We start from the raw sequence: 115,343 nt of genomic DNA on the forward strand, positions 1-115,343 counted from the left end.
ACCGCCAGACCCACCGCCAGACCCACCGCCAGACCCACCGCCAGACCCACCGCCAGACCCACCGCCACACCCGTGGCACACTTGCTGCTCCACCAAAGTTCCAGGCCTTGGGGAGCGCACGATGGCACACATGATATGGAAGGGCGCGATCAGCTTCGGCCTCGTCCACGTTCCGGTGCAGTTGTATCCGGCGACGCAGTCGGAGAAAGTCGGCTTCAATCTGCTGGACAAGCGCACGATCGATCCGATCGGCTACAAGCAGATCAACAAGCGAACGGGCAAGGAGGTGACGCGCGAGAACATCGTGCGCGGCTTCGAGTACGAAAAGGACAAGTACGTCGTCCTTTCGGACGACGAGATTCGTGCGGCCAATCCCGAGTCGACGCAAACGGTCGATATTCTCGCCTTCATCGACGCACCCGACATCTCGTTTCTCTATCTCGATACGCCATACTTTCTGACGCCGGACCGTAAGGGCGAGAAGGTGTACGCGCTACTGCGCGAAGCAATGAAAGCATCGGGCAAGATCGGCGTGGCGAGCGTCGTGCTGCACAACAAGCAGCATCTCGCGGCACTGATTCCGGTCGGGCCGATGCTGGCGTTGAACACCCTGCGCTGGGTCGCCGAGGTACGCGATTTCGACGAATTCAAACTGCCGCCAGAAGGGATGAAGGCGGCCGGCGTCACCGCGCGCGAACTCGATATGGCGAAAAAGCTGATCAACGACATGAGCGACAAGTGGGATCCCTCGCAGTATCACGACACCTTCCACGACGACATCATGGCGCTGGTCGACCGAAAGATTCGCGCGGGTAAGACCGAGGAAATCACCGAGGTCGAGGCGCCGCACGAATCGCGGCAATCCGCCGATATCCTGGACTTGTCCGACCTGCTCAAGCGCAGCCTCGGCCGGGGCAAGGGTAAGCCGTCGGCGGGTGCGCGCAAGCATGCCGCAGACGATGATGAGGAGGGCGCCGATGCCGAAGCCGAAGCAGCCGCGCCAGCCCGCAAGAAGCCACGTGCGGCGCGCTCGACGGGTACGAGCCGCAGTGGCGGCAAGAGCAGCGGCGCCGGAGCCAAAGCGGCGCCGGCGGCACGTAAACGGCGAGCGGCCGCCTGATCGTTCGCTTGATCGATAACCCGCGCCCGCTCGATCCACGACGAGTTCACTTTCATGAACGACCGACTCGATCTCTACAACCGCAAGCGCCGCTTCGACGACACGCCGGAGCCAGCGGGCACGGCTGCGCGGAAGAAAGCCGGCCGCAGGAGCGCGGCGCGTACATCGGGCGAGGCGTTGTCGTACGTGATCCAGGAGCACGACGCGCGGCGCTTGCATTATGACTTCCGGCTCGAACTGAACGGCACGTTACTGTCGTGGGCGGTGCCCAAGGGGCCGAGCCTCGACCCGTCGGTGAAACGGCTCGCGGTGCATGTCGAAGATCATCCCGTCGAATACGGCTCTTTCGAAGGCGAGATTCCACCTGGCAATTATGGCGCGGGAACCGTGATCGTGTGGGATCGCGGGACGTGGGAGCCGGTCGGCGGCGCAGCGGAGGCGGTCAGATCGTATAAGGCGGGCAAGCTCAAATTCCGGCTCTTTGGCGAAAAACTGCGCGGGGGCTGGACGCTGGTGCGCAGTCATATGCGCGGCAGCGGCGACAAGGAACAATGGCTGTTGATCAAGGAGCGCGACGATGAAGCTCGCGATCAGAACGACTATGACGTCCTGAAGGCGCGCCCAGGCAGCGTCCTGGACGGCGGCAGTGCGCCCGGGAGCAAGCGCGCAGATCCCACAAGGACAAGGACCGCCGCACGCAAGGCCGCGAGCGGGAGTGCACTTAAGACCGGCACAAAGTCCGCCATCAAAGCTACAAAGGCTGCAAACGTCGCTACGGGCAAGGAGACCGCATCGAACGCGAATAGCGTCGGCAAGACTCGCTCAAAAGCCGCCTCATCAAGCCACGCCGATCCGAAGAAAACCGACATCGTATCGACCCGCAGCGCGCAATCGCTGCGCGAGCTTGCCGCATCCCCCGCCATCGAAGGGGCGGTCAAGGCCACGCTGCCCGCCACGTTCAAGCCGCAACTGGCGACGCTCGTCGATGCGGCGCCAGCCGGCGATGAATGGGCATACGAAATCAAGTTCGACGGCTATCGCGTGCTGACCCGTATCGATCGAAAGACAAAGACCGGTGCGGTCACGGTGTTCACGCGTGCAGGCAACGATTGGACCGCGAAGTTTGGCAAGCAGGTGAAGGCGTTCGAACAACTCGACGTCGAAAGCGCCTGGCTCGACGGCGAAGCGGTGGTGCTCGACGAAAATGGCGTACCGGGTTTTCAGGCCTTGCAAAACGCGTTCGATTCGAACCGTCCGCAGGACATCGTCATTTATCTGTTCGACGTGCCGTTTCTGAACGGCTACGACTTGCGCGGCGTGCCGCTCGAACAACGCCGCGCGATTTTGCGCGCGCTATTGGAAGGCGTGGAAGGGCGTGACGACAGCGTGCTGCGTTTCTCCAACGACTTCGCGTTCAGCGCCGACGATTTGCTGAGGAGCGCGTGCGACATGGCGCTCGAAGGCATCATCGGCAAACGGCGCGATAGCGGCTACGTGTCGGGGCGCTCGTCCGCATGGATCAAACTGAAATGCCGGCGCCGCCAGGAGTTCGTGATCGGCGGCTATTCGGAGCCGTCGGGTAGCCGCGCGGCGTTCGGCGCGCTGTTGCTCGGAGTCTATGACAGCAAAGGCAAACTGCACTACGCCGGCCGGGTCGGCACGGGTTTCGACGCGGCGTTGCTGCGCTCGGTCAAAAAGCAACTTGAGGCGCACGCAATCAGCCGCATGCCGTTCGCCGGCGCGCCGCGCGAGCGCAGCCGCACGCCGGTGCATTGGGTCGAACCGGTGCTGGTCTGCGAATGCAATTTCGCAGAATGGACGGACGAGGGCATTGTGCGGCAGGCGTCGTTCGTCAGTCTGCGCAGTGATAAGCCGGCGCGGCAGATCGTCAGGGAAGTCCCCCGCCAAGGAACCGACATGCAAGAGCCAACCGATACCGCTTCCGACACTGGGCCGACGAAGCGCACGACGCGAAAGACCGTCACGAGTCCCTCGCTAGAGTCCGCCCAAAAAGGCACGGTGAAGACGGTCGCGGCGAAGACTTCTTCAGCGAAAACGGCGTCGACAAAAACCACTGCGGCGGAAGCGGCAACAAAGTCGGCAACAAAGCCGCCAGCAGGGAAAGCAGCGACAACCAAGGCGCCGGCAACAAAATCTACCGCGACAAAATCAAAAACCACTGCAACACCAGCCGAGGTCGCCGGTGTCCGCGTTTCCCATCCTGACCGTGTCATCGATAAAAGCACCGGCACCCGCAAAATCGATCTCGTGCGGTACTACGAATCGGTCGCCGACTGGATGCTGCCGCATCTGCAGGACCGGCCGGTGTCGCTGGTGCGCGCGCCCGAGGATATCGGCGGTGAGCTGTTTTTCCAGAAGCACAGCCAGAAGCTATCCATTCCCAACGTCACGCAGCATCCTGGCCTCGACCCCGGCCATCCACCGCTGATTACCGTCGACTCGCTCAAGGCGCTGGTGGGCGCCGCGCAGATGGGCACGATCGAATTTCACACGTGGAATGCCGTGGTGTCGAACATCGAAAAACCCGATCGTATGGTGTTCGATCTCGACCCCGATGCGTCGCTCGCCTGGGCACGGATGATCGAAGCCGCGCAACTGATGCGCTCGCTGCTCGAAGAACTTGGCCTGGTCTCGTTTTGCAAGACGAGCGGCGGCAAGGGGTTCCATGTCGTGGTGCCGCTCGTGAAGCATGCCGGCTGGGACGATGTGAAAGCGTTTTCTCAGGCAGTCGCCCAGCATATGGCGACGACGTTGCCCAAGTATTTCAGCGCGAAGATGGGCGCGCAGAATCGCAAACAGAAAATCTTCGTCGATTACCTGCGCAACAACCGCGGCTCGAGTACGGTGGCCGCGTTTTCGGCGCGCGCGCGACCGGGACTGGGCGTTTCGGTGCCGCTCGCATGGGACGAAGTCGCCTCCACCACGAGTGGCGATCAATGGACCATCGAAAACGTGCACGAACGTCTCGAAGACCTGAAGCACGACCCGTGGGCAGATTACGGGAAGACGCGTCAACGCATCACCGCGGCCATGAAAAAACGTCTGGATGAAGCAGCGTGACGTCGACTCAGTTGGCCTGATTCAATTTAAAAAAGGAGTAAGCCATGAAGACCTCAGCGCAATCGTCAGACGGCGAGAAGCACGTCGATCCGCATGCAAGGAAGTCCCCGGCTTCGCGCGAGGAGGCGTCGGCGCCGCTGCCACATGAAACCGATCAGAACCCGGAATCGCAACACGAGGACGATCCACGCCGTGTCGGCAAGCAGGCGCATCGTGACATCGAGCGCGGGTTGAAGGACACGGATCGTCGCGGCGGTGACGAGTATCAGCAAAAGACGCAGAACGACGGGCACACGGACGTTAACTCTGACGGAAAAACAGGCGGTAGTGGGCGCGGCAAACGCTGATGTTGCGTGCGCGCTGATTCGGCGGGAAACGTCGCGGCGTGTTCATCCAGCGCGTCTACGCTGCAAACGCGTAGCCGTAGCCGTAGCCGTAGCCGTAGCCGTAGCCGTAGCCGAGTTGAGTTGAGTTGGGTTGAGCTGTGAGCCACCACCTTTGCGCTCACCATCTCGCTATGGGTGATTAAACGCGGTAATCCCGCCGGCGTCCAGCTTATCCAGCTTATCCAGCTCATTCAGCTCACTCCGGCTCACTCCGGCTCACTCCGGCTCACTCCGGCTCCGCATCCCAATAAGGCGGATCACCGAAATGCGCAGCAAGGAACTCGACGAACGCGAGCGTCCTTGGCGGCACGAACGCACGGCTCGGATAGACCGCCCAGATCGCCACCTGCTCCGCGAGCGGATAGGCATCGAGCACGCTCACCAATTCGCCGCTGCGCAGATACGACGCCACGTCCCAGGTCGACTTGAGCGCGATGCCGAAGCCGGCCAGCAAGGCGTCGCGTATCACTTCGCCGTTGTCGACGACGAGGCGTCCGCTCACGCGCACCGTGAGCGGTCCGGCGGGCGTCACGAATGCCCAGTCGCGCTGCTCTGACAGGATGATGCATTCGTGCTGCGCAAGGTCCGAAGGATGGTGCGGCATCCCGCGTGCGGCGAGGTAAGCGGGCGCGGCGCACAGCACGCGGCGGTTCACGGCGAGGCGCCGCGCCACCAGCGACGAATCCTTGAGCGCACCGACGCGGATCGCCACGTCGATACCTGCATCGACCAGATCGACCATCTGGTCCGTCAGCCGCAGATCGACGCTCACGCCGGGATAGCGGCGCAGAAATTCGCTGATCACCGGCGAGACGTGTTGCCGCCCGAACGAGGACGGCATCGACACCCGCAAGCGCCCCTGCGGCTCGGCCTGCGCGCGGCCCACGGACGCGCGGGCGGCATCGGCTGCGTCGAGCAGCGTCTGGGCGCGTGTCATGAACACTTCGCCGTCCTGCGTGAGACTGATACGGCGAGTGGTCCGATGCAGTAATCGCGCGCCGAGAAGCCGTTCCAGCTGGGCGATGCGTGAACTCGCCACCGCCGCCGACAGGCCGAATTCGCGGCCGGCCGCCGACACATTGGCAAGCAGGGCGGCCCGCACGAACAGGGCGACGTCGAGTAGATCGAGTCGCTCGCGTTCGCCGGACGAGGGCTTCGCGGCAGAGTCCATGGGGTCGGCAGAATGGCTCATTCTTCTGAAATTCAAAAAGATGTTTCAGTCATTATGATGGTTTTATGAGAATAAGAACCGCCTTAGGATGATGGCAATGCGATCGATTGCCAGATGGCGCCGGGCGCCGTCTGCCACGATCGCCGGTTTCTCAACCTCATCAGAAAGAACAGGAGTTGTGATGAAAGCCGTAGGTCTCTATCGTTACTTGCCGATCGATCAAGCCGAGTCGCTCGTCGACGTCGACATTCCCAAACCCGAAGCCACCGGCCGCGACCTGCTGGTGAAGGTCGAAGCCATCTCGGTCAATCCGGTCGACACCAAGGTGCGCGCCCCGAAAGACACCGTCGAGAAAACGCCACGGGTGCTTGGCTGGGACGCCGCCGGCACGGTGGCGGCGGTCGGCCCGGACGTCACGCTGTTCAAGGTCGGTGATCCGGTGTTCTACGCAGGCAGCATCACGCGGCCGGGTGCGAATAGCGAGTTCCATCTGGTCGATGAGCGCATTGTCGGGCGCAAGCCGGCGTCGCTCGATTTCACGCACGCAGCCGCCTTGCCGCTGACCGCGATCACCGCCTGGGAAGCCTTGTTCGACCGCCTCGGCGTGTCGCCGCAAGGCGCGGATGAGGGGCGCACGGTACTGATCGTCGGTGGCGCGGGCGGGGTGGGTTCGATCGGCATTCAGTTGGCCAAACAACTCGCGAAACTCAACGTGATCGCCACCGCCTCGCGTCCTGAATCGGCGAAATGGGCGACGGAGCTGGGTGCGGATCATATCGTCGACCACTTCGGCGACATGCCTGCGCAGTTGAAAGAGCTTGGCATCGACCAGGTCGACTACGTGCTGATCTTCAACGATACCGACAAGAATTTCCCGGCAGCCGCTGCAGCGATCAAGCCGCAGGGCGGCATCTGCACGATCGTTGAAAACAGCCGGCCGCTGCCGGTCGAACTGTTGAAGGCGAAAAGCGCCGCGTTTCACTGGGAGTTCATGTTCACGCGTTCGATGTTCGGCACGCCGGACATGATCGAGCAGCATAAGCTGCTGACCGAGGTGGCGCGTCTCGTCGATGCCGGCACGTTGCGCACGACGGTCGGTGAGAATCTCGGCACGATCAACGCCGACAATCTGCGCCGTGCGCATCGACTGCTCGAAGCAGGGCGCGCGATTGGCAAGCTGGTGCTGACGGGCTTCTAGACTGCGGGTTTCCGGCGCGCCGGTCACATCGCACGCGCAGAAAACGCCGCAACGCAAGCGGGGTAACACCCGATCCGGATGAGGCGCGCACAGCGCCGCTTGGCGGTAGACTGGTAGGGCATCATGCGAATACAGTTGCGCGTCTCGCGGCTCGTCTGGCCGGGCTTCACGCAGGCAACCCGGTATTGACGAGGCGTCGATCGGGTGCCAGTCAGGCGGTGCATGGGCAGTAGCGCTCGAGCGAGCGCGCAGCGGCACAACAACGAGGTGACAGTATGAGCTCCAGCTTCAAACTCTCCGCCGTTTCAGTTGTCGCTTCTCTCGCGTGCGCGCTCGCGCCCGGCATGTTCGTCACGGCGGCTCACGCGGCCACGCCGATCACGGTGACGTCGCAGTCCGCCCTCGACGGTCCGATCCGCTACACGGTCCGCGTCACGTCGAAACAGTTCGGTAATTCACAGGAAACACGCACGATCCGTTCCGGCGAATCGGACGACTTCACGTGGAAAACCGTGCCGCCGGGCGGTCCTGTGCCCGCTACGGATGGCTGTCCGAATTATGCGTCGCTGCCAACCGATACCAACGGCGCGATGATTCGCCAGACGCAGATCCGTTTTGCGCCGGTTGTCGGCGGCGACGGCACCGCGTCCGTGCAATTGAGCTTCCAGGCGCAGACGCCGCATGGCGTCAAGACGGTGACGAGCGGCGGTAAGACGCTCAAGTGTCCGAACGACGTGACCGTCAGCCAGATTCTGCGTTTTACGATGCCGACCAACGGCAGCACGAAAACGCTGACGCTCAATGACGGCACCGAAGTGGCGGTTACCGCGAAACGTTGAGGCTGGCGGGTGAAATCTGTTTGCTAAACCTGGTCGCTAAGCTTGCTCGATAAGCGCCGAGTTCACGGCGCGTGGCCGATATGACACACCGCTAACGGGCGACGCCAGCCGCGTCGCCCACATGCATGCTGCTTGACGATTCATCAACGCCGCGCTGCGGGCCGCTCCACCAGCCGCGCCGACAGAAACCGGTGCTCCGCCGAGAAGAGCCGCCGATACGTGAGCAGCACGGCGCCCACCGTCCCCAAGGCTGACGACGCCGCGATCAGAAACATGATCACGATCTGATAGCGCACCGCCTGCAACGGCGACTGACCCGCCAGCACCTGCCCGGTCATCATGCCGGGCAAACTCACCACGCCGACCACGGCCATCTGATTCAAGGTGGGCATCATGCCCGCGCGCACCGCCTGGCGCGCCGGCACCTGCGCCGCTTCCCAACGGGTCGCGCCGAGCGCGAGCGCCATATCCACCCGGTCACGCCGCGCGGTCAGTTCCTCGGTCATCCGTTCGATCCCGAGCGACACGCCGGTCAGCGTATTGCCGAGAATCATGCCGAGAATCGGAATCGCATACTGCGGTTCGTACCAGGGGTGAATGCGGATCACGACGAAGAGTCCGACCGCCGCCACCAGCCACGAACTGACCCAGATCGACAGGACACTGTCGGCACGTTGACCCGCATACGTCCGGCTGCCGCGCTGCGCACCCGCGAAGCCGGCGATCAGCGTCATCACGATCATCAAGGGCAGCACCACGAACCAGTGGTCGTAACGAAACACCCAGCCGAGCACGTAGCCGATCGCCAGCAATTGCACGACGGTGCGCACGGCCGCCCACGCGAGCTTGCGTTCGAGATCGAGCTTGAGCGCCACGGATACCACGCCGTTCACCACGATCAGCAACGCGGCGATCGCGACGTCCCAGAGACTCAGGTTTTGCAATGTCATTGACCGAGCTCCTGATGCACGGGCGTCACCGCGGATTCGTCGAGCACCCCGGCGCGCATCGTGAGGTGCCGCGCGCTCATGCGCGCCGCTTGCGCCGGATCGTGCGATACCCAGATCGATGCATGCCGGCCGGGGTCGTCTGCGAACCATGCGTGCACCAAAGCCTCGATCGCATGCGACGACTCCGGGTCAAGGGACGCGGTGGGTTCATCCAGCAACAGCACGTCGGGCGCGAGTTGCAGAACGCGAATCAGCGCGGTGATTTGCGCTTCTCCGCCGGACAGCTCGCTCGCACGCTTGTCGAGAAAATCGTCGCCGCGGCCGGCTTGAGCGGCGAGGCTCGCTGCCCGTGTGCGATCGAAGCGTACGTCGCGGTAGGTCCGCAATTCGAACGGGTAACGCAGGTTGTCTTCGACGCTGCCGTCGAGCAGCGCGGGCCGCTGCCGGATATAGGCGACGTTGCGCCGGTAGCGCGGAATGGCGGCGCGCTCGACCGCCGCGCCGCGCCACAGGATGCATCCGGCATCGAGCGGATCGAGCAGGGCGAGGGCGCGCAGAAACACGCTCTTGCCCGAGCCCGACGGACCGGTGACCGCGACGCGGTCGCCGGCGCACAGGGCGAAGGTGGTCGGTTGCAGCAGCGTTTGCCCGCGCAATGCATCGCGCCGGGCGATGCTGTCGGCGCAGACTAAGGGAACATCTGTCATGGGTGGGATCGCGATGGATTTTTTATGTGGATTCGGAGTCCGGTCGAGACATTTCAAAGACGGTTTCGTTACCGGCCACCTGCGCCTGAACTGTGCGGCATGATAAAAGAACATCTGTCAGACAATACTACCAGGCACGATGTGTGCTGCCCCGATGCACAACGAAGAACGATGGCGGAGCTTCTCAATGGCAGTCTCGAGCACGATTGGACGACGGATAGGAAAAATCATCGCATGGTTGCTGGCGATCATCGTCATTCTGATCGTCGCCCTGGCCATATTCATTCTGACCTTTGACTGGAACCGGGCCCGCCCGTATATCGACGACAAGGTTACGCAGGCGATCGGCCGGCCGTTCGCGATCAACGGCGATCTGAAAGTGGGATGGCGGCATCCGGTCGGCGAGACCGGCTGGCGTGGCTGGGTGCCCTGGCCGCGTTTCTCGGCGGCCAATATCACGGTAGGCAATCCCGACTGGACCCGGCAGCCACACTTCGCAACGCTCGATGAAATCGACTTCGAGGTCAAGGTGTTGCCGCTGCTCGCGCATGACATCGTGATTCCTGCGATCAATCTCGTGAATCCGTCGGTGGACCTGGAACGGTTGCTCGATGGGCGCGACAACTGGACTTTCAAACTGCCGTCTTCGAGCGGGCCTTCCGAATGGCGGCTCGATCTGCACGACATCGCGTTTGCCAAGGGCAATATCGCGCTGTCCGATCAGCAGAAGAAGGTCGAGATGGAGATGGCCATCGACACGCTCGGTCAGCCGATTCCGATCGGCGAGGTAATGAAGCAGCAGGAGGCGGCGTCGCGCAGTGCGTCGGCGGAGGCGGTCGGCAAGGCGGGCGCGAGCAAGCTCACGGCACAGGCTAATGCGCAGGCTGCATCGGAGGCTGCGGCAGCGTCCGCAGCGGCGGCTTCCGGCGCGTCGTCGACGGAAATCGCCGCGTCGGGAGCCACCGCTGCGAATGGCACGTCGGGTGCGCTGGTTGCGGGTGGGGCGAGCGAGGGCGCGAGCGGGGCGGCGGTAGCCTCGGCCTCGAACGCCAGCGGAACCGGCACGGCGAGCGGCGCAAGGCCGGCGATCCCGTCGTACGCGATCGGTTGGACCGTCAAGGGCACCTACAACAAGACGCCGGTGTCCGGCAGCGGCAAGGTGGGCGGCGTGCTGGCGCTACAGGATGCGAACCGCCCGTTTCCGGTGCAGGCCGATGTGAAGGCTGGTGACCTGCGCGTCGGCCTCGTGGGCACGATCACCGATCCGGCGCACCTTGCCGCGGTCGATTTGCGCCTCTGGCTGCAAGGCAACAGCCTGGCGCGGCTGTATCCGCTGACGGGCGTGACCCTGCCCGACACGCCGCCGTATGCGACCGAAGGGCGTCTTGTCGGCCAGTTCAAGGCTGGCGGCAACGTATTCAAGTATGAAAATTTTACAGGCAGGGTGGGCGGCAGCGATCTGAATGGCTCGCTGACCTACACGGCACGTGAGCCGCGTCCGTTGTTGCAGGGCGAGCTGGTGTCGCATCTGCTGCAATTCTCCGACCTGGCGCCGGTCATCGGCGCGGACTCCAACGCCAGCAAGGCCAAGCGTGGCGATGCGACGGCGCAGCCGGGCAACAAGGTCCTGCCGGTCGAAGAATTCCGCACCGACCGCTGGAAAGCAATCGACGCCGACGTGAAATTCACGGGGCGCCGCATCGTCAAGGACACCAGCCTGCCGATCACCGACCTGTACACGCACGTTGTGATGACCGACGGCGTGCTGTCGCTCGAGCCGCTGAAGTTCGGCGTGGCGGGCGGCTCGCTGTCATCGGATATTCATCTGGACGGCAGCGCGACGCCGCTGAAGGGCCGTTTCGCGACGTCGGCGCGGCATCTGAAGCTCAAGCAGTTGTTCCCGAACTTCAAGACGATGCAGAACGCGCTCGGCGAAATCAATGGCGACGCCGCGCTGACCGCGACCGGCAATTCGCCGGCGGCGTTGGCGGCGACTTCGAACGGCGAGGTGAAGGCCTTGGTCACCGACGGCACGGTGAGCCGTCTGCTGATGGAAGCCGCCGGGCTGAACGTGGCGAACGTGGTCTATGAAAAACTGTTCGGCAATCGCGACGTGAAGATCAACTGCGCGGCGGCGGATTTTGTCGCGACGAACGGTGTGCTGGATTCGCGCGTCTTCGCGCTCGATACGGACGACGCCGTCATCGACATCGACGGTAATGTGAATCTGCGTGACGAGTCCATGGACCTTGGCGTGCATCCGCATACCAAGGGGTTCCGGGTGTTTTCGCTGCGCTCGCCGTTGTATGTGAAGGGGACGTTCAAGGATCCGCATGTCGGCGTGAATGCCGCCGCGCTGGCGCTTCGAGGCGGCGCCGCGGTTGGGCTCGGCCTGATCAATCCCTTTGCGGCGCTGATCCCGTTGCTCGCGCCGAGCAATAACAAACCACTGCCGTGCGCGCAGTTGCTCTCCCAGGTTCGTCAGGCGCCCAGTGCGCCACCGCCGGGGGTGAAGCAGCAGCCGAAAACGGCCATTTCTCTGGATGGTGCGCCGGTGAACCAACCTGCCGCCGGCGCTTCCTCGCCGGCCGCGACCGTTAGAAAACCCGCTGTCGTGCCGCCGGCAAGTGCGGCCGAATATAAGGGGAGTTGATGTTTTCCGCTTTGCCCGCGGACTGGTGGCGCTGGCTTTTCGGCGCCAGCCTTTCCTTTATTTTCTTGTGGCTAATCAGTGTTCCTCCCGTGCGGGGAGAACACTGATGGACCAAGCGAACAAGGAAAAGAAAGGACTACCGTAACGAGCGCGGAGCGGCATCTCCCGCCGCATCCTGGCGGCGAACCCCGCGGCGGGCACCGCCAATGCGGGTGGCGCCAAACTCCGTCAGGATCTTGCCGCGGGCCCGGCTGGCAAAGACCAGGAACCCAAACCCGTCGGCTTCATACCAGTACCCGCCGTTCTCGAGCCCGTCGAGGGGCTGTTCCAACGCGTTCGTAATGGATTCGATGCAACGCCGCCGCAGTTCGGCAGGTGCGGGATAAGGTGGCTGGGCGCCACGTACGCTGCACAGAAGAACGTCGAGGCCAGGCAGCACATGGGCATAGAGCACGGGCTCGTCCTGCGCGCGGGCGCGCGCAATTTTGGTGTCGAGCTGACCGAACGGCTTGAAATGCCGTAGTACCGCGAGGAACGACTCATCGCCGTCCACCTTCGCGCGTCTACGCTTTTTCGGGAAGGACATAAAAATTCGCCTGAAAAAGAATTGCAAGAAACGCAGCGTCCTCATGCGACAACTCCCGGCTTCGCGCGCCGCACGTCGATCTTTTATAGCATACGACAAGGCCGGATTCACGATGATTCGGCGTCTACGCCGTCCCACCGCCTCCCGCACGAATCATGCCGAACCGCCTCGCCGCGCGCTTTCGCTTCCCAGCACATCTGTCTCCATCATAGACGCACGCGCTGCCGAAAAAACATCTCCCAGCAATAAAAAAGTCATTTTTATGTGGGCGAGCGCATCTAGCTGCTACGTTGAAATATCTCACATTCACGTCGATAATGGCCCGTCCGGCTGCGCCGCGGCGGGCCCGCCAGTCCCGCATCGCAACGGGCCGTCCGCATGGTGGGCGAGGCGCGTGGTCCGTGATACCCGCCGCGGCTTGAATGACCCTTCGCGACCCTTCGGGCGAACATGAAACTATTCACCAAGGGTCTGCTGCTGATTGCAGTGCCGAGCATGGTCGAGCTGGCGCTTCTGGGCGTCGTCTTCGATACCCAGGAGCAAACAGCGCAGGCCGCGCGGTGGGTCAGCAACAGCAAGCAGATCCTTTATCAGTCGTCGGCTCTGGTCGACCCGCTGCTGCGTCAGGCCGCGCGGATTCGCACGGGCATGGTCGTCGGCGATCCGTCGTTTGTCGACCGCCACACCGTATGGGTCGACATCGGCGACCGGCTTTCGAATCTCGAAACGCTGGTGGCCGATACGCCGCAGCAGGTCGTGCGGGTGCGCAAGATGCAACAGGCAATCGACGCCTATCGCGCGCAGGCCGCCACGGTCTCGCAGGCGCTGCGCGCGGGACATAACCTGAATTCGTTTACCGCGCTGGACACGGGCGCGCTTCCCCAGCAGATCGGGCTGTTTCGCGATCAGCTCGCTGAATTCAGTAGCGAGGCCTCGCGGCTCGACGCCGCTCGCGGCGCGGCTCTGGCGCGGCGCCGCGAACGGCAGCAATACGCGCTGATCGCCGCGGTATTGGGCTCGATGCTGATCTGGGCGGCCACCGCCATGGTGTTTGCGCGCAGCATCGGCCGGCGGCTGGAGGTGCTGACGGGCAATGCCGAGCGTTTGGGCAGCGGGCGGCAGCTTGCCGCGCCGCTGTCCGGCAACGACGAAATTGCCGCGCTGGACGCGGTCCTGCATCAAACGGGTCAACGCCTGCGCGAGGCCGAAGACGAGCAGGCCACGCTGAAAGTGCGGCTCGAAGCGCGGGCGCGCGAACTGGCGGGCGTCAACGAGGAGTTGCGCCAGGAGACGCAAGACAACGAAATGTTCATCTACAGCGTGTCGCACGATCTGCGCTCGCCGCTGGTGAATCTGCAGGGCTTTTCGAAAGAACTGCAGGTGTCGTGCGACGAACTGGACAGCCTCGTCGAGGCGGCGAAACTGCCGGAAGCCGAACATCGGCGGATGGCGCATATCCTTGACGGCGACGTGCGCGAATCGCTGCAATATCTGCGCTCCGCGGTGACGCGGGCGGCGGCGATCATCGACGCGTTACTGCGGATTTCACGCGCCGGGCGGCTCGAATATCAGTGGCAGCGGGTGAGCGTCGGGCGCGCGGTGGGCAAGGTGGTCGATGCGCTGCAAGGCGTCATCAGCCAGCGCGGGACGGTGGTGACCGTGCGCGAGTTGCCGCCCGCGTGGGGCGACCCGGGTGCGATCGAGCAGATTTTCAGCAACCTGATCGGCAACGCGCTCAATTATCTCGACCCGGCGCGCAATGGGCGCATCGAGATCGGCGCGCTGGAGCCGGAACCGGTCGACGAGACGGAGCCGCGCACGTTGCGCACACGCACCTATTATGTGCGTGACAATGGACTCGGAATTCCGGCGGCCTATATGTCGAAGGTGTTCCGGGCGTTTCAGCGTCTGCACGGCGACATCGCGAACGGGGACGGCATCGGCCTCGCCGTGGTGCGACGGATGGTGGAACGGCATGGCGGCCGCGTGTGGGTCGAGTCGGCGGAAGGCGCGGGGTCGACCTTTTTCGTCGTGTTACCAGAACAGCCTGCGCGCAATTGAGCGGCGACAGGCGCCAGGGGAAACGGTGGGAACAGTTAAAAGCACTATGCAAAGACGGATTGTCGGTACGGAGGGCATATGAGTCATGGGGATACGGTCAGCATCGTGCTGATCGAAGATGACGACGGCCACGCCACGCTGGTCGAGCGCAATCTGCGCCGTGCCGGTATTTCGAACGGTTTCGTGCGCTTTCGCGACGGCCAGCAGGCACTCGATTACTTTTTCGGTCCGGCGCCGGCAGACGCCGCGGCCAGCCCTTACCCGCCGCGCGAAGATCTGACGAATTTCGTGGTATTGCTCGATCTGAAAATGCCGCGCGTGGATGGCTTCGAGGTGTTGCGGCGTCTGAAGGATTCGCCGCAGACAGCCGCCGTGCCCGTGATCGTGCTGACCACAACCGACGATCCGCGCGAAATCGCCCGTTGTTATGAACTTGGCTGCAATGTCTATATCACCAAGCCAGTCGAATATGACGCATTCATCGAAGCCGTGCGCCGTCTCGGTTTCTTCCTGCAGGTGGTCAAGCTACCGTCGGGCAATCGGTTGACCGCGCCGTGACGGAAGGTTTATATGAAGGCGCTCCGAAAGCGGCCCATGACAAGATAGCCACACCAGACCTAGCCAGAGAAGATTACGCATGACCGAAGACGTGTCCACGCAGCCCGCCGCGTATGTGCTGGTCGTCGATGACGACGAAGGCATCCTGCGGCTCGCGCGCAAGTCGCTCGAACGCGCCGGCTGCCGGGTCGCAATCTGCTCGCAGGTCGAAGCGGCCCGCGAGCGGCTCGCCGCGGGCGCGCCCGACCTCCTCGTGCTCGACTACCAGCTCAACGGGCCGGAGACCGGGCTCGACTTCTTTCGCCGCCTGCGCGCGGAAGGCGTGCGGATTCCCGCCATCCTCGTGACAGGGTTCACTGACGAATCCCGTGTGATCGAAGCGTTGCGCGCGGGCGTATCCGATGTGGTGCCGAAATCCGGCGACTACCTTGATTACCTGCCCGAGGCGGTGGAACGGGTGCTGTCCCAGGTGCGTTTGCAGAAGGCCTCGGACGAAGCCTTGCTGCTGCGCGATCGCGAACAGCATTACCGCACCTTGTCAGAGGCGTTGCCGCACCTCGTGCTGACCTGCAATGCCGCGGGCGATTGCGATTTCCTTTCGAAACAGTGGTTCGACTACACGGGGCTGGCGGAAAGCAGCTCGTATGGTCTCGCGTGGCTGGATGCGGTGCATCCCGACGATCGCGAAGAGATTCGCCGCACATGGCTCAAGGCGGTCGCGAGCGGTGCCGGCGATTACCGGCACGAACTGCGAATTCGCCGCCACGACGGCGCTTATCGCTGGTTCGACATCCGTGCGGTCGCCATGCGCGACGCTGAGGGTAACGTCAGCAAATGGTTCGGCAGTTGCACGGACATTCATCCGCAGCGCGAGGCGATCGAGGAGCGCGAACGGCTGCTTGCCTCGGAGCAGGCGGCCCGCCAGATCGCTGAAGAAGCCAATCGGGCGAAGGACCGCTTTCTTGCCATGCTGTCGCACGAATTGCGCACGCCGCTTACGCCGGTTCTGGCGGGCGCCAGCGTGCTGGAGATGATCCCGGGTCTGCCCGATCAGGCGCGTGCGAGCGTGCGCATGATTCGCCGTAACGTCGAACTCGAAGCGCGCCTGATCGACGACCTGCTCGATCTCACGCGCGTGGCGAACGGCAAGCTGCGCTTGTCGCTCGAAACCGTGGATGTACACGACGTGATAGACAGCGTGCTCGAACTCTTTCGCAGTGAGATCCAGGTCAAGCAGCAGGACGTGCACGTCGGCAAGCATGCGCAGCACCATTACGTGCTCGCCGACCGCGCGCGGCTTCAACAGATGCTGTGGAACCTGATTCGCAACGCCGCCAAGTTTACGCCGGACGGCGGCCATATCTACGTCCGCACGCACGATGAACGCATGCACGTGCAGATCTCGGTCGAGGATACGGGCATCGGCATCGAGCCCGAGCAGATCGGCAAGCTTTTTAACGCGTTCGAGCAAGGCAACCAGAACATGACGCGGCAATTCGGCGGCTTGGGCCTGGGCCTCGCGATCACGAAGGCACTGACCGATGTGCACGGCGGCACGGTGATCGCCCAGAGTCCAGGCGCGCACTGCGGCGCGACTTTCACGATCACGCTGCCGACCGCCGCTGCGCCGGAGGAGTCGCCGCCTGTTGCTGCGCCTGATGAGGTTCATCATCCCGGCGTACTGACCATTTTGCTGATCGAAGACCACGTGGATACCGCCGAGGTGATGGCGCAGCTGATTCGCAGCCTGGGTCACGACGTGACCACGGTGGGCCGTGTGGACGATGCCTTGGCCGCGACTCAGTCGCAAAAGTTCGATCTGGTGATCAGCGATGTGGGCTTGCCGGACGGCACCGGCCTCGATTTCGTCAAAGCGTTCCGCGAGCATTCGGATGCGCCGGCGGTTGCGTTGACCGGTTTCGGTACTGATGAAGACGTGCGCCGCTGCCTGAGCGCCGGCTTTACGTCGCATCTGACCAAACCTGTCAATTTTGGACAGCTCGAGACGATGATCGAAAGCGCAGTGACGCAGAGGGCGGAGCAGGACGAAGGGGATGAAGGGCGCGGAAAGGACGCGTAATGCGTTCGCCGCGTCGACTGGAGCGCCGGCCGTCATTTGCGTGCGGCATGAAAAAGGCCTGTGGCGATTTTCTCGCAACAGGCCTTATTTATTTGCGCCGGTTAATGGGCGAAAGGGCGGCGCAAATGTTTAACGTGACTTAAGTTAGCTAACCTGCAGGTGACCTGGCGCCAGAGGCTCAACGCGGCGGCGCGTTCTTCAGCGAATCGCGGATTTCCCGCAGCAGCACGACGTCTTCCGGCGTCGGCGGCGGCTCTGCCGGTGCGGCTTCAGCCGGCTTGCGCAGATTGTTAATAAATTTAACCATCAGGAAAATGATGAATGCGAGGATCAGGAAGTTGATGGCCACGGTGATAAACGAGCCATAACCGAACACCGCCACACCTGCCGTCTGCAAGTCTTTATACGATTCGGGGCTGCCTTTGAAGCTGGCGGGAATATCGCCGAGGCGAATGAATTTATTGGAGAAATCGAGGCCGCCGGTGGCAACGCCGACAACCGGCATGATCAGGTCTTTAACAATTGAATTGACGATGGTGGAAAATGCGCCGCCGATAATCACCCCGACGGCGAGATCCATTACGTTGCCTTTGAGGGCAAATTCCTTGAATTCCTTGATCATGCTCATATACGTTCCTCCCAGAAGTGGATGATCGAATCATACCAATCTGAGAAGGATAGGCTAGTCTTTTGGCACCGAAAGAGCGGCCTGGCTTTATTCCGGGAACTGTGACTGGCTATGCCGCGCCCGTTCGATATGCGCGGCAAAACTGACCGGATCGGTATTGGTGCCACACAGCAGCACGCCCACGCGTTTGCCTTGCAACGTTTCACGCAGGGGCCCGAGCAGCGCTGCCGTAGCGGCGGCACAGGCCGGTTCGACGGCTAGCTTCAGTTGTCCGAACAAGGTCAGCATGGCCGCGCGCAACTGGTCGTCCGATACGGTGACCAGTTGATCGATATGACGGCGGCACAACTCGTAGCTGTATTCCTCGGTATGCGGCGAGGCCAATGAATCGGCAATGGTGTGCATGTGACCCATCTTGACCGTGTGATTGGCGGCAAAGCTTTTGCCCATCGCATCCGATCCTTCCGGTTCAACGCCGTATAGGTGCACCCGCGGATTCGCGAGCCGCATGGCGGTGGCCACGCCGGCCGCGAGACCGCCGCCGCCGATCGGCACGATCACCGCTTCGAGATCGGGCGTTTGCGTGGCCCATTCATAGCCGAGCGTGGCCGAGCCCAGCACGGTGCGATAGCCGTTGAACGGATGCACGAAATAACGGCCTTCCTCCGCCTCGATACGGCGCACCAGTTCGAAGGCTTCGGCAATGTTTTCCGCGAAGACGATGTCGGCGTGATATTGCCGGCATAAGGCGACACGTGCCGGATTGGCTGCGCGAAACAGCACGACCTTTGCGCTGATGCCAAGGCGCATTGCCGCGTACGCCACCGCCACCGCATGATTGCCGCCCGATACACAGGTGACGCCCGCGCTGCGTTGCGTTTCGTCGAGCGCGAGCAGATTGGTGAACGCGCCGCGCGCCTTGAAGCTGCCGCCCGCCTGCAGCAACTCGAACTTGAAGTTCACCACCGTGCCTTCCAGCGACGGAAAGTCGAGCCGGTCGAACACCGGCGTGCGCGTGACCCAGGGCGTCAACGCAAAGTGCTGCGTGGCGATGTCGTCGAGAGTAGGGATCGGCTCGCCGTTGATCGTATGGTCGGTGTGCTGCGGCGTGGCGGTTGACATGGCGTAGGCGTGTTTTTCCTCGATAGGATTAAGACTGTTTTTTCAGCGCTCAGTTTCAGTGAGCGTGCGCTTCGACCGACATGCTGTGGATGAATTTTTGCAGGAAGCGCTCGCATGCCACGAGTTGATCCAGCGCGACGAATTCGTTGGCTTTGTGCGCCTGCTGGATGTCGCCGGGGCCGCACACGATGCTCGGAATACCCGCTAGCGAGAACAGCCCCGCTTCGGTGCCATACGCGACCTTACGCTTGTCCTGGTCCGCGGTCAGCGCACGCACGAGTTGCGTGATCGCGGCCTGTTCAGACGAATCGAGCCCTGGCGCCGCGGCGATCTTCGTGATCTCGATGGCCGCGGATGGATGCTCGCGCAACATTTTCGGCAGTAGCGTTTCGCGCGCATATTGGTCGATGCGCGCGAAGATCGGTTCGGGATCGAGCGTGGGCAGATTGCGGAATTCGAACTGGAACTTGCATTCCGCCGGCACGGTATTGATCGCATTCCCGCCGACGATCGTGCTGGTTTGCGCCGTGGTGAAGGGCACGTCGTACAGTTCGTCGAACGGGCCTTGCGCGCGGAACTGATCGGCCATATCGCGGATGTAGCAGATCAGGCGCGCGGCGTATTCGATGGCGTTCAAACCCTTTGGCGTGAGCGACGAATGGGCGGCCTGGCCGCGCACGCAGCACTGATAGGCGTTGATGCCCTTGTGCGCCACGATTGGGCGCATGCTGGTCGGTTCGCCGACAATGCAGCCGTCCGGCTTCACGCCACGCTTCATCAGATCGGCAATCAGGAGCGGTGCGCCGGCACATCCCACTTCCTCGTCGAACGACAACGCGAAATGAATCGGCCTGGCGAGCCGCGTGCGCTGCATTTCGGGCACGAGCGAAAGCGCTGCGCCGATGAAGCCTTTCATGTCGCAGGTGCCGCGGCCGTACAGCTTGTCGCCGCGAATTTCAGGCTTGAACGGATCGCTGTCCCATTGCTGACCGTCGACGGGCACGACGTCGGTATGGCCCGACAGCACGACGCCGCCGTTGGTCTCACCGTCGTGCGCGGGAATCGTTGCGAACAGATTGGCCCATTTGCCGCTTTCGTCGTGAGTGAGCGTGGCTTCGACGCCGACCGCGCGTAATTCGTCGCGCACGGTTTCGATCAGACCGAGATTCGGATTGCGGCTTACCGTGTCCATCGACACGAGGCGGGTCACCCAGGGCAGCGAGGCGGGCGAAGCATTCGATTCGGAGGCGGGCGTTTGCGAGGACTGCGCTGTTTCAGCGACGTGAGACATGACAAGACTCCAGCATTTGAGTCTTTCGATCATACCCAAAAAAAACGTACCCGTATGCTGCGGTACGCGTTTGCGCACCGCAGCATGAACGGAAAACAGCTAGACGTACCCCGCTTTTTATGGGGCAGGCGTGGGTCCCTGCATTTGCACCGGGGCGGGTGCTGGCGTTGACGCCGGGATTGATGCAATAGCGGCGCGCGCGCCAGGCCACGGCGCGACATGCTAGCGCGCAGCAGCCGTGGCCGCCGTGCCGCGGCTCGGCGTGCCGAGCGCGCGCAAGGTTTCTTTCACCGTTGCGACACGCACGGCAAGGTCCGGGCTGCGCGTTTCGATGCGCAGCTTGTCCTGACCCGCGAGCTTGATGTGCTTGTGTTTCTGCACCATCTCGATGATCCGCATCGCGTCGATCGGCGGATTCGGGATGAATTGCAGGCCGATCACGGTTTCGCCCGCATCGATCTTCGAAATGCCCAAGGGCTTCGCCGCCAGCCGCAGGCGATGCGTTTCGACAAGCGCATGCGCTTGCGGCGGCAATTTACCGAAGCGGTCGATCAACTCTTCCTGAATGCTGTCGATCGAATCGTTGTGTTCGCAATTTGCGAGACGCTTGTAGAGCGACAGCCGCTCCTGCACGTCGCCGCAATAGTCCGCCGGCAGAATCGCGGGTGCGTGCAGATTGATCTCGGTGGTCGCCGCGAGCGGCGCGGTGAGGTCCGGCTCCTTGCCTTCCTTGAGCGCTTTCACGGCGTCGTTCAGCATGTCGGTGTACAACTGGAAGCCGATCTCGTGAATCTCACCCGACTGCTTGTCGCCGAGCACTTCACCCGTGCCGCGAATCTCGAGGTCGTGCATCGCGAGATAGAAGCCCGAACCGAGTTCCTCCATCTGCTGGATCGCTTCGAGACGGCGCTGCGCCTGCTTCGTCAGCCCTTGCGGGTCATGCACCAGCAGATAGGAGTACGCCTGGTGATGCGAGCGGCCGACGCGGCCGCGCAGCTGATGCAATTGCGCGAGGCCGAACTTGTCGGCGCGGTGGATCAGGATCGTGTTGGCGCTCGGCACGTCGATCCCGGTTTCGATGATCGTCGTGCACAGCAGAACGTTCGCGCGTTGGGCAACGAAGTCACGCATCACGCGTTCGAGTTCGCGCTCATGCATCTGTCCATGCGCGACGGCGATACGTGCTTCCGGCACGAGCGCTTCCAGCATCTGCCGGCGATTCTCGATGGTTTCGACTTCGTTATGCAGGAAGTACACCTGGCCGCCACGTTTCAGCTCGCGCAGCATCGCTTCGCGAATCACGCTGTCTTCTTCGCGACGCACGAAAGTCTTGATCGCGAGGCGCTTTTGCGGCGCGGTGGCGATTACGGAGAAATCGCGCAGGCCTTCGAGCGCCATGCCGAGCGTACGCGGGATCGGCGTGGCGGTGAGCGTGAGCACGTCGACTTCGGCGCGCAGCGCCTTCAACGCCTCTTTCTGACGCACGCCGAAACGGTGCTCCTCGTCGATGATCACGAGCCCGAGCCGCTTGAACTGCACATCCGACGACAGCAGCTTGTGCGTGCCGATCACGATATCGACCGTGCCTTCGTTGATCTGCTGGATCGCCGCGTTGACTTCCTTGGTCGACTTGAAGCGCGACAGTTCGGCGATGCGCACCGGCCAGTCGGAGAAGCGGTCCGTAAAGGTTTGCGTGTGCTGTTCGGCGAGCAGCGTGGTGGGCGAGAGCAGCGCCACCTGTTTGCCGCCCATCACGGCGATGAATGCCGCGCGCAACGCCACCTCGGTCTTGCCGAAGCCGACGTCGCCGCACACGAGGCGATCCATGGGTTTGCCGCTCGTCATGTCGCCGATCACGGCAGCGATCGCCGCGGCCTGGTCCGGCGTTTCTTCGAAACCGAAGCTCTCGGCGAACTTCACATAGTCTTTGGGTTCGAGCGCGAACGCGTGGCCTTGCCGCAGGGCGCGGCGGGCGTACAGGTTCAGCAACTCAGCGGCGGTGTCGCGAATCTGCTGCGCGGCTTTGCGCTTGGCCTTTTCCCATTGGCCCGAGCCGAGCGAATGCAACGGCGCGCTTTCCGGGTCTGCGCCGCTGTAGCGCGAAATCACGTGCAGTTGCGCGACCGGCACGTAGAGCTTGCTGTCGCCTGCATACTCGAGGTGCAGGAACTCGGTTTCGCCTTCGCCGAGATCCATCGTGACGAGGCCCATATAGCGGCCGATGCCGTGCTGCGAATGCACGACCGGATCGCCGAGCTTCAGCTCGGATAGATCCCGCACCATTGAATCGACGTTGCTCGCCTGTTCCTGGCGGCGGCGTCCCGTGCGGCGCGCGAGCGGACCGTAAAGCTCGGTCTCGGTGATGATCGCGATACCGTCGACGGGCACCGCAAAGCCGTTCGCCAAAGGCGCGACGCCTAGCGAAAAACGTTCGTTGCTGGTGAGCCAGTCCTGGAAGCTGTCGCTCGAGACGGGCCTCAGGTGATTGTCGGCCAGCAGTTGCAACAACGTTTCACGGCGGCCCGCCGATTCCGTGGCGAACAGCACGCGGTTCGGCGTGGTGTCGAGATAGGCGCGCAAGGCCGAGACCGGATCTTCCGCGTGGCGGTCGAGCGCAAGGTCCGGCAGCGGGGTCGACCAGCCGCCGCCTGCATTGGCGGGCAACGCGAGCCGCGCGAACGGCTTGGCGAACGCGAAGAAATCCTCGTCAGAGAGGAACAGGCGCTGCGGCTCCAGAATCGGCCGGTCGCGATCGTGCGACAGGAAGTTGTAGCGTTGTTTGGTGTCGTTGGTGAAGCGCCGGATCGCCGCATCCAGATCGCCGACGAACGCCAGTTGCGCGCCTTCGGGCAGGTAGTGGAACAGCGTTGCCGTTTCTTCGAAGAAGAGCGGCAGATAGTATTCGATGCCCGCCGACGGCACGCCGTTGCCGATGTCCTTATAAATCGACGCGCGGCTCGGATCGCCTTCGAAAGTCTCGCGCCAGCGGCTGCGGAAAGCCGTGCGCGCCGCTTCGTCGAAGGGGAATTCGCGGCCGGGCAGGAGGCGCACGTCCTTCACCGGATAGAGGCTGCGCTGGGTGTCCGGGTCGAATGCGCGGATCGAATCGACCTGGTCGTCGAACAGGTCGATCCGGTACGGCAGGGGCGAACCCATCGGATACAGGTCGAGCAGCGAGCCGCGCACGCAGTATTCGCCGGGACGCACCACCTGGCTCACGTGCTCGTAGCCGGCAAGCGTCAACTGCGCTTTGAGCTTCGCCTCGTCGAGGCGCTCGCCTTGCGAGAAGGAGAACGTGTAGCCCGCCATGAACGAGGCGGGCGGCATTCTGTACAGAGCGGTGGTGGCCGGCACCAGCAGGATGTCGCAGCGGCCTTCGCCGAGATCGTGCAGTGTGGCGAGGCGCTCGGAGACCAGGTCCTGGTGGGGCGAAAAGGTGTCGTAAGGCAGCGTTTCCCAGTCGGGCAGCAAACGCACGCGCGCCTCGGGCGCGAAAAAGCCGATTTCCTGCGCCAGCCGCTGCGCGTCGACGGCGCTTTCGCAGACCACCGCCAATAGCGGCACCTTCTCGCGATAGGCAAGATGGTAGCGGGCGATCAGCAGCGCGTCGGACGAGCCGTGCGTGCCGTCGAAGGCGAAACGCTGGCCGGCCTTGACGAGCGCGACGGGCGGGGAGTACTGCGATGATGCGGCGATGTCTGGCATAGAAGAGAAAAAGCGGCCTCGGGCTCACACGTGATCGGCAAGTTTACGCGTGTCGGGGCGTAGATGCGAAGGACCTATTATAAAATCCGTCCTTTACTTTGACCTCGCGGCCTCCGCATTCGTGACTTCCCGTCTATTTGCCCTGATTCCTTGCGCTGGGACCGGCAGCCGTTCCGGCGCCGCGATGCCCAAACAATATCGCACTGTCGCCGGTCGCGATATGTTGCATTACTCGCTGGCGGCTTTCGACGCCTGCAGCGAGTTCGCGCAAACCCTTGTCGTGATTGCCCCTGACGACCAGCACTTCGACGGCCGCCGCTTCAGCGGCTTGCGTTTCGCCGTGCGCCGCGCCGGCGGCGCCTCGCGCCAGGCGTCGGTGCTGAACGGGCTGCACGCGCTGGCCGAGTTCGGCGCGCATGACGACGACTGGGTGCTGGTGCACGACGCCGCGCGGCCGGGCATTACACCTGGCTTGATCCGCACGCTGATCGGCGCGCTGAAGGACGACGCGGTGGGCGGCATCATGGCCTTGCCGGTAGCGGATACCTTGAAGCGGATCGAGCCGGGCTCATCCGACGGGCGGATTGCCCGCACCGAGGCGCGCGACGGCCTGTGGCAAGCGCAGACGCCGCAGATGTTCCGCATCGGCATGTTGCGCGAGGCGATTTTGCGCGCGCAGGCGGACGGCCACGATTTGACCGACGAAGCGAGCGCGATCGAATGGCTGGGACACGCGCCCAAATTGGTGCAGGGGAGTTTGCGCAACTTCAAGGTCACTTATCCGGAAGACTTCGATCTGGCCGAGGCGATTCTGTGCCGGCCGTCGCCGGCTTCCTGATTGATGGGTCAATCAGATTTTAATCAATGGGCTTGAGGACTTGACGCATATGGATTTCAGAATTGGGCAGGGTTATGACGTGCATGCGCTGGTGCCGGGACGTCCGTTGATTATCGGCGGCGTGACGATTCCTTATGAGCGCGGGCTGCTCGGGCATTCGGACGCGGATGTGCTGTTGCATGCCATTACGGATGCTATTTTCGGCGCGGCCGCAATGGGCGATATTGGGCGTCATTTCTCCGATACGGATGCGAAGTTCGCTGGCGCGGATAGCCGGGTTTTATTGCGGGAGTGTTTTGCCCGCGTTAAAGCCGCCGGGTTTTCCATTGCCAATGTGGATAGCAGCGTGGTTGCTCAGGCGCCCAAGCTCGCGCCGCATATCGAAGGCATGCGGGCTAATATCGCTGCGGACCTTAATCTGCCGGTCGAACGGGTTAATGTTAAGGCCAAGACCAATGAGAAGTTGGGTTATCTCGGGCGAGGCGAGGGCATTGAAGCGCAGGCAGCGGTTTTGTTGATCAAGAGTTGATAGCGGGCTTTGGTTTTAGTTTTGGTTTTGGCGTTTGCGGGGCATTCACCCAAACCATGAGCGCGCAGCGAAAAAAACTTAATCCCGCTGCGCGCGGAAAACCCTCGTTCACCTTCAGCCGCAATACGCGGCTTACAGCGTTGCGCCGCCGATCGGGCGATTGCACGGGCACTCTTCGTCTGTTTGCAGACCGTCGAGAATACGCAGCACTTCTGTTGGATTGCGGCCGACGTTCAGGTTGTTCACCGAAACGTGTTGAATCGTGTTGTCCGGATCGACGATGAACGTTGCGCGCAGCGCCACGCCGGCTTCCTTGTCGCGCACCCCGAGCTGGTCGATCAATTCGCCCTTCACGTCGCCAAACGAGTAATGGTTTAGCCTGCTCAGTTCCTTTTGCTCGCGGCGCCAGGCCAGCTTGACGAATTCGTTGTCTACACTGCCGCCGAGTAACACCGCGTCTCGCTCTTCGAAATCCTTGGCCAGCTTGTCAAACTCGGCGATTTCGGTCGGGCACACGAACGTGAAGTCTTTCGGATAAAAGTAGATGATTTTCCACTTGCCCGGAAACGACTGCTCCGTGATCTCTTCGAACGCGGACACACCATTTTCTTCATGGTTGTTGAAGCCCGGCTTGGCCGCAGTGACGGTGAATGCCTCGACTTTATCGCCAACGGTTTTCATGCAAGAGCTCCTTCGTGAGATGGGAAAGCAGCGTGCTCGACGCTGTCATTTCGTCGTAACAGGTACGTTGCACGTTTTCGAGTATGGTCCTATGAGGTTATCCGCTCAATAGCCGTTGGCTAGCGCCTTGGCGCGATAGGACTCCACGCGGTCGACATAACGCGCCAGCCGGTCAGGCGCCTTTTGCCAGTGGAAACTCGATAGTGACCTCGAGGCCCGGCCCTGGCGTGCGATTGCGCAGGCGCAGCGCGCCGCGATAACGGCCTACCAGCCGCTGCACGATGGCCATGCCGAGACCCGTGCCGTTCGCCTGGGTGCGCGCGGAATTCACGCGATAGAACGGTCGCGTGACAAGCGCCAGTTGGTCCTCTGGAATGCCGGGACCCTCGTCGACCACGGACAATTCGACCCGCGAGTGCGATACCCGCGTTTCCAGAATCACGTGCGGTATGCCGTCGCCGTCGCTCAAACCGTACTTGCGCGCGTTCTCCAGCAGATTGCCGACCACGCGCCGCATATCGGTCTCATCCGCCTCGATCACCGCCGACGGCGCGAGGCGCGTAATCAGCCGCATGCTGTCCTCGCTTTGCATTCGTGCAGCAAGCTCGCCCGCGATCACCGACAGATCGACGGGCTCCGGCACGCGCTGCACCGGACGAGCGTAATCGAGGAATCGGCCGATGATCATGTCCATCTGCTCGATGTCGTCGACCATGGCGTCTTTCGTGGTCTGGTCGGACGGGCTCATTTCGGTTTCGAGCCGCAGCCGCGCGAGCGGCGTGCGCAAATCGTGCGAGATGCCGGCGAGCATCAGCGCACGGTCGGCCTCGAGCTGTTCGAGGTCCTGCACCATCTGGTTGAAACTGCGATTGGTCTCGGCGGCCACGCCCATGCCGCGCTCGGGCAAGGGCTCTGGCGACTGGCCCGAGCCGACCTTGCGCGCGGCCATGGCAAGCCGGGCGAACGGACGGTTCACGAGACTGGTGATGAACGCCGCGCCGAACAACGACAGCGCGAGTGCAAACACCCCCCAGCCGGCCCATTGCAGGCCCGTCGCATTGTCCAGTTGATCGCGGTCGAGCGCCACCCAGTAATCGTCGTCGTCGATCTTGAAGCTGATCCAGACGCCGGGGATGTCGTTCACGCTCTGCGCAATGACCGTGTCGTCGCCGAGGCGGCCGCGAATGTCGTGTTCGATCAGCCGGTTCAGCGACTCGTCCGGCTGGAGTTTGTACTTGTCGGTGGTTTCTCGCGGGTACACGCGCACCCCTTCATTGCTCTCCAGATCCTGCAGCAGGGCGCGCCGCAGGTCGGGATCGGAATAGAGGAGCGCGGTGCGCGTGAGCTTGACGATCGCAACCAGCTGCAAAGCCACGCGCTGGGCGCGCGGCTCGCGTTCGATCACACGGAAGCTCTGGAACCACGCAGCGAGGCTGACTGCGATCAACAGCGCGATCAGCAGAAAGGTCCGCCAGAAAAGGCCGCCGAACGCGAGCGTCAGGAGGCGCCGGTCGATCCGCATGGGCCCTTCTTATTTGAAATCAAAAACGGGAGGCGAGAGCAAACTCAGGCTGCGCCGTCAGGAATGAACACGTAGCCGAGCCCCCAGACGGTCTGAATGAAACGCGGGCTGCCCGGATCAGGTTCGATCAGTTTGCGCAGACGCGAAATCTGCACGTCGAGACTGCGGTCGAACACTTCGTATTCACGGCCGCGCGCCAGTTCCATCAGCTTTTCACGCGACAGCGGCTGACGTGGGTGCCGCGCAAACACCTTCAGTACCGAGAACTCACCCGTGGTCAGCGGAATTTCCTGGCCGGCCTTGGTGAGCGTGCGGGTGGCAAGGTTCAGCGCGAACTCGCCGAACTCGAACACTTCGGTGGTTTCGGACGGTGCGCCAGGCAACTCGGACGGCGATTGACGGCGCAGCACCGCATGAATCCGCGCGACCAGTTCGCGCGGGTTGAACGGCTTGGGCAGATAGTCGTCGGCGCCCATTTCGAGCCCGACGATACGGTCGACGTCTTCACCCTTGGCCGTCAGCATGATGATCGGCGTACGGTCGTTGCTGCCGCGCAAGCGGCGGCAGATCGACAGGCCGTCCTCGCCGGGCAGCATCAGATCGAGCACCAGCAAGTCGAAGCGCTCACGCACCCAGAGCTTGTTCATGGATGGCGCGTTCTCGGCAACGTAGACATTGAAGCCCTGTTCACCGAGGTAGCGGCGCAGCAGATCGCGCAGGCGCGGATCATCGTCGACGACGAGGATTTTCGAAGGGTTTTTGGTTTCCATGGTCGGCATCTTAGCGCGATTAGAAAGTAGCGCGCGGTTGCATCATTTATCGGGTTACAGTCAGTTACAAAATTTACCCGCAGTGTGGCACGACGTAAAGCAGGGGCAGGTAGACTCCTTTACTGAATGCGGCTGTTCGGTGGATACTTCACTCGACTAAAACTCTCGCACCCGGCTCGCTACCGGGGTTTGTATACGCATTTGAGGTAGCCGGTTGCCGCGCCACGAAGGGAACAACATGAAGGGAGGGGTTTGGCCGAATGTGCGCCTAAGCGTAATTGCACTGGCGATAGCCGGTACGCTTACAGGCACACTAGGACCAACGCTCGCCCACGCCCAGCCTTCGGCCGACAGAGCTGCGAGCGAGCACGCGCCGAGACCGCCCAATTCCAAGGCGAGTCGCCACAACCCCAGCGTCACTCCCGATCGTCCCGACCGCCCTGCGTCAGACGCGATGTTGCGCACTGCAGTTCCCCCCGATCTCGATCAACGCCGTCGTGATGGCCATATGACGCCCGACGAACGGCGTCTGTTACGGCAGCACATTGAAGACGCTGTCCGCGAGCTCTATAAGCGCTAGCTATTTCCGTGCCCGCTCCGGGTACGCCGATCGCGCTTTCTCCGCGCGTGAAAGATTTCGTTGCACTTCCCCGGTCAACTTTCCCGTTCCATCTGCCGTTGAGTCGCCAGAGCAGAGCGCGTTTTTTGCATACGCGACTGCCTTTTCGTGACGCCCCGCAACCGGATAACCAATGATGAAATTGCTGACGGGCGGTAATCGTGGGCGCTGGCTTGCTGTCACAGCCACCGCGCTCGCAGCAGTGACGTGGTGTGTGCCGGCGTCGGCCGAGCAGCAAAATACCGCTCTTGCTCCCCACAACAAGCATCGTGCGCCGTCTGCTGCATCCGTCATTTCCGCTGGCGCGCAGGACATCCTCGACGCCGACGACGCGCGTTTCTTCCTGACGCGCGTCGGCTTTGCGCCCGATAGCGGCGAGGTCGCGCAATACGTTGGGCTCACGCGCGAGCAAGCCGTGGACAAGGTGCTGGCGACAGTTCGAACCGAAGCCGTCACGCCGCTGCCGGACTGGGTGCTCGAACCGATCCCGACACGCGACATCCGCAAGACATGGACGGACGATCAGCGTCGCGACGAGCAGCGGCTGCGCGGTCAGCGTTACGAATTATTACGTGCGTGGTGGGTGCGCGAGATGCTGGGCACGCCGTCGCCGCTGACGGAGCGCATGACGCTCTTCTGGCACAACCACTTCACCTCAGGTCAGGACAAGGTCCAGTATCCGCAGCAGATGGCGCAGCAGAACATGCTGTTGCGGCGTGACGCGCTCGGCAACTTCGGCGAGCTGTTGCACGACGTCGCGAAAGATCCGGCGATGCTGCAATACCTCGATGGTGCGAGCAATCGCAAGGGCAAGCCCAATGAAAACTTCGCGCGTGAAGTGATGGAGTTGTTCACGCTCGGCGAAGGGCGCTACACGCAGCGCGACGTATCAGAAGCCGCGCGTGCCTACACGGGGTGGAGCCTCGATCCCGATACTCAGGCGTACGTGTGGCGCGCCAACCAGCATGACGAGGGCGACAAGACCGTGCTCGGTCAAACCGGTCCTTTCGACGGCGATCAGGTTCTCGACATCCTGCTGGCGCGACCGGAAACCGCGACCTTCGTTACGACCAGGCTGTGGCGCGAGTTCGTCTCCGAGACGCCGGACCCCGCTCGCATCGCACCGATCGCTGCGCAGTTTCGCGCGAGTCACTACGATATCAAGGTCGCACTGCACGGCCTTTTCATGAGCGACGCGTTCTGGGACGACGGCGATCGCGGCGTCCTCGTGAAATCGCCGGTTGAGTTCGTGGTCGGCACACTGCGTGCGTTCGACATCGGTTACGACAATACGGCGCCGTTCGCGGCGCAGATCCGCACGCTCGGTGAGAACCTGTTCTACCCGCCGAACGTCAAAGGATGGCCGGGTGGCACGATATGGATCAATAGTTCGACACTGCTTGCGCGTAAGCAATTCGTCGAGCAATTGTTTCGAGCAACGGAAACCGCCCGTCCGCAGCGTATGAACATTCCGACGAGCACCAGGATCGCGGCGAGCGGCGCGCGGGGCGACATGCAGCCGAATCCGCCGATGCAGCGCGCGATGGCGCGCGTCGGCCAGATGGGCCAAGGTGGCGTACGCTTTGACATCGACACTTGGCTTGCGCATTACAACACCACGCCGACGGCGAAGCCGGGGCTGTCGGTGGAGCTTCAATTGCAGCACGCGGTCTTGCCGCTTACGCCGGTCGACGCGATCGAAACCGATTCGACCGCCAGCGCTTATCTGGAGGCGTTGCTGATGGATCCGGCCTATCAGTTGAAGTGAGCAGCGAGGTTATCCGTTGAGGTGAGCGGCTGTAACGGGCGACGGAACCGGGCAGCTCAATTGTTTGACTCAGAGCCGCAGCGCAATTCGGCAACATAAATAAGCGACCCGCCGGCGGCGGCAAGACACGCGCCGTGACAATCGAACGAGGTGCAGGATGAAACGACGCAGCTTTCTCTCGATGAGCGCCGCCGCCGGCGCGACGCTCTGGTTGCCACGCGCGTTCGGTGCGCAGACGGCAGCCGTGGACGTCCCAACGAATCGCGGCTACGGCAACCTCTTGATCCTCGTCGAACTGAAGGGCGGCAATGACGGCTTGAATACCGTGATTCCGTTTGCCGATCCCACCTACTATCAGCTGCGTAAAAACATCGGCATCAAACGCGAGCAGGTGATTCAGCTCGACGAGCGCACCGCGCTGCATCCGTCGTTGCAACCGTTGATGCCGCTTTGGCAGAGCCAGCAACTGGCGATCGTGCAGGGCGTCAGCTACGCGCAGCCGAATCTGTCGCATTTTCGCTCGATCGAGATCTGGGACACCGCGTCGCGTTCGGATCAATATCTGCGCGAAGGCTGGCTGACGCGTGCATTCGCGCAAGTGCCGGTGCCCGCCGGTTTTGCTGCCGACGGCGTAGTGATCGGCAGCGCCGAAATGGGGCCGCTCGCCAACGGCGCACGCGCGATCGCGCTGGTCAATCCGGCGCAGTTCGTCAACGCCTCGCGCCTCGCTACGCCGGTGTCGCTGCACGAGCGTAATCCGGAACTGGCGCATATTCTCGACGTCGAAAACGACATCGTGAAAGCCGCCGATCGTCTGCGTCCCACCCAAGGTCAGGCGCAACTGAAGACGGTGTTTCCCGGCGGCGCATTCGGCGGCTCGATCAAGACGGCGATGCAGGTGCTCGCCGCCAGCGATGCCCCGAAGGACGCCGCCTTGCGAAACAAACCGCAAGGCCAGGCACGCGGCGGACAGGGCGTCGCGGTGATCCGTCTGACGTTGAACGGTTTCGATACGCATCAGAACCAGCCCGGTCAGCAGGCGTCGCTGCTCAAGCAACTGGCCGAAGGATTTGCATCGATGAAATCGGCGCTGGTGGAGCTCGGCCGCTGGGACGAGACGCTGGTGATGACCTATGCCGAGTTCGGCCGGCGCCCGCGTGAGAATCAGAGCAACGGCACCGACCACGGCACCGTGGCGCCGCATTTCGTGATGGGCGGCCGGGTGCGGGGCGGTTTGTATGGCGTGCCGCCGGTGCTGGCGCGGCTCGACGGCAATGGCAACTTGCCGGTCGGCGTCGATTTCCAGCAACTCTACGCGACGGTGCTCGGGCCCTGGTGGGGGCTCGACGCGTCGGCAATCCTTCAGCAGCGGTTCGATCCGCTGCCGTTGCTACGTGTCTGATGGTGGACGGCGCTTCTTTAACGGTTTCCTTGTCAGCATGAGATCTCGTTCGTCGTGTCGCCCGTTTACCGGGCGCGCCACGCGATCCAGAGTTTGCGGATCGGCGTCAACGCGATGCGCTGATGCAGCACGTGATAACCGTCACGTTCGATTTCATCCAGCAGCGCGAGAGCGAGTGCCGCCTGCGCCACCAGCGTACGCTGCGAACGGCGCTCATTTGCGGGCACAGCGGCGAGCGCTGCCTGCAACGCGTCGCGGGCCCGCTTGGTCTCGAAGCGCATCAGATCGGTAAACGCCTCGGAATATTTCCGATTGATCAGATCCGCGGCGGTGACGTTGAAGCGCTGCATTTCGTCGATCGGAATATAGATGCGGCCATGACGCGCATCATTGCCTGTTTCGACGACGAACTGCGCGAGCAGCAACGCCTCACCGAGCGGTGCCGACCAGACCGGCGCCTGCGTGGCGTCTTTCGCCGTCGCGCGCGCGACCAGCGACGCGAACGTGCCGCCGACGCCCTGCACATAGCGCCGCAGATTCGGGTAGTCGAGGTAGCGGGCCTGGTCGAGATCCATTTCGAAACCGGTGAGCAACGCCTGCAACTCGGGATACGCAGCCTGCACGTCGGGCAGATAAGCCGCCAGCGCCTTGGACACCGGATGCGACGGCGAGCCCGAAGCCAGCGCGGCGAGCTCGTTTTGCCACCACGCGAGCTTGGTGCGCCCAATGGCCGGATCGCTGGTTTCCTTGACGGTTTCCTCGAACTCGCGGCGCAGCGCGAACAGCGCGGTCAGGAGCGGTTGGCTTGCCGCGGGCGCTTGCCGAAGCGCATAGTAAATGCTCGATCCGGGCGGGGCCGCTTTCTGCTGGCAGTATTCGTCGAAATTCACAGGATTGGAATGTGGGGAAGGGCAGGCGAAGAGGGCACGTCGTGCGTGCGTTTAGCCAAAAATTGTAGCATCGACGCTGCCTCCGGCCGATACATGAGCAAATGCAGACAAGCGCGAATCAATCGGTTAGAATCTCGCGCTTACGCTTTCGGGCGCGGGTTTTACCGCGTCCGTCGGCATGCAGGACATCGGGCAGAACGCGCAGCGCTTTGCCCGGCTGCGAGGGTGGCGAAATTGGTAGACGCACCAGGTTTAGGTCCTGACGCCCGCAAGGGTGTAGGGGTTCGAGTCCCCTCCCTCGCACCAACCGTATGCAGCAGAGAACCCCGTTAAGTCTTTGGACTGGCGGGGTTTTTTGTTTTTCGTATGTCTGGTGCCAGGCCGCGCGGGCCCGGCCGCGCTCAGGCGCCCGGCGCCGGCGGTTGCGATTCGGCTTGCGTGCCCGGCAACTCGGCTTGCACGGAGCCTTCGAGGAAGCGGCGGGTCGATTCGAACGCCTGCAGCATCGGATCGGGCCACGGTGTTTGCAGCATGACCGCCTGGTGGTTTTCGAATGCCGACGACAACAGTTTTGCCAGCTCAGGCGAGCGCAGATGACGCAACAGCACACTGACGGCGATCGCCGTCGCCTGGCTCGCGCCGGCGGTTTGAAGTTCCGAGGCGGTGAGGGCCGCTACCTGTTTGTTGATGTCCACTGAAACGTCCCTGGATGAAATGGGGGTGATCGAAGGCCCGGTGGCCGGTGCCGAATTTTGACACGGTTGGCGGCTTGCAGTGAACGCGGCCGCGGCGCCAGGCTTGCCAGGCTCGAAGCGTGACGATCGGTTTCAGCGCGGTTAATCTCGCAGTTGATCTCTCGCAGTTAATCTATCAGGCAGCTTGGGCGCATTTCCACCTGCGGATTAATCCAGGGAAAACAGGCAGCGTAAAGTCAGCAAAAAAACGCTATGTATCAGCGAACCAGCGTTGACATGCAGCTTCGCCGGCGCGATGGCTTAAAAGTCGGACTGACGTGGTATTCTGCGCGCCGATTTTCGCCGTATTGCCAGCGTGCTACTTGCGGTTTAAACCGTGCGACAAACGGATCTCGCCACAGAAGACAATAAACGAGGGATGCGATGAGCGTGATATTCGCCGTGATCGGCGCGGTACTCGGGATAGTGGCCGCCGTGTCGAACGATTTCTCGATCAGCTTCGGTGCATTGATGGGCGGGGTGGCCGGTGTTGCGCTCGCACGCCTGCTGAAAAAGAGGTCTCCGGGCACTGCGAACGAACTCGCGTCCAGGGCAGCTGTGGGCGATGGCTTGAGTTCATCCGATAGCTCATCCGGCAGCATACCCAGCAGCCCATCCGGCGGCGAACTATTGGCGCGCGTCGAGAGGCTCGAGCGCGAGATCGTCGTTTTGCGCGGCGAAATCCGCGAGTTGCGGGCGGGCGTCACTGGAGCATCAGCAACCGGAAGCGTGGATGGAGAGCTTTCGACATTCATCTTGCAACCGGCCGGGGGTGAGCCGCGTTCAGATGGGATGCCATCTGCGACGGGGCAGAAGCAGCACCCGGGGGCTGAGGCAACAACGTTGATGCAAACCCCACCGGCGCCACCGTCTCCGCTCGACCCGCCAGCACAGTCAGCACAGTCAGCACAGTCAGCACCGCCCGTACCGCCCGTACCGCCCGCACCGCCGCGCAGCCCCAGTCTCGCCGAACGCCTCTTCAAAAGCGGCCGCGACTGGTTATTCGGCGGCAACACGGTCGTGCGGATCGGCATCATCGTGCTGTTCTTCGGCATTGCGTTCCTGCTCAAATACGCGGCCGACAACAGCTTGCTGCCGATCGAATTCCGCCTCACCGGCGTTGCGCTTGCCGCCACCGCGTTGCTCGGACTCGGCTGGCGCATTGGCGAGCGTCGCGGCGCATACGGGCTGATCCTTCAGGGCGGCGGCGTCGGCACACTCTATCTGACGGTGTTCGCCGCGACCAGGCTGTACCACTTGTTGCCGGCAGCCGCGGCCTTGCCGTTGATGATCGCGATCTGCGGCTTGAGCGCGTTTCTGGCGGTGCGGCAGAACGCGTCGTCGCTGGCCTTCATGGGCAGCGCGGGCGGTTTCCTCGCGCCGGTGCTTCTGTCGACGGGCGGCGGCAGTCACGTGATGCTGTTCAGCTACTACGCGCTGCTCAATGCGGGAATTTTCGCGATCGCGTGGTTCAAGGCGTGGCGGCCTCTGAATCTGCTCGGTTTCGTGTTCACGTTTTCGATCGGCGCGGCATGGGGTGTGACGGCCTACCGGCCCGAGCTGCTGGCCAGCACCGAGCCGTTCCTGATTCTGTTCTTCCTGATGTATGTCGGCATCGCGTTGTTCTACGCGGTGCGCCGCGAGGTCGCGCTCAAGCATTACGTCGACGGTACGCTGGTGTTCGGCACGCCTCTTGTCGTTATCGGTCTGCAAGCGGCGCTGATGAAGGGCACCGAATTCGGTCTCGCGTGGAGCGCGGCGGCGCTGGCGGCGTTTTACCTCGCGATTGCGGGTTGGCTAGCGCGGCGGCTCGCGCGACTCGGCATGATGTTCGAGGCCATGCTCGCGCTGGCCGTGATCTTCGCCACGCTTGCCGTCCCGCTCGCTTTCACCGGACCGACCACGAGCGCGACCTGGGCGATCGAAGGGGCCGCGGTCACCTGGCTCGCCGTGCGTCAACGGCGTCTGGTCGCGTTCGGCTTCGGCTTGCTGATGCAACTGGCAGCGGCGGGCGCATATGGGTTCGACATGTTCGCGCAGACCGATGGCGCGCATGCGTGGCCGATCCTCAACGGCGCGTACATCGCGAGCGTGCTGATCGCGCTCGCCGGCCTCTTCACGGGATGGCGGTTGCATGGGCGCAGCGAGGCGGGCGCGTGGCATGCATGGATGCCGGGGATCGGCCTCGTCGCCAGCGTATGGGGGTTGTCGTGGTGGATCCTGGGCGGCCTCGGCGAAATTCAGGTGTACGCGCAGGCACATCTTGCGTACGACCGCGATCGTTTCGAGACCGCCGTCGTCGCGCTGTTCGCCGTTCTGACAGCGTGGCTCGCGCACGGCGCGAGGCGCAAGCTGCGTTGGCCGCTCGCCGAACTGCCTGCTCTGGCGCTCGTACCGGTTCTCGCGGTGCTGACGTTGAGTCTGTTCATATTGAGCAGGGCGCCGGTCAGCGGTTACGGCTGGCTGGTTTGCGCGGTCGTCGCTGTGTCCACCTACCTGCTGCTATGGCGTCAGCAGCGCGATGTCGGCGATCGTGTGCTCGCGCCGCTGCATACGCTGATGTTCTGGACAGCCGGTGCACTCGTCGCGCTCGAAAGTTATTGGAGCTTGCGCGCCTACGTGCCGGAAGGCGCATGGAGCTGGAGCGCGTGGGCTGATGGTTTCGGCATTCTGCTGCTGTTGGTGGCGGGCGTGGGACACCGTTTGCGCTGGCCGGTCGCGCGCTTCGTAGCGGCCTATCAGATAGGGGCAGCCGCGCCGCTCGCCGCTTTGCTGTGGGCGTGGAGCATCGCGAGTCTGACGAGCGACGGCAGCGCCGCGCCGCTCTTCTGGCTGCCGATCGCGAATCCGCTGGACGTGGCGCAGATTCTGGCGTTCATCGCTTGCGCGGTGTGGTTGCGGCGCCTTCGCGCACTGGGCGTGCACTGGCATTCGCGGGCTTTCGACTATGCGGCGCTCGCGACGCTGTTCCTATGGTTCAACGCCCTGCTGCTGCGCGCACTGCATCACTGGATCGGCGTGCCGTACCGGCTCGACGAGATGTCACATTCGATGCTCGTGCAGGCGTCGGTATCGGTGTTCTGGACAGTCTGCGCATTGGCTATGATGATCTGGGCGACCCGTCGGGCCAGCCGGATATTCTGGATCGTCGGCGGCGGACTGCTTGCGGTGATTGTCGTCAAGCTGTTCCTGTTCGATCTGTCGCACGTGACGGGTATCGAGCGGATCGTGTCGTTCATCGGTATCGGCCTGATGTTGCTGCTAATCGGCTACTTCTCACCGTTGCCGCCCAAAGCGGCAGTTCTGGAAACTGAGCAATGAAGCGTGTCCTGATAGCGACGGGGTGGTGTCTTGCGATCTCGTCCGTGTGGGTGTCGACGGCGGCCGTAGCGGCCGATCGTTTCGCGCAGCGTTTTGCGCTCGAACTCGAAAGCGGCGCCGCTTATTACAGCGTGGTGCTTCCGGCGGCCGTCTACGCTGCCAGCCAGCGCAGCGATCTCGGTGACGTGCGCGTGTTCAATGGTGCCGGCGAACCTGTGCCTTATTCACTCGACGCGCCACGTGAGTCAGCCCGGGCACCGGCCACCATGCGGCCGGTGCGCTGGTTTCCTTTGCCGCCCGCCGCTTCCCGCGGCACCGGTGTGCCGCTCGGCGTAACGATCGCGGCCGACGGGTCGCTGCGCGCAACCGCGGCCCCGCCGGCAAGCGGGCAACATGACACGGATCTGATCGACGTGGGACGCGAGGCGCGGGGGGAGGCTCGGGTCGATGCATTGGTCGTGCATGTGCGCGACGACAATTACCAGGGGCGCGTCAACGTCGAATCCAGTGACGATTTGCGCAACTGGCAACCCGCTGGCGAGGCGCAACTGCTGAAGGTCAGCTACAACGGCAGCACGCTGAGCCAGGACCGCATCGAGCTCAACGGGATGCGCGCGCGTTATCTGCGGCTGCGCTGGCTCGACGGTGCGCCCTATGTCGAATCGATCGATGCTCAGGTGCGAGCGGCAAGCGTCGGCGCGGCACAGCGCGCGGAGACGCAACGGCAATGGCGCGAAGGCATCGTGGCTCATCCGGGGCCGAAGGCCGGCGAGTATTTCTTTGAGACCGGCGGTCCTTATCCCATCGATCGTTTGCGCCTGAATCTCCCGCAGCCCAATACGGTGGCGCCGGCCGTCGTCTATTCGCGTTCGGGTCTGGAGACGGCATGGCGGGAGGTATCGGGCGCGACGCTGTTCCGGTTGCACAACGGCACGGTGGAGCAAAGCAATCCAGCGCTCGAAATGATGCCTGACACGGATCGTCAGTGGCGCGTGGTGGTCGACACGCGCAATGGCGGCTTGGGCAGCGGCACACTGAGCGTCGCTGCAGGCTGGCGTCCGGCGACGCTCACGTTCGTCGCGCGCGGAGTTGCGCCGTTCACGCTGGCGGTGGGGAGTGCGGCCGCGGTGTCGTCGGCGGTGAGCCGGGCGGATCTGCTGATGGGCGCTTCGTCGGTTGCCGTGGCGGCGCGGCTGGGCGAGGCGCTGCCGGTTGGACAGGACGCTAATGCGCCGTCAGCCGGCAACGACCCCGATGCGATGCGGCGCTACATGTTATGGGCCGCGTTGTTGCTGGCTGTCGGTTCGCTCGGTGCGATCGCCTGGCGACTTGCGCGTGGCGCTCGGGTCGACGCTGGAGCCCAGGTTGGCGGTGTAGATGGGGGAGTAACGGCAGGCGGCGTGGGTGGAGTGGGCGATGCTGAGGGATTGGCCAGCGGTGTACCCGGCGGGTCAGGCGCAGCGAATGCTTCGGTGAAGGACGCAGGTACTGCCGATACGGATGGTCAAGACACTGGAAAGCACTGACTTTGGTGCGGAAGTATTTCGGCGTAGAGGATTGCGTTGAACCGGGCGATCGGAACGCGCCGACGTATTGAGCGGCGCGTGCGCCCCCGCCTTCACGCCGTTGCTTACTCCTCGCGCTCCGACATCGTGCAGATGATCTTGTCCAGCGCCTCGCCGAACGCGAGCTTTTCCTGTTCGTCGAGGCAGTCGAACAAATCGCCGTTCCACTTTCGCGCGATCGGCATCACCTTGCGATAGAGCGCACGGCCTTCAGGGGTCAGCGACACCAGCACGACGCGGCCGTCCTGGGCGCTCGGCTCGCGTTTCACGAGTCCCTGTTTGATCAACGCCTCGGCCGCACGGCTTGCCTGGCTCTTGTCGAGGTTGGCGTGCCGTGCCAGTTCCATGATCGAAAACGGTCCGAACGATCCCACCGATGCAATCACCCTTGCTTCAGGCAGTGTCACGCCCAGTTTGTCCTGATAGCGTTCGCTGATGCCACGCTCGGCGAGTTTGTTCAACACATGCAGACGATACGTGAGGAATTGCTCGAGTCCGGCTTTGGCGGAATCCTTCATGGTCTTCCCGTGATGAGTGGAGCGGTCGCGGCGCTGTGATTGTTGCCGCAACCGTTCCGCCGGTCAACGCGCGCCGTATTTCAGACGCGTCAATTGTTCAGCCGCGTCGGCCAGCAAACGCGCCGCGTCGCGAATTGCAACCTCGAGGGTGATCGGCCCCGGTGCCGGCGAGAAGCAGCCACTGAAATATTCGGCGAGGCGCGGCAGCGCCGCGGAGTCGACCGCGCCGGAGAGCAGCGTGGCCGGCACGCCCACTGCCTGCGCATGACGGCACGCGATGAACGGCGCCTTGCCGTGCAGCGTTTGCACGTCCGAACGGCCTTCGCCGGTGATCAGCCAGTTCGCGCCTTCAAGCGCCGCGTCCAGACCGATCTGGCGCGCGACGGTTTCCGCGCCTGGCTCGAATTGCGCGCCCAGCATGTGCAGCGCAAAACCGAGACCGCCGGCCGCGCCCGCGCCGGGCTGATTGCGCGCCGTGCGCCCCAGCGCTGCCTCGAGCAGATCGGCGAAGCGGGCAAGGGCGGCGTCGATCGGCGCAACCTGTTCCGGCTTCACACCCTTTTGTGGCCCGAACACCGCGGTTGCGCCGTGAGCGCCGGTCAGCGGGTTATCCACGTCCGACATGCCGACGAATTGCGTGTCTGCGAGGCGCGCATCCAGTTGCGACACGTCGAGGCGCGCCACGCGCGCGAGTTGTTCGGGCGTGGCGTCGAGTTCCTGGTCTTGCGCGTCGAAAAGTTTTAGACCGAGGCCAGCCAGCAGGCCGGCGCCGCCGTCGTTCGTGCTGCTGCCGCCGAGTGCGACGAAAAAGCGCCGCACGCCGGCATCGAGCAGGGCGCGAATCGCTTCGCCCATGCCGCGCGTGCTGCGCGCCTCGACCGGCACGCCCATGCCGACCGGATCGGTAATGCCGACGATTTCCGCCGTTTCGATGATCGCGCTGCCATCCGCGAGCAAACCGGCGAGGGCCTCGCGCACCGGTCCTGCGGCGCCACGCACGCTCAGCTTGCGGCGTTCGCCGCCGCTCGTGAGCATGGCGTCGAGTGTGCCTTCGCCACCGTCGGCCATCGGACAGATACGCACGCTGGCATCCGGCCGGGCGCGCTGGATGCCGGACGCAATCGCCTGCGCGACCTGTTCCGCGCTGAGCGAACCTTTGAAGGAATCGGGAGCAATGACGACGACAGGCGAGGACGGCAAATTCGGCATGGTGTCTCTGAATGGTTGGAGTCGTTGCGAGGGCGGATGATATGAACAGAGGGAGGCGCAGCCCCGAGCGCGTCCATTAGCTTATCAGCATGGGCGCGCCGACTGAATATGTCGAACGGCATAGCCGGGATCGTCCGCGGGGGGAGTAATCATCAGGGGGAACGCGCGCGGCAAGCGCAGTGCTATCGCCCGCGCGGCCTTTGTGGCGGAAGCCATGCCGGTGGAAGGGTTGGCCATCTCCCCGTAAGCAGCCTGAAAACGGGCAGGGGATGGACGCAAAGCAGACGGCGAACAGCCATCAGACAACCTGCAAACACGTGAAAAACAGCGCGGAAAGCGGGCCGAACACCGATAAAAACGCGCGCAATCATCGAATCCCGGCTAAGCGCGCAAATAGTTTGCTAAAATATTCGGCTCTTTGGACCCAACCGTGCTGCCGGCGGCCTGCAAGCCCGCGGCGCAGGCGCGCAATTGATGCTGAGCGAACTCACGCGACATCGAAAAGCGGCACGGAGAAGATAACTGATTCGCTCGAATAATTTTAGGACGATTGAAGCCATGGCTAACGTTGTTGAAAACCTCGGCAAGCTCGAACGCCGCGTAACGATTTCCCTGCCGAAGGACGCCGTGCAGAAGGAAGTGGACTCGCGTATCCGTCAACTCGCGAAGAATGTGCGCATGCCGGGTTTCCGCCCGGGCAAGGTGCCGCTCAAGATGGTGACGCAACAGTATTCGGGCCAGGTGGAAGCCGAAGTGCTGAGCGACAAGGTCGGCAAGGAATTTTTCGACATCAGCCGCGCCGAAAACCTGCGCGTTGCCGGTCAGCCGAGCTTCGCGCCGAAGGCCGACGCTGCTGAAGGCGACTACGCGTTCGACGCGACGTTCGAGGTGTATCCGGAAGTGAAGCTGGGCGACGTCGCCACGGCTGAAATCGAACGCACCACGACCACCATCAGCGAAGCGGAAATCGACCGCACGCTGGACATCCTGCGCAAGCAGCGCGTGCATTTCCACGCTCGCGGCGAAGCCGGCGAGCACGGCGACGGCGGCGCGGATACGGCGGCAAAAGACGGCGACCGCGTGACGGTCGACTTCGTCGGCAAGATCGACGGTGAAGTGTTCCAGGGCGGCAGCGCTGACGACTTCGCATTCGTGCTGGGCGAAGGCCGCATGCTGCCGGAATTCGAAAAGGCAGCGCTGGGTCTCGTGGTCGGCGCATCGAAGGAATTCGATCTGGCTTTCCCGGCTGACTACCACGGCAAGGACGTTGCTGGTAAGACCGCGCAATTCACGATCACCATGAAGAAGATCGAGTGGCCGCATCTGCCGGAAATCGACGCTGAATTCGCAAAGTCGCTCGGTATCGAAGACGGCGATCTGGTCAAGATGCGCGCTGAGATCAAAGACAATCTCGAGCGCGAAGCGAAGCGCCGTACGCAAGCCATCGTCAAGAATCAGGTGATGGACGCGCTCCTGAAGATCTCGGAACTCGACGTGCCGAGCGCATTGATCGCACAAGATCAGGAACGCCTGGTTGGCATGGCCCGTCAGGACCTCGAGCAGCGTGGCGTGCCGAACGCTGCTGACGCACCGATCCCGGCTGAAATGTTCAAGGAACAGGCTGAGCGTCGCGTCAAGCTGGGCCTCGTGCTGGCCGAGCTGGTCAAGGCCAATGAACTGCAAGCCAAGCCGGAGCAGATTCGTGCCGAAGTCGACGAATTCGCGAAAAGCTACGAAGACCCGAAGGAAGTCGTCCGCTGGTATTATTCCAATCAGCAGCGTCTTGCCGAAATGGAAGCGTATGTCGTTGAAGCCAACGTCGTCGATTTCGTCCTCAGCAAGGCCAAGGTGACGGACAAGGAAGTAAGCTTCGAAGAACTGGCAAGCGCAACGGCGCAAGCGTAAGCGTCGCTGCAACGGCGTGCCGGCTGTCGGAGCGACGGCCCGCACGCCGTTTTTTTTGTGCTGTAAAAGTACGGTGCGTTTTGCATGACGCGTTTTACGCAGCGTCGCACGGCGCGTTCGCACTGATCGTGCACTTGAATACGGGTTCGTCGGCCACACCTGTCTAGCATCTAATATTTAGAATATTTCCAGACAAGGATCCATTGCATGACCTTTCGCGCCCAAATGCTGGACACGTTGACCTCCCAGTCGTCCCGGGATCTCGAAGCGCAGGCGCTCGGACTGGTGCCGATCGTCGTGGAAACGAGCGGCCGGGGCGAGCGCTCGTATGACATCTATTCGCGTCTGCTGAAGGAACGCATCGTGTTCCTGGTCGGCGAAGTAAACGACCAGACGGCTAACCTCGTCGTCGCGCAGATGTTGTTCCTTGAAAGTGAAAACCCGGACAAGGACATCAGCTTCTACATCAACAGCCCGGGTGGTTCGGTTTCGGCCGGGATGGCGATCTACGATACGATGCAGTTCATCAAGCCGGACGTCTCGACGTTGTGCATGGGTCTCGCGGCCAGCATGGGCGCATTCCTGCTGGCGGCGGGTGCGAAGGGCAAGCGCTTTGCGCTGCCGAATTCGCGTGTGATGATTCACCAGCCGCTGGGCGGCGCGCGAGGCCAGGCGTCGGACATCGAAATCCAGGCGCGTGAAATCCTGTACCTGAAGGAACGGCTGAATCATCTGCTCGCGCACCACACCGGCCAGCCGGTCGAGCGTATCGCACGCGACACCGACCGCGACAATTTCATGTCCGGCGACGACGCGCAAGCTTACGGTCTGGTTGACCAGGTGGCGCACAAGCGTCCTTGAATCGGTGCGGTCTTGCCCCAAAACGGGGCGAGGCCGTCATCGGATCGGTTGTGAAATAATCAAGACCCGTCCGAGTGCCTGCGGCAAACGCCGTCACCTTGGCTCAAGCCCTGCCGCGCCCAAACTGCGAGGCCGGGGCAAACGGCGTATCATGTAATCGAGTGTCCGGAGGCTCACACATCTATGGCGGACAAAAAAGGTTCTAACAGCGAGAAGCTGTTGTATTGCTCGTTCTGCGGCAAGAGCCAGCATGAAGTCAAAAAGCTGATTGCCGGCCCGTCGGTGTTCATCTGCGATGAATGTATCGACCTGTGCAATGAAATCATCCGCGATGAGGCTGCAGGCGCGGGCATCGAGGCGGGCTTGTCCAAGTCCGATCTGCCGAGTCCGCAGGAAATCCGTGAAATCCTCGATCAATACGTGATCGGTCAGGAACGCGCGAAGAAGATTCTCGCGGTCGCGGTGTACAACCACTACAAGCGCCTCAAGCACCTCGACAAGAAAGATGAGATCGAGCTGTCCAAGAGCAACATTCTGCTGATCGGTCCGACCGGCTCCGGCAAGACGCTGCTCGCGCAAACGCTCGCGCGCCTTCTGAACGTGCCGTTCGTCATTGCCGATGCAACGACGCTGACGGAAGCGGGCTACGTCGGTGAAGACGTTGAGAACATCATTCAGAAGCTGCTTCAGAATTGCAATTACGAAGTCGACAAGGCCCAGCGCGGTATTGTCTACATCGACGAAATCGACAAGATCAGCCGCAAGTCCGACAACCCGTCGATCACCCGCGATGTGTCGGGCGAAGGCGTGCAACAGGCCTTGCTGAAGCTGGTCGAAGGCACGATGGCGTCGGTGCCGCCGCAGGGTGGCCGTAAGCATCCGAATCAGGACTTCATCCAGGTCGACACCACGAATATTCTGTTCATTTGCGGCGGCGCATTCGACGGCCTCGAGAAGGTCATCGTCGACCGTACCGAAAAGACCGGTATCGGCTTCGGCGCCAGCGTGAAGAGCAAGCAGGACCGCGACGCCGGCGAAGTGCTGCGCGAAGTGGAGCCGGAAGATCTGATCAAGTTCGGTCTCATTCCTGAACTGATCGGCCGTCTGCCGGTGGTGGCGACGCTCGGCAAGCTGGACGAAACGGCGTTGATGAAGATCCTCGTCGAACCGAAGAATGCCTTGGTGAAGCAGTACCACAAGCTGTTCAATATGGAACGCGTCGAGCTGGAGATTCGTCCGGGCGCGCTGCAGGCTGTCGCACGTAAAGCGATCCGTCGCAAGACGGGCGCTCGCGGTCTGCGCTCCATCCTGGAACAGGCGTTGCTTGATGTCATGTACGACTTGCCGCAGATGAAAGGCGTTAGCAAGGTCATCATTGACGACAACGTGATTGACGGCGACGGGAAACCGCTACTGATCTACGAAGACGCGCCGAAAGTGGCGGGTTCGAACTGATCGGCTTTCGGGTTCTGCAAAAAAAGCCGTTCATGGCAACGTGAACGGCTTTTTTCGTTTATCGTGTGGTCAGGATGGTTGTTTTCACTATGGAGTCACTGAACCTTCGGAGTCACTGAACTTTTCCCACACGCGGAGGCTTGCAATCTTTTCTGCTGGCCTCACCTATCGAACGAACTGATTCCACTCATGGGGAAATGAAATGTCAGGAACCCAACTCCTTCCGCCGGAACGCATTACGCTCCCGCTGCTCCCGCTGCGTGACGTAGTCGTCTTCCCGCACATGGTGATTCCGCTCTTCGTAGGCCGCCCGAAGTCGATCAAGGCTCTCGAAGCAGCGATGGAAGGCGGCAAGCACATCATGCTCGTCGCCCAGAAAACGGCTGCGAAAGATGAGCCGACCGAAAAGGACATGTACGAAGTAGGATGTATCGCCAACATCCTGCAAATGCTGAAGCTGCCCGATGGCACCGTCAAGGTGCTCGTGGAAGGCTTGCAGCGCGCGAAAACGCTTTCCATCGAAGAACAGGAAACCCAGTTTTCGTGCGAAGTCATGCCGCTCGAACCCGACCACGCCGACAGCGCTGAAACTGAAGCGCTGCGCCGCGCGATCGTGTCGCAGTTCGACCAGTATGTGAAGTTGAACAAGAAGATCCCGCCGGAAATCCTGACGTCGCTGTCGGGCATCGACGAGGCGGGTCGTCTGGCCGATACGATCGCGGCGCATCTGCCGCTCAAGCTCGACCAGAAACAGCATATCCTCGAGATGTTCCCGGTCATCGAGCGCCTCGAGCATCTGCTCGCGCAGCTCGAAGCTGAGATCGACATCCTGCAGGTCGAAAAGCGCATCCGCGGGCGTGTGAAACGCCAGATGGAAAAGAGTCAGCGCGAGTACTACCTGAACGAACAGGTCAAGGCGATCCAGAAGGAACTGGGCGAAGGCGAAGAAGGTGCGGATCTCGAAGAACTCGAGAAGCGCATCACGGCTGCGCGCATGCCCAAGGAAGCCAAGAAGAAGGCCGACGCTGAACTGAAGAAGCTCAAGCTGATGTCGCCGATGTCGGCTGAGGCGACGGTCGTGCGCAACTACATCGATACGCTGATCGGCTTGCCGTGGCGCAAGAAGAGCAAGGTCAACAACGACCTCTCGAATGCGGAACGCGTGCTCGACGAAGACCACTTCGGTCTCGAGAAGGTGAAGGAACGCATTCTCGAGTATCTCGCGGTTCAGCAACGTGTCGACAAGGTGAAAGCGCCGATCCTGTGCCTCGTTGGGCCTCCGGGTGTCGGTAAGACGTCGCTGGGCCAGTCGATCGCTCGCGCTACGAACCGCAAGTTCGTGCGTATGGCGCTCGGCGGCGTGCGCGACGAAGCCGAGATTCGCGGTCACCGTCGTACGTACATTGGTTCGATGCCCGGCAAGATTCTGCAAAGCCTGACCAAGGTCGGCGTGCGCAATCCGCTCTTCCTGCTCGACGAAGTCGACAAGATGGGTCAGGATTTCCGCGGCGATCCGTCGTCGGCTCTGCTGGAAGTGCTCGATCCGGAACAGAACCATACGTTCGCCGATCACTATGTCGAAGTCGACTTCGATCTGTCGGACGTGATGTTCGTGGCAACGTCGAACTCGCTGAACATTCCGCCGCCGCTGCTCGACCGGATGGAAGTGATCCGTCTGTCGGGTTACACGGAAGACGAGAAGGTCAGCATCGCGCAACGTTATCTTTTGCCCAAGCAGAAGAAGAACAACGGCCTCAAGGATGGCGAGGTCGATGTGACGGAAACCGCGATCCGCGACATCATTCGTTACTACACGCGTGAGGCGGGCGTCCGTTCGCTCGAGCGTGAAATTTCGAAGATCTGCCGCAAGGTCGTGAAGATGCTTCTGCTGAAGAAGGCGGAAGGCGCGGTAACGGTCGACGGCAGCAATATCGACACCTTCCTCGGCGTGCGCAAGTACGACTTCGGTCTGGCCGCGAAGGAAAATCAGGTTGGCCAGGTCACGGGTCTTGCGTGGACGGAAGTGGGCGGCGATCTGCTGACCATCGAAGCCGCGGTGATGCCGGGTAAGGGCAATGTGATCCGCACGGGTTCGCTCGGCGACGTGATGAAGGAATCCGTCGAGGCCGCGCGCTCGGTGGTTCGCTCGCGTTCGCGCCGTCTGGGTATCAAGGACGAAGCGTTCGAGAAGCAGGACATTCACATCCACGTGCCGGAAGGCGCGACGCCGAAGGACGGTCCTTCGGCCGGTATCGCGATGACGACCGCGCTGGTGTCGGTGTTGACCGGTATTCCGGTGCGTGCCGATGTCGCGATGACGGGCGAAATCACATTGCGTGGCGAAGTCCTGCCGATCGGCGGCCTGAAGGAAAAGCTGCTGGCAGCGCATCGCGGCGGTATCAAGCTGGTGCTGATTCCGGAAGAAAACGTCAAGGACTTGACGGAGATTCCGGACAACGTGAAGAACGCCATTGAAATCATGCCGGTCCGCTGGATCGACCGGGTGCTGGAATTGGCGCTCGAACGGGTGCCGCAGGCATTGCCGGAGGAAGAGCCCAAGCCCGCTACGCCTGTCGCGGCGGCTGAGCCGGGCAAAGACGCCGGTACAACGGAAGTCGTGAAGCACTAAGTTAGTCAACGGCGAAAGCTGGTTGATGTATAAAAACCCGCGACCCTGGTCGCGGGTTTTTTATTGCCTGCTAGATGCCGGAAAGTCACGTCTCGAATGCACGCAATCCCACCTTTTGAGCGAAGGACGTTTCCTGTCGTCGACGGGTTGTGCGCGCATCGATCTACGGCAAGATTTGGTGACATAAAGCCCCCTTCAGAACCGTTTAAATCAGGCTCAACCCCGCTTGACACAAGGGTTTCGGCCAATTCTAATGAGTCGGCTCGGCGTTACCCGCCAGCCGCGTGATGCCAGGCGCTACAGAGCGCCGTCACGATTGCCATAAACATTCTCGGGGGTTGGAATGAATAAAACGGAATTGATCGATCACATTGCGCAGCAAGCCGATATTTCGAAGGCCGCGGCAGGCCGTGCACTCGACGCGGTGATCGGCGGGGTCAAAGGTACGTTGAAGAAGGGCGGTTCGGTGACGCTGGTGGGTTTCGGTACGTTTGCCGTGGGCAAGCGCACCGCGCGTACGGGGCGCAATCCGCGCACCGGCGCCGCCATCAAGATCAAGGCAGCGAAGGTTCCTAAATTTAGGCCTGGCAAAGCTCTGAAGGATGCGCTAAACTGATGGGCTTGCTGCTTGAGGAATTGCAGATTCGCTAGAAAGAAGTGCGGCGAATTTTGCGTGACCTGGTGCCACACTAGTTGGTGCGCAAGTTGATCAATCAGGCAGCAAAAGCAGAAGCACACTGAATCTTGAAACGGGTGCTTAGCTCAGTTGGTAGAGCGGCGCCCTTACAAGGCGTAGGTCGGGAGTTCGAGCCTCTCAGCACCCACCATTCCGTTTCACGATTAGCGTCCGGGTAGGTCCGAAGAGATCTGCTGCAGTACTCTGAAACCCGCGTGGCTATTGGCTCCGCGGGTTTTTTATTGCCCGCTGGCTGGGTAGATATGTCCAGTACCGTCCAGCCGAATCCGAACTTTTTTCGTTGTATTTTTTGTTGTATCTTGGGTATTGACCCGTTTGCGACTTCGCGTATACAACAAAAAATGCCCAGAACCTTGTTGCATAAGCTTTCCAGGCTGACGATTGTAAACGCCAAGCCCGGACCGAAACCGTACACACTTTCCGATGGTGGGCGACTCTACATCCTCGTCCAACCTGACGGGACGAAGCTTTGGCGATGGAATTACCTGTTCGCTGGCAAGACCAAAACCATGGCGCTCGGGACTTGGCCCGAGGTTACGGAGAAGGAGGCGCGCGCCGTACACACTGCCGCGCGCGAGCGATTGCGCAAAGGTCTCGATCCCATGCGGGAACGGCGGGAGGCGAAAGCGCAGGCTCGCCTTCGGGCCTCGGCGACGTTTGAGCATGTCGCTACAGACTGGATCCGTGAACAGAAGGCGCACTGGTCGGCAAGCTACCTGGACAAGATCGAACGCCGTTTGAAAAAGAACGCCTTTCCGTGGCTTGCTAATCGCCCCATCGGGGAGATCGCGACACCGGAGTACGTAGCAGTCATTCACCGGGCACGGGATAGGGGCGTCCCCGACACGGCGCGCAGAGTTCGTGAGACATGTAACTGCGTTTTCCGGCACGCCGTCGAGAACGGGCTTATCAAGTCGTCGGAAAACCCCGCAATCGATCCTAAGGTTGGCGGAATCAGAACACCGGCTGTCAAACATTACGCGGCAATTGTGGACCCGGAAGCGTTAGGTCAGTTGATCCGGTCAATACGCTCTTACAAGGGCACGCCGATCGTTCGTACTGCCTTGCAATTCACGCCGCTGGTCTTCCAACGTCCGGGACAGGTAAGAGCGGCCCGATGGGAGCAGTTCGATCTGAATCAAGCGCTGTGGATCTGTCCTGCGGCGATGATGAAGGGAAAGCTGGAACGTAAGGAACGGGGGCCGCCACACCTCGTGCCGTTGTCGCGCCAGGCAGTTGCCATACTCCGGGAACTGCACCCATTAACTGGACCGACCGGATATGTCTTCCCTAGCCGCAAGGCTGGCCTGCCAATGTCCGACGGGACGATCAACGCTGCTTTGCGCACGCTCGGCTACTCTGGACAAGAGATGACCGGTCATGGATTCCGCGCTACGGGCCGAACCTTGATTCGCGAGCGACTTGGTTATGCAAAGGAAGTCGTGGAGCGCCACCTGGCCCACGGTAGTGACGAGGAGCTGGGCGACGCTTACGACAGAGCCCAGTTTTTCTTTCAGCGGCAAAAGATGGTGCAGGATTGGGCTGATTACCTCGATCTCTTGGCGGCCCAGAAATTCCCTGATACCAGTGCAAAGACGCCTACGGCGAATCCAGCGGGTTCTACGGCAAGCGCTGATACCGACTGAATACAGTGCGTAAGACAGAACCATTAGGTGTTGCGTGACCGGGGTGACGCTAATTGTCCCGTCCAGTCGTCCCACATTTGTTGGCGCGGGACACCTCGAGAAGCTTCTCTCTACGATTGCTAACCGGCGATGTTGGGGCGAGGGGGGGCTGCGTGGACTGTATGGTGCCGCGCCGCCCGTGTAGACCTTCGCCACCTAGCTGTCGACGTACCTACCATGATTTGGCCCAGCCCAGATGTTGAGGTCTCTGGTCGTTCGACGGCACGAGCACAGTGGGGATACCTGTTGTCAATGCGGAACGCGGGCGCAGTTGAGTCCGTCCTGCGTGAGCTTGTCCTTCATCTGGGCTAGGAAAAACGCCTTCCTCTTGAGAGTTTTGAATGCGCTGCATCCCTCGTCTACCGAGCGGCCCGCTGCAGGCCGTATAGGCGGAGATCAGCTTGGTGGGCGCTCGGTTTGACGTTGTCCGCGTTATTTGCGCAGGCGAAATAGGACAGTGCTAAGCTAAATCGTTGCTTGTCGTAAAGCGATTTGTTTCAGAAAGCTTTCGAACATGACAAACGTAATATCCGAAATGGGCTTTCTTTGCCCTAAGTGCCGCGTCCCAATGGAAGATGGTTGGGAAGTCCTCGCTGGGGGAGAGGTTCACCGCCTCACTTGCCAGTGCTGCGGCACCGAATTTGACGGTTTGATTGTCGAATGTCTCGCTTGTGGATTCGAAGACTTTGTCACGAGCGTCTCGATAATCGATCCCGAGGCGATCGCCTGCTCTTCGTGTGGTCATCGCAATCGCCCTAGCGGAGCCGATGATGAAGAGTCTTGTTTTTGAGCGTGGGCTGAGTATCGGCGTGGAACATATCGTGCTTAGTTTCTTTAAGACGACGCGTGGGTTCTCTCTCGAACGACGGCTCATTGAAAGGGATCAAACGGCCTACGTCCAAGTTCTTCCGATCGCTGCTTTGCGCGACTTAGACCGATTTTCAGTCGCGGATCCCTATTCCAAAGAACTTGCATCGTTGTACTACGAAGTTCGGCGTCACCTTGTAGAAAATCGCGTGGTCGAATAGCGAGGCGAGCGCGTGGAGGGGTTGAGGGAGGGTGAAGAAATGACTACCCAACAGACGTCCCCTGAGGTAAGTAGGCTCTTCGAAGAACTCATAGTCGCCAAGGACGACTATGAATTAGCAGACTGCATTAGATCACTCGTCACAGCGCTTGGCGGGGAGTCGTATGTTTTCGTTTCGCTGCATCCGGGTGCTACAACGGCTAGCCGCGCCACGCATCGTTTTCTTATCGGCTGCCGCCCTGAATGGTGCCAGATGTATAACGCCAATAAATGGTACATGACCGATCCATTTTTGGAGTATGCGCGAAGCAACACCGCACCGATTACTGGATCGGAGATCGTCGCCGAAACGCAAGGCCAGCGTGAAATGCTCGCAGCGGCAAGCAAAAACGGCTTCAGAAGCGGGATCGTTGTGCCGGTCCATACCAGCACAACAGAACGTATGGGCGTTCTGTACATCGGATCAGACGATAGCCAGGCAGTAGGGGAGAAGAGGCTAACTGCGCAGCGATTGTATTTCAGGGCGCTTGCCATGGAATTGCTCGATTGGTCCATCCGGACGGCGAAACGCGAGGTCCTTGAGGCGCATGGTATTACCGAGATGGATCTGCGCGTAGTGGGTTACCTTAAAAGTGGATTTACCGCCCAGGACATTGCGCGCGAGCTTGACGTCTCGGTCCAGACCGTCTATGGAAACTATAAGAAAATAAAGGATAAGCTTGGCGTTTCGCACATTTCAGAAGCGGTTAAATTCGCGGAAGTGAATGACCTTCTGGCGTAACTCGGGTAGAGCATTTTGGCTCTCACTCACTTTACCGACGGTCGCAGGCGCCTCGTTCTTGGTCGGACGCCCATGGGCATTCGTGGCTGTGATCCTGGTCGTTATTCCTGTACTGGACGCGGCGATCGGGCGCGGCGCCCCGCAATCGGGGCAAGCCACTATGAAGACATATGAAGATCAGGTGCCCTGCTGGTTCGCTCTCACTTGGGCCTTAGCAGTCGCAATCGGTGCGTATCGTGCATCAAGCGCGTCGTGGATGAATCTGATCGGGCTTGCGGTCGCGTGCGGAATGTTAAGCGCGACAGCAATGGCACACCTGCATGAGTTAATGCACCGACAAGCCAGAATATGGCAACAGGTTAGTGACGTAGCCTTCGTCATCGCTGGCTATCCACATTACCGGGTTGCGCACCGATTGCACCATCAACACGTTGGAAATCCGCAGTTTGGCTCGACGGCGTCATTGGGCACGTCGGTCTGGCGTCATGTTGGACGCTCCTATGCGGCGGCTTTGATAGCGTCCTTTTCTCGGCATTCGTACCCATGTGGCAGGGTACCGCGTAGTCTTTTTCGAAATGCACTGTTCTCAATTTCGTTGCTGGGTCTGGCAGTGTTCCTGCAATGGAGGATCGCTCTTTTCTACATCGGATACGCGATTGTCAGCGTGTTTGTCGTTGAGGCCGTCGGGTACATGCAGCATTACGGATTCGATCCGGACCTTTCACGTACCGCCATCACCTCGTGGGACGTCGACTTCTGGTTGTCGAACTGCCTCTTGGTGAACAACGGATTCCACAACGCTCATCATCACGACGGTCAAGTGCCCTATCTGGGTCTCGCTGCGCAGCGAGTCACTCTACCCGGCGGCTACTTTCAGATGCTGTGGTTGACGCTTCTTCCACCGCTTTGGTTTTCGACAATGGACCGGCGAGCAAAGGTGTTACTCAGACGGCGGCGACGTCAGAACGTCGCTCTCTGCAATCAGACGTCGCGCGATATTGGCGAGGTACGTTGAGTCAAGCGTTTCGAGTTTGATCTTGATGGCATGCTCGGTATGCGCATAATTTTTCTTCGTTGAACGAAAGTACGCGGGGTCATAGTAGTCGAGCATGATGCTCTCAAAGAGAACGTCGATGTCGCGGCGTTCAGCCATTTCCACCCATTTCTCCAGCGTCGCTCCGCTAACGAGTGCTTTCAGGTGACTGAGTTGGGCGACCAGACCCACAGGGTCTCTCTCGAAGTGGGGATACTCCCGACGCCACATTGCTATCCTTTGAGGCATTGGAGTCTCGACGGCAAATAGACGTCCGCCATGCATTCTGTGAAACAACGCTGCCGGTAATTGGACGCGACCAATTCGCTTGCTTTCACTTTCAATCCACACCTGATCTGCGAGGTCTAAACGACCTATCTCAGCAAGCAAGAGGCTGTCAAAAAATTTTTGACTTGGCTGCGTGCGGCCCGGAATCGCCCCGATGATTGAGCCGCGGTGGGAGGCAAGAGCCTCCAGATCGATGACCTGTGCGCCAGCCTCCCTTAACGCGAGAAGCAAGCGAGTTTTTCCGCAACCTGTGGGACCAGAAAGCACATTGAGCTGCATGTGCGTAGGGACCTCGTCAAGGGTTTGGCGTACCCAATTTCGATATCCTTTCCAGCCCGTCGGCAGCCGGTCGACCTTGTAGCCGATTGTTTCCAGTGTGTCTGTCCAAAGCTTGCTTCGTTTTCCGCCACGGAAGCAATACACCAGAATTGAAATCCGGCGACTGGTCCGAAAAAACGGAAGTTCGAGGTGCCGAGCGATGTTTTTCAGGGAGTAAGCGACACCGATCTGATACGCGCGCATAGGATCGGTGCGGTGAGTAGTACCGACTTCCGCGTACTCATCGTCGAAGACGACCGGAAGGTTTATGGCCCCCGGCAAATGATCTTCGGCGAATTCGCGCGGGCTTCGCGCGTCGATAATCAAGTCAAACTTTTTCAGAGTATCCAAGTCGTACATGTCCGACTCCAGGTAGCACGGCGCAGCCGAAAAGTCAATGCAAAATGGCGTTACCCCGATGCTAGGAATACCGACCTAAACTCTCCCTTGCTGAGCAGCTAGTAGCGGCAACCCTTGGTTCGAGTCGGTACGGATTTCTGTACTGATCAAGCGTCCGTTGCGGTTTCGCTCCCTAGGTCCACCTACGGCGTTGGGAGTCGGTGCGATGAATATTCTATTTGGAATATAGGCTGGTTTATGCCAGAAGGATGGAAGCTTCAAAGAAGTTTCATCATTGGGCGCGTTGTCGCACGATGCGATAGGCCGCGGAGCCCATCGGTGAGCGCGGTGGCCGATGCGATCATTCTGTGATGGTGCGGAGAGCCGCGTGGGCAAAGGGTGATGCGGCGTAACGTCGCAGGCAATGAGGACGTATCATGGACCACTCACATAATGCATGCCAGTCATCAGGCGCTCGCGAGGGAGCCGTCTCAGCGTCGACCCCCAACATATTGCAGCGGCGCGTTGATCAGGCTGAAGCCGATGTCCGTCGGCTAACGGAGCGATTAAGAGGAAAGGACCGACAGTTAGCCGAGATGGGGAATGCACTCCTGCGCACGGTGGCTTTGCACCATGCGATCGAAGAACGGCAGGAGGAAGAGCTTGAGTCCTTGCGTACGATGGTTCCTGCATGGAAAACCTGCCGTTGCATAAGCGACGGGCCGTCGGAGCATTCCGACGGGATCACGGTTCACCTGCCTTTTATTACCGAAATTCTTTCCGGGATGTTCGATGTCATGCAGACTTTCTGGTCCGGCTACGACGAGAACAATCCGCCCAAATCGTCTGTGGTCGCACATGCGATCGACGAACGATTAAACCTCAGAGCCCAACCCGATGGCGAAGCGTCGCGCAGCGGTCAAACATACGCGTCAGCGATTCGGCCAGACTGGCTCAAGGAAGCTGATAGTCGGCATCACGTGCGGCCGCGAACCTGACGGCACATCCTGACGGTAAGACGGGTTTGCCCGTCGCTTGATCCCATTGCTTGAATGAACCCTGTAGCCCGGTACCTCGCGGGCGACAACAACAGGGTTTGTCATGAACGAAACAATACGCCATCCGCTTGCGATTCTGCGGCGCAAGCAGGTCGAACGTGAAGTGGGGCTGTCACGATCGACGATCTATCAACGCATCAAGGACGGAACATTTCCACGACCTATCCGGCTGGGTGCGCGCGCCGTGGGATGGCGCGCGGGTGACATCGATCATTTTTTGCGTGATCCCGCAGGCTACCGCTCGCCACTGGCATCCGACAACGGCGCAGGGGAGGCGACCCATGAGCAAGACTGACGGCACGCTCCGGCTCGATGAGCGCCTGCGCAACTGGGCCAATGCGGACAAGGCCTGGAGCGACGCCGCAGACGCTGCGTGCGTGGACGCGGCGTGGCATCGGCTTGCAACGCACCACCGCGAATTGTTACGCATGGCGTATGTATGGCGCGCCGATCGTGGAGTCATTTGCAGACGTCTGAAAATCCCCCAACGGCCTTGGTGCCGATACGAGCTCGAGGTTACGCAAGCGAAGGCCGCGCTCGCTCGATTGCTGCACGAGGAAAGAGCATAGAAATATTTTGGAATGCTTCGGAATGGTCTGGAGCCGGTTGGAGCTCAGAGAGAAATTGGCCGACCGAGAGGGCCTTGCGACACGGATAAATCCATCCTAAAGTTGATCTCAAAATCTGTTCCGGTCAACGCGCATTGCGCGACCGAGTACGCGTTAGCGGCCCCGAAGTACTGACCTATCTGCCAATGGCGCTAACTACCGGAATATGAGGAAAGCCTGCATTCGCAGGCTTTTTTTGTTTTCTGCCACAGCGGATCTCGAGATTCCCCTTTGACCCGCGGTTTGTCTCACGGCGCCGCGGGCTTCTTGTTCGCCGTATCAGATATGAGTTGGTGGTTCGGCGCCTCACCTGAGGCAAGTGACTGACCATGAAAACGCTTCTGATCGCCACCGAACAGGGTGGTTCTGGCAAGACGGCGATGCTGTGCCAGTTCGCACATTACCTGCATCGGGTGCAGCGCCTGCGGGTGCTGGTTATCGACGCGGCAGAGCCGCCATGCAGCACCGCATCGCTGGTGCGGGCGTGTAGGGCTGTCGTGCTGCGGGGAGAAAAATCGATCAGACAATCCGAGCGGGGGAATGTGGCGGCGCCGGGACTCTGGGTGTTGCCGACGGGTACCGTACCGTCGTTGACGCTAGGGCCTGGCGATGACGGGGCGCGCTACTACGCCAATGTCCGGCATCTGCTTTTCGTAGTGGCGCCGCTGGCGGATGTCTGCCTGATCGACAGTCCGCCCCTCCCGGATCTGCGCGCCCTTTGCATCGAATCGACGGTCGACGCAATGTTGAGTCCGATCCGACTGAATCGGGAGTCGCTTGACAGCGTCGCGGACCTGATCAATGGCCCGCATGGTGTACGGCAGATACGTGCAACGCTGAACCCCACACTGCAGTTCGTCGGCCTTCTACCGAACATGGTGGAAGCAACATCGCTAGGACGCGAGAACGCCAGCGCCGTCGAGACCCAGTTCGGCCGCTGGCTAATTGCTGATCCGGGGATGCCTGGCGGATATCTGCATATTCCACGCTTCGTCGCAGTCCAGCGGGCACAAGCGGAGGGGGTGCCAGTGGGGGAGGTCGTAGGAAGGGAACCCACTGCGCGCAGGGCATGGCAGACCATGCTGGCTTGTTTCGATGCTCTGACTGGTTACTTGCGTCTCGATGAAGTTGCCTACGACGTGGAGGCCTGACATGCGTGCTGCTTTAACACGACACGCCGCAGGTTACTGGTCGTTCGTTGCTATCGTGCTGGTTGCCGCTTGCGCGTTTGCCTCGGGAATCGCTCATGCTGACGACTGGGGTTGCCAAGTGATTCTGTGCCTGTCGAATCCAGGCGGTCCGGAGCAGTACAGCGAATGCGTGCCGCCAATCGAAACACTATGGAATGCGTTGCGCCACGGGGATCCGTTTCCGACCTGCGATTTCGGTGCTGGCAGTTCGCAAGGAACGATTGCAATCAACACCTTCGCGAGCAGTGGCTATTGCCGTGAAGACCTGCTGTACTGGAGCGGCGCGGAGCAGAGTGAGCTGCTGTGCGGCGCTTTCGGGGCGATCGATGTCGACATCGATAACCAACTCTATACCCGTGTCTGGTGGGGCGTAAGAGATCGGGTCCCGACAATCATCGAATTCTATGGCTCCGACAGTGCGCAGGTACCGTACGACCCGACGCAGTTCACAGTGCATTTCCTGCAGCAGATGGGGCGGCAGGAGAACGGCTTCGGCGGGGGGCACTGAAAATGCCGCTCGACTTCATGACGATCGCGCAACAGTGCGCGCCGCAGATCGCCCGGACCACAATGGCGGCGCTTGTGCGCACCGAGTCTGGATTCAACCCCTACGCGATTGGGGTCGTGCATGGCCGGCTGCTGCGGCAACCATCGAATGTGGTCGAAGCGATTGCCACAACGCGCGCACTCGAGGCCAACGGCTGGAATTTCAGCGTAGGGCTCGCGCAGGTGAACCGCGCCAATTGGATCGCATACGGGTTGACGGAGCAAAACGCATTCGAGCCCTGCCGCAATGTGGCGGTCGGCGCCGCGATCCTGCAACGCTGCTTCGCGTCCGCACGTCGTGCACAAGCTGACACCCAGACGGCGCTTCGGGCAAGTCTGTCCTGCTATGCGAGCGGCAATTTTTCGACGGGCTATCGCACGGGTTACGTACAACGCGTGGTGAATAACGCGCGGCAGCCCGTTCTGACGTTTCCGATCAGCGTTCCTCCTATCGCACCGATTCCAGTGTTGCCCGTCGATTCCGGAATATCTGCCAACTCCGTCCGGACGCGTCCGATGGGTCGCCGACCACTACGACCGGATCGAGACGACGCATCGTCGGATGGGCAGGGTGGTGATTCGGACAGTAGCGCAGTGGTGTTCTAACCAGCGATTCACATCATGGCGGGAAGATAGCTGACGGAAAGGAGTAAATCATGTGTTTAGGATTACGAATCAACGAATATGCGCGAAATTCATGGGTGCATCGTATCGCCTTGAAGCATCAATTGGCGAAGGACTTTGCGATATCGACATCAACACTACTGATTTCGACGCCGGCGTGGGCACAACTCTCGCAAGTCAACACGTTACTGAACACGATCCAGACGACTCTGCTCGGCGTCGGCGGTGTGATCTGCTCGATTTCCATCATCTGGGCAGGTTTCCGGATGATGTTCCAGCACGCCCGGTTTGGCGACATCGCGAACGTCTTCATCGGCGGCCTCTTCGTCGGCTGCGCGACAGTGATCGCCGGCATGCTGATTCCGACAAGCTGATCCCTGAGAGCTGAATCATGAACTCCCTCAAGGATCCCGTCTTCAAGGGCTGCACTCGTCCTGCGATGCTGTGGGGCGTACCCCTTGTGCCGTTCCTGATGGTCGGCGGCGGCATGCTGATTCCGGCCATCTGGGCGCTACTGGCGAGTCCTCCGTTGGGCGTCGCCATCCTCTTCCTGATGATTCCGGTGTTCGTCGCGATGCGTGTGATCACGCGCCATGACGACCAGCGCTTTGCTCAGTACGCGCTGCGCCTTCGGATGATGCTCCGTCAGGGCAACCGCTGGTTCTGGGGGGCGCACGCCTACGTGCCTGTCCGCCTGAAAAGGAGGGCGTGACATGCCTGCTGAGCCCCAACTCGTCGCCGTAGCGAACCGGGAAGTCCCGCTTGCCGGTTACATCCCGTACTCGACGCACGTGACGGACCACGTCATCAAGACGCGCGAAGGCGACTATCTCCAGATCTGGAAGATCGCCGGAATCGCGTTCGAGGCGGCTGATCTTGCGGACATCCTCGCGCGGCACGACGGATTCAATCAACTTGTGCGCGGGCTCCCCGGTGGCCATGTGGCACTCTGGTCGCATCGCCTGCGCCGGCGCGTGTCAGATCACTTCGCGACGTCGTACGGCAACCGCTTTTGCCAGGAACTGGCCACGCGCTATTACGCGAGCTTCGCCGGCTACCGGATGATGGCTAACGAGCTATACCTGACGCTCGTCTACCGCCCCAATCGCACGAAGCTCGGCCGCGTCTTCAGCCGTGCTGCGCGCCGCACGCGCGACGATATCCGGCGCGACCAGCACGACACGCTGAAGGTCATGACCGAGCTTGCCGCTCAAGTCGAATCGAGTCTCAAACCCTACGATCCGGTGGCGTTGTGCGTTTATACGAGGCAGAGCCGCCATACCAGACATTCGCGCCGATATTCGTCGGCGCTGGAATTGCTCGGCTATCTGGTGAACGCCGTATGGGAGCCCGAGCCGGTTCCGGCTGGTCCGATCCGTGATGCGCTGCCAACGTCGCGCCTGTTCGTCCGGGCCGAGAAGATCGAGATTCGCATGCCGGCTGCGACTCGCTTTGCAGCGATGCTTGACCTGAAGGACTATCCGGAAGACACAGAGCCTGGAATGGTCAACGGCCTGTTATACGGCGACTTCGAGTACATCGAGACGCAGAGCTTCACGATCCTCGACAAGCCCAGCGCGAAAGAGGCACTTGAGCGGCAGCGCAACCAGTTGATTGCCGGCGAGGATGTTGCAGTGTCGCAGGTAGAGGCGATAGATCGGGCGCTCAACGACCTGATCAACGGCGATTTCGTCCTGGGCGAATACCACTATTCGCTTGCCGTGCTCGGCGACACGCTGGATGAAGTGTCCAAAAGTGTAGCGAAGGCACGTACGCAGCTGGCCGACGCGGGTTTCCAGACGGCGCTCATCGATCTCGTTGCGGATGCGGCGTGGTTCGCGCAACTGCCGGGCAACTGGTGTTACAGGCCGCGTGAGGCCAAGCTCACGTCGCGCAATTTCTGCGGTCTGACCTGCCTGCACAACTTTGCGACCGGCAAGCGTGACGGCAATCCGTGGGGCGAGGCGATCACGATCGTCAAAACGCCGAGCGGCCAGCCACTATATCTGAACTTCCACGTCACGCCCGACAAGAAGGACTCCCACGACGAGAAGGCGCTCGCCAACACCCAGATTATCGGCCAGGCCGGTGCGGGAAAGACGGTGCTCGAGCTGTTCCTGCTCGCGATGGCGATGAAGTATGGCATCACTGCTGTGCTGTACGACAAAGATCGCGGTACTGAGATCGCGATCCGCGCGATGGGCGGCACGTACACCGTGTTCCGCCGCGGGGAACCGACCGGATTGAACCCGTTTCAGATGGAACCGAACGAGGCGGTGCTCGATTTCTGGGAACGACTCGTGCGTAAACTCGTCGATTTCGGCGCGCCGTTACCCGCGAAGGACGAACTCGATATCTCGCGCGCCGTGCGGGAAGTTGCCCGCATGGACAAGCCGTTGCGGCGGCTTTCGATGGTGCGGCAACTCCTGCCGAACGTGGGCGATAACAGCCTGCATGCGCGGCTCGCCAAATGGTGCGCAGGCGGGCGCCTCGGCTGGGTGCTCGACAACCCGACCGACCGTATTGACCTTGCGCGGTCAAGTCTGTTCGGGTTCGACGATACCGAGTTGCTTGACGACGCGGAGGTCTCGACGCCGGTCACGATGTACCTGCTGCACCTCACCGAAAGCCTGATCGACGGCCGGCGCTTCATCTACGTGATGACAGAGTTCTGGAAGCGGCTCTCCGATGCGGTCTTCACTGATTTTGCCAAAAACAAGCAGAAGACGATCCGCAAGCAGAACGGGCTCGGGATTTTCGACACGCAATCGCCCACCGATGTACTGCACAGCGAGATTGCCAGTGCGCTGATCGAGCAGAGTGCGACGTTCTTCTTCCTGCCGAACCCACGGGCCGATTACGACGACTATGTGCGTGGCCTCAAGCTGACCGAAGCCGAATTCAACATCGTGCGCAACCTTGGCGAGAACAGCCGCCTGTTCCTGGTCAAGCAGGGCCATCGCTCGGCCATAGGTCGGCTCGATTTGACCGGTCTCGGTGATGTGCTCGATGTGCTTTCGGGCACGACCGACAACGTGGAACTGCTTGACACGATCCGCGCGCAGGTGGGCGATGCGCCGGAAGACTGGTTGCCGGTTTTCCACGAGCAGCTTGCACGGCGGCGCGCGGCGAATGGCGGGGTGCGTCCAGGGGCGGGAGGTGTGCGATGAACGGCCTCTTTACCGCGGTCGGCGGCACCCTCGAAAACGGTATGTCCACCTACATCACGAACGTGTCGTCGGCCCTGTCCAGCGCGCTCGTCCCCGTCGTGACCACGGCCGTTACGATTTGGGTCGTCGCCTACGGTCTGGCAGTGGTGCGGGGCGAAGCTCACGAAGCCGTCCCCGCGTTTGCGTGGCGGGGGCTAAAGGTCGCCATCACGCTCGCGTTCGCGTTGAGCGCCGGTATCTACCAGCAGCGGGTCGTAACGGCGATCAATGGTGCGACCTCCGGGCTTGCCCAGACGATCCAGAACGCGGCTAATGCGTCGGGCGGCGGCAATCCAGGATGCGGGTCGGTCAATGGCGGCAGCGTGACAGGGCAGAGCGCGGCCAGTATCTACCAGACGCTCGACTGCTACGACCAGCAGATCGACCTCGTGATGGACGCCTACTTCGACAAGGCGACGCACGAGGGGATCAGTGTCGGCGGACTCGCCGCCGCTATCGGTGATTTTCTGTGCGGGATCATCGCCGCACTCGGCGGTTCGATTTTCCTCATCGTCCTCGCCTTTGAAGTGGCGATGGCGAGGATGCTGCTCGATCTCGTGCTCGGGCTTGGTCCAATCTTCATTGCCTGCGCGGCGTTTGCTCCCACTGCGCGCTTCTTCGAGGCATGGACCGCGAAGGTCGCCAATTACGCCTTGTTGCAGGTGCTCGTCGCTGCCTTTCTCGGCATGGCGCTCACGGCATTTTCTGCCGATCTCGCACCCCTCAACGCCACCAGTGCGTCCCCCAGCGCAGATGCATCGGCTGTGATGCAGGGCATTACCGCTGCTCTCAACGATGCCGCGGCGGGCGCTGCAGCGATCGGCCTGCTCGCAACTGGGGTCTTTCTTGCGATGGTCGGTTGGCAGTTGCCGTCGGTTGCATCGGGACTTTCCGGTGGCGCCACGCTGTCCGGCTTTGGCGCGTTCGTGGCGGGTTTTGCCGCACGACGTTTGGCCAGCGCACTCGCGCAGGCGTTTTCTCGCAGCGGTGGCGGCTCATCGCCTGGCGGAAAGATTCGCGACCGTACCGGCCCAGGTGGTAGCAGCAGCGGATCAGGCGGAGGGACTTCGGCGAACGGCCTCATGCCCGCTTACCAGCGCGCAGCGCGCGCAAACCTGGGTCAGCAGAGCGAATAAATGTGAGGTGATGACCATGGCAGGACGAACCAGATTGACGGGCGCCGTGATGGTGTGGGCGGCGATCTGTTCCGGCGCTCACGCACAGGGCATTCCGGTGTTTGATGCGCAGAACGTGGTGCAGGCTATCGCGACGGTTGCCCGGCTCGAGCAGGAAGTACAGCAGGAAATCCAGATCTATCAGTCGACGGTCGGCACGCGAGGCTTCGGTGCGCTCCTGAGTAGTCCGGTCGTCGCCAACTCGCTGCCATCGAACTGGCAGAGTGTCTACACGGCGATCCAGAACGGTGGCTATGCGGGCTTGACCGGCAGCGCCCAGGCGTTGCGCTCGGCGAGCCAGCTCTACAACTGCCAGGACCAGACCGGCATTGACCAGCAGGTGTGCCAGCGCACGCTCAACAAGCCGTTTCAAGACAAGGCGTTCGGCCTTCAGGCGTACCAGACCGAACTGCTGGAACTGAACCAGATCCAGAGCCTGATGCAGCAGATCGACGTGACGCAGGATCCCAAGGGCGTGGCCGAGTTGCAGGCGCGCATCCAGGCGGAGACCGCGACGGTTGGTAACGAGATGACGAAGCTGCAGCTCTTCCGGATGTTGTCCGATTCCGAGGACAAGCTCGTGGTCGAGCAACAGAGTGAACTGGCGCTGAGCCGGGCAGGCAACACGGCCCGATTGCAGGACCAGATGGTGCCGGCTTCGTTCGGGAACTGAGGAGGATGCCATGTCTGCGCTTGCCTCCATCGTCCTCGCGGGGTGCTTAGCCTGGAGTCTGGCCGCCTGCAGCAGCGGGCCGCCGAAACCCGTGTTGCCGGATGGTCTGCACCGAGTACCGGTCAACCGCATTCTGCCGGTACCCGAAGTGCCGACATCTGAGGTGCCGGCACCTGCAGCGCCGGTTTCCCTGGGTCTGCCTGCATCGTCGGGCGCCGGAGCCCAATCATGAGCGAGCCGCACGACTTTGGCCGCGTGCTCGATATCGAGGCATCACTGACCCACCTCCAGGAGCGATCCGAGCGGCGCGCATGGCATGTCGCCTATGCGGCGGTCGGCGTCGCCGTACTGAGTGCCACGGCGCTTGCGATGATGGTGCCGTTCTATCGTGTCGTGCCGCTGCCGATTGAGGTCGATCGGCTGACCGGCGAATCCCAGGTGATCGACGTACTCGATGCCCGCCACGTACACACGAAGGATATCCAGGACAAGCACTGGGTCGAGGCTTATGTGCGTTCGCGCGAGCGGTACGACTGGGGGCTGCTGCAGATGGATTATGACAACGTGGTCGTAATGAGCGATGACGTGGTCGCGCGCGATTATCGCGGCATCTATGGCGGTCCGGACGCACTAGACCGGCAACTGGGGCCGGGCACCGAGCGGCGCGTCCGCATTCTCTCGACCACCCTGCCGCCTGACGAACCCGGACACGCTGTCGTGCACATTGAGCGCACGTCGTTCAGGAACGGGGTGGCGAACGCGGAATCGACGCAACGCTTCGTGATCACGCTCGCCTACATCTACCGGCCATCCGTTTTCACACGCGAGAGCGTCGCGATCGCCAATCCGTTCGGTTTCAAGGTGACAGCCTACAGCCGTGATCCCGAATATACGCCGCCGGCTGCCCCTCTAGCTCCGGCCTCGACGGCGGGAGGCACACCATGAAAGCACTTCCTCCTTGGGTGGTGCTGGCGGGGCTGCTAATCAGTTGCACCGTGCGCGCTTTCGACTTACCCGGCTGGTCCCACGATTCGCGTGTGCGACAGGTGGTGTATCGCGCGGATGAAGTCGTGTGCATTCAGGCTCAACGGGGCTTTGCCACGCATATCGCGCTCGACCCGCACGAAAAGATTCAGGTAGTGGCACCCGGTGACCGGGATGGCTGGCAGGTAGTGGCGAACAAGGGCGACCACGACGTGTACCTGAAGCCACAGCTCGCTGCACACGATTCGAATCTGGAGGTCCGTACCGACCGACGCAGCTACAGCTTAGATCTGGTGGTACTGCCGCTCAAGGCGAAGTTTGGCAACCACGACGTGATGTACCGCGTGACCTTCATCTATCCAGACGACGTGAACGCGCAGGCTCGCGCGAGCACGGATGCTGCGCTGGTTGAGCAACGTCTCGCACAGCCGCCCTTGGTGCGCAACACCGACTACTCGATGGAGGCGATGCCGCATTCGGACGACATTGCGCCAACGATTGCGTGGGATGACGGGCGGTTTACCTATCTGCGCATTCCAAACAACCGGCGGATGCCGGCGATCTTCCGGGTGGCCGATGACGGTACGGAGAGCGTTGTGGACAAACACGTGCAGGGCGACACGATCGTCGTACATGAGGTTGCGAAGCGCTTCGTGCTGCGACTGGGGAACGAAGTCGTCGGAATTTGGAACGACGCTTACGACATGGATGGCGTCCCGCCCCATGACGGCACGACTGTCAGCGGCGTCAAGCGCGCCTTGCGGAGTCATGGCGATGAATGACGATACGCCTCGCAATACGATTGAGCCCGATGGCCCGTCGGATCCTGCGCAGTCCGGCCGGGAAAGGGGTGGTGCCGATTCGCCAGGGATGTTCGTGGATCGCGGCATGCCGGCGCTGGGCCAGTACCGCAGCGCTCGCCCGCGTGCTTGGTGGCTGACGCCGATTGTGATTGTTCTCACGATCGGGGCCGGCGCGGTGTGGACCGTGCATGGTTTCCTTGCGCGTCATGACGCAGATGCGAAGGCGCACCGCGATGCTGTGGCCGATACGTCGACCCAGGGGCGTGTGTTCAAGGATGGTCCCGCCTCAGCGATGGGTGTCGCCGCCTCCGCGCCAGTTGTCGCAAGCGGCATGGCTGTGCATCCCGTACAGGCTCCGGTGCCGCGCGCAGCACCGGAACCGGTCGGCACAATCCACCCTACGGCATCCCGCAGCTATTACGATGCGCCGCTCGTTGCGGCGGGCGGAGCGGGTAGTCAGGACGCTGCGGCGGCCGAGGTCTCGGGTGTTGCGTCGTCGGTCATGGCTGCTGTGTCCGGCGGAACTGGGCTGTCTGGACAGAGGCTGGATCAGGCAGGCGGCGCATTGGTTCAGGCGCTGTCGCCGAGCGCCACGCCACGCGTGCGCGCCGGGATGCTGGGAAATCGCAGTCTCTTGCTCGCGCAGGGCGCCAAGATCGACTGCGCGGGCGATACAGCGTTTGATTCAACCGAGGCGGGCATCTCGACCTGCACGGTGACGAAGAATGTTTACTCCGATGATGGTCGGGTGTTGCTGATCGAGCGAGGTTCGCAGATCAACAGCCAGTATCGCTCGAATCTTTCACCTGGCCAGAAGCGGGTCTTCGTGTTGTCCGCCCGCATCAACACTACCAACGGTGTAACGGTCGAGATCGATTCGCCGGCAGCGGATGCGTTGGGGCGCATGGGTATCAATGGGTATATCGACAACCACTGGGGGCAACGCATTGGTGACGCGCTGATGCTCGGCATCACCCAGGATGCGATCGGCTATCTCGCCACGCGCGGCGGGAACAGCAACGGGTCGGTCGTCTACGCGAACACGCAGCAGCAGGGCAATGACATGGCCACGCGCGTGCTCGACAGTACGATCAACATTCCGCCGACGCTGACGCAGAACCAGGGCGCGGAGTTTACGATCGTGATCGCGCGCGATCTGGATTTCGGGTCGGTCTATGCGCTGCAGCCGGAGTCCGCACCATGAAAGCCCGTACGGACAGACCGGACCAGGCAGTTGACGCCATACTGGCGCGCTTGCCCGACGATGCGTCGGTGCGGGAGTTGATGCGGCCGTTCGCGCCGCTGCTCGACGACGCGGATGTGACCGAACTGGTCATCAACCGGGCGCAGCGCGTGCTGACCGAGACACATCGTGGCTGGCACAGCCACGACTACCCCGATCTCGACTTCGAACGCCTGATGTCGTTCGCCGTGGCGGTGGCCACGCTGACGAACCAGGAGGTGTCGGCGCAGCATCCCGTGCTCTCGGCGCTTCTGCCGGGTGACGCGCGCATTCAGATCGTAATACCGCCGGTTGTGCCGCCTCGCACGGTCTCGATCACGATCCGTCGGCCGTCCGCGCGTGAGAAGACCCTCGACGCGTACCGCGACGAGGGGTTGTTCGATGAGACGGCATGGCACCGCCCGGATGGACTCGATGCGGTGTTGCTGGTGTTGAACCCCGAAGATCGCAAACTCATCCAGTGCCTGGATGCACGGGATTTGGGGGCTTTTTTTGAGGGGGCGGTCACCGCACGGTTGAACATCGTAATCGTCGGCAGTACGGGTTCGGGCAAGACCAGCTTCATGAAAACCCTGTGCCGGTCGATCCCGCCGACCGAGCGGATCGTGACGATCGAAGATGTCCGCGAGCTATTTATCCCGCACATCGAAAACTGTGTGCACCTGCTTTACAGCAAGGGCGGTCACGGCCAGGCGCGCGTCACGCCGGCCGATCTGATCGCGAGCACGATGCGCATGCGCCCGGATCGCGTGCTGTTGGCCGAGCTGCGCGGCGCCGAAGCCTATGACTTCCTCAAGCTTCTGACGACAGGGCATGCCGGTTCCATCACGAGCTATCACGCCTCCAGCGCGACGGTCGCGATCGAGCGCTTTGCGCTGATGGCGAAGGAACATCCCGAGGCTGTGGCCTATGACGATGCTGCGTTGAAGCACCTGCTGTTTCTGACCATCGATATCGTCGCGCACTTGGAAGCGCAGCCGATTTTCAACGAGGCAGGTGAGCAGACCGGCAAGCGGTGGGGCATGACGGAAATCTGGTTCGATCCGGTGCGTAAGGCCCAGACGGCGTTTGTGTAGGAGAGAACGGTCATGATGAAGCTATCTCCTATTGTCTCCCATCAAGCGCAGATGGCTGGCGTCACGGTAACCGTGCTGGCAGTCCTGCTCGGAGGCTTGGTGACCTCGCTGTGGTTGGCGTCGTTTTTCCTGTACGCGAGTCTGCGGATCAATCCCTTGCATGCCGGTCTGTGGGGATGGCTCGACGCAGCTCTCGCCTGGCAAAACGGTCAGATGCTCGTCGCTGGCAGGCGGCTCGCCGGCGCTGCACTCTTTGGTGTGCTCCTCGCCTTCGGTGGCCCGGCTTTCGCCTTGCATGCCATCTGGGAACGGTCCGGGCGACGACGTCTTTACGGCAGCGCGCGGTTTGCCAGCGACGCGGAAATCCGCGAGGCAGGGTTGCTATGAGCACGCTCGCACGCATGGAATCGACTCCTGCCATTGTCGTTGGCGTGTGGCGCGGGCGTTATCTGCGCTTCCCCGGCCAGCAGTTCGTGCTACTGGCGGCGCCCGCGCGGTCAGGCAAGGGCGTTGGCGTTGTGATCCCGAACCTGCTCAGTTTCTCCGATTCGGTAGTAGTACTCGACGTGAAGCAGGAAAACTATGCCATCACCGCGGGTTTCAGGCACGCATACGGGCAGGATGTCTATCTGTTCAACCCGTTCGCGGAGGACGGCCGTACGCATCGGTACAACCCGCTGTCGGCGATCTCGGATGGACTTTTCCGCGTGGGTGACATTCTAGCGATTGGTTACGCCCTCTATCCGCCGGGTGGGCACGACGATTTCTGGAAGGATCAGGCGCGGAACCTATTTCTTGGCATCGTGTTGCTGTTGTGCGAATGGCGTGATGCTCGCCGAAGCGGCAACGGACCGTCAATTCCCGACTATCCGGTGACGATGGGCGAGGTGCTGCGGCAATCATCGGGCAATGGCATGCCGGTGAAGGCTTACCTTCAGCGGGCACTCGTCCAGCATCGCAATCTGCTGACAGGATCGTGTGTCGATGCAGTAAACCGCTTTCTGTCGAACGACGACAAGGTGCTAGCGAGCATTCTCGCGACCTTCAACGCGCCGCTGACGATCTGGGCCAACCCCATCGTCGATGCTGCAACAAGCGCCAACGACTTCGATCTGCGTGACGTGCGCCGCCGCCGGATGTCGATCTATATCGGCATCACTCCCGACCATCTGTCTGAGGCGGCGCTACTCGTGAATCTTGTATTCTCGCAGCTCGTCAATCTCAATACGAGGCAATTGCCCGAGGCTGATTCCACTCTGAAATTCCAGTGTCTGGTCCTACTCGACGAAATGACGGCGATCGGGAAAATCCACATCATCGCGCGGGCGGTTGCCTACATGGCGGGCTACAACTTGCGTTTACTGTCCATCGTCCAGTCGGTAGCGCAACTCGAATCTGTCTACGGCCGGGCCGATGCACGCACCTTCGTCACCAACCACGCGATGCAGATTCTCTACGCGCCGCGTGAGCAGAAGGATGCGAACGACTATTCCGAGATGCTCGGCACGTTTACCGACCAGTCACGCAGCGTCAGCCGTTCGAACGCGATCTTCGGTGGTCGAGGCGGATCGAGCGAAAGCACTTCCGAGCAGCGCCGACCGCTTCTGCTACCGCAGGAACTGAAGGAGCTTGGCCGGGACAAGGAAATCATCGTGCTCGAAAACACCAAGCCGATCTTGGCCGACAAGATCTGCTACTGGAGCGATCCCGAGTTTGTCTCGCGCGTGATAGCGGCACCCTCGGTGCCAGCCATGAATCTGGCGCACTTCAGCGTCGTGGTCGAACGACGGCTGCGCGAGCTGCGAACAGACGAAATCAATCCGGAGGGCACCGGGCTCATCAATCCAGTCGCCGAGTATCTGGAAGTGTTGCAGGCATGGGATCCCCGCGATCTCCCGCCGAGTCTCGCTGACATCAGTGAAGACGATACCGTGGCGTATGTGGAGCGGCATTTCATGCTGCTTGGGGTACCGAACGAAAGGGTTCGGAAGGCGGCGCGCCGCCTGTCGGTTGCCGATCTCGACGTGGCGGAGCTCGCCCCAGTTGAACCATCGCGACCCCGCCGCACATCTGCACGGCGCGTGCCCTCGAATGTCGTGCCGATTCAGGGAGGCGCTCAATGAACGCACCACATGTAGATGAGGTTGCACGCGCACGCGCAGCGCTGTCGGTGATTCCTGCGGACGATTACGGGACGTGGGTGGACATGGCGTTCGCGCTCAAGCAGGGATTCGGCGACGAGGGCTTCGAGATCTGGGATGAGTGGAGCCGCACCGCGGGTAACTATAACGAACGCGCGGCCCGCACCACGTGGCGCTCAGCCGATGCGTCGGGCGGCAAGACCCTTGCCTCGTTGTTCTGGCTCGCACGCCAGCACGGTTTCGATCTGAAGCGTTCGCACTATCCGGATCGGGTGGCAACTGCCTATGTGCCTTCCCGTGAGCTGCTCGAGCTCCGCACGCGCGAGGAAGAACGGAGGCAGGCCCGTCATGTCGCGGTGGCCCGCGAGGCGGCCGCACTTTGGCAGTGGTCGCGTCCAGTTGGGCCGCAGCATCCTTACCTGACGCGCAAGCGCCTCGATCCGGTCGAGACCTTGCGTGAACTGGATGCACAGGAGCTGCGCTCCCTCCTTGGATACGCGCCAATGAGCGAAGAAGATCCGCTGGTTGGGCGCGTCCTGATTGTGCCGGTGTGGATCGATGCGATCTCCACGCTAGAGCTGATCGACGAGCACGGCCGAAAATCATCACTGGCAGGGGGAGTGAAGAAGGGTGGGTACTGGACGACTGGATCGGCGCCGACACCGGGCGAGGCATCCGCACCGATCCTGATCGGTGAGGGCATGGCGACGGCTCTATCCACATACCGTGCGACGGGCTGGTTTGCAGTAGCGGCACTTTCGAGTGGGAATCTGGGCCAGGTGGCCGCCTCCTTGCGCGAGCGGTTTCCCGATAGCGATCTGATAGTGCTTGGCGAATTGGGGCGGGGTGACGCGGATGCCCGGAGGGCGGCAGAAGGCGCAATGGCGCATCTGGCCTGGCCGGTCTTTGCCAAAGACACGTGTATCAACGGCAAGGCGCCGAACGATTTCAGCGACATGGCGATTCTGTCGGGTTTCGATGCCGTGGGCGACCATCTGCGTGAAGTGGCCTTTCAGTCCATTGGGAGAGCGAACAGATTGCGGGATACGGACTTCGTGTCCGACGTGCAAGTGGGCGAGATGGATGAACGGAATGAGGAGGGAGAAATGGGTCGCTCTAAAGAGAACCTGCTGGGCGACGCCGAAGGCAGTCAGCGTCATCGGTCGTCAAATGGCAGTGTGTCGAAAGAGACGGTTCCGGAATCAGCTGCGCCGAATGGGTCGACTGCGCCGGCCGCTCCCCCGGCCGCTGAAATTCTGGACGCCGTCTCTGCTGCGAAGCCTTCCCCGGCTGCCGATCCGCCACGGTTTGCGCCGACGGGTGCGCCGGTCGGCGAGCCATTGTTTGGATTGGGTGACGTTCCAAGTGAGATGAAAGCACTGGCCGGGCAACGGTTCGGCATACCGCTCAGGATGGGAACACCGCGCGAGAACGGCGGGCCGTACCGCGGTGAAGTGTTCAACACCGAGCACTACCTGATCCAGGAGGTCGCGACCCGCAGCGTCGTGTTCCACCGGAAGGACCAGATGGAGTTCATCTCCGAGCGTCTGAAATGGATGGACGGGAACGCACGGTTGAACGGCTCCGAGCTGCAGGTCGGGTATGACGGCGATCGACCGAAGGTCTATCCGTGGGATCGCGCGCGCGATCTGCTGGAACGGACGGTCGGTTCGCTGAAGAAGTCCGCACGTGAACTGAATTTCAGTCCGAATCTCGAGGCCATGCTCGATCAACTGCAGGCGAGATCGTGGGCACGGATTAGAGAGGCACGCGCCGCCGCACTGGAGAAGTCGAAGGACCACACATCGTCGCCAGAACCGGCGGCAGACCCCGATCGGTAGCGTTTCACGGTTGCGGCGCCTATTCGCAAAACCTTCCCTGAACTGTACGAGGTTGCATCATGGCACAGACATCTTCGGCCCTGGATTCCGATCCGGTCATTAATGTGATCGAGCAGGACGTGCCGGGCGTGCGTAGCGCAGATGCTCCGACAGGCGGTAATGACAGGGATGACGCGCTGAATTCGGCCGCAATGAAAGCGGTGTCGGCGCGGCGTCGCCGAGAGTTCGATGCGGCGCGGACGAGCCTACGCGATCAGGCGATTCGCGACGATGCTGGGGCATCGCGGCAAGCTGGAGTACGAGCAGTTGCTGATGTGCCGCTACGGCATACCGGTACGGGCCGCGTGCCACTCGACCAGCCACCGGAGCGTGTTCGCAAACGGTATCTGCGCACGGGCAACCAGTATTTCCTGAAGGAGGCACCGTTTCAGCTCGCTTTCGTGGATCTGGGGCCGTACCTCGTCACCGAGCACAACCGGCCGGACGTGGTGGAGTCGATGGTCGATATGGCGCATGCCAAATCGTGGCAACGCATCCGCGTTTCGGGACACGAGGCGTTCCGTAGCGAGGTGTGGCTGCAGGGCACGCTTCTCGGGATCGAGGTGAGCGGCTACGAGCCAAAGGCTGCGGATCTGGCGCGCCTCGCCGACGCCCGGCAGGCGCGGCTGAACAATCGCATTGACGCCGGTCTGAAGGTAGAGCCAACAGCTGTCGTCGGCTCGAGAGGGAGCACAGATGGACGTTATGCAGCGTCACCATCGCCGCAGGCGCGTGTGCGCGCCGCTTCGGATGGCGCATCTCCTGTTGGATCCGTGCGGAAGGGTAGCCCAGTCCCGCCGCCTGTTCCGGAAAGCCGGGATACTGCGACTGACGAACCGGACGCGCCACGGCGGTACGTCGGCGAACTGCGCGAGCATGGAGGCGCGCCGTATCAGCACAACCCCGCGCGCAGCGACTCGTACTACGTGGTGTTCCGCGACGAGGCGGGCGTCGATCATGTGGTGTGGGGCGTGGATCTCGAGCGTGCTGTTCTTGATTCGCTGGCCGCCATCGGGCAGCAGGTGACGCTCGAAAACCTCGGCAAGCGACTCGTGACCGTCCAGGTGCCGATTCTGGATGGCGATGGTGTCGTCGTGGGCGAGGAAGAGAAAGACGTGCACCGGAACACGTGGCAGGTGGGTGTCGTGCAGCGTGGACGGGCGGCTTCTCAGGCTACGTCGCGAGCCGAAACACTATCGGGCGATGCGGCTCAACCTCATGCCGACCAGCGTGTACAGCTCGCCGCAGAGCCTGTACCGCAGCGTCGTCGTGGTGCGCAGCGGGGGGATGACCAGCGCGTGCTACACCTAGCTGTCCTGACCGCTGCGATGCGGGAACAGGGTTTTAGCGAACGTTCCATTTCCCGTGTGCAGCAGCACGCCGCACGCATGCTGGACGCATTCGGGAAGGAGGATATCCCGGTGCCGCCGCCGAAGGTCTTTGATGCGAAGGCGCCTTCGGGCCGTGATCGTCGGATGCGCGCGTCTGCTGAGCGTGCGCTCGCTCCCGAAGTCGAACGGGCGCCGGCCGAGCCGTCAATGCCGGCACGCTAGGGTGAGCCGTGAGATTCCGTGAGCGCCTGTGCGTCGAGCTGGGCGCGGTCAGGCCGCGTTGGGATGCCTGGTGCGCGCGCCGTGGTGTAACGGCCGGCGAGGGCGTGCGGCAGTTGATTGCTGCCGCAGTCAACGCAGAGGCCGGCGATCGACCTGTTGCGAACGAATCTGGACTGACCCAGCCGATAGTCGGAGAGTCGCGCAGTCGTATCGAAATCCGGTTGACCGTCGCAGAGAAGATGGTGGTGGAGCAGCGCGCGGCAGCGTCGGGCCTGCACAGCAATCGGTGGATCGTGGCGCTGATCCGCGCGCAACTGACACGGGAGCCGCAGTTGGGAGCGCGGGAACTGCTTTTGCTGTCGGCGTCGAACCAGCAGCTTGCTGTCATCAGCCGGTCGTTGGGGCAGCTTGCGCGCGGTGGTGGCGCTGGGCTCACGTGCCAGGAGCTGGCTGATTTTGGAGGCATCCGGGATCAGATTGACGCGCATCTGCGTGCTGTCACGGGTGTGATTCGCGCTAATCTCGACCGATGGAGCCGGTAGCATGCCGTATCCAAAAATCTACGTCGACGCGATGCTCCTGAACTGGGGGGATCGGTTATTTCACGAGCCGTTCAGGCATTCAGGGGCATCTCGGCTTTCACGAGCGGGCATTCAGGACGAGGCAGCGCGCATGCGCGACCAATTGGCCCGAACGCTGAAGCGTACCCCGGAGGTGATGGTCAAGATCACCAACAAGGCGTCTAGTGCGCAGGGAATAGGAGCTGTACGTCGACATCTTCGTTACATTTCGCGTAATGGCCGGGTCGATCTGGAAGATCAGAACGGCGACAGAATTTCCGGCGTCGATGCGCTGCGTGACCTCACGAAAACCTGGCAGCTCGGCGGATGGGGGATACCAGACACCAGCACTCGCCGCGAAGTATTCAATATCCTTCTGTCGATGCCGCCGGGAACGAACCGGCAGGCCGTGCGCGATGCGGCGCGTGATTTTGCGGCGCTCGAGTTTGGCGATGGACGCGCGTATATCTTTGCTGCGCACGATGATGAGGCCCATCCGCATGTGCATTTAAGTGTGCAGGTGCGGGGACCGGACGGCCGTCGGTTGAATCCACGTCACAAGGATCTTCAGCGGTGGCGTGAGTACTTTGCAGAGCAGCTTCGAGCGCGTGGCGTTGACGCGAATGCCACCTCTCGGCGAACCCGCGGCGTCACACAACGGTATCCCAAACCAGCAGTCGTGCATCTGATTGAGCGTGGTGAGGTGCCGAGTCTCTGGCGGGCCGTCCCCACGGATGCGCAGCGCGCGGCAGGTTGGGTTGCATGCGGCGGGGTGTTTGCCGCATGGCGCGAGGCGGCCTACGCGATGGCGAGATCGAGCGCGCGCGAGGATCGTGAACTGGCAATTGAAATGGCCTATTTCGTTGGCGCCATGCCGGTACAAAGGGATAGGCTTGCGGCGAAACGAGAACGGGATGCCGGACCAGACCGGCTGGAGCGCGTGGAGCGGGAAAGCGATGGTAGGTCGAAAGATGTCGGGCCCGATGTGGAGCGCTGACCGGCGGAGATGATGATGGGCATCCGGTACACGGTCGGAGGCGCGGGCCGCACCACTTCGCGCAGGGAGCTGATCCTCTACAGTTGGAATCGGATCAGATGATCCGGTGGAATTGTTCCAAGCTGTTTCGCGGGCAGAGCAAGCCGGCGCGGCATAGGGCGTCGGTGCGCAAGGCTAATCACTTAGGGATCGACAAACCACGCCGGCCCGGCCTTGAAGGATGCGAAAAGTAGAAAGACCAAAGCAATCAGCAGAAGCGGGAGGCTGTAGAGTGCCACAGGGAAGAACAGCGCCAACTGAAATGCCGAACCGGCTAGTCCGTGGACAAGATCCGTTTCACGAATGTTTTCATAGGCCATCCAGACGATGGGGACGACGCTTAAAACGACGAGGACGAGTCCATCATTAAGGGAAGTATGATCGCGTACGTCACTTGCATAGCAATAGAATCCCAACCACATGAGGTTGATGGAGAGTGCCGCCAGCCAGAATGCGCGAAGCCTGAAAAAACGATGTCCAAAACGGCGACGGCAGTGGCCGCTGAATAACTGGATACATTTCACAAGGCCTAGCAGGGCGCCTACGGTAACGGCACATTTCAGAATTTCCACTACCTCACTCCTCATTCGATGGACTGTGGAGATATGCGGCTGACTGCCGATGAAGAGCGTGATTCGGTGCGCGCTGTCCTTGCGTTACTTTTTATTCAATATAGACGATCGCATAGAGAACACAACGATTCTCGTTGGTCGGCGCGGACAATCATTGGTAACGATGTGCGCGACGATCAGGTGGTGCTTTGTGTCAACCGCAGTCTGCACGTTGTACCCGACAACCCCAGTTCCTCGTGTCTTCATCGAACGAGCATCTGGATCCGTGAGCGATACCTGTTTGTCGGGTGCTGCGTTGAGTTGGACCTCAATCTCCTTGAGGCCTCGCATCTGCTCCTTCAAGGCCGCAACTTTGTCTTGCAGTCGCTCCGTCCTGACCTTCGCGATTGCAGGCTCCTGACGATCCGCTGTGTCCATCGCATCAAGATGGCGGGCGATACTTGACTCGATGTCGCGCATGCGTCGTTCAAGCTTCGCGCTCGTGAAGTTACGGTCGCGGTGGTTCACCGCCTTGAACTTGCTACCGTCAATCGCAACGATCGCTTCGGCGAAGAGGTCCAGACGCTGGCACAGCACGACGAACTGACGGCAGACGCTACTGATCGCTTTGCCGTTGTCTTTACAGAACCGCGCAATGGTCTTGAAGTCCGGTGCCAGACGGCCCGTAAGCCACATCAGTTCGACGTTGCGCTGGGCCTCGCGTTCAAGGCGGCCGCTCGACTGAATACGGTTCAGGTAACCGTAGATATAGATCTTGAGCATCACCTCGGGGTGATACGACGGCCGACCAGTCAACGCTGGTTCGACGCCTTCAAACCCGAGCTTATGAAGATCAAGCTCATCGACGAAGACATCAACTACGCGCACGGGATTGGTGTCCGTTATGTAGTCGTCGAGTGTTTCGGGGAGGAGAAAGCTCTGATTACGACTGTCGCCTTGAACGAACCGCTTCATCTCGCTCATCCTCTGCTATAGGATGAAGAATTTTAGCGCTCCAAAAATGCGTTTTGACACGCTCTGGGCCAAGCTCCTCGCTACCTTTTACGAACGTCCGGTCGCACGGCATGAGCAGTACTTCGTCTTGGGATAATGGACGCTCGATGTAACGGAGCGGTTGCGCCGAAGTTGATCTGTAAAGGAGGATCGTTCCTTCCAGCTCCATGGAAGCTCGACCTGTCACATCACCTTCAGATCAGGGAGCAGCCTTTCGCATTCTCTCCTGACAACGCGATAGCACTCGCACACGCGTTTTTCGAGTCCGGGCCGGTCCAGTACCTCAATACGGCCGTAGCTGTAGCGGATCAGCCCGGCATCCTGCAGTTTCACCGCCGCTTCCGTTACGCCGGCTCGCCGGACACCGAGCAGGTTGGCGATCAATTCCTGGGTCATCGTCAATTCATTCGAGGGTAGTCTGTCGATACTAAGCAGCAGCCATTTACAAAGTTGCTGGTCAATTGAGTGGTGCCGGTTGCACACGGCGGTCTGCGCAATCTGCGTGATCAATGCCTGGGTATAGCGCAGCAATAGGCGTTGCACCGCACCCGCGCGATTGAATTCCTCTTTCAGGACGCCGGCATCCAGTCGATATACGCGTCCGGCGCTTTGCACAACCGCCCGGTTAGATGTGGTTTCACCGCCCATGAAGAGTGCGATGCCGATGATCCCTTCGTTACCCACGATGGCAATTTCGGCAGATGCGCCGTTCTCCAGTACGTACAGCAACGAAACGATGCATGTAGCCGGGAAATAGACATGGTCGAGACGGTCGCCGGCCTCGTAGATGACGTGCCCCAGTGACAGGTCCACTGGCACCAGATGCGGTGCGACGCGTGTCCACTCCGCTTCGTCCAGCACGGAGAGCAGGTGATTCCCGTTCCGATGATCTTCCTTCAACATTTGCCTGTTCCCTCGCCGACCGTCAGGAAACTACACTACATCGCTTCGCCGACCTCGGATATTGAAGGTTCCGGCATGATACGTCGCACATATCGCCCGTTTGCGACGCCTGGCGACAGAAGCGAATACCCTCCAGAAGCCCGATCAGTGGCGGCGTAATAGGCGCTACACTGGCGTTCCAGCAGTCTTGAGCGGTGTGTCATGAATGATTCCAATAGCACTTCTACTGCGCCGGGGCTGGCCATCGTTCCGCGAATAGTCGCGATTGGCGCGTCGGCCGGTGGCCTTCATGCGCTGAGCCTGTTTTTCAGGGCGGCTTCCGCAATTCCGAGCGACGTTGCCTTCGTGATCGTGGTCCACCTGGCTCCCGGCGCCGAGAGCCATCTGCCGGGGTTGCTGGCCAAGGAGACGCCATTACCCGTATCAGCCATTGAGGACGGCGTAACACTGCGCGCGGGGCACGTCTATGTCATCCCGCCGAACGTGTCGGTTGTTATCGAGCAAGACGTGTTCAGACTGCGGGCCGCCGTTGATCGTCCCGCAATTCCCATGCCGATTGATGCATTCTTCACGTCGCTGGCCGCTGACCAGCATGATCGCGCTATCGGAATTGTGCTCACTGGCGCAAACGCGGACGGTTCGGCAGGCCTGAGAGCGATCAAGGCAGAGGGCGGTATGGTGATGGCGCAAACGCCCGAAACGGCCGAGCATAGCGCAATGCCCAGTCATGCAGTCGCAACGGGATTGGTCGACTATGTGCTCCCGGTCGAAAGCATACCTGCTGCGCTGTTCGATTACATCGGCCGATCCGCGGCCAGGGTGCCACAGGCCACCGCTGATGCTGCGCATCCGGTCGATCTTGAGCCGGCGCTCAGGGCACTTGCCGCTGCCGGATCGGACTTCAGGGGCTACAAACGGGGCACGCTTCAGCGTCGCATTGCGCGCCGCATGGTGGTCAACCGGATTGACAGCCTGGACGCGTATTACGACGTCCTGAAAGCCTCGCTCGAGGAGGCTCAGGCGCTTAGCCTGGACATGATGATCGGTGTGACAGAGTTCTTTCGCGATCCTGGTGCATGGACCGCGTTGGCCGAACGGGTTCTGACCGTCCTTCTGGAAGAGCCAGACAGCGAGCAGCCCCTTCGCGTATGGGTGCCGGGATGCGCGACAGGCGAAGAGGCCTATTCGATGGCCATGCTGCTGACCGACGAGATCGAGAAGCGCCGGGAGACGCGACCATTCATGATCCTTGCCTCCGACGTGAACCGTTTGGCGCTGGGACGCGCGAGGCAGGGCATCTATTCAGCCAGTGTCGCTTCAGCGGTCGGTAAAACGCGGCTCAATCGATTCTTTCAGGCTCACAACGACGGATTTCAGATCCGGCAGGAACTTCGCGAAACGGTTCTGTTCACTCCGCAGAACCTGATCGCCGATCCGCCGTTTTCCCGCGTCGATCTGATCAGTTGCCGCAACCTGCTGATTTACCTTGAGCCGGAGGCCCAGCAGCGGGTATTCGAGCTGTTCCACTTCGCGCTCAATCCGAAGCGTTTTCTGTTCCTGGGACGGTCGGAAAGTACCGATCCCGATTCCACCCAGTTCGAGGAAGTGTCGAGAGCCTGGCGTATTTACCAGCGCAGTCCGATCGTGGCGCCGGCATCCGCTGGCTATCGGTTTTCCGCAAGAACGACCCGTCGCGAGGATTTCCCGCCCACCAGTCGCGTCGGCGCGCGCAGCAAGGGTTACGCGGAACTGGTCAACGCCACGCTGCTCGAAGAGCACCACGCTGCATCGGTGCTGATCAATTCCGCTCACCAGGTGCTCTACGTGAGCGGCTCGACGGACGAATTCCTGACGCAACCAACTGGCGAGCCGACGGGCAACATTCTCGACATGGCGCGCGAAGGCCTGCGCCTCAAGCTACGGATCGTACTGCGCCGGGCAACCCAGGAGGCTGCTTCGCCGGTCAGCGAGGTGGTGTCTGATGGTGGTGCACCGGCGGTGAAGATCACGGTGACGCGACCATTCGACACGACGCATGCCGGCAAGACATTGCTTGTCATCTTCGCCAGGTTGCCAACGGCCGACCGGCTTGCATCGACGGTGCCTTCCGGTGCGGGTTCCGATCTCTGGCATCTCGAGAGCGAGCTTCGTACAACGCAGGTGGAGCTCGGCAGTACGATCGAGGAACTGGAAGAGAGCAACAGTGAGTTACGGGTATCGAACGAAGAAATCCTTTCGATGAATGAGGAGCTGCGCTCTGCAAACGAAGAGCTCGAAACTTCCAAGGAGGAGTTGCAAGCAGTCAACGAACAGTTGAATGGCCTCAATTCTCAACTCGAGCAGAAGGTCCATCAGACGGAGGTCCTCAACGCGGACCTCACGAATCTGTTTGCCAGCACGCAAATCGCGACGCTGCTTCTCGACAGGCAGGGCCTGATCAGGCGGTTTACTCCCAGTGCGGCGAGGATTCTGGGGCTTGCACCGCCTGACATTGGACGCAGGGTTGTAGAGGTCCTCGGAAACCCGCTCGGCGACGCGTTGCCAGCCGAGGTCGACCGGATAATTGCGGGCGTGGAACAGCAGGCAGAGAAGGAGATCGAAACCGCGACCGCGGAATGGTATGTTCGCCGTGTCACGCCGTATATTGCGATTCGCGAAGGTCCGCCTGTAGGCGTCGTGGTGACGTGGACCGATATTACTCACGTCAAGCTGTCTGACGAGCGCGCCCGACGCCTTGCAGCAGTGGTTCAGGATTCGAATGACGCGGTGACGGTATTCGACCTCAAAGGTCGCTTTCTCACCTGGAACAAGGCGGCGAGCGCAATGTATGGCTACAGCGAGGCCGAAGCGCTTGGCATGACCGTCTCCGAACTGGTACCACGTGGTGCGAGGCCAGATCATCTCGATTTCATTCGCCATGCACAGCACAATGAGGCACTGCATTCCTACGAGACGCAGAGGGTAACGAAGGACGGACGCGTGGTTGATATCTGGCTTACGCTGTCGGTCCTGTCGGACGACGGGGGCAACGCCATCGGCGTGTCATCGACTGAGCGCGACCTCGTCAACCGCAGCGCGAGTAATGCTCACCTTCGCGAGCGCGCCGAACAGCTGGCGCTGGCTGACCGGAGAAAGAATGAATTTCTGGCAATGCTCGGGCATGAACTGCGCAATCCGCTTGCGGCGTTGGTCTCCGCCGGAGACCTACTCGCGTCGGAAACGGTCGGAGTCACACAAAAGGACTGGGCTGCTGGCGTCATTCAAAGGCAGGGGCGCGCGATGATGCATCTCGTGAACGACTTGCTCGATATCACCCGGATAACAAGCGGCAGTATCGAATTGAATCGACAAACCGTTCTGCTTAAAACAATCGTCCAGAGTGCCATCGAAGTTTGCCAACCGATCGTCGATGAGCGTCGTCATACGCTGTCCGTCTCGCTGCCGGAAGAACCTATATGGCTAAACGCGGACCCGACACGCCTGTCGCAGGTCATCGAGAACATCGTGATCAATGCGGCGAAATACACCGCGCCTGGCGGGTCAATACAATTGCGGGCGACCAGAATAGCTCATCGGCTATCGCTCAGCATCAAGGACAACGGAAGAGGTATCCCGTCTACGATGCTCGGGAGCCTTTTTGACATGTTTGTCCAGGGACCCGTGTCAGATAGCCAGCGCCAGAACGGCCTGGGTGTTGGCCTGTCCGTGGTCCGGCGACTGGTCGAATTGCATGGAGGCTCGGTTCGGGCCATCAGCGACGGCAAGGCCGGCAGTGAATTTGTCGTCGATCTGCCGATCGATACGAGACCCATCCCCGGGGAGCAGGTCAATCCGCAGGCTGCACCGGTCGCCGTGCGCCCCAGCCGGATTCTCATTATTGATGACAACGCCGATGCGAGTGAGGCGCTGGCAATGCTTCTGGCGGATGAAGGTCATCAGGTCGAGACGCGCCTCGATGGTGTTTCGGGACTCAGCGCGGCGGCGACCTTCAGCCCCGACGTCGTACTTCTCGACATTGGACTCCCCGGCATGGACGGTTACGAGGTAGTGAGAAGGCTGCGTGAATCCGAGTCCAGTCGAAACGCAGTCCTGATAGCCGTCACCGGATACGGACTGCCGGCGGATCGCCGCCGGTCAGCCGAGGCGGGGTTCGACCATCATCTGACCAAGCCGGTCGACTATGAAGCCTTGATCCGGTTAATTGGCACGGTGATGCCGGGGAAGTCGCGCGCGTAGCGCGCGCTATAACGACAGGTAAACGCTGGCGAGCCCGCAGCCGATTTTCGTGGAAATTGAGCGTGCGCGATATGCGCGGAAAACCGGATGCGGCAAATCAGTCTGCGCAAATACTGCGGACACGCGACTATGAGCGTCCGCAATTGGACGAGGCTTTGACACTCCAGGCAACTAACTGACAGGCCACGATGGATCCAGGTTGTGTAAAAACGCGACGCTGACGCATTGACGATTGCACACGATCACCGACACGCGCCGACGGCCTCTCTGAGTCCGTCCAACGGTTACTGGTTTTCTTGAGTGTTATGTGAGAGAACGAGGTGCTTAGGCGCTCTAGTGCGCGGCGACGAGGCCGGCCTGGTGTTAGCCCAGCCTTAGACGCGCATCTTTTGCATCACCGTTCCGATGCCGAGGATCGCCATGACGCGCTTGAGGTTGTACGCGAGCACGTGAAGGCTCATCTCAGCGCTGACATGCTCGCGTATCTTCATTAGGAAGTGCGCCGCGCCCATCCAGAATTTCAGCGTACCGAACGGGTGCTCGACAGTCTGACGGCGTATGCGCATCATGTCCGGCTTCTGGTCGAGCCGTTTCTGCATCTCCTCGACGACAGCCTCATGTTCCCAACGCTTTATCCGGCGAGCCTGTTTGCCCGATGTGCATTGTTTTCTGATGGCACAGGTAGAACAGGCTGAGCTCGAATAGCAATGCAGCGTCATGCCATGCTCGATGTTCGTGAAACGCCAGTTGAGCCGCTGCTGGGCGGGGCAAAGATATTCGTCGTCTTTGGCAACGTAAATAAAATCCTGCTTGCCGAAGTAGCCTTCAGCGTTCTTGCCCGACGTCAGCGGTTTGGGAACGAAGGTCGTAATGCCCGCTTCATGGCATTGCAGGACTTCCTCGCTTTTGAAGTAGCCCCGGTCGGCAACAACAGTCAGTTCCTTGATGCCTGTAGCCGCTCGCGCCTGCCTAGCCATGTTCGTCAACTGAGCACGGTCGTTGCCTACGTTGGTGACCTCGTGCGCCACGATCAGATGATGCGTATCATCAACCGCCGTCTGAACGTTGTAGCCAACCATTCCCGTTCCCCGGCCGCTGGTAGCCATTGAGCGCGCGTCTGGATCAGTCAACGATACCTGTCCATCGGGCGACTCGCGCAATCGCTGCTCCATCGCCTTGAGGTCTCGCATCTGCTGTTTGAGCTTGCTGATCTTGTCGCCGATGCGGCTCGTCTTCGCCCCAGCTACATCCGATTGAGTACGGTCTGCCGCTTCCGACGCGGGAAGATATCGCGCGATGCTTTCATCAATTTGTTGCAGGCGCGCCTTGACCTTCCCGCTAGTGAAATTCCGATCACGATTATTGACGGCTTTGAACTTGCTACCGTCGATGGGCCACTATCGACTTTGAGAAAAGATCCAGATTTCGGCATAGCACGATGAACTGACTGCAAACATTGCGGATTGCCTTGCCATTGTTGCGTCGGAAATCGGCGATGGTCTTGAAGTCTGGCGAGAGGCGGCCTGTAAGCCACATAAGCTCGATGTTGCGCTGGGTCTCGCGCTCCAAGCGCCGACTCGACTGAATCCGATTCAGATAACAGTAGATGTAAATCTTAAGTAGAACGCACGGATGATAGGAGGGTCGTCCCGTTGCTGCAGGTGCGGTTCCGTCAAAGCCGAGACCACGAAGATCAAGCTCATCGACAAACTACGCGCACTGGATTGTCGTCGGACACATAGTCGTCGAGATACTCGGGCAGCAAGACAGCTTGCTTACGGTCTTCGCCGTCAACGAATCGCTTCATGTGCCCGCCCGACCTGAATGCGTTACTTCAGTTTAGGCGATCAGCGTGCGTTTTTACACAACCTGGGTCGACCTGAGACGATCAATGTCACTTTGACGGCTATTCCCGGATGACGATAGTTCAGAGGGGATGACAGGCGCAGACCCCGGCAGATATGAATTGTTACCATTGCTGTAGCACACGAAACTTCCCCTCTTTAAGCATCAGCAGACTGTTTCGCAGTTCATTTGGCGCGGGACAATATCGGGGAGTACTGCTTCGGTTGCGTGTGCACGGAGGAACGACTGATGAGGAGTATTCAAACGAATGAGAAAACGCCTGTCCGCGCCGACTGAATTTTGAGCCGGGGTGGAGACCGGTCTGAAGCAGGACCGGTCGTGGATAAGTGTATGGGTTTCGAGGGTGTTTGTCCTCCTTCGTGTGAAGCCTCATTGTGCAGCGGAAGCTGCGAAGGGCGTAGCCCGTAGCGGCTTCCGCTGCGCGGCAAGCGACGATCAGGGTGACTCGTTCGTGCTCGCACCGTCGGCTCTGCGGGCTGTTTCACGCGCGCGGATACGCTTCTTTGCACTGGCGCTGCTATGGCGGAAACGGTACCTTGATTCCATGAAACCTCGCCTGCAGGGATTGATGCGGTGCGCATCCTTTCGGCCGCGTTACAAAATAATCTTTAGGTCTGTTTGAGGGTTTGCTAGTATTCTGAAACAATTGGTTACGTGGTTGCAGACTCTCGTCACAGATGGTCACGCGATATGGTGTGACATTTTCAAAAGGCGAACCGTGATCGCTCAAAGTTCAATGGTCTGTGGACAGGTTTAACTGTGCCAGCGTTATTTCGCAAATCTCACGCGGGTACCAGGTCGTCGCCGACCGGGAAATCAAACGCTGATACATCGAGCGGCGGTTTGTCTGTCCTGAGTTTTTATCTGGTTTGGAAATTCATATCCGGCTCGGTTGGGGAGGCGCTCGCCTTGAAAAAATTTATTGGGAGGCCGGAAATTGAATAAATCGAAAGCGCTTTTCCGCCAGTCGGCGTGTGCCGTTTTACTCGGGTTATCAATGGGGAATGCTTTCGCGCAAAGCTCGGCTGATGACGCGAACAAGAGCAACAACCCGCTCAATCTGGCAGCGTCATTCAATATTCAGAACTACTTTACCCCGAGCGTGTTCGGCCCCAGCGGGGCGCACACGAATGACCTGCTGCTTCGGCCGACCATTCCAATGGGGCCGGTCGGCCCCATTGACGTCCCGCAGATTTTCCGTGCAACCGTGCCGATTAGCACCCGACCGGACCCAAGCGGCGGATACAACACGGGGTTGGGTGATATCAACCTGTTCGACATTTTCCTGCTCTCCCAGTCAGATGTGCAAATTGGCGTGGGGCCGCTGCTCACGATGCCGACCGCGACGGACCCGAGCCTTGGCACGGGCAAATGGCAAGCAGGTCTAGCAGCCGTCGCCGTTAGCGCGACAAAGGCCCATCTGCTCGGAGCGCTTGTTCAATGGCAGCACTCGTTTGCTGGTCAAAGCAGCCGGCCGACGACGCAATCTCTCACGGCCCAACCGTTCGGCATCTTCAACTTTCCTGGTGGCTGGTACATCCGTTCGACTGGTACCTGGACGTTTGACCTCCAGCACGGTAGCTATTACATCCCAGTCGGTCTGGGCGCTGGCAAGGCGTGGAAGAGCGGCTCGACCATTTACAACGCGTTCATCGAGCCGCAGTACTCAGTCGCGCATTCGGGGGCGGGTGTTCCGCAATGGACAATTTTTGCCGGTCTGAACATGACCTTCGGCAAGTAAGAAAGCACACCCTGAGAGGCTGGAACGATGAATCTTTTGAAATTCCTGAGCGTCAGCGCGCCCTCCTTAGGGCTTTCTCTCTCGATGTTGCCGCTGGCCAGTGCACAAGCCAGTGCGACGCTTCCGGCGGCTTCGGCGATTGCTACGCCGGACGAGGCGCGCAGCATCGCGAAGGATGCGTTTATCTATGCATATCCGATGCTGTTCAACTACAAGACGATGTATGAGCAGGCCATCGACCCCAACGCAAAGGCTTATGTCGGTGGCTTCGGCAAGTTTCGCAATTACTCGCAGCCGTATGGTCCCGAGAACAGGGAAATTGTCACGCCCAATAACGACACGCCGTATTCTTGGGCCTGGCTGGACCTGAGGCGGGAGCCCTGGGTACTGACCGTGCCTGTAGTGCCGAACGGCCGATTGCTCCGGTCAGCGTGCTTGACCTGCTGGCCCTCAAACGCTTTACCGGTGGCTGGGGTGCGGGCGTCATTGGCGGATGGATTCAGCAGATTGGTGGCGACAGTGGGGGGCTCGCTGCGCTCGCAGATGGCGCTGGTGGTCATTCCATTGGCATCGGTCCTGTGGTGACATGGTCGGGCAAGGTCAGCAAGACGCCCGTGTCGGCATCTTTGCGCTGGGTGAACGAGTTCGACGTGAGCAATCGCCCGAAAGGCAACGCTGTCGAACTGTCGGTGAGCGCAACGTTTCAGTAAGAGGATTCGGTGCTCGAATATCCTCACCTGTGTGACCTTTGGAACGACAAATGTTGTCGTCGGACGAGCACTCTCGCAACGTTATTCGTGATTGCTGTCACGTGTACCTCTGCGCATGCGCAGAGCTCGTTATCGGGAGAGGAGGCCGGCACGCTGGACCTCGGGAATATGCTCTCGAATCACGGCGCGCTGCCCGTGCCAACCGTTATTACTGAACCGGCCGTCGGCTACGGCCTGGGTCTTGCACTGCTGTTTTTCTCGACACCGAAACAGGATGCGAACTCCCCGTCCAACGTAAAGACCGAAGCGCCACCTAACATCACTGGTATCGGCGGCTTCGCGACCGGGACGCACAGCTACGGCTATGGCCTGATGCACTTTCATACGTGGGACGACGACCGCATCCGGTACTTCGGAGCTGTTGGCAAGGTGAATCTGAATCTCACTTACTTCGATGTTTTCGGCCAGTCGCACGCGTACCAGCTCGATGGCCTGGCACTCGTCCAGCAGGTGCTTTTCAGAATTGCCGACAGTAACTGGTACCTCGGGCCACGCTATACGTTCTTCGACTCCCACACACGGTTTGGACCGATTGTCCCCAACGGTCTGCTGGATTTCTCCGCCGAACAGCGAATCGGTAAGGGCGGCGTGGTCGCCGATTACGATACCCGTGACAACATCTTCTTTCCCAATCGCGGAACTTATGCTGAAATCGAGGCGGACTTTGCGCGAGGTGGCTTTGGCAGTTCCACGAGCTTCAACATGCTTTCCGCCCGTGCATACCGATGGGTACCTGTGTCGTCGACCTGGGTGCTCGGGTTTCGCGTGGATTCTGGATTTTCGGGCGGAAATATTCCGTTCTTTGCGCAGCCGTACGTGACATTGCGCGGTGTGTCTCAGGCGAAGTTTCAGGACCGCGACCAGGTTACCGGCGAGGTTGAGGTGAGATGGAACGCTACGCCGCGATGGTCAATTCTCGCATTCGGAGGGGTAGGCAAAGCGTATGGACGACTTCACGACTTCTCCGACGCTCCGACTGCGTTCGGCATCGGAACCGGTTTCCGATATCTGCTGGCGAAGAAGTTGGGGCTCGCGATGGGCGTCGATGTTGCCCACGGACCCGGTCAGAACGCCATCTATGTGCAGATAGGCAGCGCGTGGAAATAGGCATTTGCAGCAAGAAAATTCTGGAGGTGCGACGGACATGCGAGATTTGACATCTTCTTCGGACAACAGGATGACATCAAAGGTGGCGTCTGGCATTGCCGGGCTGTGCCTCACGCTCATTTCCGGCGTCGCGCATGCTCAGGAATTTTCACTCTTCGGTGGAGGCTCCCGCGCTGGCAGCACGAATACCTACACGTGGGCGTTCAATTATCAGGAGGGGATTGGACAATACTTTGCCGCCAGCTTTACATGGCTGAACGAAGGGCACATCCCGGACCATCACCGCGACGGCCAGATGGTCCAGCTATGGGCCCGCATTCCCGTCGGCAGCCCGAAGTTTGTATTGCAGGCAGGTATTGGCCCATATCGCTACTTCGACACGACCACGGCTGAGCAAGGGGGAAGTTATTCGGATGTGCACGGCTGGGGTGTTGTGTACAGCGTTCGCGCCGCGTATTACGCATCGAGCCGATGGATTACCCAATTGCAGCTCAATCGCGTGCACGTCCAGCGTGGCCCTGATGCCACCAGCGTCATGCTCGGCTTCGGTTATCAGCTGGACGCGCCGAACAGCCCGGGACCACGCGAGTGGGCGTCGAGCCGCACAACCAATGTCACCAACAACGAAGTGGCCGTGTATCTCGGCAAGACCATCGTCAACTCGACGAGTTCGCTGGCCGCGCTGGGTGGCGCAATCGAATATCGACGCGGCCTGATGAAGTACCTCGATGTTACGGTCGGCTATTTGCATGAAGGGAGCAGCAAGACGGCCCGTCGCGACGGCATAACGAGCCAGCTGTGGGCAACGCGTGCGTTCTTTAATGACAAGGTCACGCTTGCAGCAGGCGCGGGCGCGTACTTTGCCATCAATGAGAACGAGAACAGTGAGTCGCCCGGACCGGGCGCCGGAAAATTCTCTGGTCTTGTCACTATCGCGGGGGCGTATCGCTTCTCGGACCATTGGGACGCGAGGCTGGAGTGGAACCGCGTAGTTACGCGATATGACCGCGATACCGATGTGATATTCGCGGGCGTCGGGTATCGATTCTGACCTTGACCTAACAATTACATATGACAAGCGCAAAAAGGAGTTATCCATGAGGCGAGTAGTCACAATGCCATTGCTCACGGCAACAGCAGCGGCCGTCCTGGCATTTGGTGGAACCGTAGCCGCGCAGACGGTGGATACGCGAATCGGCAAGATTGAGCTAACCGAAGGTGTGCCTGCCAACGCTGCAGTGTTTCAAAAGCTCTTCGATGAATCGGATTTCCAGCGAGCTTCGCAAGCATATGTGTGGGCCTTGCCGATTGTTGGTTTTGCCCAGTGGCAGTCCGATGCACGTAAGGTCTTCGGTGCCAGGGATACGGACATGGTGATTTACCAGTCTGTGCAGGACAAGCTCGGGATTCTCACGGCTAACGCGACGACACCGTACATCATCGGCATGCCAGACCTGTCGAAGACTGGCCCGCTCGTTATCGATTACCCAGCCGGAAGTTCTGCCGGAGGTGTTGGCGATTTCTGGCAGCGCCCGCTTACCGATATGGGCGAAACCGGACCGGACCAGGGCAACGGGGCGAAGTATCTTATTGTTGGGCCTGGGCAAGCAGTACCCGAAGCCAAAGACTATCAGGTGATTCAGTCGCCGACGGTCAACGTCTTCGTGGCCTTCCGCGCACTCGACGCCGACCCGGCCAAAGCCAATGCCCTCATCCAGAAGTTCCACATGTATTCATACGCCGACCGGGCGTCGCCAGCGCCAACCCGGTTCCTGCGGCCAGAGGGGCGCAAGTGGTCACAGGTTCCGCCGCGCGGCCTGGCTTATTGGGAAAGGCTTGCTGACATTCTCCAGCGTGAACCTGTCATGGAACGCGACCGCGTCATGATGGGGATGCTCCAGCCGCTCGGTATCGAAAAGGGCAAACCCTTCGCTCCCGACGAGCGGCAGCGCAAGATTCTTGAGGACGGTGCCCAGGTCGGCGAGTTGTTCGCGCAGGCCAATGCGTTCGACGGTCGTGCTCCAGGAGCACAATACCGACCCGATGCGCAGTGGCGCTATGTCATCGCGTTTGACCCGTCGCAGGAGTCAAAGTACTACACCGAAGTGGACGGACGGGCCGACTACTTCTATCAGGCGGTAACGACGTCCAAGGGGATGGTGACCAGGATACCTGGTGTCGGGCAGGCGTATCTTGGCGCATACCGTGACAGGAACGACCAGGTGCTCGATGGCAGCAAGAACTATGTGCTGCATGTGCCCGCGAATCCCCCGGCGAAACTGTTCTGGTCCCTGACGGTTTACGACACAGACCAGCGCGCCCTCATCGACAACGGCAAAGGCATCGCGGACAAGTCTTCGCGACAGGATTTGGTGAAGAACGCGGACGGCTCGGTGGATATCTATGTCGGACCAGATGCGCCAGCAGGCAAGGAAAAGAACTGGATTCCGTCGGTCCCCGGGAAGGCGTGGTTTGCCATGTTCCGGCTCTACGGGCCGCTTAAGCCTTATTTCGATGCCGCGTTTGCGCTGCCGGATTTCGAACCAGGCAAGTAAAGCAACGCATGACAGGCGCCCGCTGACGTGACCTTGCGATGCGGCCCATGTGACACCCCGAACGATACCTGCTGTATGGAGCCTTCATGAACAGATACCCGAAACTTCGGCGTGGCCTTGCCATTTCCCTTGCCTTGATGGGCACGTCGGCGTTTGCCGCACCGCCGACATTCAAGATGACCACGCCTATCCCGGCGGAAATCACAACGCCCGACAAGGTCGACACACGAATTGGACGGCTCGACTTTACCGACGGTGTTCCGACGCCGGAAACTGCACAGAAAGTCTATGACAACCTTGACTTCACGCGGGGCGTCGAGGCATTCCTTAACGGCATCCCGGGGGCCTCGCTCGTTGCTCTCCGGGCGGGTCTGCGAGAGGTTGGCGCAGTCGGCAATACGGTTGGCGTGTTCGAGTCGCTGATGGACTCCAAATCGCTGTTCCTGACGGCGAACACTGAGACTGTGTACTTCTGGAACTGGATGGACCTGAAGGACGGCCCGGTGGTGGTAGAGACACCACCGAACATCCTGGGCGTCGTGGACGACTTCTGGTTCCGCTATGTAACCGACCTGGGAAACGCTGGACCGGATAAGGGCAAAGGCGGCAAATTCCTGTTCGTCCCACCCGGCTACAAAGGCGAATTGCCGAAGAGTGGCTATTACATTATCAAGTCGCCTACGTTTGGGAACCTGCTCTTCGGCAGAGCCTTCATGAAGAACGGCGACCCGCGTCCCGGTGTCGCTAGCCTGAAGGCGTATCTCCGTGTCTACCCACTGTCACAGGCCGGTTCACCTCCCTCTACGAACTTCGTGAATCTTTCCGGCCGCGTGATGAATACGATTCATGCGAATGACATCAAGTTCTACGAGGAGGTCAACCAAATCATTCAGGAGGAGCCCGCAGGCGCATACGGACCGGACATGACGGGAATATTCGCGTCCATTGGTATGGAGAAGGGTAAGCCGTTCGCACCGGACGCAAGGATGACGAAGATTCTCACCGACGCAGTTGCTGTCGGCAATGCGACCGCGCGCGCAATTGACTTCGCCAATCGCGATAAAGCGGTCCTGATTTATCCCGACCGTCACTGGAATACGCCGTTCGTCGGCGGAAGCTACGAATGGTTGAATAACGGAGCCCGCAACTTTGATGCGCGGACGATGTTCTTCTATGCAGCGACAGTCGACACGCCAGCGATGGCCGTCGCAATGCCTGGCATCGGGTCGCAATATGCGGCCGCCAATTACGACGCGAACGGTAAGCCCTTCGATGGCGCCAAGGATTACGTGCTGCACGTCCCGGCTAACGTACCCGCAAAGGACTTCTGGTCAGTCGTTCTGTACGACACCCAAACCCGCTCCATGTTGCAGACGGACCAACAGTTCCCGAGCCTTTCGAGCGAGAAGGGGCTGGTGAAGAATGTAGATGGCTCGGTCGACCTGTACTTTGGTCCAAAGGCGCCAGCAGGCAAGGAGCGCAACTGGGTTCAAACCATCCCGGGAAAGAGCTGGCTGACGATTTTCCGTTTGTACGGCCCGCTTGCTCCATGGTTTGACAAGAGCTGGAAGCTTAACGACATCACTGAGACTTCGTATTGAATCAGATCTGAAAACGCACTGGCCGTACTAGCGCTCAACTTGCGCCGGTGGTTTCGTCCCGCCCGAGGTCTTCAAGTGAACAGCCTGTCGATCGTTCGCGAGATTGATGACGGTAAGGCCTCTCAACCGGCGCATCGACGTTTCAGGATCGATCAGCCAGAACGCCGCAACGCTGGCTGCAAGAAGGATGGACCCAAGAATCAGGAAGCCGTGCTCAAAGCCGATTGCGCGGCTATGCGCGGCGCCGACAAAGCGGCCCATCAGCGCGGGCGCGATCAGACCGGCGAGGGTCGCGACTGAATTGTTGATGGCGAGCCATGCGCCGCGCTGCCGGGAAGGCGTGACTTCACCGATCATCAACGGGCCGAACAGAAAAATCAGCTGCCCCAGGCCAGCGCCAATGGTTAGGCAGACGATCTTCATCGTAGCACTCACGTCAGTTGTCGTGCAGAGAAACGCCAGCCCCGTTAGCGCAATGGAGCCACTCGCCATGAACCCGCGCGAGATGCGCGACGACACGCCTTTGCTGAAAAGGTATTGAGAAAACCACGACATCGCGAACGACGCCGGTATCGAAGCGCCGACGATAATTGAAAACAGCCAGCCAGCTTCGGTTGCCGAGTAACCAAGGCCGAGCCGCAGGTAGGCAGGGAACCAGGTAAAACAGAGCGAGAGCACAAGAAACCCGACGAACGAAAGAACGAATGTGCCGAGCAGCGTCCGATCCGCAATAAGCGTCCGATAGGGCACGCGCGAGTTGTCCGGCGCAGGCGTACCGGCGGATTGTTCCAGCTGATGCTCGTCGACCGTGCCTTCTGCACCGAACACAAACCAGAGGACCGTCCAGATCACCCCAACGATGCCCAGCGCGAGGAACGCGCTATGCCAGTCATAGTGGATCATCAGCCACGTGAGGCAAGGTCCCGCCACAAGCATGCCGGTGTTAGCGCCTTGCTGAACAATGGCGGTTGGGATATTGCGCTTGCTGTTACCAAACCACTTGTACGTAGCGTGAATGGCCAATGCGAAGGCCGGTCCCTCGCCGGCGCCCAGTACGATGCGGCACGCAATCAGTAGCGGAAAGGACACGGTGCCGACCAGTGGGAATTGCACCGCGGCCCATACGAGCGAAAGCAGCATCAGCAGCCATTTGGTTTTTATCCGGTTGGCGGCGAAACCGAAGAGAATGCCGGAGATCGAAAACAGAACGAAAAAGCTGCTGCCGACGAGCCCCAATTGTTCGGGTGACAGCCCGAGGTCGTGCATCATCGGCACGGCCGCAAGACCAATCACAGCCTTGTCGGCGAAATTGATCAGCATGAACAGGAACATCATCGCGACGACAATCCATGCGCGCCGTCGAGTGCTTATGTGGAACATGTCTTCTCCCTGGATCTGATCGCGAGGAACGCGCGGCGCAAGCACCGCGGGCCCAACGGTGACCGATTATTGGCCCTCCGACTGAAACGTAACCAGCCGGATTCAGAATCGTTCCTGCAAAGCGAGACGAACACCGATTTGATGGTTCGTGGCGGACGGACTGAAGCCACTGATCGATGCGACCGCCGGTTGCCCGAGCGAGTCGCGGCCGCTGGCCCGCTGAAGCACGGTCAGCAGATAGACGCTGGTTCGTTTCGACAGGCTATAGATCGTGCCAAGGTCCAGTTGCAGATATTTGGCCCCGCCGTCTCCGTTCACCGAGTTGCGGTCGGTGTAGTGGATGGCGCTAGCGAGCAGAAGCGCGGGGGTGACCTGCGATCGCACGCTGAACTCCAGACTGGTGAATACCGCCGTACCGGTATATTTCAAGGGATTGGGACCGGCCGCCGAGCCCAGATCTTCGAAACGGGTATTCGTTATCACGAAGCCGAGCGTGACGGGGTCGAACGCATACTGAACAGCCGCTCCGGCGAGTTGAGTCGTTCTGGCTGAGGCGTAGCCGGCGTCGACGGGATAGGACTCGGGCGCGGTGGGCGAACCGAACGAGCCGATATTGTTCGAGGTGGCGGGACCTTTGTTGGGCGTCGTGCCGTATAAGGACAAATTCGGATCGCGCGCGTTGAGATAGCCGGCGGCCAGTGACATTGAGCCGACGCTGTAGCTAGCACCAAGCGACCACAACTGATTCTGTGTGACGCTTCCTGCAACGCCACCGAGGCTGTAGAGACCGGCTGCCGCGAAGCCCCGATAATCCGGAGTCCGGAATTTGATGGCGTTGTTGATCCGGCTCGTGTTCGACAGACTGTCGACGTCGTCGGGTTGCGCGCCCATGTAGCCTGCCCATTGCCCTGTGGCGGTCAATGGTTGCACGAAATCGGTGTACGTATCGTATTGCCGGCCCAGCGTGAGTTTGCCGAATCCACCTGACAGGCCCACATAGGCTTGCCGCCCGAACTCGGCGCCGCCTTGGGCGAGTGCTCCGTTATTCAACGTGAAGCCGTTCTCGAGCACGAAGATCGCTTGCAGACCGCCGCCGAGGTCCTCGACGCCGCGTAATCCCCAACGGCTTCCGCCCACGCCGGTCGCACTGCCGTCGGTCAGTGCGAACTGGGATGCGCCGCGCGGGCCCGCCGTGGTTCGAGCGGTTTGCGCGTTGTTCACGTAGGTGAGTCCGAAGTCGATCAAGCCGTACAGCGTGACGCTGCTTTGTGCTTGCGCGCTGAAGACGAGAGTGCCCAACACCCAGGCAAAATGACGAGGTTTCATTGACGAGTCTCCATGGTTCGATTTTGTGTTTGTGAAGGTGAAACGAAGACGAACTGCACGTTGCCGCGCGTCCCGCGCAGGCCGTTGCGGGAAACTGGACGCGCGGTGTTCCGCTTGATCCGGCCGTTCAGTGCGGCGATTTCGCGTATTGCTTGAGCACGCGTTGCGCAATGGCCGAGCGATGAACTTCGGACGCGCCGTCAAAGATGCGGAACGGGCGCACCTCGCGATAGAGGACTGAGAGCACGCTGTCGCCGGAAATGCCGAATGCGCCGGTCATCTGCACCGCGCGGTCGACCACCCGGCCAACGGCTTCGGACACGAAGACCTTCGCCATCGAAGATTCCTGTTTGACGGAGACGCCCGCATCCATCCGGCTCGCCACGTCGAAGGTCATGGTTCGGGCGGCGTACAGATCGATGTGCGAGTCGGCGATCAGCGTCTGCACGTTCTGATGCTGGCCAAGCGGCTTGCCGAACGATTCGCGCTCGCTCACGTAGCGCTCTGCGATTTCGAGCGCCCGTCGAGCTGCGCCGATGAACCGCATGCAATGCGTCAGACGGGCGGGTTCGAGCCGCAATTGAGCATGGGCGAAGCCGTCGCCGACTTTGCCTAGCACTGCGTCGTCGCCAACTATGCAGGATTCGAAACTCAATTCGCAATGCGAGCTGATGAAGCCGTCGAGTGCGTCGATGACGCGGACCATCCTGTATCCAGGCGTGTCAGTACCGACGATAAACATCGTGGGTCCCGAGTCGGTCTGCGCCATCACGATGGCGAAGTCCGCGCCGAGCGCGCCGCTGATGAACCATTTGCGGCCGTCGATAACCCATTTACCGTTGCGCCGCACTGCGCGGGTCTGCAGCATCGCTGGGTCCGATCCCGCGCCCGGCGGCGGCTCGGTCATCGCGAAACATGATCGGGTCGAACCTGCTGCGAGCGGCTCCAGATAACGCATCCGTTGAGCGCTGGAGCAAAGGCGGTCGAGCATCAGGATATTGGTTTCATCCGGTGGACCGGCCTGCAATGCATGCGGACCGAGCACGCTGCGTCCTGATTCTTCGAGAATGACTGCACGGTCGCGGAATGACAGCCCGAGTCCACCGAGTTCGCGTGGGATTCCCGGCCCGAGTACACCCAACTCGCGTGCCTTCGTTCGTAGCGTGTGGATGAGCCGGTTTTGCGCCGTGAAATCGTGCGCGAGCGATGCATCTTCGCGCGGAATGACCTCTTCGTCGATGAACGCGCGAGTGTGCCGGCGGAGGGTTTCGAGTGTGGCAGAGGTCGCGTTCATGCGTGCACCTCCAGATCGAGTGTCGCGGATGCCCGACTGACCACGAGCGCATCGACGGCGCACGAAGACTGGCCTTTGGGCCGTGCGATGAACGGATTGATATCGATCGACTCGATGCTGCCGGCGTTAGCCGCGGCGAAGCGGGACAGCGTGGCCAGGGTTTCGGCGAGGATGTCGACGTCGACGGGCGGTTGGCCACGCACGCCACCCAGCACCGGCCATGCGCGAATCTCGCGAATCATCCGGTGCGCTTCCGCGACGTCGAAGGGGGCCTGCCTGAACGTCACGTCCTTGAGTACTTCGACGAGAATGCCACCCAGTCCGAACATGACGACCGGGCCGAACACCGGATCGCGTGTCACGCCGAGAATGCATTCCACGCCGTCCTGGATCATCGGCGCGACGAGCACGCCGTCGATATGCGCATTCGGCACGGCGCGCGCGGCGCTCTCCGTGATCCGCGCGAAGGCGTCCCGTACTGCCTGCGAATCGGCAAGCCGCAGCGCCACCCCGCCCACATCCGATTTGTGCGCAATGTCGGCGGACAGCACCTTCAGCACGACTGGAAATCCGAGCGCAACGGCCTCGCTGGCCGCCTCGTCCGCGCTTTTCGCCACCCGGTTCGAGACGACCGGGATACCGGCGCCGGCCAGCAGGCGGAGTGCGTCGGCTTCGTCGAAACGCGCACGATCGATGGCGACGGGTTCAGGTAGCGCAATCGGTGCCGTCTGCCGTTCGAAATGCCGCCTGAACGCGTGTAGCGCAGCGATCGCCCGCACGGCGGCAGCGGGTTCCTCGAAGCTCAGACAGCGTTGCGACTCGAGAAAATCGCGGTTCTGTTCGTCGAAGAGGGAAACGACGGCGATGGTCAGCGCGGGATGGGCAGCGCGCACGCGTGCCCATAACTCGGTAACGAGCGGTCTGTGTTGCGGCGAAATGCCGGTGACCGCCTGGAACGACACCATCGCGCCGTATTGGCCGTGCTCCAGCATCGTATCGATGGCGTCGCCCAGCAGCGCGGGCTCGTTGAGGATCTGGCCGGTGATGTCGACCGGATTGACCGCGGACGCGAACGGCACGCGCTTGAGAATCGCCTGTCGTCCCGCTTCCGCCAGAGGGGGCACGGAGAGCCCGAGCCGCTCGGCTTCATCGACCATCAATACGCCGGCGCCGCCGGAAATCGACACGATGCCGAGCGCGTCGGACGCCGGTAACGGTGCGACCGAACACGCATAGCCGATGTCGAATAACTCGTGGATGTCTTGCGCACGATACACACCATATTGGCGCAGCACGGCGTCGTAGATTTCGTCGCAACCGGCAAGCGACGCCGTGTGCGATGCCGCGGCTGCGGCGCCCTGCGCGGTGCGGCCGACCTTGCACATCACGACGGGTTTGCGCTGGGCGCGAGCCAGTTCGAGCGCGGCGCACAGTTTCTCGCCGTTGCGCGCGCCTTCGAGGTAGCACAGGATCACCGATGTCGCGGGGTCGAGCGCCTGCCACGCGAGCGCATCGGCGAGTTCGATGTCCGCTTCATTGCCCGTCGATACGAAATGGCTGATGCCGAGGCCGCGACGCTGTGCAAGCATCAACGCGAAGATACCGAACGCGCCGCTCTGACTGATCAGTCCGATGTTGCCACGCAGCGGCGCGGCGATTTTCAGCGCAGGGGTGAACGTCGCGTACACGTTCTGATGATTGTTGACGAAGCCGAGGCAGTTCGGTCCAAGTAACCGGATTGCGCTCTCTTTGACGAGCGCGCGTAGATCGTTCTGCGCGCGCACACCGTCTGCGCCAGTTTCAGCAAAACCGGAGGAAAACATCACGATCGAACGGACACCGGCGGTGGCCGCGTCCTCTACAGCGGACATGACGCCCGATGCGGGCACCGCGCAGATGGCCATATCGATCGGCGCACCGATATCGCGAAGGGTCGGATAAGCCTGCAGCCCCTGGATGCGTTCCTGCTTCGGGTTGACCGGGTAAATCGCGCCGGGATAACGCTGGTTCAGCAGATATTCGACCGGCAGGCCACCGATCCTGGCCGGATTCGACGAGGCGCCGACAACGGCAATTGATTGGGGATTGAACAGCGGGCCGAGCGCCGCCTGCTGGCAGGATGACAAAGGCATGGATACCACTCCGGTAGAACTTTAGGGGTGGGTCGAGCCTAACAATCTGAAAAGATGCCGATACTAGGGTTTCTCTATGTTAAACACGCATGGAAGCCGGATAGCGAATATGCTTCAATGGCAGCAAGTGTGATTCGACTTCCTTTTTTACCGTCATGACGATGGCTCCAATCCCAGCCCGTAACCAGCAGTTCGCCACGACGCTCGCTCACGGCCTCGCGTTGTTGAATAGCTTCAAGGTGGGCGAGGCGATTCTCAGCAACAAAGACTTCGCCGAGCGCACAGGTCTGTCGAAAGCGACGGTGTCGCGGCTGACGTATACGCTCGGGGTGCTCGGCTTTCTGCGCTATGACAACAACGTACGCAAATATCGGCTTGGCTCGGCGGTCGTGTCGGTGGGTTACCCGTTTCTGCAAGGTCTGCGTATCCGCGAACTGGCGCGGCCTCTGATGAAGGAGCTTGCCGATGCGGCGTGCGGTTCAGTGTCGCTCGGCATTCGTGACCGCACGCACATGGTGTATGTCGAGACTTCGCGCGGACATGAATCGCCGGCGTTTCGTCCAGATACCGGCGCTTCGCTGCCCATTCTCGCTTCCGCGATGGGCCGGGCCTGGCTGGGCCACGCCGAGCCCGAGCAACGGGCTGCAGTGCTCGAACAGGTTCACGTCCGGGATCCCGCGCAGTGGGACGCCTATCACGCCGGCCTGGAGGGTGCCCTGCACGCGTTTGACGAATGCGGCTTCGCCCTCAGCGAAGGCGATATCGAGCGTGAAATACATGCGGTCGCCGTACCGATGCGCGAACCGGTCAATTCTGAAACTTTCGTTTTCAATTGCGGCGTGCCGCACCTGCAACTGACCGGCAGGACACTCGTCAACGAGATAGCTCCACGCCTTGCGGCGATGGTGGACACACTCGACCGGCAGCTTGCGTCGCAGCATGCGGCGAGCGATGAAGCACGGAACTCGCCCAGTCCGCTACTGGAGCGCGTATCCATGAGCGCTTTTCCCGACGACGACGATCGTCAGTTCGCCTTCACGCTCGCGCGCGGTCTGGAAATCCTGCGCTGTTTTCTGCCCGGCGAAGTTGCGCTGGGCAACAAGGATTTTGTCGAGCGTACGGGTTTGTCGAAAGCAACGGTGTCCCGGCTTGCTTACACGCTGACCGAACTTGGCTACCTGCGTCATGACGAAGTGGCGCGCAACTATCGGCTCGGCGGTGGCGTGCTTTCGATGGGTTATCCGCTGCTGGCCGGCATGCGCATTCGACAGATCGCGCGGCCATTCATGCGCGAGCTTGCGCTTCAGGTGCGCGGGTCCGTATCGCTTGGCATGCGGGACCAGTCGAATATGGTCTACATCGAATGTTGTCCGCGCGATAAGCGAATTCTTGCGCGGCCCGACGTCGGTGCGGTGCGTCCGATTTTGCGTATGGCGATGGGGCGGGCGTGGCTCGCGGCTGTGGCGGCTCAGGAGCGGGAAGCGGCGCTGAACCGGCTGCGCATCGCCGTGCCCGACCAGTGGCAACAGTACGGGCCGCAGGTGCAGCAAGCGATTCACGACTATCAGGAATCGGGCGTTTGTTTCTCATACGGTGATTTGCAGAAAAACGGTTACGCGGTTGCTGCGCCGTTGTGTACGCAGGTCGATGCCGAAACGCTGATCTTCAATTGCGCGGTGCCGGCACAATCGGCGCAGGGACGCCGGTTGATCGACGATATCGCGCCGCGACTCGTGACCATGGTCTCGAACGTCGAGATCGCGGCTGGCTTGCGGTAGAGCATGGGCCGGCATCGGTTTATGTGAAATCGGAATTTCATGGTACTGCGGGCGGATTTGCACTGGATGGCCGGTTGCGGCGGACGTTCTTTCTGTTCGTCGATTCAGATCGATCGCAGATTTCGCGCGAATTGGGTTCGCCTTCGCCAAGATCGCGTTTGTGGGGTGTGAGACGAACTGGATACGTGCCGCGAAAGCCGGCAAGCTGGAGCACGTGGGTCAACATCAGAGGCCGCTGATGGAAATTGAAGCTGAATTGGCACGGGTGAAGCGGGAGCTGGCTGAAGTGAAGATGGAGCGTGATCTGCTAAAAAAACGGCCTACTTCGCGAAGGAGTCGCGGTGAGGTACGGCGTGATTGAGCAGATGCGACAGGACTATGTGGTGCCGCCGATGTGCTGGCTGCTGGATGTTTCGGTGAGCGGGTATTACGCGTGGTGCAAACGTCCCACGCCGCTACGGCACGTCCTGATTGACGAGGATTTCGCTTCTCTTTATATTCGATCTACCAGACATGAAAAATATCGGTACGACCAGTCTGCAATTTGGCTGACTAGGCGCATGCCGTTGATCGAGCAGTCCTTGAGGGGTATGTCTTGTCCGGCCTGACGTGCCCGCATCCAGCAAATGGCCATGCAACTTATCGGACGGTCGTGAATCTACGTCAGCTTGAACATATCGTCGCACTCGCCGAGGAAGGCAGTTTTGCGCGCGCCGCGCAGCGCGTCCACCTGAGTCAACCCGCATTGAGCCGGAGCATTCAGGCCATTGAGCAATTTCTCGGCACGGCGCTTTTTGATCGAACCACACGCGAAGTGCGGATCACCCCGACGGGGCAGACGGTCGTGCGACGCGCGAAAAAAGTGCTGTTCGAGACGCGTTGCCTATTGCGCGATGTCGACCTGATAAAGAATCATGACATCGGTTCGGTGAACTTCGGGGCCGGACCTTACCCTGCCTCCATGCTGCTGCCCGCAGCGCTCGACGACCTCGCACAGAATCATCCCAGGCTGCGTGTCAACGTGACGGTAGACAACTGGAAGCAGCTACTGACGCTATTGCATGAGGAAGCGCTCGACTTCGTGATGATCGACGTACGCGGAATCCCGACCACGAGCGAGATCGACTTTGTCTCGTTGCCGAGGCAACGCGCCGGATGGTTCGTGCGCAAGGGACATCCACTTGCCGGTAGAAACGACGTGGAGACGCAGGCGCTGCACGACTACCCAATCCTGTCCGTGCCACTGCCTGATGCCATGCAGCAGTCACTTCGCAAGTGGCTGCGCTACGCACCGAACCAGGAGATGGAATTTCATCTGACCTGCAATGACGTAAACGTTCTGCGGGAATATGCGAAAAAGACCGACGCGCTCGTTCTGCTCACGACCAATGCGATGCGGCACCCGGCCGACGCGGGCGAACTCGTGCCGCTTTCGCTGCCGTCTCGTTCGTCGCTGACACTTCAGTGCGGAATTGCACATTTGGCAGGGCGTACGCTTTCGCCCGCCGCACAGCAGTGCATTGTTGCGATCCGGCGCATCGCCGCCGTTTATCCGCAAGCAGCTCCTTTGGATTGATGCGGTCCATGCATTGAGTTTATGAAAACTATGCAATTGCCTTATTGATGGGCGCGCGGTCCAATGATCTCCACGCGGCAGCGTAGCGGGCAACGCCCGGCGAAATAGCCGCGACAGGAGACGACATGACGGCTGCGCCCCGCGATATCCAGCATCGATGGATCATTCTCATCTGCCTGTTTTTCTTTCTCGCGATCAATTTTGCAGACAAGGCCATAATCGGCCTCGCAGCCGAGCCGATCATGCGCGAACTCCATCTCACGCACGGCCAGTTCGGACGCATTGCCGCAAGTTTTTTCACGCTGTTCTCGTTGTCCTCGCTACTGGTTGGATTGCTCGCCAACCGCATCAAGACCCGCTGGCTGCTGCTGGCGATGGCCCTGATATGGTCGCTGGCGCAACTTCCGCTGCTACTGGTCGCGGCACCCGCGACGCTCATCGCGTCGCGCGTGCTGCTGGGCGCGAGTGAAGGGCCGGCCTATCCGGTCGCGGTGCACGCGCTCTACAAATGGTTCATCGATGAAAAGCGCGCGTTGCCCACGTCTCTGTTGACGATCGGTGGTGCATTCGGCGCGGGCCTGATCGCGCCGCTCGTCACGTGGATGATTATCGCGTTTGGCTGGCGTTCGGCGTTTCTGGTGCTAGCTGTCGTGGGCGTCGCGTGGAGCGTGGTGTGGCTCTGGCTCGGACATGAAGGTCCGCTCGACGCGCTGCCGCACGGGGCTGTCGGGGTGTCGACGACGTTGCCTGCACCCATTCCGGTACGCACGCTGCTGCTGTCGCGCACCTGCTTCGCCGGCAACCTGTCGGGCTTTTCCGCTTACGTCATTCTCACGTTATCGACGATCTGGCTGCCGAGCTACCTCGTGCGCGTGGCCGGATATTCGCTGCTTCAGGTCGGCTGGATCATCGTATTGCCCGCATTCGGCCAGATGGTTTCCGCGCCACTTCTCGGTTGGTGGTCGCAGCACCTGATGCGACGTGGCGTATCGAGCCGGCATGCTCGCGGAACGCTGGGCGGCGCGGTCGTGGTGATATCGGGCGCCGCGCTCGCGCTGATTCCCTCGTTGCCGCACGGGCCGCTTCTGATCGCAGCGGTCACCGTCGCGTTTTCGCTCGCGTCGTTCACATTCACGACTGGCGTGACACTCGCTGGCGAAATCGTCCCGGCCGCCCAACGAGGAGGGCTGCTCGGTATCAACGTCTGCATTACCACGCTCGCTGGTCTGATTACGCCGGCCGTCATGGGGCAGCTAATCGACTTGGCGGGCGATCCGCTCAATGGCTATCGCGCGGGCATGTTGGCGGCGGGTGCGTTTGCGGTCGCGGGCGGAGTGATTTCAGCATGGCTTGTCGATCCAGCCGGAGATCAGCGGCGATTCGCGGCGCTGGCGTTGGCCCGCGGCTCGACGCCGACAACTGCACCGCATACAAACAAATCCGCGACTGCGCAGCGCGGTGTCTGATTTCCCGACGCGATCGGCGCGTGACAGTGCATTTCAATCCATCGACTTTGCCGGAGCCAGCATCGCGCGTCGTAGCGAGTGCGTGCGGAACGGCGTATTCCGCCCTTTGATACCACGGTACACGATGAATACACCCCTGCTTTTCCCACGCGATGAATCCTCCGCGCTGGACGACGACCCGCGCACTGCTCTGGTTCGCGTGGCTGCGACGTCCGTCGCGATCTATGGCTTTCCACTCGTAGAGGTGATCCGCACCTGTGCCATGCACACGTCGCCGCATGCGACGAGTGCGCTACGCGCGCCGTTCAATACGATTCATGCAAGCATGCGCCGCTGGACACATGAGGATCGCGATATCGTCACGCCCGCGAACGACTTTCTGTATCTGAACGGCTGGATCGATCTGTCGAACGGTCCCGTGACGCTCGATATTCCTGCAATCGAGGCGGATCGTTACTTTGTGATCGAACTGCTCGATGCGTTCACCAACAACTTCGTGAATCTGAGTCCGCGCAACGCCGGCCGCGATGGTGGCCGCTACGTGCTGCGGTTGCAGGACGAAGTGCCGTTGCAGGACGACGAATACGCGATCACGTGTCCGACGCCGCTTGTCTGGCTGCTCGGACGGGTGCTGGTGAAGGATGAAGACGATCTGCCCGGCGCGCGAGGCGCTGCCACTGGTTTCCGATTGAACGGCCCACAGCAGAGGCAACCTGCGAGCGTGAGCGCGTGGCACGACAGCGGAGAGCCCGCGCTTGATTTCTTTCAGAACCTCTTCAATGGATTGCGCGACGTGCCGCCGCGCCCGAATGAAACGAGCCTCTTTGGCCTACTTTTGCGCAGCGGCGTGCGCTGCGGCGAAGCCGTTGACGTCGCAGCGCTGTCGCCTGTCACGCGGCGCGGCCTGCAGCTTGCCTACGATGATGCAATGCGCCTGATTCTCGCCCACACGGAAAGCCGTGCGCGACGCAACTGGGGCTATAGCTTTCAACTGGGCCGCTACGGCATGGACTATTTGCTGCGCGCTTGCACCGCGATGAAGGGGCTGGGTGCGCTGAGCGCGGACGAAGCCGTCTACGCGATGGCCGACTTCGATGAAGATGGGGGACGTCTCGACGGATCGCGCGGGTATGAGCTGTACTTTCCACCCGGCGATCTGCCGCCCGTCGATGCGCTGTGGTCGCTATCGCTGTATGGGGCGGATCGTTTTTTCGTCGACAACCCACTTGGCCGTCACGCCCTCGGTGATCGCACGACGGGCCTTCGTTATGACGACGACGGCGGATTGCGCATCACCATCCAGCATGCCGCGCCTGAGTCCACCTCAAACTGGCTACCTGCACCCACGACACCGTTTTATCTGATTCTTCGCCTCTACCATCCGCGTGCCGCTTTTCTCGAAGGGCGCTACGCGATCCCCGCCGTGCGGCGGATCAACTTTCAATGAAAATGACGACTACCACGGACGCCCTCGATCGCCCCTTGCCCACATCGTCAGATGAACTGATGTCGATTGCCCGCGACGCCGTGCTGTTCGCGCTGCCGCTCTATGAGATGGCGCGCATGCGTTCCGCGACGTGTTGCCGGCGCGATCGCGCGGGGCGGTTCGCGGGCGATTCTCCGGAATCGACGTTCCGCTGGGCGAACGAGTGGATACATACACGCCAGCTTCTCGGCCCACAAAACAGGGAAGTCGTTACGCCCAATAACGACACGCTGTATTCGAGCATATGGCTCGATCTGACTGCTGGCCCGCTGGTGCTGAGCGTGCCTGACGTGGGCGAACGCTACTACGTGATGGGCTTGCTCGATTTCCATACCAATCCGTTTGGTTACATCGGGAGCCGCACGACAGGCACATCGAAAGGCACGTTTCTGCTGCACGGTCCCGATTGGCAAGGTGAGACGCCGCCAGGCATGCAAGCATTGCGGTGTCCGACCAACGCGGTATGGATGATTGGGCGTCTGCTGGTCGATGGTCCGGACGACCTCGCTCGCGCCGTGGCTTTACAGGATCAGTTCGTGATCGCTCCGCTCGAAGGTAGCCGCGCAACGACGCTTTCCCTGATCGATGCGGGACTCCAGCCGCGCGAACACGCTAGCGATCCGGTGCGATTCGCGCGCGTGGTCAACCGGGCGCTGGCTGAGAATCCGCCACCGTCGGAAGCGAAGCATCATGTCGAGCGGTTCGTGGCGTGCGGCATCGGCCCGCACTGTGACGCCGATGCGATGACGCAGGCTCAGCGCGATGCCGTCGAAGTCGCCATCGGGCAGCTCAGGGAGGAACTGGCGAAGCCGCAGCCGTCCGCATTGGGCGGCGGTTGGTTTCTGCCGGTCGACATCGGCGACACGTTTGGCACCCGGTATTTCGAACGTGCGCAGGTCGCGCTCAACTACATTGGCGCGCTTGGCATCGAAGAGGCAATGTACGTCATTGCGGACTGCGATTCCGCGAGCCAACCGCTCGACGGCGATACAGGCTACGTGTTGCATTTTCCCGCCGGCGGCCTTCCGCAGACGGACGCCTTCTGGTCGCTCACGGCCTATGACAAGGTGAGCTGCCTGCTGGTCGAAAACACGGCTGGACGCTATTCCGTCGGCGACCGGACGCCGGGCATGCGCTACGACGGCGACGGAGGGTTGCGCATCGCGATCTCGTCGCAGCGACCGGTCGATCCGGTATTGCAGGCGAACTGGTTGCCAGCGCCGGCAGGGCCGTTCTATCTTACGTTGCGATTGTATGAGCCGCGGACGGCCCATCTGTCGCGCGAGTTCCAGTATCCATCAGTTGAACGCAAGGCGCCGCGCTGACGGCCGCTGTTGTCAGTATGTCAGGAGACTATATGAGCGAGTTTCAGGCACACGCGAATCTGCGTGGCAAGGTCGGTGATCGCTGGTGCGGGGCGCCATTCCGCATCTACGCAGGCGCGGTGCGGGCAAGATGATCCTGATCGGTTCCGGTTCGCGTCATCGACCCAATCCGGGCATGTCATCCTACGCGAGTTCCAAGCTGGGCACGTGGATGCTGACGCAGACACTGGCGGTCGAGCTGCAGAGCGCTAACATCAGCGTGAACGAACTGATACCCGGCCCGGGTGCGCACGGCGATGACCGACTTCGGCGAAAAATTCGCGCCCGAAGGCGAGTGGATCAAGGAGCCAGAAGACGTCGCGCCGCCTGCACTGTTTCTGGCGAGCCAGCCGGATACTGGTCCGACCGCACAGAGTTTCAGCTTGATGCGGCGCGCGGGCTGAAACGACGTGGCGCCCGGAAAGCAACGGGACCAGAAGCCCGATTACGGGCATCATGAACTTGTCGCGGCGTTATCAACTAGCGTGTACGGTCTCGTCCCTCGACTGTTTCACTTCACGCGTTTTGCGCGCGTTCATGCTTCGCTGGTGCGCCCCCGGATATCCTGCGCGTGATCCGTCTGGATCATCGCGATGCGCAGTTCGTCGGGTAGTGTGACAAGCGCGTTGGTGGAATTGCGAAACCAGATACAGATAGCGTGCCCGCGTCCGACGAGACCGTCGCTCCAGGCGGCGAACTCCATGCGAAAGCTGGTGTTGCGCAACCAGGCGACCCGAGCCGTGACGACTACTTCCCTACCTGCGCACAACGATTTCTCGTACGTGAAGCCGACTTCCTTGAGCACGGGGCCTGGCCGCTCAGCATGGAACGGTAGTTGACCCAGCGCTTCGAAATAGGCATTGCGCGCCTCTTCGCACCAGGCGATATGAGCGCGATGACTGACGTGGCCGAAACCGTCGATTTCGCTCCTGCGTACATCGAAAACCGAGCCGAAGCGCCAGCCCGGTTCGATATCACGAATTCTGACGAGATCAGGTGACAGTGTGCTCATGCACGTTCCTCAAGAATAAATCGGGTAGGTGGGGGCAACGTATGCGCGTGCGGGAACGATCGCGCGTTGTCGCCGCTTAGGCCTTCAGCAGCTTCGCGTTGATGATTTGGGCGGTGGTGAGGAGGGCATTGCCTGCGCGCTGCTCGAGCGTCTCCTGCTCCTGCTCGTTGATATCGAAGACGCACGAGAGGACCATAAGTCCGGCCCCCGGCCGACGGCGAAGTGGCACCGACATGGCAGTAGTGTTGATACGGCGGGTGTTGGAGAGCTTGATATACCCTAACTGCGTAAACTGCTTCTTTAGCGCGTCGTAGCGGGGCTTGCTCTGCGCCCAACTGCCGGGCTCCGCATGCTCCAGTTCACGGGCAGCGCGCTGACGTTCGTCGGGACTCGCTCCGATCATCCATCCCATGCCCGTGGCCGTGGAGAGCAGCGGGAGCGCGCGTCCGACGGTCGGATTGCCACCCAGAACATCTCGCACGATCGCGCTCTCTATCGCCACCACGCTCAGGTGCGCGCGAACGTCGATCGCCACCGCGCCGTCGATCAGATCAGCCAGGTCTTTCATCGGCCCGGCAGCGAGACGACGCAACTGGAGACTGGCGAGCAGCGGATAGCCCAGGGAAAGTACGCCCATACCCAGTCCGAACCCGGAATTACCTTGACTGCGTTCGAGATAGCCCAGCTTGACCAAGGTGTGTGTAAGCCGTGACACCGTAGCTTTTGGCAAGCCCGTGCGTACGGTAATTTCCGTGTTTCCGAGCTCGGGCGAATCGACAGAAAAGCACTGTAGCACCCGGAGGCCGCGCTCGAGCGTGCTGGCAAACTGCCGGTCGCCAGGTTCTCGCGTGACGGGCTTCACTACACGGCGTACAGGTTCTTTAGTCGCCATCGCTCAGTTCGTTCAGGAACGCCGCAAGGTGGTTGTTGATCTTGTGTGGAAACTCATGAATGACCCAATGGCTACCTTCCTGAATGCGCTCGACGCGCAGTTGCGGAAAGTACTGTTCCACTCCGTCCAAACATCCTCGCAGCAGGAAGCGGTCTTGCTCGCCCCAAAGGATCAGGGTGGGGACCTGCACCTGGAGGTCCGCGTCGTTGAAAAAAACGGCCGAAGCGCCAGGGTCTTCGGGCGTCGCCGGATGCAGGGCCGATGCGCGATAGTAGTTGATTCCGGCCTCGACCGACCCGGCTTTCGACCAAGCCTGCTGGTACGATTGCCGTGTCGCGCCGTCAAGCCACGACGGCAATGCTCCGTTGTCGGAGAACATATCGAGGAGATACGCGCAATCGTCGGCGCGAATCCTTTCGACTGCCCCTTCCGACGTGAAAGAATTCATGTAGGCGCTGGCGGCCTGCTGGACAGGATTTTCCACCAGTTCGCGTCGATACACACCGGGATGGACTGCATTGATCATCACCAGTGCCCGTAGACGTTCCGGCTGCGCGAGGGCGAACGCGCAGGCGATCGCACCGCCCCAGTCATGGCCTATCGCAACGCACTGCTGGTAACCGAGACGTTCGATCAGCGCCGCCATATCGCGCACCATATGCCCTGCGCGATAGCCGGATACCGCGTCAGGTCCTGATGACTCGTTGATTCCGCGTGTGTCGAGCGCAACAGCGAAGTAGTGCTCGCCAAAGGCTTTCAACTGGGCACGCCATGCAGACCAGCATTCCGGAAACCCATGGACGAACAGTAGCAATGGACGTCCCGGTTGTCCACAGGCCGCGTAATGCATGTCGAACCCATTGATCACCGCATTGTGATGTTGAATATCGACACTCATTTCAATTCCACGAAAAATCGGCAACAGGATCCTGACCGGCGGTGCTGCCTATTGGCAAGCCAAGCACATCCTCGGCGCTGCTTAGCAGCAACTGGCGGGAAACGATCGACGGCACCTGCGTCGCTCTTTCACGGCAGAGTTGCGCCTTCAGTTCGCGTGCCGCCCTGACTTCTGGCATGTCCGTTTCGGCCAATGCGAGCAGATCCAGTACGTGCAGCGCCAGTTGGGTTTCCCCCTCGCTCTGCAGTGCCCGGGCCTCGGCCAGCACGCGCTTCGGATCAGCCAGTGCGGATAGAACGGCCGCCGCGGCATCGCGTGGGCGCGCCGGGTGCAGATGCGTCGGATTACGGTCCCACCAGCCGTTTTCCATTCGCCAGATTTCTCGCACGATGTAGTCAGGCGCGCCGTAAATCGGCCGCATGAACTTATGGCCGAACAGCGTCTCTGGCAATTCGATGTCGTGCAGGATGTCGCGTTCGTTCATGCCTTGGTTCATCCGCTTGACCACTTCCGTGCGCAGATAGCGCAACGCGCGGGCAGGGATCAGGAACGCATCTTCGATCTCCTGAGGGTCCCTGATCGGATCGCCGAACTCCGGCAGCACGATGGCGGGATCGAGCGCATACAACTTGTCGAGCGTGTCGGCCCAGCGCAGCGGATCGCGGATGGTTCGCAGCGGTGTGCCGACGTTCGGAAGGCTGCGGATCATTGCGGCGCCGCCGTACAGAAGCCGCTCCGCCGGAAGCCACACTGCCAGCGCGTCCGATGTTTCCGAAGGCGCCGCAATCAGTTCGATAATCCGGTCACCGCAGTCGAGCGTCAGGCGATCTTCGAACGTGACATCGGGTGTCGGGAAGTGCGCGGGCTGCGCGGGTTTCATCGCCTTACGAAACTGGCGGCTGTTTAGCCAGGCCTGTAACGGGGCCGTCTCGACATAACGGCGATACCGCTCAGGCACGCCCGCCTGAGAAATCAGGATAGGGAGCGGTTCCCCGCGTTCCGCGGCGTGATCCATCCAGGACCGCACGCCGGCGTTATAGCCTGCGTGTCCGTGGCTGTAGACGATGGCATAGACCGGTTGCGACGAAACGAGCCGCAACTGCGCGATCATCGAACGGGTTATGTCGCCACCTGGCCCCGCGTCGACGAGCACGATGCCGCGTGCGGTTTCGATCATCATCGAGTTGCCCTGGCCGCCGATCGTGTGGACGCCGGGAACGATGTCGGTGAGTTGCAGTTTCGGCATCAATACGCTGAAGCCAGCATTCTGCTTCGTCGGGCTAGCGACCGTCTGCGGCGCCGGCTGTGCGGTCGCGGGTGTGCCTGTCAGTTGCTTGGTGGGTTGCATAGTGTCTCCGGGCTTCTCTCTAGTTCCAGTTGTATCCAGTGTTTCCGCGTGCGCGCTCCGATGCGCCGACCGGTAGCCCGAGCAGTTCCTCGGCCGAACTGAGATACAGGTGTTTCGACACGACGGATGTGACGGTTTTTTCGCGCGCCTCGCACAATGCCGCCTTCAACGCGCGGGCGTCCTTCGCAAAGGGGTCGTCCGACGGGTCGTTGGCCAGCACGTCGATCACGTGCAGCGCAAGCTGAAGTTGGCCCTCTGCCTGCAATGCGCGCGCGCGGTCCAGCACATGCTGCGGGTCACCGATCGCACGGCGCAGTGCGGCCGCCACGCGACCGGGACGCTCGGGGTGCAGATCGGTCGGATTGCGGTTCCACCAGCCGTTCTCCGCGCGCCATAGGTCGCGCATGATGAACTCGGCGCACCCATACGCCGGCTTCATAAAGCGGCTGCCGAAAAGCGCGTCGGGAAGCGGGACGTCATGCACGATGTCATCGATAACCATCCCGCTGTTCATCCTCGCAAGCACCTCGGTGCGCAGATAGCGCATCGCCTGGACGGGCACGGTCAGCGCCTCTTCGATCTCGGCTTTCTCCGTCAACGGCTTGCCAAATTCGGGAATCAACACGTCTGGTGACAGCGCGGAAAACTGTTCAAGCGTGGCGATCCAGCGTGCGGGATCACGCAGGATCCGGTACGGCGAGCCCGCGTTGGGACACGTTTTGATAAACGCGTTGGATCCGTAAAGCACCCGCGATTCGGGAATCCATACGGCAGTACCATCGTCGGTTTCAGACGGCGCATGCAGCAGCACGACCTTGCGCTCGCTGCCTTCGAGGGCAAGGCGCTTTTCGTAGGTCAGCCCGGGCATTTGGAACCAGTGCGCGGGTGGCTCGGCGGGGTACGGGCTGCGGAATTGCCGCGTGTTGGTGTACGACTGCAGGCCGGCGGTTTCCCGGTAGCGGCGATAGCGTGCAGGCAGATTCGCGTGGCCGACAATCTGCGGTGCTGGTTCTCCGCGTCGTGTGGCGGCGTCGAGCCAACGGGTGACGCCGTTGTTGTAGCCCATATGTCCATGGCTGTAGACGATATAGCCGACGGGTTTATCGATGCTGTCGCGCAACTGCGCGATCATCGTGTCAGTGATCTTACCGCCGGGGCCGGCATCGACCAGCAGCAGCGTGTCTCCCAGATCGACGACAAGGGAATTGCCCTGGCCGCCCAGCGTGAACACACCGTCGGCGTGTCGCGCGAGAGCCTGCTTCACCATCAGGATGTTGGTTGCGCTCACAAATATGTCTCCTCGATAAGTTGTTGCGTCAGACGAGCGCGGCGCTGCATTGCGGCGGCAGCCGGCTCTCGCGCATGCGGTCTTCTGCGTTGGGTCTGTTCCGCGCGATCACCACGGCATCCAGGGCCAGTGCGCCCTGACCGCGTGGTAGCGCGACAAAGGGATTGATGTCGACCGATTCAATCGAATCACGTGCGGCCCATGCGAACTGCGATAGCGCGGCCAGCGCCTGGGCCAACGCGTCCAGATCGACGGCCGGTCGACCGCGCATGCCGTCGAGTATCCTCCGACTCTTGATCTCGTCGATCATCGATCGGGCCTCGTCGAGACCGAACGGTGCGACGCGAAATGTGACGTCGCCGATCGCTTCGACAAGAATGCCGCCGAGCCCGAACATCACAACCGGACCGAATACGGGGTCGCGCTGAACGCCAAGAATGCACTCCACGCCCTCTTTGACCATCTTCGCAACGAGCACGCCGCTGATGACGGCGTCTGGCGCATGCCGGGCGATACTGCCGTGAATCTCGTCATACGCCGCGCGCAAGGACGTTTCGTCTTGCAAACCGACCTTGACGCCACCGACATCGCTCTTGTGCGTAATGTCGCCCGACACGATTTTCATGACGACCGGATAGCCCAGTTCCCGCGCGAGCCGGGCGGCGTCATCCGCATTCGACGCCACCTTGTGCGCGACGACTGGAATGGCCGCCGAGCGCAACACGGCCAGCCCTGCCGGTTCGTCCAGTACGCCGTCTTCGATGCGGAGCCGCGGAGTTGCGGGATCGCAGGGTGCGCGCGCGACGCTTCCGACGCCATGGCATAGATACTTGATTGCACGCACTGCGGCGCTTGGGTCCGTGAGGACAAAGCAGCCGAGCTCTTCCAGCGCTTCGCGGCGCTGTGCATCGAACAGCGAGCACATGACGAGCGCGACGTGTGGGTATTCGGACCGGATGGTGCGGGCGAATTCGAGCAGGTGCGGCCAGAATGCCGCCGACGTTCCCGCCGCGGCGAAGAATCCCAGCAGGCTGCCGTAGCCACCTTCGTCGAGCATCTTGCGCGCGCCGAACAGCATCAATTCCGGCTCCGACGTCACTTGCCCAGTCATATCGACCGGATTGCGCGGCGCGGCGAAGGGCACTCTGGCGAGAATCTCTGCCTGTGCTGCGGCAGGAAGGCCAGACAGTGTGAGACCGGCATCCGACGCATCGTCGGCGATCAGCGCGCCGACGCCACCCGACAGCGTCATTACACCGACGCTGGAATTGACTGGCCTGAATCCTTTGCTCAGTACGTAGCCGGCATTGAAGAATTCGTCAATCGTGTTCGTGCGGATTGCGCCGTACTGCCGCAACACGGCATCGAAAACGGCGTCGTCACCCGCGAGCGCGGCGGTGTGCGACGCGGCGGCGATCGCACCCGAAGCACTCCTTCCAACCTTGGTGATGACCACCGGTTTGCCGGCCTCGCGCGCGAGCGCCAGCGCGGCCTTAAGTTTCTCGCCGTCGCGACAGCCTTCCATGTATCCCATGATGACGCGCGTATGGGGATCGCGAGCGAGCCACGCTACCGCATCAGAGAATTCAAAATCGCATTCGTTGCCGGTGCTGATCCAGTACGACAGACCGATATTGCGTTCGCGCGTCAGCATGTAGCCGTACATGCCGAACGCGCCACTCTGCGACACCATGCCGACAGCACCCGGGATCGCGCTGGCGTGCGCCGGCGCAGCGGAAAAGGTTGCATACACGTTTTCGCGGACACTGATGAAGCCGAGGCAGTTAGGTCCCAGCACACGAACGCCATGTGTTCGGGCAATGTGTGCCAGACGCTTTTGTACTTCACTACCCTCGTCGCCTGTTTCCGCAAAGCCGGAGGTAAACAACACGACGCTACGCACACCGGCCTCTGCCGCATCACGTATCGCGCGTTCCGCCTGAGCGAAAGGCACCGCGATGATCGCGAGATCGACCGGCTCGCCAATTGCGGCCAGTGACGGATATGCGCGCAGCCCTTGGACTTCGCTCGCATTCGGATTGACCGGGAAGATCCTGCCGTCAAAGCCATATTGCAGCAGATGGGCAACGGGCAGGCCGCCAATTTTTTTGGGATTGGTCGAGGCGCCGACGATCGCAATACTTCGCGGCCGAAACATGCGATCGAGACTTTCATGATTGAACACTGAGACGCTCTCCTTCAAGCTGGGGATGGGATTCAGACAGATTCCATCCTAACGTCGTCACGCGTGTTTGATTTCAAAAGTTTCGCATAGTGGAACAGTGCTTTTGCATGTAGGGACAGAGGCGACGAAGAGATGATCAAGCTCGCCGTTGCAATGTCCGCGCCGGAAATCCGGCGAGTAAGTCGAGGTGCCCGCAGCAGCATGACAGCACCCGGACACATGTAGCCAGGCAGGCGCTATCGGTTCGCGTAGCGGACCAGCCCATGAACGTGGGACTCAGAAACGCGCCGATTCCCCCTCGACTACTGATGAATGCGATGCCTCCCGCCGCCGTATTGGTGGACAGGTAAGTGGACGGCATGCTCCAGAAGACCGGATATGCGCCGAAGCCGGCAAATGTGCCGCCCCCGTCGGCAACACCAGACCCGGGACGATGTTGCCATGCGTCAGCGGCATGAGGTAGCAGGGCGCCATCAGCAGTGCACAGATCGCCGTGTGCCATTGACGCTCAAGCGTTCTGTCGGAGCGTCGGGCGATCAGCATCGTGCCGGCCATGGCCGCGAGCCACGGAATGCCCGATGGCAGTCCGACGTGGAAACTGTCGCTGCCAGGCTTTCAACTGATGCAAGTCGTTCATCTGATGAAGAATTCAGTCGGACAGCGGGCCGCCTAGAAAGCCCGAGACCGGCCTGCATGTTCATTCTGAGCGTGGCCGCGGTACACGCGACAAGACCGGACAGGACGAATGCAAAGGGCGCAGGACCGCGACCCTGTCCGCCCTCGCGTAGTCCTTCGTCGCCAAGGAGGGCGTGATTGCGTACCTCGATTTTGACGAGATAGTCAGGTGCATCGATGTCGAGTTCGGCGATAACGGTGGCGAGTGACATGGCGTCTCCTCAATGGCGATCGGATGCTGCTGCAGGTGTCAGGAATGCACTGCGAAGCTGCCCGGCCCCGACGCAATCAGGATGACGAATCCACCGATGATGCTTATGTGCTCAAGAAAGCCGGTCAGGAAAAGGGTGCGCTGCGTGCCTCGCTGGTTCCAGAAATCGTAGAAGACCACCGCAGTTGCCAGGGTGAATATCGCCAGCAGCACAGACGCAATCGCAGTCTGATAGCCAGCGATGATGGCCAGGCCGCATAGGAGCTGGACTGCGATCGTGCAACTGAGTGCGAGGCGTGGAAAGGGAAGCTTTTTCGCCTTGACTTCTTCAAGGCCGTGGCTGAAGAAAATGAGCTTGTTGATGCCGCTAAGTACATACATCAGCGCAATGAAGAGCCGTCCGGCAAGAAGATAATAGTCAGCCATATGCTGTTACCCATCGGTGATTCAACGCGCGAACTGTGCCCCGCGTGGCGCGTCGCCACCTCGTGGCATCCGCGGATCGGTTATCTGTTTCTTATTCTTTGCGGTCTGGTCGGCCATGACGTAAACGGAGGTAAAGGTTCGAGCCTGCTCGCAGGAAGCGGTCGACACCCTTCCACTTGCTGCTCGCGACGTCGGCCGAGGCACGGACGCCATGCGCGTCCGTGCCGGGTCCCGTTTAGCTACGGTCGTACGAGAACTGGATCCCTGCAGTGCCGCCTGTTTCGACGAACAGGTCAATGAAGGCCGGAACAGTTTCGCTGCGCGACCAGTCGCGCTGCAATTCGCAGAACAACTGGGCGACGCTGATCATCTGGCCGCCGGCCCGCTCGATGCGGCGCAGTGCTGCATCGTGCGCGGCAACGGACGTCCCGCCGACGGCGTCAGCCACCACATACACCTCGTAGCCTTCCTTGAGTGCGTCCAGCGCGGGAAACGTGAGGCACGCCTCGGTCCACAGCGCGGTCATGATCAGCTTCTTGCGGCCGGTTGCTTTCACCGCTGCGCGGAACTCGACGTCCTCCCAGGAGTTGATCGAGGTCCGATCGTATGTCGGGTAGTCGCCCAGTACCGCGCGCAGTTGCGGAATCGGCGGCTTGTTCAGGCCGGTCTTCACGTTCACGGTCGAATGCACGATCGGCAACTTGTACGTCACAGCCGCCTTCGATGCACCGACGATGTTGTTGACCAGCAGCTGGCGGTCCATCGAGGCGATCGAATTGACCTGAACGGGCTGGTAGTCGATGACGATGAAGGCAGCGTTTAGCGGGGTCAACAGATGATCGTTTGCGGGATCGCGAATGGGTTCGCTAGCCATGGTTATTTCTCCGGTTAAGAGGTGAGTGGGCCCTTCCGCAGGCACCGGCGGGTTGTGCCGGAAGCCGTCGCCGCGGGTACTGTGAATGCTGATGAGCGACACGTGGTGATAGGCGGCAGCTTTTGCTGAACGGCGGGTTCCGTCGGTGCCTCTTTCGTGACAGAAGTACTTGATCAGCTTTCGTAGCATATGCGAACTGCCGCACGGAACGTGAGCGCGTTTTGCCGAACATTGTGTTCGGCGCTGCGGAACGGAACTACCTTGTCCGGACGCAATGCGTGCATCGTGAAGAGTGCGCGCGCTGCGGCACGCATGGCTAAGAAGGCTGGCACGACCTCCTTATACTGAGATCGTAGGCGGCCTTCGGGGTAACGTAGTGCCCAGTCTTCGGATCAGTCAATAACGGACCCAGTGGCTGTTGCTTTAGCCGCGCATTATCCTTACGTCATATCCAGCCTCTTCAAACGCAACCAGAAACTCTTCGGGCATCAGCCACGAATCAATCTCCACGGCCATTGTGGATACATCGACATTGACCTTGGCGTCCGGATCGACCGTCCAGACCGCGTGGGAGATAACGGCCACGTCATTGTTGCCGGTCAGTTCATTCAGTTTGAATTCCATTTATTTCTTCTGTCGTATGTCTTGTGGTAGTGCCCTCGGCCTCCGGTTCTCGACGCGGACGCTATCCACGCGACCGTGTAGGCAGCGCGAGTCGCGCCGTCCACCACTGTGGATCACAGAGCATCAACGGCATTGATCGAGCGCTTCTGAAGCGATCATGGCTGCGTGATTGGGCGGCCGCTCTGCCTGGCGGTAAACCGTTTGTCCGCGACGGATATGTCGACCGGACAGGGCACAAATGCCCAAGCGACTGGTAACCCGGAGACGTCACCGCTGTTCTCCAAAGTGACACTTCCCGCTCTCGACCCAGCGAACCAGAAGACGATCTTCCGAAGACTCGAGAGTGGTGATTCCCATACCGTTAGCGGCGAGAGCAGGCGTTTGCATGATCGTGATGCACAAGGTTGATCCGGTTCGGTAGGCTGATACGGGAAGTGTCTCGCGCTGGGACGTCGCATCCGGATCATCTGCCGGGATGAAGCGTCGCGTGGACATGTGTCGCGGTCCGGCAAGCACCGCACCATGTTGCAAGCGACCGCTGGTCGACATGACGCGAGTGGAGCATGCCAGACGAACAGACATCGACCGACCGCCGGGCCGGCCGATGCCCGCCGCAAGCGACGTTACGCGCGTTCTGAATCCAGCTGCTCGTTGTTCTTCAGCACGTCTTGGGCCTTCTGATAGCTCTCGATCAGTAACTGGTAGGCCGGGAAGACTGCGCTGTACGCTTCGGCGAACTGAAGCGCGTCTTCGCGATGCCACGTTTGCTGGATTTCCGAACAGACCGCGGCGGTATCCATCGGCACGACCCCGGCCTGGACGATGCGTGCCAGCGTGATCTCCTGGGCCATTTTCGAGTACGTACCGGATGCGTCGACCACCGCG

At 61.1% G+C, this 115,343-nt stretch carries 94 protein-coding genes, 2 tRNA genes and 5 pseudogenes (1 of these 101 running past the window's edge); 64 read left to right on the forward strand and 37 right to left on the reverse strand.

Features of this window, described 5'->3' with window-relative positions; translation table 11 throughout:
• Positions 1 to 121: 121 nt before the first annotated feature.
• The 3 genes from ku to PQQ95_RS21895 are packed head-to-tail and all read left to right on the forward strand — an operon-like array spanning position 122 to position 4,548.
• Positions 122 to 1,120, forward strand: coding sequence for a non-homologous end joining protein Ku (ku, locus tag PQQ95_RS21885; RefSeq protein WP_408440569.1), 999 nt, complete (start codon positions 122 to 124; stop codon positions 1,118 to 1,120).
• 54 nt (positions 1,121 to 1,174) lie between these two features.
• Positions 1,175 to 4,201 (forward strand): DNA ligase D, encoded by a 3,027-nt coding sequence (gene ligD / locus PQQ95_RS21890; RefSeq protein ID WP_408440572.1) that lies wholly within the window; start codon positions 1,175 to 1,177, stop codon positions 4,199 to 4,201.
• Between the two features lie 44 nt (positions 4,202 to 4,245).
• Positions 4,246 to 4,548, forward strand: a complete 303-nt coding sequence (locus tag PQQ95_RS21895; protein WP_408440575.1) for a hypothetical protein — start codon at positions 4,246 to 4,248, stop codon at positions 4,546 to 4,548.
• A gap of 265 nt (positions 4,549 to 4,813) precedes the next feature.
• Here the strand turns inward: PQQ95_RS21895 and PQQ95_RS21900 are convergent, their stop codons facing one another.
• On the reverse strand, positions 4,814 to 5,758 hold the full coding sequence (locus tag PQQ95_RS21900; RefSeq protein ID WP_408440578.1) for a LysR family transcriptional regulator: 945 nt from the start codon (positions 5,756 to 5,758) through the stop codon (positions 4,814 to 4,816).
• A 181-nt stretch (positions 5,759 to 5,939) separates the two neighbouring features.
• Here PQQ95_RS21900 and PQQ95_RS21905 point away from each other — a divergent pair, with 181 nt between their 5' ends.
• Entirely contained in the window at positions 5,940 to 6,956 is a 1,017-nt protein-coding gene (locus PQQ95_RS21905) for a zinc-binding alcohol dehydrogenase family protein (protein WP_408440581.1), read from the forward strand.
• 275 nt (positions 6,957 to 7,231) lie between these two features.
• Complete coding sequence (locus PQQ95_RS21910; RefSeq protein ID WP_408440584.1) at positions 7,232 to 7,795, forward strand: DUF6013 family protein; 564 nt, start codon at positions 7,232 to 7,234, stop codon at positions 7,793 to 7,795.
• 143 nt (positions 7,796 to 7,938) lie between these two features.
• Here the strand turns inward: PQQ95_RS21910 and PQQ95_RS21915 are convergent, their stop codons facing one another.
• Positions 7,939 to 8,745: an ABC transporter permease gene (locus PQQ95_RS21915; RefSeq protein WP_408440587.1), complete on the reverse strand. Its 807-nt coding sequence runs from the start codon at positions 8,743 to 8,745 to the stop codon at positions 7,939 to 7,941.
• Positions 8,742 to 9,452, reverse strand: a complete 711-nt coding sequence (locus PQQ95_RS21920; RefSeq protein ID WP_408440590.1) for an ABC transporter ATP-binding protein — start codon at positions 9,450 to 9,452, stop codon at positions 8,742 to 8,744. Before PQQ95_RS21920 ends, PQQ95_RS21915 begins: the two co-directional genes overlap by 4 nt.
• A 187-nt stretch (positions 9,453 to 9,639) precedes the next feature.
• Here PQQ95_RS21920 and PQQ95_RS21925 point away from each other — a divergent pair, with 187 nt between their 5' ends.
• A complete protein-coding gene (locus PQQ95_RS21925) occupies positions 9,640 to 12,105 on the forward strand; it encodes an AsmA family protein (RefSeq protein ID WP_408440592.1) in 2,466 nt (821 codons plus the stop codon).
• A gap of 136 nt (positions 12,106 to 12,241) precedes the next feature.
• Here PQQ95_RS21925 and PQQ95_RS21930 read toward each other — a convergent pair whose 3' ends face one another.
• Positions 12,242 to 12,736, reverse strand: a complete 495-nt coding sequence (locus PQQ95_RS21930) for a hypothetical protein (RefSeq protein ID WP_091794435.1) — start codon at positions 12,734 to 12,736, stop codon at positions 12,242 to 12,244.
• Between the two features lie 405 nt (positions 12,737 to 13,141).
• On the opposite strand from PQQ95_RS21930, the gene PQQ95_RS21935 reads away from it, so the two are divergent.
• The 3 genes from PQQ95_RS21935 (at position 13,142) to PQQ95_RS21945 (ending at position 17,390) form a co-directional block, all read left to right on the forward strand.
• Positions 13,142 to 14,752 (forward strand): sensor histidine kinase, encoded by a 1,611-nt coding sequence (locus PQQ95_RS21935; protein WP_408440595.1) that lies wholly within the window; start codon positions 13,142 to 13,144, stop codon positions 14,750 to 14,752.
• 78 nt (positions 14,753 to 14,830) lie between these two features.
• Positions 14,831 to 15,310 (forward strand): response regulator, encoded by a 480-nt coding sequence (locus PQQ95_RS21940; RefSeq protein WP_408440598.1) that lies wholly within the window; start codon positions 14,831 to 14,833, stop codon positions 15,308 to 15,310.
• A 79-nt stretch (positions 15,311 to 15,389) separates the two neighbouring features.
• Positions 15,390 to 17,390, forward strand: coding sequence for a hybrid sensor histidine kinase/response regulator (locus PQQ95_RS21945; protein ID WP_408440601.1), 2,001 nt, complete (start codon positions 15,390 to 15,392; stop codon positions 17,388 to 17,390).
• Between the two features lie 178 nt (positions 17,391 to 17,568).
• Here PQQ95_RS21945 and mscL read toward each other — a convergent pair whose 3' ends face one another.
• From mscL to mfd, 4 genes are all read right to left on the reverse strand, one after another.
• Positions 17,569 to 18,018: a large conductance mechanosensitive channel protein MscL gene (gene mscL, locus PQQ95_RS21950; protein ID WP_408440604.1), complete on the reverse strand. Its 450-nt coding sequence runs from the start codon at positions 18,016 to 18,018 to the stop codon at positions 17,569 to 17,571.
• An 87-nt stretch (positions 18,019 to 18,105) separates the two neighbouring features.
• Positions 18,106 to 19,140, reverse strand: a complete 1,035-nt coding sequence (locus PQQ95_RS21955; RefSeq protein ID WP_408440607.1) for a threonine/serine dehydratase family protein — start codon at positions 19,138 to 19,140, stop codon at positions 18,106 to 18,108.
• A 55-nt stretch (positions 19,141 to 19,195) separates the two neighbouring features.
• Entirely contained in the window at positions 19,196 to 20,431 is a 1,236-nt protein-coding gene (argE, locus tag PQQ95_RS21960) for an acetylornithine deacetylase (RefSeq protein ID WP_408440610.1), read from the reverse strand.
• Between the two features lie 222 nt (positions 20,432 to 20,653).
• The gene (gene mfd / locus PQQ95_RS21965; protein ID WP_408440613.1) at positions 20,654 to 24,136 is read right to left on the reverse strand and encodes a transcription-repair coupling factor; all 3,483 of its coding nucleotides are present in this window, start codon (positions 24,134 to 24,136) and stop codon (positions 20,654 to 20,656) included.
• A gap of 121 nt (positions 24,137 to 24,257) precedes the next feature.
• Between mfd and ispD the strand changes: the two genes are divergently transcribed.
• Together ispD and ispF are read left to right on the forward strand one after the other, a co-directional pair.
• The gene (gene ispD, locus PQQ95_RS21970) at positions 24,258 to 24,974 is read left to right on the forward strand and encodes a 2-C-methyl-D-erythritol 4-phosphate cytidylyltransferase (RefSeq protein WP_408440615.1); all 717 of its coding nucleotides are present in this window, start codon (positions 24,258 to 24,260) and stop codon (positions 24,972 to 24,974) included.
• A gap of 49 nt (positions 24,975 to 25,023) precedes the next feature.
• Entirely contained in the window at positions 25,024 to 25,503 is a 480-nt protein-coding gene (gene ispF, locus PQQ95_RS21975; RefSeq protein WP_408440618.1) for a 2-C-methyl-D-erythritol 2,4-cyclodiphosphate synthase, read from the forward strand.
• A gap of 132 nt (positions 25,504 to 25,635) precedes the next feature.
• Here ispF and PQQ95_RS21980 read toward each other — a convergent pair whose 3' ends face one another.
• The 3 genes from PQQ95_RS21980 to ompR form a co-directional block, all read right to left on the reverse strand.
• Positions 25,636 to 26,184 (reverse strand): peroxiredoxin, encoded by a 549-nt coding sequence (locus tag PQQ95_RS21980; RefSeq protein ID WP_408440621.1) that lies wholly within the window; start codon positions 26,182 to 26,184, stop codon positions 25,636 to 25,638.
• Positions 26,185 to 26,356: 172 nt separating this feature from the next.
• Positions 26,357 to 27,706: an ATP-binding protein gene (locus tag PQQ95_RS21985; protein WP_408440623.1), complete on the reverse strand. Its 1,350-nt coding sequence runs from the start codon at positions 27,704 to 27,706 to the stop codon at positions 26,357 to 26,359.
• A 44-nt stretch (positions 27,707 to 27,750) separates the two neighbouring features.
• A complete protein-coding gene (ompR, locus tag PQQ95_RS21990; protein WP_006048917.1) occupies positions 27,751 to 28,485 on the reverse strand; it encodes an osmolarity response regulator transcription factor OmpR in 735 nt (244 codons plus the stop codon).
• 229 nt (positions 28,486 to 28,714) lie between these two features.
• Between ompR and PQQ95_RS21995 the strand changes: the two genes are divergently transcribed.
• The 3 genes from PQQ95_RS21995 to PQQ95_RS22005 all read left to right on the forward strand — a co-directional run bounded on the left by PQQ95_RS21995 (position 28,715) and on the right by PQQ95_RS22005 (position 32,265).
• Positions 28,715 to 29,056 (forward strand): hypothetical protein, encoded by a 342-nt coding sequence (locus PQQ95_RS21995; RefSeq protein WP_408440626.1) that lies wholly within the window; start codon positions 28,715 to 28,717, stop codon positions 29,054 to 29,056.
• 331 nt (positions 29,057 to 29,387) lie between these two features.
• On the forward strand, positions 29,388 to 30,863 hold the full coding sequence (locus PQQ95_RS22000) for a DUF1800 domain-containing protein (protein ID WP_408440960.1): 1,476 nt from the start codon (positions 29,388 to 29,390) through the stop codon (positions 30,861 to 30,863).
• 157 nt (positions 30,864 to 31,020) lie between these two features.
• Entirely contained in the window at positions 31,021 to 32,265 is a 1,245-nt protein-coding gene (locus PQQ95_RS22005) for a DUF1501 domain-containing protein (protein WP_408440629.1), read from the forward strand.
• A gap of 65 nt (positions 32,266 to 32,330) precedes the next feature.
• On the opposite strand, the gene PQQ95_RS22010 is transcribed toward PQQ95_RS22005, so the two are convergent.
• Entirely contained in the window at positions 32,331 to 33,155 is an 825-nt protein-coding gene (locus PQQ95_RS22010; RefSeq protein WP_408440631.1) for a squalene/phytoene synthase family protein, read from the reverse strand.
• A 219-nt stretch (positions 33,156 to 33,374) separates the two neighbouring features.
• Between PQQ95_RS22010 and PQQ95_RS22015 the strand changes: the two genes are divergently transcribed.
• Positions 33,375 to 33,461 (forward strand) — tRNA-Leu (locus PQQ95_RS22015).
• A 95-nt stretch (positions 33,462 to 33,556) separates the two neighbouring features.
• Here the strand turns inward: PQQ95_RS22015 and PQQ95_RS22020 are convergent.
• Positions 33,557 to 33,850, reverse strand: coding sequence for a hypothetical protein (locus PQQ95_RS22020; RefSeq protein WP_408440634.1), 294 nt, complete (start codon positions 33,848 to 33,850; stop codon positions 33,557 to 33,559).
• 423 nt (positions 33,851 to 34,273) lie between these two features.
• On the opposite strand from PQQ95_RS22020, the gene PQQ95_RS22025 reads away from it, so the two are divergent.
• Positions 34,274 to 37,210: a DUF2339 domain-containing protein gene (locus tag PQQ95_RS22025; RefSeq protein WP_408440637.1), complete on the forward strand. Its 2,937-nt coding sequence runs from the start codon at positions 34,274 to 34,276 to the stop codon at positions 37,208 to 37,210.
• Positions 37,207 to 38,736 (forward strand): DUF3999 domain-containing protein, encoded by a 1,530-nt coding sequence (locus PQQ95_RS22030; protein ID WP_408440640.1) that lies wholly within the window; start codon positions 37,207 to 37,209, stop codon positions 38,734 to 38,736. Before PQQ95_RS22025 ends, PQQ95_RS22030 begins: the two co-directional genes overlap by 4 nt.
• 104 nt (positions 38,737 to 38,840) lie before the next feature.
• Here the strand turns inward: PQQ95_RS22030 and PQQ95_RS22035 are convergent, their stop codons facing one another.
• Both PQQ95_RS22035 and PQQ95_RS22040 read right to left on the reverse strand, forming a co-directional pair.
• A complete protein-coding gene (locus tag PQQ95_RS22035; RefSeq protein ID WP_408440642.1) occupies positions 38,841 to 39,293 on the reverse strand; it encodes a MarR family winged helix-turn-helix transcriptional regulator in 453 nt (150 codons plus the stop codon).
• A gap of 63 nt (positions 39,294 to 39,356) precedes the next feature.
• The gene (locus PQQ95_RS22040; RefSeq protein WP_408440645.1) at positions 39,357 to 40,502 is read right to left on the reverse strand and encodes a glycerate kinase; all 1,146 of its coding nucleotides are present in this window, start codon (positions 40,500 to 40,502) and stop codon (positions 39,357 to 39,359) included.
• Between the two features lie 558 nt (positions 40,503 to 41,060).
• Here PQQ95_RS22040 and tig point away from each other — a divergent pair.
• From tig to PQQ95_RS22075, 7 genes are all read left to right on the forward strand, one after another.
• Complete coding sequence (tig, locus tag PQQ95_RS22045) at positions 41,061 to 42,407, forward strand: trigger factor (protein WP_408440648.1); 1,347 nt, start codon at positions 41,061 to 41,063, stop codon at positions 42,405 to 42,407.
• A gap of 207 nt (positions 42,408 to 42,614) precedes the next feature.
• Positions 42,615 to 43,268 (forward strand): ATP-dependent Clp endopeptidase proteolytic subunit ClpP, encoded by a 654-nt coding sequence (gene clpP, locus PQQ95_RS22050; protein WP_007182010.1) that lies wholly within the window; start codon positions 42,615 to 42,617, stop codon positions 43,266 to 43,268.
• Between the two features lie 183 nt (positions 43,269 to 43,451).
• Positions 43,452 to 44,723 (forward strand): ATP-dependent Clp protease ATP-binding subunit ClpX, encoded by a 1,272-nt coding sequence (gene clpX, locus PQQ95_RS22055; RefSeq protein WP_408440651.1) that lies wholly within the window; start codon positions 43,452 to 43,454, stop codon positions 44,721 to 44,723.
• 202 nt (positions 44,724 to 44,925) lie between these two features.
• Entirely contained in the window at positions 44,926 to 47,352 is a 2,427-nt protein-coding gene (lon, locus tag PQQ95_RS22060; RefSeq protein WP_408440654.1) for an endopeptidase La, read from the forward strand.
• A 343-nt stretch (positions 47,353 to 47,695) separates the two neighbouring features.
• Positions 47,696 to 47,968 (forward strand): HU family DNA-binding protein, encoded by a 273-nt coding sequence (locus PQQ95_RS22065; protein WP_007585907.1) that lies wholly within the window; start codon positions 47,696 to 47,698, stop codon positions 47,966 to 47,968.
• A 135-nt stretch (positions 47,969 to 48,103) separates the two neighbouring features.
• Positions 48,104 to 48,179, forward strand: a tRNA-Val gene (locus PQQ95_RS22070).
• Between the two features lie 112 nt (positions 48,180 to 48,291).
• Entirely contained in the window at positions 48,292 to 49,695 is a 1,404-nt protein-coding gene (locus tag PQQ95_RS22075; RefSeq protein WP_408440506.1) for a tyrosine-type recombinase/integrase, read from the forward strand.
• A gap of 499 nt (positions 49,696 to 50,194) precedes the next feature.
• On the opposite strand, the gene PQQ95_RS22080 is transcribed toward PQQ95_RS22075, so the two are convergent.
• Complete coding sequence (locus PQQ95_RS22080) at positions 50,195 to 50,479, reverse strand: hypothetical protein (RefSeq protein WP_408440508.1); 285 nt, start codon at positions 50,477 to 50,479, stop codon at positions 50,195 to 50,197.
• Positions 50,480 to 50,501: 22 nt separating this feature from the next.
• Here PQQ95_RS22080 and PQQ95_RS22085 point away from each other — a divergent pair, with 22 nt between their 5' ends.
• From PQQ95_RS22085 to PQQ95_RS22095, 3 genes are all read left to right on the forward strand, one after another.
• Positions 50,502 to 50,762: a hypothetical protein gene (locus PQQ95_RS22085; protein ID WP_408440658.1), complete on the forward strand. Its 261-nt coding sequence runs from the start codon at positions 50,502 to 50,504 to the stop codon at positions 50,760 to 50,762.
• A 39-nt stretch (positions 50,763 to 50,801) separates the two neighbouring features.
• Complete coding sequence (locus PQQ95_RS22090; RefSeq protein ID WP_408440511.1) at positions 50,802 to 51,542, forward strand: helix-turn-helix transcriptional regulator; 741 nt, start codon at positions 50,802 to 50,804, stop codon at positions 51,540 to 51,542.
• Positions 51,543 to 51,798: 256 nt separating this feature from the next.
• Entirely contained in the window at positions 51,799 to 52,557 is a 759-nt protein-coding gene (locus PQQ95_RS22095; protein ID WP_408440962.1) for a fatty acid desaturase, read from the forward strand.
• On the opposite strand, the gene mnmH is transcribed toward PQQ95_RS22095, so the two are convergent.
• Entirely contained in the window at positions 52,483 to 53,541 is a 1,059-nt protein-coding gene (gene mnmH, locus PQQ95_RS22100; protein WP_408440516.1) for a tRNA 2-selenouridine(34) synthase MnmH, read from the reverse strand. The two genes, PQQ95_RS22095 and mnmH, sit on opposite strands and share 75 nt — an antisense overlap.
• Positions 53,542 to 53,957: 416 nt before the next feature.
• On the opposite strand from mnmH, the gene PQQ95_RS22105 reads away from it, so the two are divergent.
• The 21 genes from PQQ95_RS22105 (at position 53,958) to PQQ95_RS22205 (ending at position 73,840) form a co-directional block, all read left to right on the forward strand.
• Entirely contained in the window at positions 53,958 to 54,518 is a 561-nt protein-coding gene (locus PQQ95_RS22105) for a hypothetical protein (protein WP_408440519.1), read from the forward strand.
• A 103-nt stretch (positions 54,519 to 54,621) separates the two neighbouring features.
• Positions 54,622 to 54,873, forward strand: a complete 252-nt coding sequence (locus tag PQQ95_RS22110; RefSeq protein WP_408440522.1) for a helix-turn-helix transcriptional regulator — start codon at positions 54,622 to 54,624, stop codon at positions 54,871 to 54,873.
• Complete coding sequence (locus PQQ95_RS22115; protein WP_408440524.1) at positions 54,860 to 55,147, forward strand: hypothetical protein; 288 nt, start codon at positions 54,860 to 54,862, stop codon at positions 55,145 to 55,147. Before PQQ95_RS22110 ends, PQQ95_RS22115 begins: the two co-directional genes overlap by 14 nt.
• Positions 55,148 to 55,515: 368 nt before the next feature.
• Positions 55,516 to 56,337, forward strand: a complete 822-nt coding sequence (locus PQQ95_RS22120) for a ParA family protein (protein WP_408440527.1) — start codon at positions 55,516 to 55,518, stop codon at positions 56,335 to 56,337.
• Position 56,338: 1 nt separating this feature from the next.
• A complete protein-coding gene (locus tag PQQ95_RS22125) occupies positions 56,339 to 56,884 on the forward strand; it encodes a hypothetical protein (RefSeq protein ID WP_408440530.1) in 546 nt (181 codons plus the stop codon).
• Between the two features lie 2 nt (positions 56,885 to 56,886).
• On the forward strand, positions 56,887 to 57,528 hold the full coding sequence (locus PQQ95_RS22130; RefSeq protein WP_408440532.1) for a lytic transglycosylase domain-containing protein: 642 nt from the start codon (positions 56,887 to 56,889) through the stop codon (positions 57,526 to 57,528).
• 50 nt (positions 57,529 to 57,578) lie between these two features.
• Entirely contained in the window at positions 57,579 to 57,920 is a 342-nt protein-coding gene (locus PQQ95_RS22135; protein WP_408440665.1) for a TrbC/VirB2 family protein, read from the forward strand.
• Positions 57,921 to 57,937: 17 nt separating this feature from the next.
• Positions 57,938 to 58,258 (forward strand): VirB3 family type IV secretion system protein, encoded by a 321-nt coding sequence (locus PQQ95_RS22140; protein WP_408363527.1) that lies wholly within the window; start codon positions 57,938 to 57,940, stop codon positions 58,256 to 58,258.
• 1 nt (position 58,259) lies between these two features.
• A complete protein-coding gene (locus PQQ95_RS22145; RefSeq protein ID WP_408440538.1) occupies positions 58,260 to 60,716 on the forward strand; it encodes a VirB4 family type IV secretion/conjugal transfer ATPase in 2,457 nt (818 codons plus the stop codon).
• Positions 60,713 to 61,891 carry a TrbL/VirB6 family protein gene (locus PQQ95_RS22150; RefSeq protein WP_408440541.1) on the forward strand — a complete coding sequence of 393 codons (1,179 nt, stop codon included), beginning with the start codon at positions 60,713 to 60,715 and terminating at the stop codon, positions 61,889 to 61,891. The genes PQQ95_RS22145 and PQQ95_RS22150 overlap by 4 nt, the downstream gene beginning before the upstream one ends.
• A gap of 16 nt (positions 61,892 to 61,907) precedes the next feature.
• Positions 61,908 to 62,603, forward strand: a complete 696-nt coding sequence (gene virB5, locus PQQ95_RS22155; protein WP_408363532.1) for a P-type DNA transfer protein VirB5 — start codon at positions 61,908 to 61,910, stop codon at positions 62,601 to 62,603.
• A gap of 228 nt (positions 62,604 to 62,831) precedes the next feature.
• On the forward strand, positions 62,832 to 63,548 hold the full coding sequence (locus tag PQQ95_RS22160) for a VirB8 family type IV secretion system protein (RefSeq protein WP_408440544.1): 717 nt from the start codon (positions 62,832 to 62,834) through the stop codon (positions 63,546 to 63,548).
• Positions 63,545 to 64,369: a TrbG/VirB9 family P-type conjugative transfer protein gene (locus PQQ95_RS22165; RefSeq protein WP_408440547.1), complete on the forward strand. Its 825-nt coding sequence runs from the start codon at positions 63,545 to 63,547 to the stop codon at positions 64,367 to 64,369. Before PQQ95_RS22160 ends, PQQ95_RS22165 begins: the two co-directional genes overlap by 4 nt.
• Positions 64,362 to 65,594: a type IV secretion system protein VirB10 gene (gene virB10 / locus PQQ95_RS22170; protein ID WP_408440550.1), complete on the forward strand. Its 1,233-nt coding sequence runs from the start codon at positions 64,362 to 64,364 to the stop codon at positions 65,592 to 65,594. Before PQQ95_RS22165 ends, virB10 begins: the two co-directional genes overlap by 8 nt.
• Positions 65,591 to 66,709, forward strand: coding sequence for a P-type DNA transfer ATPase VirB11 (gene virB11 / locus PQQ95_RS22175; protein WP_408440553.1), 1,119 nt, complete (start codon positions 65,591 to 65,593; stop codon positions 66,707 to 66,709). Before virB10 ends, virB11 begins: the two co-directional genes overlap by 4 nt.
• 12 nt (positions 66,710 to 66,721) lie before the next feature.
• On the forward strand, positions 66,722 to 67,096 hold the full coding sequence (locus tag PQQ95_RS22180) for a hypothetical protein (protein WP_408363542.1): 375 nt from the start codon (positions 66,722 to 66,724) through the stop codon (positions 67,094 to 67,096).
• Entirely contained in the window at positions 67,093 to 68,832 is a 1,740-nt protein-coding gene (locus PQQ95_RS22185; protein ID WP_408440673.1) for a type IV secretory system conjugative DNA transfer family protein, read from the forward strand. The genes PQQ95_RS22180 and PQQ95_RS22185 overlap by 4 nt, the downstream gene beginning before the upstream one ends.
• Positions 68,829 to 70,691, forward strand: a complete 1,863-nt coding sequence (locus PQQ95_RS22190) for a PriCT-2 domain-containing protein (RefSeq protein ID WP_408440676.1) — start codon at positions 68,829 to 68,831, stop codon at positions 70,689 to 70,691. The genes PQQ95_RS22185 and PQQ95_RS22190 overlap by 4 nt, the downstream gene beginning before the upstream one ends.
• Before the next feature lie 59 nt (positions 70,692 to 70,750).
• Positions 70,751 to 72,283, forward strand: coding sequence for an LPD7 domain-containing protein (locus PQQ95_RS22195; protein ID WP_408440562.1), 1,533 nt, complete (start codon positions 70,751 to 70,753; stop codon positions 72,281 to 72,283).
• Between the two features lie 8 nt (positions 72,284 to 72,291).
• Entirely contained in the window at positions 72,292 to 72,825 is a 534-nt protein-coding gene (locus PQQ95_RS22200; RefSeq protein ID WP_408440565.1) for a plasmid stabilization protein, read from the forward strand.
• 1 nt (position 72,826) lies between these two features.
• On the forward strand, positions 72,827 to 73,840 hold the full coding sequence (locus tag PQQ95_RS22205; protein WP_408440680.1) for a relaxase/mobilization nuclease domain-containing protein: 1,014 nt from the start codon (positions 72,827 to 72,829) through the stop codon (positions 73,838 to 73,840).
• Positions 73,841 to 74,022: 182 nt separating this feature from the next.
• On the opposite strand, the gene PQQ95_RS22210 is transcribed toward PQQ95_RS22205, so the two are convergent.
• From PQQ95_RS22210 to PQQ95_RS22220, 3 genes and pseudogenes are all read right to left on the reverse strand, one after another.
• Positions 74,023 to 74,451: a hypothetical protein gene (locus tag PQQ95_RS22210; protein ID WP_408440571.1), complete on the reverse strand. Its 429-nt coding sequence runs from the start codon at positions 74,449 to 74,451 to the stop codon at positions 74,023 to 74,025.
• A gap of 153 nt (positions 74,452 to 74,604) precedes the next feature.
• A pseudogene (locus PQQ95_RS22215) lies at positions 74,605 to 75,405 on the reverse strand (transposase); the annotation flags it as partial.
• A 222-nt stretch (positions 75,406 to 75,627) separates the two neighbouring features.
• Complete coding sequence (locus PQQ95_RS22220; RefSeq protein ID WP_408440684.1) at positions 75,628 to 76,347, reverse strand: Crp/Fnr family transcriptional regulator; 720 nt, start codon at positions 76,345 to 76,347, stop codon at positions 75,628 to 75,630.
• Positions 76,348 to 76,548: 201 nt separating this feature from the next.
• On the opposite strand from PQQ95_RS22220, the gene PQQ95_RS22225 reads away from it, so the two are divergent.
• Positions 76,549 to 80,583, forward strand: coding sequence for a chemotaxis protein CheB (locus PQQ95_RS22225; RefSeq protein ID WP_408440687.1), 4,035 nt, complete (start codon positions 76,549 to 76,551; stop codon positions 80,581 to 80,583).
• Positions 80,584 to 80,957: 374 nt separating this feature from the next.
• Here PQQ95_RS22225 and PQQ95_RS22230 read toward each other — a convergent pair.
• A pseudogene (locus PQQ95_RS22230) lies at positions 80,958 to 82,390 on the reverse strand (IS1182 family transposase).
• A 996-nt stretch (positions 82,391 to 83,386) separates the two neighbouring features.
• Between PQQ95_RS22230 and PQQ95_RS22235 the strand changes: the two are divergent.
• The 7 genes from PQQ95_RS22235 to PQQ95_RS22265 all read left to right on the forward strand — a co-directional run bounded on the left by PQQ95_RS22235 (position 83,387) and on the right by PQQ95_RS22265 (position 90,223).
• Positions 83,387 to 84,190, forward strand: coding sequence for a hypothetical protein (locus tag PQQ95_RS22235; RefSeq protein ID WP_408440690.1), 804 nt, complete (start codon positions 83,387 to 83,389; stop codon positions 84,188 to 84,190).
• Positions 84,191 to 84,217: 27 nt separating this feature from the next.
• Positions 84,218 to 84,775, forward strand: a complete 558-nt coding sequence (locus tag PQQ95_RS22240) for a DUF1254 domain-containing protein (RefSeq protein WP_408440692.1) — start codon at positions 84,218 to 84,220, stop codon at positions 84,773 to 84,775.
• Complete coding sequence (locus tag PQQ95_RS22245; RefSeq protein ID WP_408440965.1) at positions 84,676 to 84,900, forward strand: transporter; 225 nt, start codon at positions 84,676 to 84,678, stop codon at positions 84,898 to 84,900. The genes PQQ95_RS22240 and PQQ95_RS22245 overlap by 100 nt, the downstream gene beginning before the upstream one ends.
• A 168-nt stretch (positions 84,901 to 85,068) precedes the next feature.
• Complete coding sequence (locus tag PQQ95_RS22250) at positions 85,069 to 86,067, forward strand: BamA/TamA family outer membrane protein (protein ID WP_408440695.1); 999 nt, start codon at positions 85,069 to 85,071, stop codon at positions 86,065 to 86,067.
• A gap of 70 nt (positions 86,068 to 86,137) precedes the next feature.
• Positions 86,138 to 87,118 carry an outer membrane protein gene (locus PQQ95_RS22255; RefSeq protein WP_408440967.1) on the forward strand — a complete coding sequence of 327 codons (981 nt, stop codon included), beginning with the start codon at positions 86,138 to 86,140 and terminating at the stop codon, positions 87,116 to 87,118.
• A gap of 64 nt (positions 87,119 to 87,182) precedes the next feature.
• On the forward strand, positions 87,183 to 88,622 hold the full coding sequence (locus PQQ95_RS22260) for a DUF1254 domain-containing protein (protein WP_408440698.1): 1,440 nt from the start codon (positions 87,183 to 87,185) through the stop codon (positions 88,620 to 88,622).
• An 86-nt stretch (positions 88,623 to 88,708) separates the two neighbouring features.
• Positions 88,709 to 90,223, forward strand: coding sequence for a DUF1254 domain-containing protein (locus PQQ95_RS22265; protein WP_408440701.1), 1,515 nt, complete (start codon positions 88,709 to 88,711; stop codon positions 90,221 to 90,223).
• Between the two features lie 27 nt (positions 90,224 to 90,250).
• Here PQQ95_RS22265 and PQQ95_RS22270 read toward each other — a convergent pair whose 3' ends face one another.
• From PQQ95_RS22270 to PQQ95_RS22285, 4 genes are all read right to left on the reverse strand, one after another.
• Positions 90,251 to 91,603 (reverse strand): MFS transporter, encoded by a 1,353-nt coding sequence (locus PQQ95_RS22270; protein ID WP_408440704.1) that lies wholly within the window; start codon positions 91,601 to 91,603, stop codon positions 90,251 to 90,253.
• A gap of 102 nt (positions 91,604 to 91,705) precedes the next feature.
• Complete coding sequence (locus PQQ95_RS22275; protein ID WP_408440707.1) at positions 91,706 to 92,929, reverse strand: porin; 1,224 nt, start codon at positions 92,927 to 92,929, stop codon at positions 91,706 to 91,708.
• Positions 92,930 to 93,056: 127 nt separating this feature from the next.
• Entirely contained in the window at positions 93,057 to 94,223 is a 1,167-nt protein-coding gene (locus tag PQQ95_RS22280; protein WP_408440709.1) for an acyl-CoA dehydrogenase family protein, read from the reverse strand.
• A complete protein-coding gene (locus tag PQQ95_RS22285; protein ID WP_408440712.1) occupies positions 94,220 to 96,355 on the reverse strand; it encodes an acetate--CoA ligase family protein in 2,136 nt (711 codons plus the stop codon). The genes PQQ95_RS22280 and PQQ95_RS22285 overlap by 4 nt, the downstream gene beginning before the upstream one ends.
• 161 nt (positions 96,356 to 96,516) lie before the next feature.
• Between PQQ95_RS22285 and PQQ95_RS22290 the strand changes: the two genes are divergently transcribed.
• The 8 genes and pseudogenes from PQQ95_RS22290 to PQQ95_RS22325 all read left to right on the forward strand — a co-directional run bounded on the left by PQQ95_RS22290 (position 96,517) and on the right by PQQ95_RS22325 (position 104,429).
• A complete protein-coding gene (locus PQQ95_RS22290) occupies positions 96,517 to 98,133 on the forward strand; it encodes an IclR family transcriptional regulator (RefSeq protein WP_408440715.1) in 1,617 nt (538 codons plus the stop codon).
• 175 nt (positions 98,134 to 98,308) lie between these two features.
• A pseudogene (locus PQQ95_RS22295) lies at positions 98,309 to 98,579 on the forward strand (IS3-like element ISBvi4 family transposase); the annotation flags it as partial.
• Positions 98,580 to 98,728: 149 nt separating this feature from the next.
• Complete coding sequence (locus PQQ95_RS22300; RefSeq protein ID WP_408440718.1) at positions 98,729 to 99,709, forward strand: LysR family transcriptional regulator; 981 nt, start codon at positions 98,729 to 98,731, stop codon at positions 99,707 to 99,709.
• Positions 99,710 to 99,834: 125 nt separating this feature from the next.
• Positions 99,835 to 101,175, forward strand: coding sequence for an MFS transporter (locus PQQ95_RS22305; protein ID WP_408406480.1), 1,341 nt, complete (start codon positions 99,835 to 99,837; stop codon positions 101,173 to 101,175).
• A 124-nt stretch (positions 101,176 to 101,299) separates the two neighbouring features.
• Positions 101,300 to 102,622 carry a DUF1254 domain-containing protein gene (locus PQQ95_RS22310; protein WP_408406481.1) on the forward strand — a complete coding sequence of 441 codons (1,323 nt, stop codon included), beginning with the start codon at positions 101,300 to 101,302 and terminating at the stop codon, positions 102,620 to 102,622.
• A complete protein-coding gene (locus tag PQQ95_RS22315; protein WP_408440722.1) occupies positions 102,619 to 103,986 on the forward strand; it encodes a DUF1254 domain-containing protein in 1,368 nt (455 codons plus the stop codon). The genes PQQ95_RS22310 and PQQ95_RS22315 overlap by 4 nt, the downstream gene beginning before the upstream one ends.
• Before the next feature lie 130 nt (positions 103,987 to 104,116).
• Positions 104,117 to 104,209: pseudogene (locus PQQ95_RS22320) on the forward strand (short-chain dehydrogenase); the annotation flags it as partial.
• A 73-nt stretch (positions 104,210 to 104,282) separates the two neighbouring features.
• Positions 104,283 to 104,429, forward strand: a complete 147-nt coding sequence (locus tag PQQ95_RS22325; RefSeq protein ID WP_408440979.1) for a hypothetical protein — start codon at positions 104,283 to 104,285, stop codon at positions 104,427 to 104,429.
• Between the two features lie 131 nt (positions 104,430 to 104,560).
• Here the strand turns inward: PQQ95_RS22325 and PQQ95_RS22330 are convergent, their stop codons facing one another.
• The 12 genes and pseudogenes from PQQ95_RS22330 to PQQ95_RS22385 all read right to left on the reverse strand — a co-directional run.
• Complete coding sequence (locus tag PQQ95_RS22330) at positions 104,561 to 105,037, reverse strand: acyl-CoA thioesterase (protein WP_408440725.1); 477 nt, start codon at positions 105,035 to 105,037, stop codon at positions 104,561 to 104,563.
• Between the two features lie 76 nt (positions 105,038 to 105,113).
• Positions 105,114 to 105,929 (reverse strand): IclR family transcriptional regulator, encoded by an 816-nt coding sequence (locus tag PQQ95_RS22335; RefSeq protein WP_408406486.1) that lies wholly within the window; start codon positions 105,927 to 105,929, stop codon positions 105,114 to 105,116.
• Positions 105,919 to 106,827, reverse strand: a complete 909-nt coding sequence (locus PQQ95_RS22340) for an alpha/beta fold hydrolase (RefSeq protein ID WP_408406487.1) — start codon at positions 106,825 to 106,827, stop codon at positions 105,919 to 105,921. Before PQQ95_RS22340 ends, PQQ95_RS22335 begins: the two co-directional genes overlap by 11 nt.
• A gap of 1 nt (position 106,828) precedes the next feature.
• The gene (locus tag PQQ95_RS22345) at positions 106,829 to 108,175 is read right to left on the reverse strand and encodes an alkyl sulfatase dimerization domain-containing protein (RefSeq protein WP_408440730.1); all 1,347 of its coding nucleotides are present in this window, start codon (positions 108,173 to 108,175) and stop codon (positions 106,829 to 106,831) included.
• Between the two features lie 19 nt (positions 108,176 to 108,194).
• Entirely contained in the window at positions 108,195 to 109,463 is a 1,269-nt protein-coding gene (locus PQQ95_RS22350) for an alkyl sulfatase dimerization domain-containing protein (RefSeq protein ID WP_408440733.1), read from the reverse strand.
• 28 nt (positions 109,464 to 109,491) lie between these two features.
• The gene (locus tag PQQ95_RS22355; RefSeq protein ID WP_408440736.1) at positions 109,492 to 111,648 is read right to left on the reverse strand and encodes an acetate--CoA ligase family protein; all 2,157 of its coding nucleotides are present in this window, start codon (positions 111,646 to 111,648) and stop codon (positions 109,492 to 109,494) included.
• 536 nt (positions 111,649 to 112,184) lie between these two features.
• Positions 112,185 to 112,535 carry an OsmC family protein gene (locus PQQ95_RS22360; protein WP_408440738.1) on the reverse strand — a complete coding sequence of 117 codons (351 nt, stop codon included), beginning with the start codon at positions 112,533 to 112,535 and terminating at the stop codon, positions 112,185 to 112,187.
• Between the two features lie 38 nt (positions 112,536 to 112,573).
• Positions 112,574 to 112,960: a DoxX family protein gene (locus tag PQQ95_RS22365; RefSeq protein ID WP_408440741.1), complete on the reverse strand. Its 387-nt coding sequence runs from the start codon at positions 112,958 to 112,960 to the stop codon at positions 112,574 to 112,576.
• Positions 112,961 to 113,195: 235 nt separating this feature from the next.
• Entirely contained in the window at positions 113,196 to 113,834 is a 639-nt protein-coding gene (locus PQQ95_RS22370; protein ID WP_408440744.1) for a hydrolase, read from the reverse strand.
• Between the two features lie 423 nt (positions 113,835 to 114,257).
• Positions 114,258 to 114,458: a copper chaperone gene (locus PQQ95_RS22375; RefSeq protein ID WP_408440746.1), complete on the reverse strand. Its 201-nt coding sequence runs from the start codon at positions 114,456 to 114,458 to the stop codon at positions 114,258 to 114,260.
• 123 nt (positions 114,459 to 114,581) lie between these two features.
• Positions 114,582 to 114,845, reverse strand: a pseudogene (locus PQQ95_RS22380) (DUF3331 domain-containing protein).
• Between the two features lie 236 nt (positions 114,846 to 115,081).
• Positions 115,082 to 115,343, reverse strand: partial view of an isochorismatase family protein gene (locus PQQ95_RS22385; protein WP_408406502.1) — the 3' end only. Its footprint extends 419 nt past the window's final position; only the last 262 of its 681 coding nucleotides appear in the window; the start codon falls outside the window, past its right edge — the gene reads right to left on this strand; the stop codon is at positions 115,082 to 115,084.

It is taken from the genome of Paraburkholderia caffeinilytica (genome assembly GCF_046030355.1).
Classification (GTDB): domain Bacteria; phylum Pseudomonadota; class Gammaproteobacteria; order Burkholderiales; family Burkholderiaceae; genus Paraburkholderia; species Paraburkholderia caffeinilytica_B.

Excerpts from the sequence above, each read along its gene's own strand:
- PQQ95_RS21955 (WP_408440607.1), bottom strand. The coding sequence starts at position 19,140 with ATGTCAACCGCCACGCCGCAGCACACCGACCATACGATCAACGGCGAG.
- PQQ95_RS22135 (WP_408440665.1), top strand. The coding sequence starts at position 57,579 with ATGTGTTTAGGATTACGAATCAACGAATATGCGCGAAATTCATGGGTG.
- PQQ95_RS22240 (WP_408440692.1), top strand. The coding sequence starts at position 84,218 with ATGAATCTTTTGAAATTCCTGAGCGTCAGCGCGCCCTCCTTAGGGCTT.
- PQQ95_RS22025 (WP_408440637.1), top strand. The coding sequence starts at position 34,274 with ATGAGCGTGATATTCGCCGTGATCGGCGCGGTACTCGGGATAGTGGCC.
- PQQ95_RS22325 (WP_408440979.1), top strand. The coding sequence starts at position 104,283 with ATGACCGACTTCGGCGAAAAATTCGCGCCCGAAGGCGAGTGGATCAAG.
- PQQ95_RS22260 (WP_408440698.1), top strand. The coding sequence starts at position 87,183 with ATGCCATTGCTCACGGCAACAGCAGCGGCCGTCCTGGCATTTGGTGGA.
- virB5 (WP_408363532.1), top strand. The coding sequence starts at position 61,908 with ATGGCAGGACGAACCAGATTGACGGGCGCCGTGATGGTGTGGGCGGCG.
- PQQ95_RS21905 (WP_408440581.1), top strand. The coding sequence starts at position 5,940 with ATGAAAGCCGTAGGTCTCTATCGTTACTTGCCGATCGATCAAGCCGAG.
- PQQ95_RS22305 (WP_408406480.1), top strand. The coding sequence starts at position 99,835 with ATGACGGCTGCGCCCCGCGATATCCAGCATCGATGGATCATTCTCATC.
- PQQ95_RS22030 (WP_408440640.1), top strand. The coding sequence starts at position 37,207 with ATGAAGCGTGTCCTGATAGCGACGGGGTGGTGTCTTGCGATCTCGTCC.
- virB10 (WP_408440550.1), top strand. The coding sequence starts at position 64,362 with ATGAATGACGATACGCCTCGCAATACGATTGAGCCCGATGGCCCGTCG.
- PQQ95_RS21900 (WP_408440578.1), bottom strand. The coding sequence starts at position 5,758 with ATGGACTCTGCCGCGAAGCCCTCGTCCGGCGAACGCGAGCGACTCGAT.
- PQQ95_RS21910 (WP_408440584.1), top strand. The coding sequence starts at position 7,232 with ATGAGCTCCAGCTTCAAACTCTCCGCCGTTTCAGTTGTCGCTTCTCTC.
- PQQ95_RS22065 (WP_007585907.1), top strand. The coding sequence starts at position 47,696 with ATGAATAAAACGGAATTGATCGATCACATTGCGCAGCAAGCCGATATT.
- PQQ95_RS22370 (WP_408440744.1), bottom strand. The coding sequence starts at position 113,834 with ATGGCTAGCGAACCCATTCGCGATCCCGCAAACGATCATCTGTTGACC.
- PQQ95_RS21930 (WP_091794435.1), bottom strand. The coding sequence starts at position 12,736 with ATGAGGACGCTGCGTTTCTTGCAATTCTTTTTCAGGCGAATTTTTATG.
- ispF (WP_408440618.1), top strand. The coding sequence starts at position 25,024 with ATGGATTTCAGAATTGGGCAGGGTTATGACGTGCATGCGCTGGTGCCG.
- PQQ95_RS22375 (WP_408440746.1), bottom strand. The coding sequence starts at position 114,458 with ATGGAATTCAAACTGAATGAACTGACCGGCAACAATGACGTGGCCGTT.
- PQQ95_RS22145 (WP_408440538.1), top strand. The coding sequence starts at position 58,260 with ATGCCTGCTGAGCCCCAACTCGTCGCCGTAGCGAACCGGGAAGTCCCG.
- virB11 (WP_408440553.1), top strand. The coding sequence starts at position 65,591 with ATGAAAGCCCGTACGGACAGACCGGACCAGGCAGTTGACGCCATACTG.
- lon (WP_408440654.1), top strand. The coding sequence starts at position 44,926 with ATGTCAGGAACCCAACTCCTTCCGCCGGAACGCATTACGCTCCCGCTG.
- PQQ95_RS21980 (WP_408440621.1), bottom strand. The coding sequence starts at position 26,184 with ATGAAAACCGTTGGCGATAAAGTCGAGGCATTCACCGTCACTGCGGCC.
- clpP (WP_007182010.1), top strand. The coding sequence starts at position 42,615 with ATGACCTTTCGCGCCCAAATGCTGGACACGTTGACCTCCCAGTCGTCC.
- PQQ95_RS22290 (WP_408440715.1), top strand. The coding sequence starts at position 96,517 with ATGGCTCCAATCCCAGCCCGTAACCAGCAGTTCGCCACGACGCTCGCT.
- ompR (WP_006048917.1), bottom strand. The coding sequence starts at position 28,485 with ATGCCGACCATGGAAACCAAAAACCCTTCGAAAATCCTCGTCGTCGAC.
- PQQ95_RS22185 (WP_408440673.1), top strand. The coding sequence starts at position 67,093 with ATGAGCACGCTCGCACGCATGGAATCGACTCCTGCCATTGTCGTTGGC.
- PQQ95_RS22140 (WP_408363527.1), top strand. The coding sequence starts at position 57,938 with ATGAACTCCCTCAAGGATCCCGTCTTCAAGGGCTGCACTCGTCCTGCG.
- PQQ95_RS22040 (WP_408440645.1), bottom strand. The coding sequence starts at position 40,502 with ATGCCGAATTTGCCGTCCTCGCCTGTCGTCGTCATTGCTCCCGATTCC.
- PQQ95_RS22265 (WP_408440701.1), top strand. The coding sequence starts at position 88,709 with ATGAACAGATACCCGAAACTTCGGCGTGGCCTTGCCATTTCCCTTGCC.
- clpX (WP_408440651.1), top strand. The coding sequence starts at position 43,452 with ATGGCGGACAAAAAAGGTTCTAACAGCGAGAAGCTGTTGTATTGCTCG.
- PQQ95_RS21985 (WP_408440623.1), bottom strand. The coding sequence starts at position 27,706 with ATGCGGATCGACCGGCGCCTCCTGACGCTCGCGTTCGGCGGCCTTTTC.
- tig (WP_408440648.1), top strand. The coding sequence starts at position 41,061 with ATGGCTAACGTTGTTGAAAACCTCGGCAAGCTCGAACGCCGCGTAACG.
- PQQ95_RS22085 (WP_408440658.1), top strand. The coding sequence starts at position 50,502 with ATGATGAAGAGTCTTGTTTTTGAGCGTGGGCTGAGTATCGGCGTGGAA.
- PQQ95_RS21995 (WP_408440626.1), top strand. The coding sequence starts at position 28,715 with ATGAAGGGAGGGGTTTGGCCGAATGTGCGCCTAAGCGTAATTGCACTG.
- PQQ95_RS22310 (WP_408406481.1), top strand. The coding sequence starts at position 101,300 with ATGAATACACCCCTGCTTTTCCCACGCGATGAATCCTCCGCGCTGGAC.
- PQQ95_RS21945 (WP_408440601.1), top strand. The coding sequence starts at position 15,390 with ATGACCGAAGACGTGTCCACGCAGCCCGCCGCGTATGTGCTGGTCGTC.
- PQQ95_RS21895 (WP_408440575.1), top strand. The coding sequence starts at position 4,246 with ATGAAGACCTCAGCGCAATCGTCAGACGGCGAGAAGCACGTCGATCCG.
- PQQ95_RS22330 (WP_408440725.1), bottom strand. The coding sequence starts at position 105,037 with ATGAGCACACTGTCACCTGATCTCGTCAGAATTCGTGATATCGAACCG.
- PQQ95_RS22150 (WP_408440541.1), top strand. The coding sequence starts at position 60,713 with ATGAACGGCCTCTTTACCGCGGTCGGCGGCACCCTCGAAAACGGTATG.
- PQQ95_RS22130 (WP_408440532.1), top strand. The coding sequence starts at position 56,887 with ATGCCGCTCGACTTCATGACGATCGCGCAACAGTGCGCGCCGCAGATC.
- PQQ95_RS22095 (WP_408440962.1), top strand. The coding sequence starts at position 51,799 with ATGAATCTGATCGGGCTTGCGGTCGCGTGCGGAATGTTAAGCGCGACA.
- PQQ95_RS22165 (WP_408440547.1), top strand. The coding sequence starts at position 63,545 with ATGAAAGCACTTCCTCCTTGGGTGGTGCTGGCGGGGCTGCTAATCAGT.
- PQQ95_RS22275 (WP_408440707.1), bottom strand. The coding sequence starts at position 92,929 with ATGAAACCTCGTCATTTTGCCTGGGTGTTGGGCACTCTCGTCTTCAGC.
- PQQ95_RS22360 (WP_408440738.1), bottom strand. The coding sequence starts at position 112,535 with ATGTCACTCGCCACCGTTATCGCCGAACTCGACATCGATGCACCTGAC.
- PQQ95_RS22115 (WP_408440524.1), top strand. The coding sequence starts at position 54,860 with ATGAGCAAGACTGACGGCACGCTCCGGCTCGATGAGCGCCTGCGCAAC.
- PQQ95_RS22365 (WP_408440741.1), bottom strand. The coding sequence starts at position 112,960 with ATGGCTGACTATTATCTTCTTGCCGGACGGCTCTTCATTGCGCTGATG.
- PQQ95_RS21920 (WP_408440590.1), bottom strand. The coding sequence starts at position 9,452 with ATGACAGATGTTCCCTTAGTCTGCGCCGACAGCATCGCCCGGCGCGAT.
- PQQ95_RS22105 (WP_408440519.1), top strand. The coding sequence starts at position 53,958 with ATGGACCACTCACATAATGCATGCCAGTCATCAGGCGCTCGCGAGGGA.
- PQQ95_RS22075 (WP_408440506.1), top strand. The coding sequence starts at position 48,292 with ATGTCCAGTACCGTCCAGCCGAATCCGAACTTTTTTCGTTGTATTTTT.
- PQQ95_RS22270 (WP_408440704.1), bottom strand. The coding sequence starts at position 91,603 with ATGTTCCACATAAGCACTCGACGGCGCGCATGGATTGTCGTCGCGATG.
- ligD (WP_408440572.1), top strand. The coding sequence starts at position 1,175 with ATGAACGACCGACTCGATCTCTACAACCGCAAGCGCCGCTTCGACGAC.
- mnmH (WP_408440516.1), bottom strand. The coding sequence starts at position 53,541 with ATGTACGACTTGGATACTCTGAAAAAGTTTGACTTGATTATCGACGCG.
- PQQ95_RS22285 (WP_408440712.1), bottom strand. The coding sequence starts at position 96,355 with ATGCCTTTGTCATCCTGCCAGCAGGCGGCGCTCGGCCCGCTGTTCAAT.
- PQQ95_RS21940 (WP_408440598.1), top strand. The coding sequence starts at position 14,831 with ATGAGTCATGGGGATACGGTCAGCATCGTGCTGATCGAAGATGACGAC.
- PQQ95_RS22125 (WP_408440530.1), top strand. The coding sequence starts at position 56,339 with ATGCGTGCTGCTTTAACACGACACGCCGCAGGTTACTGGTCGTTCGTT.
- PQQ95_RS22345 (WP_408440730.1), bottom strand. The coding sequence starts at position 108,175 with ATGCAACCCACCAAGCAACTGACAGGCACACCCGCGACCGCACAGCCG.
- PQQ95_RS22090 (WP_408440511.1), top strand. The coding sequence starts at position 50,802 with ATGACTACCCAACAGACGTCCCCTGAGGTAAGTAGGCTCTTCGAAGAA.
- PQQ95_RS22110 (WP_408440522.1), top strand. The coding sequence starts at position 54,622 with ATGAACGAAACAATACGCCATCCGCTTGCGATTCTGCGGCGCAAGCAG.
- PQQ95_RS22255 (WP_408440967.1), top strand. The coding sequence starts at position 86,138 with ATGACATCAAAGGTGGCGTCTGGCATTGCCGGGCTGTGCCTCACGCTC.
- PQQ95_RS22220 (WP_408440684.1), bottom strand. The coding sequence starts at position 76,347 with ATGTTGAAGGAAGATCATCGGAACGGGAATCACCTGCTCTCCGTGCTG.
- PQQ95_RS21915 (WP_408440587.1), bottom strand. The coding sequence starts at position 8,745 with ATGACATTGCAAAACCTGAGTCTCTGGGACGTCGCGATCGCCGCGTTG.
- PQQ95_RS22205 (WP_408440680.1), top strand. The coding sequence starts at position 72,827 with ATGCCGTATCCAAAAATCTACGTCGACGCGATGCTCCTGAACTGGGGG.
- PQQ95_RS22120 (WP_408440527.1), top strand. The coding sequence starts at position 55,516 with ATGAAAACGCTTCTGATCGCCACCGAACAGGGTGGTTCTGGCAAGACG.
- PQQ95_RS22280 (WP_408440709.1), bottom strand. The coding sequence starts at position 94,223 with ATGAACGCGACCTCTGCCACACTCGAAACCCTCCGCCGGCACACTCGC.
- mfd (WP_408440613.1), bottom strand. The coding sequence starts at position 24,136 with ATGCCAGACATCGCCGCATCATCGCAGTACTCCCCGCCCGTCGCGCTC.
- PQQ95_RS22225 (WP_408440687.1), top strand. The coding sequence starts at position 76,549 with ATGAATGATTCCAATAGCACTTCTACTGCGCCGGGGCTGGCCATCGTT.
- PQQ95_RS21935 (WP_408440595.1), top strand. The coding sequence starts at position 13,142 with ATGAAACTATTCACCAAGGGTCTGCTGCTGATTGCAGTGCCGAGCATG.
- PQQ95_RS22190 (WP_408440676.1), top strand. The coding sequence starts at position 68,829 with ATGAACGCACCACATGTAGATGAGGTTGCACGCGCACGCGCAGCGCTG.
- PQQ95_RS22160 (WP_408440544.1), top strand. The coding sequence starts at position 62,832 with ATGAGCGAGCCGCACGACTTTGGCCGCGTGCTCGATATCGAGGCATCA.
- argE (WP_408440610.1), bottom strand. The coding sequence starts at position 20,431 with ATGTCTCACGTCGCTGAAACAGCGCAGTCCTCGCAAACGCCCGCCTCC.
- PQQ95_RS22315 (WP_408440722.1), top strand. The coding sequence starts at position 102,619 with ATGAAAATGACGACTACCACGGACGCCCTCGATCGCCCCTTGCCCACA.
- ku (WP_408440569.1), top strand. The coding sequence starts at position 122 with ATGGCACACATGATATGGAAGGGCGCGATCAGCTTCGGCCTCGTCCAC.
- PQQ95_RS22340 (WP_408406487.1), bottom strand. The coding sequence starts at position 106,827 with ATGAGTGTCGATATTCAACATCACAATGCGGTGATCAATGGGTTCGAC.
- PQQ95_RS22035 (WP_408440642.1), bottom strand. The coding sequence starts at position 39,293 with ATGAAGGATTCCGCCAAAGCCGGACTCGAGCAATTCCTCACGTATCGT.
- PQQ95_RS21925 (WP_408440592.1), top strand. The coding sequence starts at position 9,640 with ATGGCAGTCTCGAGCACGATTGGACGACGGATAGGAAAAATCATCGCA.
- PQQ95_RS22335 (WP_408406486.1), bottom strand. The coding sequence starts at position 105,929 with ATGGCGACTAAAGAACCTGTACGCCGTGTAGTGAAGCCCGTCACGCGA.
- PQQ95_RS22005 (WP_408440629.1), top strand. The coding sequence starts at position 31,021 with ATGAAACGACGCAGCTTTCTCTCGATGAGCGCCGCCGCCGGCGCGACG.
- PQQ95_RS22250 (WP_408440695.1), top strand. The coding sequence starts at position 85,069 with ATGCTCTCGAATCACGGCGCGCTGCCCGTGCCAACCGTTATTACTGAA.
- PQQ95_RS22180 (WP_408363542.1), top strand. The coding sequence starts at position 66,722 with ATGATGAAGCTATCTCCTATTGTCTCCCATCAAGCGCAGATGGCTGGC.
- PQQ95_RS22080 (WP_408440508.1), bottom strand. The coding sequence starts at position 50,479 with ATGACCACACGAAGAGCAGGCGATCGCCTCGGGATCGATTATCGAGAC.
- mscL (WP_408440604.1), bottom strand. The coding sequence starts at position 18,018 with ATGAGCATGATCAAGGAATTCAAGGAATTTGCCCTCAAAGGCAACGTA.
- PQQ95_RS22195 (WP_408440562.1), top strand. The coding sequence starts at position 70,751 with ATGGCACAGACATCTTCGGCCCTGGATTCCGATCCGGTCATTAATGTG.